The organism is Nitratireductor sp. ATLC21 (assembly GCF_057196525.1).
The window spans coordinates 279,622-388,538 of record NZ_JBXUOU010000003.1; the positions used below are offsets into that span (position 1 = coordinate 279,622).

Consider the following 108,917-nt stretch of genomic DNA (forward strand, 5'->3'; position numbering starts at 1 on the left):
AAGGCGAAACTCGACGCGACCCTGGAAGCGATGACGGCGATGAAGGAACGCGCCGAGGGCGGCGAAGCCTATGACCAGATGATCGGTCAGGGGAACGAGGAAGGCAATGCGGTCGTGCAGGCGGCTATCGACGGTCTTGTAGACCAGACCCGTTCCCTTGAACGGGTGGTTGTGGCGCTCGACCTTTCGGGGATCGAGCTTGAAGGCTCTGACAGTCTCGACAATCCAGACGCTGTTTTTGAGTGACACCAATTCTGCACCGGGCCGCTTGTCGGCCCGGTGTCCGTTTGTATAGACCCTTTCCATGAACATTTCTGTCCGCGCCGCGCTTCTGACCGGCCTGTTTTCTCTCGTGGCGTTGTTCGCTCAAGCGGATAACCTGTCACAAGGTGTCCGTGATGATCTGAGCGAGAAGGATCGCAAGCGGGTGGAAAAAGTGACCCGGCCTGCGACCACTTTCGACAAGCCGGAACGTTTCGAGCGCATGTCTGCAGGCGCTACAACGTCGACGAAGCTGATCAATGCGGACGCGTTCTCGCACTCTTCCGCCAATCTGGAGTTTGCCGAACTGGAGCGCTTCCTGCTCGGCAACGGTCTTTTCCGCAAGGACTGGGTTTCCTCGCCGTCGTCAACGCAGGCCTCGGACGGGCTTGGACCGCTGTTCAACGCGCGGGCCTGCCAGTCGTGCCATATCAAGGACGGGCGCGGTCATGCGCCGGCGCGGCCGGAGGATTCCGCGGTGTCGCTGCTCGTGCGCCTGTCCGTTCCGGCGAACGATGAGCAGGAAGCGGCGATTGCAGACGGTCGTTTGCCGGCGGCACCTGACCCTGTTTACGGGTTGCAGCTTCAGGACCATGCGGTGGCCGGGCTCAATCCCGAAGGTCGCGTCGCGATTACCTATGAGGACGTGCCTGTGGCGCTTTCCGGGGGCGAGACGGTCACGCTGCGCAAGCCGACGCTGCAGGTTGCCGATCCCGGTTTCGGCCCGATGCGCGATGATCTGATGATGTCGGCGCGCGTCGCGCCGCCTATGATCGGGCTCGGTCTTCTGGAAAGCGTGCATGAGGCCGACATTCTCGCCTGGGCCGACCCCGACGATGAAGACGGCGACGGTATTTCCGGACGCGCGGCAAGAGTGCGCGATGCGGAGGGCCGTTGGAAGCTGGGCCGCTTCGGCTGGAAGGCCATCGCGCCCACCATCGCCGAACAGACGGCAGGCGCGTTTTCCGGCGATATGGGGCTTTCGACCCCGCTTGCGCCGGACCACTGGGGTGACTGCACCGAGGCGCAGACCGAATGCCGGACCCTGCCGCATGGCGCGCAGGAGCGACTGGGCGCCGAGGAGGTGCCGGAAGACCTGTTGAACCTCGTGACCTTCTATTCGAGCCACCTCGCCGTACCCGCGCGGCGTGATGTGGACGACGCTGCGGTGCTTGCCGGGAAGAAGGTCTTTTACGAGAGCGGCTGTGCCTCGTGCCATCGGCCGAAATATGTGACCCGGCTCGATGTGGACGATCCGGCCCTGCGCTTCCAGCTGATCTGGCCGTATACCGACATGCTGCTGCATGACATGGGCGAGGGGCTGGCCGATGGTCGCGGCGAGGGGCTGGCCGATGGCTATGAATGGCGCACGCCGCCGCTCTGGGGGATCGGCCTTACCGCGACGGTGAATGCGGAAGCGACCTTCCTGCATGACGGCCGTGCGCGGACACTGCTTGAGGCCATTCTCTGGCACGGCGGAGAGGCGCAGGCGGCGCGTGATCGCGTGGTCGAGATGGCAAAGCAGGATCGGGACAATCTGATCCGTTTCCTGGAATCGCTTTAAGTTTCCCGGTGCAGATTGAGTTCGGCGACGAAGTCGAACCGATCGCCTTTGAAGTGGGAGCGGGTGAACTCCACCACGCACCCTTCGACCGTGCGGGAGATGCGTTCAAGAAAAAGTGCGGGCTCTCCGGCCTCGGCTTCGAGAAGGCGCGCTTCAAACTCCGGCAGGGCACAAGCATGCATGCGCTGCAACGCCTTGTGCGGCCGCGCCCCGGCTGATGCCATGGCTTCGTAGAGCGAGGTCCCCAGGGCCGAAAGGTCCGGCAGAAGGTCTGCCGGCACGATGGCCAGCTCGACCGCAAGCGGCAGGGCATCGGCAAGACGCAAGCGATGCAGGCGCAGAACGCGATCGCCGGGCGAGAGACCGAGCGTCATGGCCTCCTGCGCCGAAGGGCTTGCATATTCGCGCGCCAGCCAGCGTGTTTGGGGCTTCCGGCCGTAGGACAGCATATCCTCGGTGAAGCTGGTGATCGCAGCAAGCGGCTGCTCGAAACGCTCGACAGGTGCAAGAACATAGGTGCCCGAGCCCCGGCGCTGTTCCAGGACACCCTCGCGCACCAGAAGCTCGATGCCGCGCCGCACCGTGACGCGCGAGAGGCCGGTTATTTCAGCCAGGAGACGCTCTGAGGGCAGTGCTGCGCCGGTAGCCAGAACCATGCTCTCAACCACCTGTCGCAGTGCATTGGCGAGCCGGATGTACCGCGGCGTCGCGTCTGCCGCGCCCGACTGGATCTCCCGGGCGAGCAAAGTGCCAAGGTCTTCGTTGGGTCCCGGAAGAGCGTTTGTCATCGATCAGTCAGGCTCGCTGAGAAAAGTGGTATATAATTTGTAAGTCCAATTATGAATGGGACGAGCAAGCTTTGCAAGAAATTCGGAGGGGTTTAGCGCTGTCATACCGCGTAAACAGCTTCAAAATTTGCCTAACGAGATTTTTTCGGTGCGGGAATGGATTTTTTCGGCAATGACGGTATAAGCTATTTGGTATTAAATTGGTCTAGAGAACGCAGGCGCTTTGCAATCTGAGAGCCGTCGATGAGAACTTCAACTGAAACAGCAAGCCAGGCGTATCGTGACATTGAGCGGTTTTCGACCGCGGATATGCTGAGCGCCATGCTTGATGGTCAGCGGGCCGCGGTGGATGCGGTCGCTGCCGCCCTCCCGGCGCTGGAAGAGGCTGTCGAGGCGGCGGTGAAACGTCTGGCGAACCCGGAGAGCCGACTCATCTATGTGGGTGCCGGCACATCGGGCCGTGTGGCCATGCTGGATGCGGTCGAGCTTTATCCCACGTTTGGCTGGCCGGAGGAGCGCAGTCTTTTTCTGCTCGCCGGCGGCAGCATCAGTGTGGCTGAAGCGCGCGAAAGTGCCGAGGACGACACGAATGCGGGCCGAGACGAGATTGACGCGCTGGCTTGCGGGCCTCTCGATGTGGTGGTGGGGCTCGCCGCGAGCGGAAGCACGCCCTATACGCTTGCGGCAATCGAGACCGCGAAGGCGCGCGGGGCGCTGACCATCGGTATCGCCAACAATCCCGGTACTGCGCTTCTGGAACGTGCTGATTGCGCGGTGCTCCTGGAAACGGGAGCAGAGGTGCTTGCCGGCTCTACGCGTATGGCGGCCGGCACGAGCCAGAAGATCGCAGTCAACCTCTTCTCCACAGCGGTCATGATGCGGCTTGGCAAGGTCTATCGCGGCCGCATGGTGGATATGAAGCCATCGAACAAGAAGCTGGTGCGTCGCGCCGTCGAAATGCTCATGCAGGTGGAGGGGTGTGATGAAGCGTCGGCGCGCGCCGCGCTCGAGAAAACGAACTTTCATGTAAAGCCGGCGGTTCTCGTCGTGCGGGGGCTCTCGCCCGAGGAAGTGCGCGCCACGCTCGATCGCAACGGTGATGATTTGCATCGTGCAATTGCGGCACTGGGCTGAATGACGTCACACTCTTTTATCAACCACGGAACACCGAAATGACAGATACGCCTTCCCTGATGTTTCAGGAAACCGCTGAGGCCGCCGAGGCGGTAGACCGGCTTTTTGCGCATGAGGCAAAGACCTTCGCCGAACTTGGCCGGGTGATTGCCGAGCGCGGGCCCGCCGTGGTGAGCATGTCGGCGCGCGGCTCTTCCGACCATGCCGCGAGCTTCTTCAAATATCTTTTCGAGATCCACACGGGCATTCCCGTGGCCTCCATCGGCCCTTCGGTGGCCTCCGTCTATGATGCGTCGCTAAAGCTGGAGCGCGCGCTTCACATCACGATTTCCCAATCCGGCGGGAGTCCTGACATCGTTGCCGCGCAGGCATCGGCCAAGAAGGGCGGTGCGGTGACACTCGCTGTGGTCAACGTGGCTGACAGCCCGCTTGCGAAGGCGGCCGACATCGTCTTGCCGATCCATGCCGGACCGGAGCGGAGCGTCGCGGCGACCAAGAGCTTCATCGCATCTGCAGCAGCACTTGCCGGTGTCACGCAGGCAGCCTCGGGCGATGCAGCGCTCAAGGAGGCGCTCGGTCGGTTGCCCGGGGCGCTGGCCGCCGCCTGCGACGTGAACTGGGAGCCGGCGCTGCCACTCCTGACAAATGCCGGGTCGATCTACACTGCCGGTCGTGGCCCGGGCTTCGCCATCGCGCTGGAAGCGGCCCTGAAGGCAAAAGAGACGGCCCAGCTTCATGCGGAAGCCTTCTCCCTCGCCGAGCTGATGCACGGGCCCATGCAGCTGGTCGACAAGGGCTTTCCCATTCTAGCCTTTGTGCCGGAAGACGCAGCGCTTGCTTCAAGCGCGCAGTCGCTCGAAAAGCTGCGCGGCTTCGGTGCGCAGATTGCGAGCTTCTCTTCGCGTGATCTCGGAGAACGCACCATCAGAACGCCGTCCACCGGCCATGGCCAGGTGGACCCGCTGGTCTCGCTCGTCGGATACTATCGCCTGATCGAGCGGGTCGCGCGGGAGCGTGGGCTCAATCCGGATACACCGGACAAGCTCAAGAAGGTGACGGAAACAATCTGAAGCCTGCACCAGTGGTCTGCCAAATGTGCCGCTGGTGTGAGCTTTGATCCTGCGTTAGCTTCCGGCAGATCAACACCGTGCCGGAAGCACTTCCATGACCTTCATTCCCGACTCCGCCACCATTCTCCAGTTTGCCCTCGCCACCTTCGTGATCTCGATCACGCCGGGTCCGGATATGACGCTGTTCGTCGGCCGGGCGCTGAGCCAGGGCAGGGCGGCCGGCTTCGCCTGCATGTTCGGTGCGATGACCGGGATCATGATCCACACGGCGCTTGTGGCGCTGGGGCTCTCGGCGCTGATCGTCGCTTCGCCCGAGGCATTCCTCGCGCTCAAGGTGTTCGGTGCGGGCTATCTGATCTGGCTGGCCATCCAGGCGATCCGCAAAGGCTCCGCCTTCTCGCCGGAGAAGAAGGGCGGGGCGGGGCGGTCGCTCTTGAAGAACTGGGCCACGGGGCTCGGCATCAATCTTCTGAACCCGAAGATCATCCTGTTCTTCATGACATTTCTGCCGCAGTTCGTGTCGGCCAGCGATCCGCACGCCCCGGGCAAGCTGTTCTTTCTTGGGCTTCTGTTCATTCCGCTGGCGCTGCCCATCGTCGCGCCGATGGTGATCGCGGCAGACAGTTTTTCCAAGCTTCTGAAGAAGAGCCCGCGTGTCACCCGCGTGGTCGACTATCTGTTCGCAGGCGTTTTCTCGGCCTTCGCGCTGAAGATCCTGACCGCTCAGGCGCGGTGAGCCAGAATTGCCCTATTCGCCGTGGCCGGCGATCATCATGGCTTCCAGCTTGAGCCGGTCGGCCTTCTTCATCCGCTCCGATGCGGATTTGAGCTGACCGCAGGCGGCCAGGATGTCGCGCCCGCGCGGGGTGCGGATGGGCGAGGCGTATCCGGCCTTGTTGACGAGATCCGCAAACTCCTCGATCTGCTCCCAGTCGGAGCATTCATAGTCGCTGCCCGGCCATGGATTGAAGGGGATCAGGTTGATCTTGGCAGGGATGCCCTTCAGAAGCCGCACCAGTTCGCGGGCATCGTCGAGCGAGTCGTTGACACCCTTCAGCATCACATACTCAAAGGTGATACGCCGCGCGTTCGAGAGGCCCGGATAGGCGCGGCAGGCGTCGAGCAGCTCCTTCAGCGGATACTTTTTGTTGATCGGCACCAGTTCGTTGCGCAGCTCATCGCGCACGGCGTGCAGCGAGATCGCCAGCATGACGCCGATTTCCTCGCCGGTGCGATAGATTTCCGGAACCACGCCGGAGGTTGAAAGCGTGATACGACGCTTGGAGAGAGAAAGGCCTTCGCCATCGGAGGCGATGAGAAGCGCCTGCTTCACATTCTCGAAATTGTAGAGCGGCTCGCCCATGCCCATCATGACGATGTTGGTGACCTTGCGGCCTTCCGCCGGCACGATGGCCCCGTCGGGTGTGTCGGCATCGGGAAAATCGCCGAGGCGATCGCGCGCGACGAGAAGCTGGTCGAGAATTTCGCCCGGTGTCAGGTTGCGCACCAGCTTTTGTGTGCCGGTGTGGCAGAAGGTGCAGGTAAGCGTGCAGCCTACCTGGCTGGAGATGCACAGCGTGCCACGGCCTTCCTCGGGAATGTAGACGGTTTCCACATCCACCGGGCGACCCGCGCCACGTGCTGGAAAGCGCATCAGCCACTTGCAGGTGCCGTCCTTCGAAATCTGCTCTTCGATGATTTCCGGACGGGCAATGGTGAAATGCGCGTCGAGCTTTGCCCGCAGGTCCTTCGAGATGTTGAACATCTGCGAGAAATCGGAAACGCCGCGAACATAGAGCCAGTGCCAGAGCTGGCGCACGCGCATGCGTGTCTGCCGCTCCGGCACGCCCAGTGAAAGCAGCGCTTCTGCCAGTTCGTCACGCGAAAGGCCGATCAACGATTGCTTTTCGGTTTTCGTGGCGGGGCGCAGGTCAGCGCGCCCCTCGGGCGTCGATAGATCGAGTGTCAGTGCCATGGCGTTCTTGAAGTGCGTTGCGGGCAGCGCCTTGCGGATTCGTCTCTCGAATTCAGCGGATGCCCTTCATTCGCCGCGCTCATAGCACGCCTGAAGGCTGCCGTCACCTGTTGCGGCCGGCAGCCGCTTCTACGATGGCTATTTGCAGTTCTGGGTGGCGTTGATCGCAGCAGTGACGCCGCTCAGCGAAAATGTGTAGCTGGTGTCGTTGCCGCGGCCAGATTTCGCTGCAACCTTCATGTCTGAACCGCCCTTCATCGCCGCGATTAACTGCGGCTCTTCAGCTGCGTTCTCAAGCCATGCGGACTTGCCCTGCGTGAACATGGTGAAGCTCTTGTTCCCCACCGTGACAATCACCTTGGAATTGGTCTGGAAATTGTAGGCGGCGATGAACTGCGGTTCGGAGGCCACGTTCTGTCCGGGCTTTTGACTGACGAAGAAGAATATATCGCCATGATCGAGGCTGGCCGGTTGCTTTTCCTTTGGCACGCTCATGGCGTAGCACACCTTGCCGTTTCCGGACTGGTAGCTGTAGACGCCCCAGTCGCGATGCTGTCCCACCGCCGTTGCCTGGGCCAGCGCGGGGCTTGCCGCCGCCATTCCGCAAATGAGCATCAGTGTCGAAATCAGTACGCGCATCGTCTTGACCGTCTTTTTTTGCCAGTGTTTGGAGACCGGCTGGTCCCTCTAGATCACTTCATTTTTATTTAATCTGGGTTACCAAAGCGTGAAGCGAATCGACGGATTCTTCATGCGATCAACCCCGATATCCGTTGTCGCGAAAGAAATGCGCCAACGTCCGAACACCCCTTCACCAGCGGTTGAAACGAATGAAAGAGGCAAGAATTTGACTGGCTAGCTGTCGCGGGTCGTTTCGGCGAGGGCTCGTCTGGCTGCGAGACGATGCGCCGGTGTGATGTGCCGGCGGACAGCGTTCAAGGCGGCTGCCAGTACGGCGATGTCATCCGTAAAGCCGAAACCAAGCAGAAAGTCCGGCACCACGTCGAGTGGAAGCACAAAATAAGCCAAGGCAGCGAGGAGCAGGCCGCGCACCTTCGGTGGGGTGTCGTTATCGAGCGCGCAGTAATATCCCGCTACCAGATCCTCCATGAAGGGCACCTGACGTGCCGCCTTCTTCACCGTGCGCCAGAATTTCGCACGTACGCGCTCTTCACGGTCCCGGTTTTCACGGGGACCGACCGGTTCCAGAATTTCCCCGATTTTCACATCGTCCATAGTGTGCTCCTGCTGATGAAGATGTGGGAATCAGCCGGCGAAATTCAATGTTTGCGCGGAATCCAACCAAAATCAGCTCTTGGCAAATTCATCCATCGCCATGGCGAGCTTGAGATCAAGTTCAGTCACCCCACTTGCATCATGCGTGGAAAGACTGACATCGACGATCTTGTAGACATTCGACCAGTCCGGATGGTGGTTGAGTTTTTCGGCCATCAGCGCTGAGCGGGTCATGAAAGCGAATGCTTGGGAAAAATCAGCGAAGACGAAGCGCCGCTGGATGGAGTCCCCATCTTCTCCTAGATCCCATCCGTCGAGGGTTTTGAGCGCTTGTTCCAATGCAGCCGGATCGAGCTTTGCCCTTGCCATCGCGTCTCTCCATGGTATCGCCTGTTGGTGTCTTCATCGGGATGATAGCGCACCAGCCATGAACGCAAAGCCTCGTATCTCCATACTCTTCGTCTGCCTCGGCAATATCTGCCGCTCTCCACTCGCAGAGGGTGTCTTTCGCAGTGTCGTAACAGAGCATGGGCGAACGGCGGATTTCATGATCGGTTCGGCTGGTACGGGCGCGTGGCACGTGGGCAACCCGCCAGACCCGCGTTCGATCGACATCGCCCGTAGATTCGGTGTCGATATTTCTCACCAGCGGGCACGACAGGTGGAAGCGGCGGATTTCAACCGCTACGATCTTCTCCTGGGCATGGACCGCAACAATGTACAAACACTGCGTCAGCGCGCTGCAGGCGGGACGCTCGGGAAGATTCACCTTTTTCTCGATTATGCGAACGACCGCGTCATCGATATCCCCGATCCTTATTATGGAGGCGAGGACGGCTTTGCGTCGGTTTACCAGATGATCCGTGAGGCTTCTGAAGCGCTGCTTTCGAAGTTCGACTGACGATCATACTCCGCGCCCGCCAATGGCCAGGTCTCCTCAATGATGTACGGGCCACCCCCAAAGGAAGCGCGCGACGACATCAGTACAAAACGGCCTATGGAGAAGGGTACCGAGGCAAAGTTGCCGCGGGCGGAAAGATAGCCTGCCACATCGCGCGGATTGGAATTTTTAAGGCGGGCCAGGGTGACGTGCGGCGTAAATTTTCTGGGATCCGGTGGCAAGCGTAAGCGCCGGCAGATGCCGTCTATTTCTCCCTGTAGTGCGTAGAGGTCGGGCGAGGCAGACACACCGGCCCAGATGGAGTGCGGTTTTTTCTGTCCGAATGCCCCCACACCGGAAAGTTTCATCGTGAAGGCTGGCCGTCGAACCCTATCGAGCGCATTGGCGATCTCGTCTGCCGTATGACCTTCAACGTCACCGAAGAACCGCAATGTCAGATGATAGTTTTCGACATCGATCCAACGAGCTCCTGGGAGGCCCCCGCGGAGAAGTGACAACGACAAGGCCGCGTCACGCGGGATCTCGAGGGCGGTGAAAAGTCGCGGCATGGCAACCTCCTCGAATCGCAGTGTCGATTACAGCGAATCACCGATTGCCATCGTGAGCAAGCGGTTTCTTCATCAAGTTTTACGCGCCTTCTTGGGATCGCTCATCGAGCACTTTGCGAAAGGTGGGCAGAATACGCTCCACCATGCGTTCTACGCCCTGGGCATTGGGGTGCATGCCGTCTTCCAGAAGAAGAGACGGCTCGGCGGCCACCCCGTCGAGAAAGAACGGGATCAGGGGGATTTCGTGTTTCTCCGCCAGCCGCTCATAGAGCGGGTTGAAGGCGGCAGCGTAATCTTCACCGAGATTGGGTGCTGCCAGCATGCCAGCCAGGATCACCTGCTGTCCGCGTTCTTTAAGCAGGGCGATCATCCGGTCGAGATTTTGTTCGGTGGATGCGGGTGGAATGCCACGCAGCATGTCGTTGGCGCCGAGTTCCAGAAGCACAATGTCCGCCTCTTCGGGAACAGACCATTCAAGACGAGAGAGCCCGCCGCTCGTCGTGTCGCCGGATACGCCTGCATTGGCGATGGAGACATCATAGCCCTCAGCCTTGAGCGCGTTTTCGAGCTGTCCAGGGAAACCCTCGTCCGGCCCAAGATTGTAGCCCGCCATGAGGCTATCGCCGAAGCCAACAATCTGGATGGTTTCGGCCCGCGCGGCGACGCATATGGAAAGCGCCAGAATGAGTGCTGCAGCAGCCGATGAAATTTTTGTGAACTGACCGAAAGGACGAAAGAATTTGAATGCCATGCGGGATAACCCATATTTGCCAAAACCGTGCAGTGGTCCGATTCCAGCGTCGCTTTCTCCCAATATAGGATGTCTTTTCCGTGACAGAAGCCGTGATCGAACTTGAGAACGTGTCGCTAACACTGGGTGAGGGTGCCTCCTCGGTGCATGTTCTCAAAGGTGTCAGCCTCTCCGTCGAGCGGGGGCGTTCCACGGCGATCGTCGGTCCGTCCGGTTCGGGCAAGTCCACGCTGCTGATGGTGATCGCGGGCCTGGAGCGCGTCGATGAGGGTATCGTGCGCGTTGGCGGGACGCAGATCAACGGGCTGAGCGAAGATGCGATTGCTGCCTTTCGCGGCCGTTCGATCGGCATCGTTTTCCAGTCCTTTCACCTCATTCCCAACATGACGGCGCTGGAGAACGTCGCCGTGCCGCTGGAACTGGCCGGGCACGCCGATCCGTTTGGCGCAGCCGAGGAGGAACTGGCGGCTGTCGGCCTTTCGCAGCGCCTGACACATTATCCGGGCGAACTCTCGGGCGGTGAACAGCAGCGGGTGGCTATTGCTCGTGCATTGGCGCCGGGGCCGGCGATTCTGATCGCCGATGAGCCGACCGGAAATCTCGACCAGGCAACCGGCAGGCAGATTTCGGACATGCTTTTCGCCAAGGCAAAGGAACGCGGCACCTCCTTGGTGCTTGTCACCCACGATCCGGCTCTTGCCGCCCGCTGTGAGCGTCAGGTGGCGATGCGCTCCGGCCGTATCGAGCAGGACGCTGCCTTGGAGAAGGCTGCGATGGCATGAATGCGGGCAGCACACGTTCGACCGGCATGAGTTTTGGCCGCATGATCGGTCTGGCGATCCGCTTCTCGCTGCGAGAGATGCGGGGTGGACTTTCCGGCTTCTTCATCTTCCTAGCCTGCATCGCGCTGGGTGTGGGCGCCATTGGCGGTGTGAATTCGGTCGCCACCGCCATTACCGAAGCTGTGGAAGCGGAAGGCCAGTCGTTGCTGGCCGCCGATCTGCGCTTCGAACTGAACCAGCGGCGCGCCAGCGAAGCTGAGCAAACCTTTTTGTCGGATCTGGGGGATGTGGCCGAGAGCGCGAATATGCGTTCCATGGCACGGCTTGCCGACGGTTCGGACCAGACACTGGTGGAGGTTAAGGCCGTCGATGCGCTCTATCCGCTTTATGGGGCGCGGGTGACGGAGCCGCAGCTCTCGCATGACGCGCTCTTTGAAAAAATCAATGGCGCCTATGGGGCGGCGGCACCGGATTTGCTCTTCGAACGTCTGGGTCTTGGCATTGGCGACCGCATCATGCTGGGCAGCGAGACCATCGAGCTTCGCGCTGTTCTTGTCACGGAGCCGGATGCCGTGTCCGACGGGTTCGGTTTTGCCCCACGGCTGATGATTTCGCTGGATGCGCTTCAGGCGACCGGGCTCATTCAGCCGGGCAGTCTCGTCGAGCACGTCTACAAGGTGCGGCTCGATGGCGAAGAGAGCGACCTGGAAACCGTGCAGGCACGCGCCGCAGCGGAATTTCCGGAGGCCGGATGGAGCATCCGTACCCGCAGCAATGCGGCCCCATCTCTTTCACGCAATATCGAGCGGTTCTCGCAGTTTCTCACTCTGGTGGGGCTGACAGCTCTTGTCGTCGGGGGCGTCGGTGTGGCGAATGCGGTGCGCGCCTATCTCGACAGCAAGCGTGCCGTGATCGCGACCTTCAAGAGCCTTGGCGCTTCGGGTGGGTTCGTCTTTACCGTCTATCTCGTGCAGATATTGATGATCGCCGGCATCGGTATTCTCGCCGGCCTCGCGATTGGCGCGCTGATGCCGTTCGGCGCGTCGGCGGTTCTGGCGAGTGTCCTGCCGGTTCCCGCGACGGGTGGGTTCTATCCGGCTGCGCTTTTTGTGGCCGCGCTGTTCGGCGTCATGATCACGCTCGTGTTTGCGCTGATGCCGCTTGGCCGGGCGCGTGATGTGCCGGCGACAGCGCTGTTCCGCGAAATGGGTGTCGACGGACGTGGCTGGCCGCGACCAGTCTATATCACGCTTTCGGTAGCTATCGCGGCCGGCCTCGCCGGTTTCGCTGTCTGGTTCTCCGACGATCGGCGCATGGCGGCCATCTTTGTTGGTGCAACCGTGTTCGCGTTTATAGTTCTGAGGGTCGTGGCGCTTGGCATCGAGTGGTTGGCACGGCGCAGCCCGCGCGTCACGTCCACGCCGCTGCGCCTCGCTCTGGGCAACATCCACCGCCCAGGTGCGCTGACACCGTCCGTGGTCTTGTCATTGGGGCTCGGCCTCACCTTGCTCGCCACACTGGCGCTGATCGACGGCAATCTGCGACGGCAGATCACCGGTAATCTGCCGGAGGTCGCCCCGAACTTTTTCTTTGTCGACATCCAGAGCGGCGAGGTGGAGGCCTTTGCCGATCTGGTCAAACAGGAAGCGCCAGACGGAAAGCTCATTCAGGTGCCGATGCTTCGTGGGCGCATCACCGCGCTCAACGATGTCAATGTGCGGGACATGGAGATCCCGCCGGAGGGTGGCTGGGTGCTGCGGGGCGACCGTGGCATTACCTATGCCCGCAACGCGCCGGAGAACACCACACTGACACAAGGGGATTGGTGGCCAGCTGATTATGAGGGTGAGCCGCTCGTGTCCTTCACGGCGGAAGAAGGTGGAGAGCTTGGTCTCAAGATTGGCGACACGATCACCGTCAATGTGCTTGGTCGCGAGGTCACGGCCCGGATAGCCAATTTCCGCGCGGTAGAGTGGGAATCGCTGGCCATCAACTTCGTGATGGTGTTTTCGCCCAACACCTTTGCCGGTGCACCCCACGCCTGGCTGGCGACGCTTACGGATGCAAACGCCACGCAGGCCGACGAATCGAAGATCCTCAACGCTGTCACCCGCTCCTTCCCGACGGTGACCACCGTGCGGGTGAAGGATGCTCTCGATGTGGTGAACCGGCTTGTAGAGCAATTGGCCACGGCGATCCGTGCGGCAGCCGCCGTCGCGCTGATTGCTTCGGTTCTCGTGCTTTCCGGTGCACTGGCGGCTGGCAACCGGGCGCGGGTGCATGATGCTGTGGTTCTGAAGACCCTTGGCGCCACGCGGCGTACCCTGATCGCCGCTTTCTCGCTCGAATATCTGCTGATCGGGCTTGCGACTGCGGTGTTCGCGCTGCTGGCCGGCGGGGTTGCTGCCTGGTTTGTGGTGGCAAAGGTCATGGGCCTGCCCTCAAGCTTCCTGCCGGAGGTGGCGTTCACCACCGTTGTGGTGGCGCTGGTGATGACGGTTGGCTTCGGCCTGATCGGCACATGGCGGGTTCTCGGACACAAGGCCGCACCGGTTCTGCGCAATTTGTGAGCGTGAAAAACGGTTAACCCTCCGGCGCGGACAGGCGCGATTCCGCCCGCGAACTGTTGCCGCAGGCGCGTTTCCGGTGCGAAGAGGTCTTGTCCTGAACACAAACTGACATCATATTTGATCTACGCATGCTGGTATCCCGCCAGCGGCGCACGGTCTTTCAGGCCGTCACCGGACGGGATTTAAGCCAGAAAGGGGTAATTATGGCTGACCTTCGTAACTATCAGGCCCGCGCAACGCCCGGCGTGCGCGCGGACGCGGCCATCGACGAGGGCCTGCGCGCCTATATGATCCGCGTCTACAACCTTATGGCGCTCGGCCTGGCGATCACCGGCCTTGCAGCGTTTGGCGCGTTCAACCTTGCCATTGCCGACGGCCAGCTCACGGCTTTCGGCCAGCTCATCTATGCCAGCGCCTTCCGCTGGGTTGTCATTCTTGCACCGCTTGCGCTGGTGTTTTTCCTGAGCTTCCGCATTCAAAACATGAGCGTGGGAGCGGCGCAGACGACCTTCTGGGTCTACTCGGCCCTCGTGGGTCTTTCTCTGTCGACGATTTTCCTCGTCTTCACGGGGGAGAGCATCGTCCGCACCTTCTTCATCACCGCCGCTTCGTTTGGCGCGCTGTCGCTCTGGGGTTACACGACTAAGCGTGACCTTTCGGGCATGGGGTCGTTCCTGTTCATGGGTCTGATCGGCATCATCATTGCCTCGATCGTGAACATCTTCCTTGGCTCGTCGGCGCTGCAGTTCGCCATTTCGGTGATCGGTGTGCTGGTGTTCGCCGGCCTGACGGCCTACGACACCCAGCAGATCAAGGAGATGTATTACGAGGGCGACGACGCCACCGTATCCGGTCGCAAGGCGATCATGGGCGCTCTGCGTCTCTATCTCGACTTCATCAACCTGTTCATGTTCCTGCTGCAGTTCCTCGGTAATCGCGAGTAGTGCACACCGACACTGAAACAGTGTTATGTAAGGGCGGCTTCCGAGCCGCCCTTTTCTTTTGCCGCCACAAGCCTTGTCGAGTTTCCATGACAGCCACCATTCGCCCTGTTCATCCGGATGATGTTCCCGCGATTACCCGAATCTATGCCCATGCCGTGTCAAAAGGGACAGCCAGCTATGAGCTGGAACCGCCTGGCGAGGCCGAGATGCGCGAACGCATGGATGCGCTTGTGGGAAATGGTTATCCCTATATCGTTGTCGAGGAGGGAAACAATATTCTCGGCTATGCTTATGCGGGGCCGTTTCGCGCGCGGCGGGCTTATCGTTTCATGGTCGAGGATTCGGTTTACCTCGCGCCCGAAGCCCAGGGGCGTGGGCTGGGTCGACTCTTGCTCCAGGCTTTGGTGGATGCGTGCGAGCGGTGCGGATTCCGTCAGATTGTCGCCGTCATTGGCGACGGCTCGCCGCAAAGCGCTTCGGTGAAATTGCACCGCTCCATGGGGTTTCGCGATGCCGGCATGCTTCGCGGCAGTGGCTATAAACATGAGCGCTGGCTCGACACGGTGTTTATGCAGCGCGCGCTGAATGAAGGTGACGATAGGCCACCTGATCCCGATTCCGTCCCCGAACGCTTGTTCCGGGGAGAGAGATTGTCCTGATGTCGCGTCAGGTAACGAGTTTCAGCTTCTTGTCGAACACCGCCAAGACGCGCGCCAATTCGTGTCCGCGTTTCAGGATTGCACCGGTCGCCGCAATGACACTGTAGGCACCTTGCTTTCGTGTCAGCTTGGGGTCTTTGACGATCTGAAAAAGCGGCACTTCGCTGGTCCGCCTGAATACGGAGAACACGGCCCGGTCCTTCAGATGGTCGATGGCATAGTCCCGCCATTCGCCCGCGGCAACCATGTGGCCATAAATGCGCAGGATCTGATCCAGTTCGCGCCGCTCGAAGGTTACGGGAAGGTCCGAACGTGCCCTGCGTGCCTCGTGCAGCGGGATCAGTATTCCGGACCCGTCCCTATCCTCCCCGGCGCTGCCGTAATCGGTCATCGGCTGTACCTCATGACGATTTGGTGACAGTGGAAGGTTCGCCTGCCATAGGCCGAATTGCAAGCCCGCATTGCCTCAATCCATATTTCACCACCCGCATGAGACTGCGAGGGCTGTCATCCTTCTTGATGGCATGAGCATCAGAGTGGTTACATCCGTGCACATCTTTTGCCGACGTATGTGTTCGAGCTCTGCAAGCCTCATCTCTTAGCCGGTAGTCACAAATCGGGACCGATTGTCGGAATTGGTGATGGCTTGCCTTTTTCTTGCCGCAATTTGTTCAAGCTCACGCCCCATTGTGCCGCAACGATCCCAACGTTGCCTGAGACGGTTCGGTCCGGACACGGATCCCGAAAACCCCAAGCCCCCCCGCCCTCGGGGTCATGACCGGATCGAACCAACTCTCGGACGCCCGAGCGAGGCAACGGTCCCAAAGGAATACAGCCGGTGCTGAATGAGTCAGCACCGGTTTTTCTTTTGGGACCAGCTCCTCGGACATTGGGGCTCGAGGGGGGTCGAGCGGGTGTTATGGGTTGAGGGCAATGGCTCCAAGTATGGCGCCAGGCAAACCGTTCTCATCGACCCGTTGGAGCAACAAGGCGCAGCCATTGCCCTTCTGGATCAGTTCCGATCTGGGCATCTCGAAATTCTTCGCGGCGCCGTCCCACATGCCGATGGTCTGGATCCGGTTGACCGCGTTTCGATACTCGATAGTGCGTCCGCGATTCTCCCCGGCCCGAATCTCCACTGTGGTTCTCGGTGTATAGTCGACAAAGACGAGATGCGCGCTGAGGTCTTCACCATCAAGGCCTTCGGGCAATGCGCCGACGCTTACGATTATGCTGTCACCTCTGTCCTCTAAAGACAGATCCACCTGAAGCCCCGCCGCGGTGCCCGCCAGCGCTTCAAGGGTCGACACCACCTTGGTTCGGTTGGCGCCGTTCATGTCTTGGCGCCCATTGACGATAGCCTGAGGTGTATAAACCGAACTCTTCTGAAGAGTACCTGCGTATTTCCTCTGCCGTTCAGAGTTGGCCGGATGCGCCAATGCGTCTCGCCAACCCAGGTAATCCCAGTAATCGACATGATAGGCAAGGGCGACCACATCTTCTCGGGAGGCGAGCTCGTCAAGAACCGCGTCCGCTGGAGGGCACGAGTTGCAGCCCTGACTCGTAAAGAGTTCTACCACGCCAATTGGGCGAACCGTGTTTTCGGCTCCCGCAGGACCGATAAGGGCGAGAAAGCCTAAAGCCAGGGCAAGGATATGGCCTGGTGTCCAGAGCCGGAACATACGCTCTCCGTTTGGAATGTGAAGCGAATATTGCTTTGTTTCAGAACTATAGGAGCGAGCGTACCTCAACAAGAAGTCACGTTCAGGTGAGCCGATTAACTGAGCGTCTTGAACTCAAAAAAAACCGCCGGCGTCTCCACCGGCGGTCTGATCAGTGTGTTTGCGTGGCCCTATCAGGCGGCCAGGTCGCGCAGCACGTATTGCAGGATGCCACCGTTCTTGAAGTACTCAAGCTCATCCAGCGTGTCGATGCGGCACAGAAGAGGAACCTCCTTGACCGAACCGTCGGCAAAGGTGATCTTCGCGTTCACGGTTGCACGCGGCTTGATGGTCTCGAGCCCGTCGATGGTGACGGTCTCGTCGCCCTTCAGGCCGAGCTTTGCCCAGCTCGTTCCTTCGTCGGCAAAGACGAAAGGAATGACGCCCATGCCCACCAGATTGGAGCGGTGGATGCGCTCGTAGCTTTCTGCGATGACGGCGCGGACACCGAGCAGGTTGGTGCCCTTAGCAGCCCAGTCGCGGGAAGAACCGTTGCCGTATTCGCCACCAGCGAAAACCACCAGCGGAACACCTTCCTTGCGATATTCCATGGCTGCGTCGTAGATCGACATCTCCTCCTTGGAGGGATAGTGGATCGTGTAGCCGCCTTCGGTACCGTTTTCGCCCAGCATGTGGTTGCGGATGCGGATGTTGGCGAAGGTGCCGCGCATCATCACCTCATGGTTGCCGCGACGCGTGCCGTACTGGTTGAAGTCGGCAACGCCCACGCCATTGTCCATCAGGTATTTGCCGGCTGGCGACTGTGCCTTGATGGAACCGGCCGGTGAAATGTGGTCGGTGGTGATCTTGTCGCCGAACAGGCCGAGAATGCGCGCATTCTTGATGTCGCTCACATCGCCGGTCGTCTTCTTCATGCCGACAAAATAGGGCGGGTTCTGCACATAGGTCGACTTGTCGTCCCATGCATAGGTCTCGCCTTCCGGCACCTGCACGGCCTGCCAGTTTTCGTCGCCCTTGAAGACCTCGGCATATTTCTTCTCGAAGAGATCGCGGGTGACGTTCTTCTGGATGAATTCCTGGATCTCCTGATTGGAGGGCCAGATGTCCTTCAGATAGACGTCGTTGCCGTCCTTGTCCTGACCGATCGGTTCTTTGGTCAGATCCTTGGTCACCGAACCGGCGAGCGCGTAGGCGACGACGAGCGGCGGTGAGGCCAGGTAGTTGGCCTGCACATCCGGCGAGATGCGGCCTTCGAAGTTGCGGTTGCCGGAGAGAACGCCGGCAGCGATCAGGCCCTTGTCGTTGATGGTCTTGGAGACCGGGGCCGGAAGCGGGCCGGAGTTGCCGATGCAGGTCGTGCAGCCGAAGCCGACGAGGTTGAAGCCGATCTGGTCGAGCTCCTTCTGGAGGCCGGAATTCTCAAGATATTCCGCAACCACCTGGGAACCGGGTGCGAGCGACGTCTTCACCCATGGCTTCTGCTTGAGGCCGAGGCGGTTGGCGTTGCGGGCCAGCAGGCCGGCGCCGATGAGCACGCTTGGGTTTGAGGTGTTGGTGCAGGAGGTGATGGCGGCAATCGCCACGTCGCCATGGCCAAGATCGTAATCCTCGCCCTCAACCTGCCAGCGCTGTTCCAGCGTGGACGGATCCTTTTTGTATTCCTTCTCGAGCGATTCGGCGAAGCCGGATGCAATGTTCTCGAGCGGAATGCGGCCTTCCGGACGCTTCGGGCCGGCCATGGAGGGAACCACGTCGCCGAGGTCGAGCTCGAGCGTATCGGTGAAGACCGGATGCTCGGTGCCCGTCTCGCGGAACATGCCCTGCGCCTTGCAGTAGGCTTCCACCAGCGCGATGCGCTCCTTGGAACGGCCGGAGACATTGAGATAGTTCAGCGTTTCCGAATCAACCGGGAAGAAGCCGCAGGTCGCGCCGTATTCCGGGCCCATATTGCCGATGGTGGCAGCGTCGGCCAGTGTCAGATGGTCGAGGCCCTCGCCGAAGAACTCGACGAACTTGCCGACCACGCCCTTCTTGCGCAGCATCTGCACGACGGTGAGCACCAAATCGGTGGCCGTGACGCCTTCTTTCAGCTTGCCGGTGAGCTTGAAGCCGATAACTTCCGGCAGGAGCATGGAGATCGGCTGGCCGAGCATGGCCGCTTCCGCCTCGATGCCGCCAACGCCCCAGCCAAGCACGCCGAGACCATTGATCATGGTCGTGTGCGAATCGGTGCCGACGCAGGTGTCAGGATAGGCAATCGTCTTGCCGTCCTCATCCTTCGTCCAGACGGTCTGGCCGAGATATTCGAGGTTCACCTGGTGGCAGATGCCGGTGCCGGGCGGAACGACGCGGAAGTTCTTGAACGCCTTCTGACCCCATTTGAGGAAGCGATAGCGCTCGCCATTGCGCTGGTATTCCAGCTCCACATTGCGCGCGAAGGCCTTCGGCGTGCCGAACTCATCGACAATGACCGAGTGGTCGATAACGAGGTCAACCGGAACAAGTGGGTTGATCTTCTGCGGGTCACCGCCGAGCGAAACCATGGCATCGCGCATGGCAGCCAGATCCACCACGGCGGGAACACCGGTGAAATCCTGCATCAGCACGCGGGCCGGGCGGTAGGCGATCTCGTGACCGGCCGTGCCGCGGTCGTCGAGCCAAGCCGCGACTGCCTCGATGTCGGACTTGGTGACCGAGCGTCCGTCTTCGTTGCGCAGCAGGTTTTCAAGCAGCACCTTCATGGAGAAGGGCAGGCGGGAAATGCCTTCGAGACCGTTTTTCTCGGCCTCCTTGAGGTCGAAATAAACATACTCCGCATCCCCCACCTGGAGGGTGCGACGGCAATTGAAACTGTCTAGAGATTTGGTCACGGGCGATCCTATCCTGTTCTGCTATCCGAAACGGGAACGGACTCCTCGAGGCATCACGCGCAAAAGGTGCGGGTACGGTCATTTCCGCTGTCCGCCCCCAAGCGTCCCGGCCGTTCAAGGCGGCGCGCGCGCGGGTATCGGCACAAAGAGTTACACGCCGACCGCTGGCGTGGTTGAGGCGGATATAGAGAATTTTGTAGAAGAGTTCTAGAGTGAGAAATGGCAAATCTGCCATGTCGTAAAAAATTCAGGACCATATCTTTGCCGAAGGACGACCACATGATGCGGCTTGCTGCCGAGGGGCTTGGCGGTGAGCGCGGCGGCGAGACCGTGTTCTCCGGCATCTCCTTCACGCTCGGTGAAGGCGAGGCGCTGACGGTCACGGGGCCAAATGGCGCCGGCAAGTCGACGCTGTTGCGCGTGATCTGCGGCCTTTTGCCAGCCTTGGAGGGCAAGGTGCAGTTTTTCGGTGGAGGGGAGGCGTTTCCGGATGTGGCGTCTGCCTGCCACTATCTCGGTCACCGCAATGCGATGAAAGCAGAGCTTGGCGTCGAGGAGAATTTGCGCTTCTGGCAGGAGTTCATGGGCGAGGCCCATCTGCCGCCGTTCGAGGCGCTGGAGATGGTGGGGCTCGGCGATATCGGCCATTTGCCGTTCGGCTATCTCTCCACGGGGCAGAGACGGCGCGCTTCCATCGCGCGGCTTCTGGTGAGCTATCGGCCCGTCTGGCTGCTCGATGAGCCGACATCCGGCCTCGACAAGGCATCCGAAGCGCAATTCGCCGACCTCATGGGCGTGCACCTCGAAGATGGCGGAATGATCGTGGCTGCCACGCATCTGCCGCTCGGCCTGAAGGGCGCGCAGGAGCTGAAGATGGGGGAGGCTGCGGGTTGACGATGCTGGACGTGCGCCACCTCAAACAGCAACCATCCCGGTTTGCACCATGCTAGCGCTTTTCCGACGCGAATTGCAGATTGGCGTGCGCACCGGCAACGGGGCGCTGACCGGGGTGTTGTTCTTCCTTGCGGTTGTTGCCGTCATACCTTTTGGCGTCGGGCCGGATTTGAACCTTCTGGCGCGCATCGGCCCGGCGATCCTCTGGATCGGCGCGCTGCTTGCCGGCCTTCTCGGGCTTGAACGCCTGTTTCAGGCCGATCGTGAGGACGGTTCTCTGGACCTGATGCTTCTGGCCGACAGCCGGCACATGACGGCGCTGACCGTGTTCGTGAAATGCTGCGCGCACTGGACGGTCAACGTCCTGCCGCTGGTGGTGGTGACGCCCTTGCTCGGCCTTTTCATGAATGTCGAGCCGGTGGGCATTCTGGCGGCTACCGCGACGCTGGCCGTCGGCACGCCGGCCATCACCTTCATTGGCGCGGTCGGGGCGGCCCTCGCCGTGGCGCTGCCGCGCGGCGGGCTTCTGGTTTCGGTGCTCGTGCTGCCGCTCACCATCCCGGTTCTGATCTTCGGTGTGGCGGCGGCGCGTGGAGCGGTGGCCGACCCCGATCCATTTCTGCCGCCTTTCCTCATTCTTGCCGCGCTGATGCTGTTCTTTGCCGTCATCGGGCCGCTGGCCGCTTCCCTTGCACTGCGCTGGGGCGGCGACTGATGTGCGGCAATCGATTCGATTGCGGAACAGGACACGCAACGCTATGGGTTCAGGCATGACAAACGCCACGCCGCAAGCCTCCACGCTCTCCGGTCGCCTGACGGCGCTCGCCAATCCCACGCGTTTTCTCGCGCTGGCCGACACGCTTGTTCCATGGCTCGGCGGTCTTTCGCTGGCCGTTCTCGCTGCCGGCTTCTACATGGCGTTCTCCGCTCCGGAAGACTACCAGCAGGGCATCACCGTGCGGATCATGTACATCCACGTGCCGTTCGCCTGGCTTGCCATGTTCTGCTATTCGCTGATGGCCATATCCGCTCTTGGAACACTGGTGTGGAAACACCCGCTTGCCGATGTGGCGCTGAAAGCCGCTGCGCCCATTGGCGCGGCCTTCACCGCGCTCGCCTTGTTCACCGGCTCCGTCTGGGGCAAGCCCATGTGGGGCACGTGGTGGGTCTGGGATGCGCGGCTGACCTCCGTCTTCATCCTGTTCCTGATGTATCTCGGCATCATTGCCCTGACGCGGGCCATGGACGATCCCGGCCGTTCGGCGCGGGCTGCGGCAATTCTCACGCTCGTCGGTTTCGTCAACATACCGATCATCAAGTTCTCGGTGGACTGGTGGAACACGCTGCATCAGCCGGCTTCGGTGTTCCGCCTCGATGGGCCAACGATCCACGCCTCGCTGCTGTGGCCGCTGCTCATCTGTGCGCTGGGCTTTACTCTGCTTTTCGTCACGCTGCATCTGATGGCGATGCGCGCGGACATCTGGCGCCGTCGTGTTGTCGCCATGCGCCGGCTTTCGGCGCGGGCGGCGGAAAGGGCGCTCCGATGACCCACGCAGCCTATGTCTTCGCCGCCTACGGGATCTCGGCGCTGGTGATCGCGGGGCTCGGCCTTTGGATCCTGATCGATCAGGCCGGCCGCAAGCGAGAGCTCAAGGAGCTTGAGGAGCGTGGCATTCGCCGTCGCTCGGACCGCAAGGCGCCGAAGAAATGAGCGTGACAAGCGAAAAGCCGGCCCGTTCGCGGCGGCTTCTGTTCCTGCTGCCGCTGTTGCTTTTTCTGGCGCTTTCGGCCGTCTTTCTGATGCAGCTCTTTTCCGGCAAGGATAGCTCTCTCGTGCCATCCGCACTGATTGGCCGCCCCGCGCCGCAGACCGATCTTCCACCGCTCGAGGGGATGAACCTGCCCGGTCTGTCATCGGGGGCCTTCAGCGGCCGGGTCACGCTGGTTAATGTTTGGGGTTCCTGGTGCCTGCCATGCCGTCAGGAGCACCCGCTGCTGATGCAGCTCGCCACGGATGAGCGCGTCGTGATTGCGGGACTCAACTACAAGGACAAGCCGGAAAACGCCCGCCGGTTTCTGGGCGATCTCGGCAATCCCTACGATGCCATCGGTGTCGACCAGAATGGCCGCGCGGCAATGGACTGGGGTGTCTATGGCGTTCCTGAAACCTTTCTCGTCGGACCTGATGGCACGATTCGCTACAAGCATGTGGGGCCGTTCACGCCCGAGAGTATCCGCGAAAGTCTGATGCCCGAGATTGAAAAAGCTCTGGCGGAGCGCCCGTTGGGCTGATTGGCCATGCCATATTCTCTGGCCCAGATAAAATGCTGCACTGCAGCAAAAGTGCCGTGAAACGCATGCTAGGATTTTCATCCCAACGAACAGGAGGGATGTATGACGACCCATGTCAGCGCGCATTTCGAGAAGCAGGCGCAGGCCTGCGATCGCATGGGCTCTCCCTTCACGGCGCAACTGTGCCGTCTTCTGCCTGACATACTGGACCGCGAGACCGCCACCGGCGCGTGCGTGCTCGGCTGGCCGGGCGAGGCCGGGGAGGATGCGCTGGCGCTGCGTCTGTGTGGCGGGCTCCATGCGCTTGTGCTTGCCGGTGAGGATGCCGCACTTGCCGGGGTCTATCCACCAAACGCGGCTCCACCTGAGGCGCTTCGAAAGGCCGTGAGTGCTGCCATCGCCCGCCATGATGAGCGTCTTTGCGCCAATCTGGACAGCCCACCACAGACCAACGAGATCGGTCGTTCGGCGATGCTCCTGCCGGGTTTTCTCCAGATCGCGCGCGACACAGGCCTGCCGCTCGATCTTTATGAAATCGGCTCGAGTGCAGGGCTCAACCTTCTGTTTGACCGCTTTCACTACCGCTATGGCGATAGCGTATGGGGCGACGCCGCTTCACCCGTGAGGCTGGCGCCCGAGACGCGGGGGGCAGCCCCGGACCTGTCGGGGGCGCTGTATATCGCCACGCGCCAGGGCAGCGACATCGCGCCCATCGACGTGTCCCGTGATGATCAGCGGTTGCGATTGACTTCCTATGTGTGGGCCGATCAGGAGGCGCGGCTTTCCCGCCTGCGCGCGGCAATCGAGCTGGCAAACGAGACGCCTTTCGCACTGGAAAAGGCGGATGCCGCTGACTTTGTAGATGCCGCACTTGCCGCCCGCCGGCCCGATCGGGTCACGGTGCTGTTCCATTCGATCATGTGGCAATACCTTCGCCATGAAACGCGGACCCGTATAGAGACCGCGCTTGAAACGGCTGCCCAGGCAGGCGGCCCGCCCATCGCCTGGCTGTGCATGGAACCCTCGGACACGAATGAGCCATTCGCGCTGGTTTCGCTCACGCTGTGGCCAACCGGAGAGCGCCGCGATCTTGCGCGCTGCGACTTCCATGGCCGCTGGATAGAGTGGTTGCTCTAATGCATGTCGCTTCCAAATGAATTCATTTGAAAGACAACGAGCATGCATCATTTGAAAGTGTTACAGCGTCCTTTGCGCGTCTTATAAGACGCGCGGCGCTGTAGATCGCCATGCGTCCATCCGGACGCGCGGCGATCCAGACTATTGATGGAGCATCGGAATAGTCCGAAAACCGGGTTCCACTTTTCGGTCCGATGCTCTAGCGCGTTGCGATGGCCGCCGCAGCACCGGCCATCATCGAGGCGCTGGTGCGGTTCGCAATCCGCATGGCGCGCGGGCTTTTGAGCAGCCTTCGTGCCTGCGTGGCGGCAAGCACCCATACGGCATCCACCGCCACCAGAACAACCACCATGGTGAGCGTCAGCTCCGCCCAGCCGATCAGCGTCACGGAGGCGACGTCGATGATGGTGGGCAAAAGCGCCAGATAGAACATCATGATTTTCGGATTGCCGAGGGTCACTGCCATGCCGGTGAAGAAGAGACGCAGGCGCGAGCCGGCATTGGGCAGGGCTTCGCTACCCGTTTCCACGGGCGCAATCCACATCTTCCATGCGAGATAGAGCAGATAGGCCACGCCCGCATATTTGATCACCACGAAAGCCATGTGGAAGGTCTCCGCCACATAGGCGAGGCCTAAAATGGCGAAGGAAAGCCAGATTCCCTCGCCGATCCACATGGCGGCCAGGAACGGCAACACATCGCGCCAGCCGCGCGTGATGACGCGGGCAACCAGCGCCGCGATGCTGGGGCCGGGAGAGCCGGCCGCGACAAGCAGGGCGCCGGCAAAGATGATGAGGGCGGAGATATCCATTGTTCTACCTTGCTGAGAGCGCCAGGCGCAGGCCGAGCGCGGCAAAGGCTGCCGCAAACGAGCGCCGCAGCCATTTCATGATGGTCGGGCTCGACAGGACCCGGCCGCGCACGAGCGAGGCCATCTGACCATAGAGCACGAAGACGACGAAGGTCATCGCCATAAAGATGAAGCCCAGCCATGCCATATCGAGCGCGGGCATTGCGCTTTCGGCGGGAATGAACTGGGGCAGAAAGGCCAAAAAGAAGATCGAGAGCTTTGGGTTCAGAATGTTGATCAGGAAGCCGCGTCGGATGATCGCCCGATGCGGGATCGCGCTGCGGTCGGGTTCGGCATTCAGCATGCCGTTCTCCTTCAGTGCGCCCCATGCCATCCAGAGGAGATAGAGCACCCCGGCGAATTTCACGATCTGGAACAGCATCGCGCTGGCATGCAGCAGGGCGGCGATGCCGAGGATCGCGGCTGCGATATGGGGCAGAATGCCGAGCGTGCAACCGAACGCGGCCGAAACGGATGCCAGCCCGCCGCGGCCAAGCGCGATGGCCAGTGTGTAGATCACACCAGTGCCTGGAATGAGCACGACGACAAGCGCCGTGAGCAGGAATGCGGGATCCATTGGGGGGCTCCTCCACGAAGGTACGGAGATTAGGGCGCCATGTATGGAAACTGTCAACCCGGATGGCGGGATGTATTGACGGCTGAGCCTGGCACCCTCGCCCTTCGACGAGCTCAGGGTGAGGGTTACTGAGGACGACCAGTAAGCTCACCATTGAAATGTCGAGGTGACAGAGCGGTGGGCGGTTGATCCTCGCGGACGATACACCTTTCGAGCCACTGCCACGTCCCAGTAACCCTCATCCTGAGCTTGTCGAAGGGCGAGGGTGCTGGGCAACAACGTCGATGTTGCTCTCAAGACGCACAGTATCAGAACTCAAAAAGAGGATGATGACGCCGCATTCTCGCTGGTTTAGAGCCCGCAAGGCAAGTGCGGGCTCATGTGCCAGTCAACCTCAAGCGGCGCCGGCGCGGCTTTTCTCGAAGCGTTTCCGCTCGTGCGGGTCGAGATAGAGTTTGCGCAGGCGGATCGACTTCGGCGTCACTTCCACCAGCTCGTCTTCCTGGATCCAGGAAAGCGCGCGCTCCAGCGTCATGCGGATCGGCGGGGTCAGTTTCACCGCTTCATCCTTGCCAGCGGCGCGGATGTTGGTGAGCTTCTTCCCCTTCAGCACGTTCACTTCCAGATCGTTGTCGCGGGAGTGAATGCCGATGATCATGCCCTGATAGACTTTCACGCCGGCGTCGATCACCATCGGGCCGCGATCTTCCAGGTTGAACAGGGCGTAGGCCGCTGCCTCGCCGTCATCATTGGAGATCAGGACGCCGTTCACGCGGCCGCCGATCTCGCCCTTGTAGGGCTGATAATCGTGGAACAGCCGGTTCATGATGGCCGTGCCGCGCGTGTCGGTCAAAAGCTCCGACTGATAGCCGATCAGGCCGCGCGTGGGCGCGTGAAAGACGAGGCGCTGGCGGTCACCGCCGGAGGGGCGCAGCTCGATCATCTCGGCCTTGCGCTCCGACATTTTCTGCACGACGACGCCGGAATGCTCCTCGTCCACATCGATGACCACTTCCTCGATGGGCTCCAGAAGCTGGCCGCTTTCGTCCTTCTGCATCACCACGCGGGGGCGCGAGACGGCGAGCTCGAAGCCCTCACGGCGCATGGTTTCGATGAGAACGGCGAGCTGAAGTTCGCCACGGCCGGACACGTAGAAGGAATCCTTGTCGTCGGCTTCCTCGATCTTCAGCGCCACATTGCCCTCGGCTTCCTTCAGAAGCCGGTCGCGGATCACGCGGCTCGTCACCTTGTCGCCCTCGGTGCCGGCCAGCGGCGAGTCGTTGACGATGAAGCTCATGGTCACGGTCGGCGGGTCGATCGGCTGAGCTTCCATCGGCTGGGTGACCGACGGATCGCAGAACGTGTCGGCGACGGTGCCCTTGGAGAGACCTGCAATGGCGACGATGTCGCCTGCATGGGCCTCCTCGATGGGCTGGCGCTCGAGCCCGCGGAAGGCGAGGATCTTGGAGATGCGTCCGTTTTCCAGAAGCGTGCCGTCGTGATGCAGCACCTTCACGGCCTGGTTCGGCTTGATGGATCCGGCCGCGATACGGCCGGTAATGATGCGGCCGAGGAAGGGGTTGGCTTCCAGAATGGTGCCGATCATGCGGAAAGGGCCGGGCTCGGTGGTGGGCTCGGGCACATGCTTGAGCACGAGGTCGAACAGCGGGGCGAGACCCTGATCCTTGGGACCTTCGGGCTCGTAGTTCATCCAGCCGTCGCGGCCCGAGCCGTAGAGGATCGGAAAGTCGAGCTGCTCGTCAGTGGCGTCGAGCGCGGCGAAGAGGTCGAACACCTCGTTGATCACCTCGTCGGCACGGGCGTCCGGACGGTCGATCTTGTTGATGGCGACGATCGGCTTCAGACCGACCTTGAGCGCCTTGCCGACAACGAACTTGGTCTGGGGCATCGGACCTTCGGCCGCGTCCACCAGAAGCACGGCGCCATCCACCATGGAGAGGATGCGCTCCACCTCGCCGCCGAAATCGGCGTGGCCGGGCGTGTCGACGATGTTGATGCGGGTGTCCTTCCACTCCACCGAAGTGGCCTTGGCAAGAATGGTGATGCCGCGTTCTTTTTCGAGGTCGTTGGAGTCCATGGCCCGCTCGGCGACGCGCTGGTTGTCGCGGAAGGCGCCGGACTGCTTCATAAGCTCGTCGACGAGTGTCGTTTTCCCATGGTCAACGTGGGCGATGATCGCAATATTGCGCAGTTTCATATGTGCTCTTTGGGGTCGGTAGGCGCGCGAAAGGCATGGCGCGGCCAGTTGCGTTGCCGCGCTCATACAGGTTTTTTCGCAATTGCGAAAGTGCGCAGTGCCAATGCCGGGCGAGAGCCGGCCGTGTTTAGCCCCAGCTTGCGCCTTCCAGCGCGTTTAGAGGAAACTTCAGATAGCGCTTGCCATTGGCTTCCGGCGCCGGCAGTTGCCCTGCATTCATGTTTACCTGCAAGGCATGGAGGATGAGCTTGGGCATGGGCAGGGTTTTATCGCGCGCCTCACGCATCGCGACGAATTCTGCTTCCGTCTTGCACTTGGAAATATGGCTGTTGGTGGCCCGTTGCTCGGCAACGGTGCTTTTAAAACGCGGCTCGCGCCCACCCGGCTGATAGTCGTGTCCGACAAAGATGCGGGTCTCGTCAGGCAGGCTGAGAATCTCTTGAATGGACTTCCAGAGCCGTTCGGCGCTGCCGCCGGGAAAATCGCAGCGGGCGGTCCCGGAATCGGGCATGAACAGCGTGTCGTGAACGAACGCTGCATCGCCGATCACATAGGTAATCGAAGCCAGGGTGTGACCGGGCGAGAACATCACCTTTGCTGGCAGTGTCCCAATGGAGAAAGTCTCGCCATCGGCAAACAGCCTGTCCCATTGCGAGCCGTCTGCCTTGAAGTCGGGCCAGTTGTAGATCGTCTTCCAGAGCTTCTGGACCTCGATAACCTTCACGCCAATGGCCGTGGGTTTACCCGTCTTCTCCTTGAGATAGCCTGCGGCGGAGAAATGGTCGGCATGGGGATGCGTGTCCAGAATCCACTCAAGCTCCAGGCCTTTCTCATGAATAAATGCCAGAAGCTTGTCCGCGTGCTCCGTGGAGGTGTTGCCGGATTTTTCGTCGAAATCGAGAACCGGGTCGATAATAGCGCATTTTCCGGTTGCCGGGTCGGCAACGATATATTGGGCGGAAAAGGTGCGCTTGTCGAAGAAGACGGTCACATCCGGCCGTGCGGAAGCAGTTCTCACCGCCGAATCGGCTTGCTGAGGCGCCTGCGTATGGTCCATCGTGCTCTCCGTGAGTGCTCGTGATGCAAGCTAGATAGTGCCGATGGGAAAAAGATTCAATTTTCCCGACTGCGACCAATTGGGCATGTCGTTCTAACAAATTGGTGGTTTGAGCCAACAGTTGGCTTATTCTTTTAAAGACGCGCAAGAAAAAACCGGGGCCAGAGACCCCGGTTGATGGTTGCCAAACCCGCTCAGGCAGAGCGCACGGGGTCGAGCGTCACCTTGTAGAGCTCGTTGTCATCGCGATCCATGAGTCGTACCGTCATCTGTTCTGTGCCCGCGTCGATGTCGACGAGACCGAAGAACTGGAAGCCGGCGGAGGGAGGCAGATTTGCCCCCTGTTCCTCGCTTGGGGCCTTCACATATTTGAGTTCCGGACCGAACGTGCCGTCAAGCTTGTTGGGGCCGAACGTGCCGGCGTGAAGCGGGCCGGAAACGAATTCCCAGAAAGGCTTGAAGTCCTGGAAGGCGGCTTTGTCGGGATTGTAGTAATGGGCGGCCGTGTAGTGCACATCGGCGGTGAACCAGACAGTGTTTTCGATGCCGGCATTCTTGATGTAGCGCAGGAGATCGGCGATCTCGAATTCACGGCCTTTCGGGGCGGAATTGTCGCCATTGGCGATGGCCTCGATCTTGTCGCCATCCGGTACCACCAGGCCGATCGGCATGTCGGCGGCAATGACCTTCCATGTGGCGCGGGAGTTGGCAAGCTCGCGCTTCAGCCAGCGGATCTGCTCGTCTCCGAGGAAGCGGGTTTCCTCGCTCGCAGTTTCCTGCAGGCTGTCGGAGTTGGCGGCGCGGTAGGAGCGCATGTCGAGGAAGAAGACGTCGAGCATCGGCCCGTAGGCGATCTTGCGGTAGACCCGGCCCGGCTCTGCGGGGGTATAGCGGATCGGCGTCATTTCATGGAACGCACGGGCCGCGCGGGCCTGCAGCAGGGGCACGGATTTTTCGGTATAGCGATCGTCTTCGGAAAGATCCTTGGAGGCCGACCAGTTGTTGACCACTTCATGGTCGTCCCATTGGAAGAATGTTGGGCAGACGGCGTTCAGCGCGCGCACATGATCATCCATCATGTTGTACTTCCACTGGCCACGGAACTCGTCCAGCGTTTCTGCCACCTTGCGCTTCTCGTCGATGAGAACCGTGTTTTTCCAGACGCTGCTGTCTTTCAGCGTGACCTCGTCCTCCATCGGGCCATCGGCATAGATGGTGTCACCGGAATGGAGGAAGAAATCCGGCCGGTGCTTCTCCATGGTGGCATAGGTTTTCATGCCGGCTTCGTCGATGCCCCAGCCCTGTCCGGCCGTGTCACCCGACCAGGCGAAGCGGATGTTGCGCCGGGCCGAGGGCGCCGTGCGAAAGCGGCCGACGATCCACTCGGAAGTGGCGTTGCTGTCGCTGAGATCGGCAGCGCGCATGCGATAGAAGATCTCCTGGTCCGGCGTGAGATCCGTCAGAAGCCGCTTCACCGCGAAGTCGCTCTCCGGCAGCGCATCCATCGTGGGCAGTCGGGTGGCGTTCGAGAAGCTCTCCGTAGATGAAACCTCGAACTCGATCCGAGCCGGCCGGTCGGCCCGCGTCCAGATCATGCCGCTCGTCGTGTCGACATCGCCGGACTGAACACCATGGGTGAACATCGGGCGCGTAGAGGCCCGCGAGATGGCGGGCATGGAAAGCCCGCCCACGGCGGTGGCGAGTGCGGTTGCGCCGGTTCCAAGGAGGAATTTACGGCGGGTACTCACTGCAAAGGACTTCATGACAGTCTCCCTCAATCTGGTTGATTCTCGGGAGGCAATCTGGTGCTTCAATGTTGCAGTGAGTTATCGCTCACATGACACATCCGTGACTGTCAAAAGCTCTTTCAGGCAAGCCCCTTCTTCTCCATCATCGCTTCCGGGGTGGGCATGCGGCCGCGGAAGGCTTTGTAGAGGTCTTCAGGATCCGCTGAACCGCCCGCAGAATAGATGTGCTGACGCAGCTTCTGTGCCGTTTCTGGATCGAAGGGATCGCCTTTCTCCTCGAAAGCGCGGAAGGCATCGGCATCGAGAACTTCCGACCACATGTAGGAGTAGTAGCCGGCTGAATATCCATCGCCGGCAAATACATGCAGGAAATGCGGGGTGCGGTGGCGCATGACGATGGCATCTGGCATCCCGAGCTTTTCCAGCGTTTCCGCTTCAAAGCGCAGTGGGTCGTCCGGCGCTTCAGCCTGGCTGTGAAAGGCCATATCGACCAGCGCTGATGCGGTGAACTCCACTGTGGCAAAGCCGGCATCGAACGTGCGGGCGGCGCGCATTTTCTCCACCAATTCCTGAGGCATGGAAGCGCCGGTCACATGGTGCTTTGCAAATTTCTGCAGCACGTCAGGCACGGTAAACCAGTGCTCGAAGAGCTGCGAGGGCAGCTCGACGAAGTCGCGGGAGACGGAAGTGCCGGAAATTGACGGCCAGGTCACATCACTCAGGAGGCCGTGCAGCGCATGGCCGAATTCATGGAACAGGGTGCGCGCCTCGTCCACGGACAGCAGGGCTGTCTGGCCCTTTGGCGGCTTCGCGAAATTCATCACATTGTAGATGATCGGCGATTTTCCCTCACCCAGGCGATAGCCGGATTGGAGAGCGCTCATCCACGCGCCGGAGCGCTTGGAAGGCCGGTTGAAATAATCGGCCAGGAAAAGACCACGCCTTGTGCCATCAGCGTTGCACACGGCGAATGTGCGCACATCCTCGTGCCATGCAGGCACCCCTTTCAGCTCTTCGAAGGTAAGGCCGAACAGCCGGTGTGCCACGTCAAATGCGGCAGCGATGACATTCTCCAGAGCGAGATAGGGTTTTAGTGCGCTCTCATCGAATGCAAACCGCTCTGCGCGCCGCTTTTCGGCGTAATAGCGCCAGTCCCAGGGGGCAATGGCGTGGTTTTGCCCTTCCTGTGCGGCAAGGCGGGCCAGTTCCTTCTCGTCTTCTGCGGCCTTCTCGCGCGCTCTCTGCCAGACAGGCTGCAACAGATCCTGCACGGCATCAGGGGTCTTGGCCATGGTATCATCGAGTTTCAACGCTGCGTAGGATGCATATCCAAGCAACTTCGCTTTCTTGGCGCGCAGCTTCAAGGTTTTGGCGATCACATCCGTATTGTCTGTTTTCCCGCCATTCTCGCCTCGCTTGGCAAAGGCTTTGAACACCTTTTCGCGCAGGTCACGCCGTTCCGATGAGGCGAGAAACGGTTCGACAATGGAGCGCGACAGCGTGGCCGCATACAGGCCTTTTTTGCCACGGGCCTCTGCAGCTTCTGACATGGCGCTCTTCACCGCATCGGAGATCCCCCCAAGATCACTCTCCTCGAGAAACAGCGCCCAGCCGCTTTCGTCGGCGAGCACGCTTTGCCCAAATTGAGCACCAAGGCCAGCGAGCTCCTCGTTGATCGCCGCAAGGCGCTCCTTGTCGGTCTGGTCGAGCTGTGCGCCGCCACGCACGAAGCGCTTCCAGGTCTTTTCGAGAACGCGGCTTGTTTCGGCATCGAGACCCAGCCTCCCTCGATCCTGATAGAGCCGGTCGATGCGGGAGAAGAGCATCTCGTTCATGAAGATTGCAGACACGTGCCGAGCCATGCGCGGCGAAATCTCACGCTCCAGTTCCTGGATGGTCTCATTCGTGTGCGCCCCGGCACGGCACCAGAATATGGCGGAAACCTTCGACAGAGCATCTCCTGCAAGCTCCAATGTGGTCAGCGTGTTCTCTATGTCGGGCGCCTCGGTGTTGCCGGCAATCCTGGCAATTTCCGTTTCGTGCGCGGTCAACGCTGCCTCGAACACGGGGGCAAAAGCTGCGTCGTCAAAAGCGGTGAAATCCGGGAGGCCATGCGGGCCCGTCCAGTTCGTCAGTGGGTGGGTTGCAAGGTCAATGGGCGCGGATTTCTGCATGGCGGTTCCGGGAGGTTGGGAGAGAAAACTCTTAGCGATGTAAGCGTTGCGCGCCAGGGGTGCAATGGTGGGCGTTGACGGTCATTCATCGTGACTATATGTAATGCTTATATTAAGCTTGCCTTATAATAAGGGTCCTGTTGTGACGCATTCCGTCAATCCTGATTCCTTCGGCTTTCTGGTCGCAGATATCCATCGATTGTTTCGCAGCACGATGGACCGTGCCATAGCGGAGGCTGGTCTCGGTGTAACACCTGGCGAAGCGAGAACGCTGGTCCATGCGGCGCGCGCGGGGGCCGTCCGGCAGAATGTTCTGGCGGAGCGCATGGGTGTTGAGGCCATGACGCTGAGCGGTTATCTCGACCGGCTGGAAGCGCGTGCGCTTGTTCGTCGTTTGAATGACCCGAGGGACCGACGCGCCAAACTGGTCGAACTCACCGACGCAGCCGATAGCGTGCTGGAAGCGATTGGTGCGATGGCTGCGGAAATGCGAAAGAAGGCGGCAGGATCGCTCAGCCAGTCCGAGTGGGAGAGCCTGCTTGAGCAGTTAAAACTCGTTCGCGCCAACCTGGCGGTGGCTTCTGAAAAGCCCGCGGAGGCAGGTTTATGAACCTGCGTGCCGAAACATCGAATGAGGTTGTCGCAACGCCACTGATGAGCGAGCGGCGTGTCAGCATCATCGGGGCGATGCTCGTGGCGCTCGGACCGGTCTCAATGGCGCTTTTTACGCCCGCCATGCCTCAGATCGTCGAAGCGTTTGGCACAACGGAAGCCGCGGTCAAGATGACCATATCGCTTTACTTTGCCGGCTTTGCATTGGCGCAACTCTTTTGCGGCCCGCTTTCGGACGGGCTGGGGCGCAAACCAGTCACCTTCGGCTTTATCGGCATTTACGTGGTGGCAAGCTTTGCCGCACTGATGTCACCCAACATAGAGATGCTTATCGCCGCCCGATTCTTGCAGGGTTTTGGCGCGGCCGTCGGCGTCGCGATATCGCGCGCGGTCGTACGCGATCTCTTCACCCATGAGAGCTCTGCTCGCATCATGAACCTGATCGGCATCATCCTTGCGATAGGGCCGGCCTTCGCGCCCACCCTCGGCGGGCTGACCATGCAGCTTGCGGGGTGGCATGCGATCTTTGGGCTGATGCTTGTAGCAGGCGTTGTGATTTCTCTCGTGATCCATTTCTGCATGCGGGAAACGGTCGAACGTGATCTGTCGCGGATCAGCCCGAAAGCCTTGATCCATTCCTACGGTCTGTTGCTTGGCAACGCCTATTTCATGCTTTCAAGTATGGTCATCGCAGGCGCGGTTGGCGCTCTCTACACCCAGGCCACGGTGCTGCCTTTTATTCTGATGAGCCGGGTTGGTCTCACTCCTGCCGAGTTCGGTATCGGCATGCTGGCCCAGTCGGGTATGTATTTCACCGGCGCGCTCGTGGCGCGTTTTCTGATGAGGTCGCTAGGAGCTTACAAGCTCGTGCCCATCGGTCTTGCAGCCATCGGGGCAGGCAGCCTGCTTCTTATCATCACCCTGACCCAGTTCGAACCAAGCTTTATCGGGGTGATGGGCCCCGTTGGAATCTATGCATTCGGCATCGCATTTGTGATGCCCGCGATGATGACGGCCGGGCTCGCGCCTTTTCCGCGCATTGCGGGTTCAGCTTCTTCGCTCACGGGATTTTTGCAGATGGGCACCGGGCTCGCCGGAGGCAGCATCGCCGCCCTGATTGGCGATCCGGTGCTGGCCATGGTGCTGATCATCCCGACGCTCGGAAGCGTGGCAATTATTTCGTGGCTGATCTGGAACAGGCTGCCGGAACCGGCATTGGCAACGGCGCTACGGCCAAGCCCGCCGGGTCCGGTCTAACAAGAGCCGTCAATCAAGCTGCGGCCGCTCAAAATCGCCGGTCTGGGGATTCATCACCCACAACTCGCCGCTTGAAATATCGAACCAGGCGCCGTGAAGGGAGAGCTTTCCCTTGTCTTCCAGTATCTTCACGCAGGGGAAGCTGCGCAGGTTCTGAAGCTGATAGCGGATTGAAATGCGCTCAAGTGCGGTCTGACGCTCAGACTGGGTCATCAGCTCGTTGCCGGCCACAGCTTCGGCTGCCGGTGCGACGAGCCCCATCCATTTTCCGATGAAATCGCCCGGAGAAAGTGGCTCTGCCGAGGGATTGAGTGCGGCTCCGATACCGCCGCAGCGGCCATGCCCCATCACGACAATATGCTTCACCTTCAGGCTTTGCACAGCAAACTCGAGCGCGGCTGAGGTGCCGTGATGGTGATCGTCAGGCTCGTAAGGCGGCACAAGATTGGCCACATTGCGCACGACGAAAAGCTCACCCGGGCCGCAGTCGAAGATGGTTTCCGGTGCCGCGCGTGAATCGCAGCATGCAATGACCATGGTTTGCGGTGACTGGCCTTCGTTGGCCAGTTTGCGGTAGCGCTCACTCTCGGAGCTGTATCGGCCCGCCATGAAATTGCGGTAGCCGGAGATAAGGCGTTCAGGAAGGTGCGTCATGAGCTTTCGAATAGCGAGAAAATGCGTGGCGTGCAATCCGGTTTGATCCACCTGCAACACCGCTGTGCATTGTTCCTGAAAGCCTCATCAGTGTGCAGTCTGTTCAACCTGCCCCCGGAAACTTTGGTGGCTTCAACCTTGAGCGGAAACGGAGCCAGCGACACGCTCGATCTCGATCATCATTTGCGGCCGCGTCAGAATCTGCCGGTCGGTTTCCAGCATCAGCTCATCCGACCCACGTTCGGTCGCCCTGTTGAGGATTGCGACCACGGAACCGGTGGTCTTGGCGAGCGCTTCCTCCTCCGACTCGCCGGCAAGCAGCCGGGCAAGATAGAGCGCCGCGGTGAGATCGCCGGTTCCGTTCGGAGCTTTGGGAATGCTGTCGTGAGCCGCGCGCAGCACTTCCCTTCTGCCCACCAGCAGATTTGCCAGGCGGTCGGGGCTGCTTGCAGGGGCGGAGGTTACCAGCACCTCGGCAGGGGGTGCCTTTCGCGCGGCACGGATCGCAGAATCGGTGCCGTCAGTATCGACGCCCGTAAGCCAAGCCAGCTCATATCGATTTGGCGTTGTGATATCGGCCAGAGGCAGCAGCTTGTCGCGGATGGCCGCAGCCGTCGGCTCAGGCACATACAGGCCGCCTCGATCTCCAAGCACCGGATCGCAGACATAGAGCGCTTCTGGATTGCGGCTTTTCAGGGCTTCCACCAGGCCGGCTATCGCATTTGCCTGTTCGGGGTCGCCCAGATAGCCGGAGAGAACCGCTGAGACTTCGCCCAGCCATGGCGCATGTTGAAGGTCGCTTACGAAACGCGCGAACTGGTCGGGTTCGGGCACAATGCGCGTGGCAGGGCCATGGCCCGGGTGCCACGGAAGGATTACCGTAGGCACTGCCCATACCGGAAAACCGAGCGCCTCCAACGTGAAAACGGCGGCGCGGTTTCCAACACTGCCTCGGGCCACATGGCTGGATATGACAATGACAGCGCGGGTTCCGCGCCGGTTTTCTTCTCTGGTCATGTTGTCATTCACCCGCCGATGATGCCGAAAACGTAAAGGAGAATCCAAAGGATGAGGGCGGTCAGGGTGGTCACCGCGATGGCTCTGCCGATCCGTGTTCCCCATAGTTCAATCGGATCGTTCTGCTCCGCGTCCCTGGCCGAAATGTGATCGCGCGCGCGGGTCATCATGGAGCTGCCTTCGCTCTCACGGCTGACCCGGTCGAGGATCCGCCGCGATTCCGCTTCGGCCTGTTCCTTGCGCTTCTGTGTTGACACTGTACGAAAAACCCGTTGCCGTTATTCAAGCCTGACCGTACATCATGCATCCATTGTTCGGAATTGGTTTCCTATCAGTGGACCATGTTCTAATGTCGAGAGAGCCAATTTTCCGGAGGTGTCCCTTCATGCCGATTGCCAAGCCGCTCGCCGCCATGCCCGTACGCGGCCTTTTTTCCCTGCTGGCGCTTTGCCTGATGCTGCCGCTGTTGTCGGCTTGCGGCTTTAATACGATCCCGACTCGCGAGGAGCAGGCGAAAGCGGCCTGGAGCGAAGTGCTGAACCAGTATCAGCGTCGCGCCGACCTGATCCCCAATCTCGTCGAGACCGTGAAGGGTTATGCCGCTCAGGAGCGCGAGGTGCTTGAAGGCGTTGTCGAAGCCCGCGCGAAAGCGACCCAGGTTCAGATTTCGCCGGATATGCTGACCGACCCCGAGGCCTTCAAGGCATTTCAGGAAAGCCAGGCCGGTCTCTCCGGCGCGCTGTCCCGCCTTCTTGCCGTGGTTGAAAATTATCCGGATCTGAAATCGAGCCAGAACTTTCTTGCTCTGCAGGCACAACTCGAGGGTACGGAAAACCGTATCGCCGTGGCGCGGCGTGACTATATCGAGGCGGTCCGGCTCTACAACACCTCCTTGAAAACGCTGCCCTCCATGCTTTGGGCCATGTTCTGGTTCACCGGCAATGAACCTTATGAGACCTTCACAATCTCAGAAGAGAAGATGGATGTGCCGTCTGTGAATTTCGGCACAAGCAGCGGCGGCTGACGGAGACTGATCCATGGGGGAGGCTGTTTCGCGGGCTCTGACCACGTTTGGTCACCGCAGTATCTGGCTTGCGTTGGTTGCGGGATTTATCTGGATTGCGGCGGCATCCACAGTCGCTGCTGCCGAATTGCCTCGTCTCACCGGACGGGTGGTCGACAATGCAGGGATCATTGATGCAGCCAGCGAAGCGGCCCTCAATTCGAGGCTCGAAGCTTTCGAGGCCAGATCTTCAGATCAGATCGTGGTTGCCACGATTCGTAGTCTGGATGGAGAGGCGCTGGAACCGTTTGCCAACCGGCTGTTTCGCGCCTGGGGACTGGGGCAGGCAGGCGAAGACAATGGCGTCCTGCTCCTCGTTGCGCTTGATGATCGCAAGATGCGCATAGAGGTGGGTTACGGTCTTGAGGGAACGCTCACAGACCTGCATTCAAAACTCATTATCGAAAACACCATGGTGCCTGCCTTTCGTGCCGGCGATTTTTCGACAGGCATCAGTGGTGCGGTCGATGACATCATCATGGTTCTGGAAGGCAATGCAGCCGAACTGGAAGCGCGCGCGAAGCGCAGCCAACAGAGTGACAAGGGGTCTGGCTGGCCGGTCATACTGTTCTTTCTCGTCTGGGCCACGTTCTTTTTTGGTGGTATCGCGATGGCGTTCCTGCCGCCGATTTTCGGTCGCAAGATCGGTCCTGGACGTTACAAATGGCTCGGCATGACGGTGGATTACACCAAGTCGCGTGGCGGTTCGTCCGGTGGACGGTCATCGGGTGGCTGGTCTTCCGGCGGTGGCGGTGGGGGCTTTTCCGGCGGTGGCGGCTCATCGGGCGGCGGCGGTGCATCGGGGAGCTGGTAGAAATGACACGACACATCAAACGGCTTTCCGAGGCCGAACATGCGCGCATCGCCCGGGCAATCAGCGAAGCCGAGAAGAAGACATCGGGTGAGATATATTGCGTGCTCGCGCGTTCGAGTGATGCCTATCTCTATCCTGCCTGCCTGATTGTGGCGCTTGCCATCCTCATTTTGGGGCCGTTCCTCGCCTTTGCGCTGAGCTACTGGTGGATATCCATCGATACGATGATTTTTGCGGTGGCTCAGCTTGCTGCTTTCGGCGCCGCTGCAGGATTGGTGACAGCGTTCGAGGGACTGCGTGTGGCGCTGGTGCCAAAAGCGCTGAAATACAGGCGTGCGCACGCAAATGCGCAAAACCAGTTCCTTGCCCACAACATTCACGTTACCGAAGGCCGGACCGGTGTTCTCATTTTCGTTTCGTTGGCGGAACGCTACGTGGAAATCGTGGCCGATTCCGAGATCGATGCCCGCGTTGAGCAGACAGTCTGGAACGAGGGCGTTGCGCTGATGCTGGAGCACGCGCGGCGCGGGACCTTGGCCGATGGTTTCGTGGAAACGGTAGCATATACAGGCGAAGTGCTTTCTCGGCATTTTCCCGCCGGACGACGTAATTCCAATGAAATCGCGGACCGTTTGACCGAAATCTGAGAGCTTTTCGGCGATTTGTGTGTGACTGCAAAGATGCGTGCTCTAATGCTTGCGCATGTCGACCCGACGCAGCTATGGTTAAGAAACCATGAACACGCTGACGATCGATATCAGACGAGCAGAGCCGTACGACGCCGAGGCTATCGCCGAGGTCCATGACAGCGCGTGGCGCGGCGCTTACACCGGCATTATCCCCTATCAGGCCCTTGGACGGATGATTGGCCGTCGCGGGCCGCGCTGGTGGGCCAACGCGATACGCCGCTCCGCTACCGTTCTGGTGATCGAGATAGGCGGCGAGATTGCTGGCTATGCAACGCTCGGGCGGAACCGTGCTCGAGAACTCAGTCAGGAAGGCGAGATCTACGAGCTCTACCTCCGGCCTGAATATCAGGGTGTCGGGCTTGGTCGCCGGCTCTTCCAGGCTGCGCGCGATATGCTGGAAGCCCATGGCCTTAAAGGGCTTGTCGTCTGGGCGCTGGAGGACAATGAACCGGCTCTCGCATTTTATTCGGGTGCTGGCGGACGAGATATCGCAGAGGGTGTCGAAGTGTTTGAGCACCGTGCGCTCCGCAAGCTGGCTTTTGTCTGGGATTAAGGCCTAGCCTCGCGTTTTCAACGCATTCATATAGCCAAGCTGAGCGGCAAAACTTTCGCACTGCACCATTCGCTGCATTGCCATGCGGCTTATGACGCGATAAAGCGGCAGCCATCCGTTTCCGGGCTGCTCCGTCTGGCTGACTCCACCGTCGTCATGCCGGTATCCGGCAGCCATAACTGTCAGAACAGAGGTTGCTTTTCCCATGCGCATAGACGCCATCTCCACCGGTGACAATCCGCCAGAAGACGTGAACGTCATCATCGAAGTGCCGGTCGGCGGTCAGCCGATCAAATACGAGATGGACAAGAACTCCGGGACGCTGGTCGTTGACCGGTTCCTGTACACGCCGATGACCTATCCGGGCAATTACGGCTTCGTGCCCCACACACTGTCCGACGATGGCGATCCAATTGATGTGTTGGTCTGCAACACACGCCAGCTCATCCCCGGCTGCGTTATCAACGTCCGGCCGATCGGCGTGCTCATAATGGAAGACAATTCCGGCCAGGACGAGAAGATCATTGCCGTACCATCGCCGCACCTGACACGCCGCTATGAAAACGTGACGAACTACACAGACCTGCCGGAAATCACGCTCCAGCAGATCCAGCACTTCTTTGAGCACTACAAGGATCTGGAGCCCGGCAAGTGGGTGAAGATCGGTGACTGGATGGATGCAGCGGCGGCTCGAAAGCTGATCGTCGAGGCCGTCGAGCGGGCCAAGGCGAGCAAGTAAGAGGGGCGGCGCTCAACCGCCGCCATCGCTGCCCGTCGTCATGGGCAGCGGCACATCGCCGGCGTCGATCACCGGCTGATCCGCGCCACACGCGAAATCGAAAGCCTGCCCATCGGCGATGCGGCGGGCTTTTTCATTGGCATTTTCGTTGCCGGTGGCGACAACATATCCGATGACGCAGCCTTCCCGCCCGAAAACCTGCCCGACCTTTTCTACGGCAAGTACTTCGATCTTGTCGCCTACACCCTCGCCATCGTCAATGAACCATCGGTGGATCGTTGCGAAGGGCCACTTGCGGTCACCATCGCTCATAATGCGCCATTCTATGGTCGATCCCGTGGAGTTGAAGCCGGCAAAGCTTTCCCATTCTGGCGCGAGATCCCCATCTGGCGGGAAGCCGTAAAAGATCGATTCCCGCGCATCACCATAGTAAATGAGCACCGGGTAGCCACGCCAACCCTCGCAGACGAAATTCATCCATTCACCTGGATCATCGGCTGCAGGGGCGGCAAATGCCGCGCAATTCTCTTGTGTGTTTATTTCGGTGTAGGCGCTCTCGATCTCGCTGGCTTGTGCCAGGCCCCCAAGCGCTGTTACCAGAATTCCCGCTATTGCCAGTCGCATAAGCCATGCTCCTTCCTTCAGCGGTGGTGAGCATAGACGCATTTCATGACAACGCCTATCGGCGTGTGACGACCGCCTCAATGCGCGCGAGGAGCTCCTCGGGCATTCCCTGGATTTCCACTGTCTTGAGCCGCGCCGTGGCTCCACCGGTGACCGAAACCGAGGTTGGGGGAACCTCGCACTCTTTGGCGAGCAGCTTCTCCAGTGCGGCGTTGGCTTTGCCATTCTCTGGAACGGCGCGCACGCGCGCTTTCAGATGACAACGGCCGTCCGCGGTCTCGCCAGGGCCTTCGATCGCGTCGCGCGCGGATCTGGGCGTCAGGCGCACGAGAAGCGTCAGCCCTTGGTCAGATAACCGACAGAAGGCCGGTACCTCGACCATGCTTCACAAAAGAGCGGGAGCAATGGTCGTCAGTATGAACTGTCGAACGAAGAACAATATCAGCAGCAGGATGATCGGCGAGATGTCGATGCCGCCGAGATCGGGCAAAAGATTCCGTATCGGTCGTAGCGCAGGCTCCGTGACGCGAAAGAGAAAATTGCCGACCGAACCCACAAACTGGTTGCGGGGATTGACCACGTTGAACGCGTAAAGCCAGGAAAAAACAGCTGACCCGATAATCAGCCACCAATAAATGTCGAGCGCCATGATGATGGTCTGGATAAGCGCGAGCATGCCGGTCTCCTGGGCGGTGTTAAGCGCGGCGGTCGGGAAGCGGCGGCGATAACGACCTTCGCTTCCTCAGCCGCGAATTTTGCGACATGTAGCCATTGCCGATGGATGCGGCAAGTCTGACGCGGTTATTTGCCGGATCGGGGCGGGAAATTGGGGGCGGATGTTTGCGTCTACGGAGAGATTGAAGCAGGTGATCTGGATTCTTGACAGCCTGCCTTTAGCGGACATAAATGCGGGTCACCGGCGAATGGGGCTGTAGCTCAGATGGGAGAGCGCGTCGTTCGCAATGACGAGGTCAGGGGTTCGATTCCCCTCAGCTCCACCAACCACCCGCCGGTTGAGTTTCCTTGCCCATCGATTTTTAGAAGGCATTGGCCTTTTCGCCTTTTCCGACCATCCGGTGAGCCGCTTGGCACAGGAAATCGGGGTGCTGCGGCTCTTAATTCTTGCAGCCGGCGATCTCGTGAATGGCGCGCGCCGTATCGCCATCCACGACAAGTGTTTTGACAATGCCGCTTTCAAGCAAGGCGCAGGTGGCTTCCGCTTTTTCGATGCCGCCGGACAGCAGGACTGTATGGGTAGCGCGCAGCGCCTCGAAACCCACTGCCAGGGTCCGCTGGTTAAGCACATGCTGGACAGGCGCCCCGTGGGCGTCAAAGAAAATTCCGTTCGTGTCACCAATTGCGCCTGCCTCGTGAAGCTCGTTGAGCTCGACTTGCGAGATCATGCCTGAACGACGAAGTAAGGAGTGCTCCGTGAGTTCGCCGACAGAGATGATGGCCATATCCGGCTGCCTGGCCATTTCGAGAACGGAGCGCACGGTGGTCTGCGACAACAGTATATCGCGGTCCTCCGGAGTGTTGGCAATGAACGGCACCGGCAGGAAATAGCCTTCGGCGCCGGTCGCCCTTGCCAGAGCCTGCACCACTTCAAATGGATTGAAGGCGCTGTTGGCGGTGAGTGAGCCCATAAGACTGACAAAGCGCGCTCCGGGTGCGCTGACGCCGGCCATGTTGCGCGTGATGTGGTCAAGGGTGCGGCCCCAGCCCGTGCCGATCACGGCGTCACCCTTGCGTGTGATCAGTTCTCTCACCAGCGTCGCCGCCAACGATCCGACCGCGCGACGTGGGTATTCGGAAAGAGCACCTGGTAATTGAACGTCTCTGCCGAGGCCCAGAGCGGGAGAGCAGATGCACCGTTCGAGATTGAAGCGTTGGCGCAGCTCGTCCTCCACCTCCAGGAGACCGTTGCTCCGTGAATCGATCGAGATCGACACGATGCCGGCATCCTTGGCGCTTTGCAGCAGCTTGTTCACGCGCGCTCTGGTGGTGCCCAGGCGGTTTGCGGTCTCTTCCTGATTGAGCCCCCCAACATAGTAGATCCATGCCGCACGGCTCATCAGTTCGTGGTCGTCACTCTCGATCATGATGATCTCCTAAACGGTGGCGCTTGGACTGACAATCGAATATCGGCATCGAATTACAAATGTATCGATGCTTGACAAATGTATCAAGCCGCGTCACGTTTGGCTTGTGGATGCCATCGGGAGGGCCGTGGGCATCTTCAGTTCAGGGAGGAAATCATGAACAAGTTTGCAAAGAGCCTGGCACGCTGCGTGGCCGCAGGCGCTGTAATCGCAGCCACCACTGCTGTCGGCTTCACGCAGGATGCGCTGGAAATCGCGTGGGTTCATTCAAATGCTGCCGCTCAGTCCGAGCAGCGGGTCAAGGCGGGGTTCGAGGAATGGCTGGGTGAGAGCGGAAATTCCTGGAATGTCAGTTTCCTCGACAGCCAGGGCTCGGGTGAGGCCACCGCGTCGAATCTTCAGGATGCTGTTTCGCGCGGTGTGGACGCGATCATCATTACGATGTCCGACTTGCGCGCATCCAAGGCAGCTATTGACGTGGCCATCGAGGCCGGAATTCCGGTTTTCTCAGTCGATAGTGGTTTCGTTGAAGGCATTCAGGTGGATGTCACCACCAACAATTGGGCGATGTCGGCCGATGTCTCTCCGTATCTTCTCGATCAGATTGGCGGCGAGGGCAATCTCGTCTTCTTCCGCATGGCCGAGCACCATGGAACACGCAAGCGCGGCGACGTCATGGAGAAGGTCCTTCAGGAATACGGCAATGTGAAAGTGCTGGCCGAGCACAATATCGATTACACGGCCTTCTTCGAGGACACGACGTCTTCGATGCAGGACTATGTGGCGCGCTTCGGTGACGAGATTGACGCTGTCTGGGCGCCCTGGGATGAACCGGCGCAAGCGACCATCAACGTCATGAAAGCTGCCGGGCTGACCGATGTGAAAGTCATCGGCATCGACGGACACCCGCAGGCCGTTGCCGAGGTCTGCAAGCCGGACAGCATGATGATTGCAACTGTGAGCCAGCCCTTTGAGGGCATGGGGGCACAGGTCGGCGAGTGGATCAAATCCATCGTGGTGGACGGCAAGGCGCGCGACGAGGTGATTCCGAGCGACATCGTCTACATGGACGCGCCTCTCGTGACGAAGCAGAACTGCAAGGACTTTATGTAGTCAAGCGAGCTTGCGGACGGGGCGCATCTGGCGGCCCGTCCCGCGCTGTCCCATTTCACCAATCTCGACAGGAGACCGTGCATGTCGGTGCATCTTGCCGATATCCTCATGGAATTTCCGGGCACGCGAGCACTGGATCGCGTCGATGTGACATTCCGCTATGACGAAGTGCACGGTCTTGTCGGCGAGAACGGTGCCGGGAAAAGTACATTCGTCAACATTCTCGGTGGTTCACTCCAGCCCACGGGGGGATCCATCACCGTGAATGACAGCGCGGTGGTCCTTTCCAGCCCGCGCGTCGCGCTTGGCCATGGCATTGCGCATGTGAGCCAGGAGGGGAGCCTCGTACCCTCGCTGACCGGTGCGGAAAACATCATGCTCGGAGCAGAACCGCGCCGCCCTCTCGGTATCGTGCGCCGGCGCACGCTGCGAAGTGAGGCCGAACGCCTGATGTCGACATGGTTTCCAGGCTTGGAGATGGATCTTCACCGGCCGGTCAAGGACCTTGCGATGGCCGATCAGAAAGTCATCGAGATCGTGCGCGCACTGAGGGGGGACATTCGGCTCCTCATTCTCGATGAGCCCACGGCGACATTGGAGGCGCGGGAGAAGAGGCGGCTCTGGGACATCATCCAGTCCCTGCCTTCAAAGGGCGTGGGTGTCGTGTTGATCTCCCATTTCCTGTCTGAGGTCGTGGCGCTTTGCGACCGGATCACCGTCTTGCGCGACGGCCGGCATGTCGGGACACTGGACAAGGGGAACGCCACAGAAGCCGATCTCACAAATCTCATGCTGAGGCGGGAACAGGACGCCTGTTCGGATATGCCCGAAACCCGCACGCGCGATGTTCAGCCATCGCCGGCGGTGGCAGGACCAGTGGTCTTGTCCGTTGAAGACTGGAAGACCGGAGCAGTCGAAATAGATCGTTTCGTGCTGCGGCGGGGCGAAATTGTCGGGTTGATCGGGCTGACAGGGGCCGGACATTTCGGCTTTGCGCGCTCGCTCTACACACGTCAGGGTAAATTGCGCGGGACGATTTCCGTTAACGGCAGCGAGGTCCGCGCTGGGGGAATCCGCGCCATGCAAAGAGCCGGCGTAGCATTGGTTCCGGACCAGCGCATGGAGAACGCACTCGCCGGCGAGGGGAGCGTCGTTGAGAACCTGACCATGGTTCACTCGCAGTTTGCTGCGCGGGTTGGAGTGTTGAGCCGCCGCAGGGAAAGCCAAGAAGCGGCTCGAATCATCGACCTTCTGAACGTCAAGACACCGAGTCAGCGCCAGCTGATCCGTAATCTCTCGGGCGGAAACAAGCAGAAAGTCTCCATAGGCAAATGGCTGTATGGTGCCGACGACAAGTACAGCGTCCTGATTTTCGTTGAACCGACCGAAGGCGTCGACATCGGGGCGAAGATGGAAATCTATGCTCATCTGCGCCGGCTTGCAGAGCGTGGGGCGGCAATCCTCATCGCCTCGTCGGATCTGGGCGAGGTTGCGCAACTGTGCCATCGCGCCGTCCCCTTTGTTCACGGCAGGCCAGGGGATGACATACCGGCCGCCGAATTCTCCGAAAGCCGTTTCATCCAAGCCATCACTGGAGATGCCGCATGACACCGCAAGCCGGCTCCCTCGGTAAGGCATCTGCTGCCGCCGAAAGCAAATCTGTCCGCTCAGACTTCATCCAGCGTTATTCGACGCTCGGGGTTCTGATTCTCATGTTCCTCGGGTTTTCCCTCTTCGTTGATCGCTTTCTGACGCCGTTCAACCTGACGAACATTCTTCAGCAAATCGCCATCCTGACGATTGTCGGTTCCGGGCTGACCTTCGGCTTCGCGGCCAGGGAAATCGACCTTTCAGTGGGCTATACGGTGGGCCTTTCGGGCATCTTGGTGCCGCTGCTTCTCACCATGGGATATCCACTTGCCGTCGCTCTCGGCGCCGGGTTGGCAGCGGGCATCGGGGTTGGTCTCGTCAACGGACTGCTTGTCACGAAAATCGGTATCCCATCGCTCATCGCCACTCTGGCTGTGGGATCCATCCTCTTCGGCGTGAACTTTTTGATGACCGGGGGGCGCGCAATATATGGCGGTCTGCCTGACGCTTATCTCATGCTTGGCCAGGGGCGGATCTTCGGAATACCGAACCTGGCGTATTTCATGGTCATCGCCGTGGCGATTGCCTGGTTCGTCATGGAGCGAACGGTGTTCGGCCGCTATGTCTACGCGGTTGGCGGGAACCAGAAGGCAGCAGAGCTTTCGGGTGTGCATATCACGCTCTACCGGATGGCGGCGCTGGTGCTGGTCTCCGTCTTCGCGGTTATTGCCGGCGCTTTGCTGGCCGCGAGACTGGGGTCTGGGCAACCCAATGCAGGCGAACGCTATCTGCTTGATGGGCTCGCCACCGTATTCATCGGCATGACCATGTTTCGACCCGGCACTGCCACGGTGCTTGGAACACTCTGCGGCGCGCTCTTCATCGGCGTGATCAACAATGGCCTGAATCTCATTGGAATGGACACTTACATCCAGAACATCGTGAAGGGTGTGATCATTCTCGTCGCGGTCGCCATCGTATCGCGCACCACCAAACTCAATCTCCTGTAAGGAAGGCAATATGACTGCACCCATCGACACGGCAGTTGCGGAAAAAGTGCCGCGCTCGAACACCGAGCTTCTTGCGCTCTACCGGCAGATGCGCCGGGTGCGCACATTCGAGGAGCGGGTTGGCGAGCTTTTCGTTCGCGGGCAATCGGCAGGCTCCATGCTGCATTTGTCCATCGGCGAAGAGTCGGCGGCGGTGGGCGTCGCCTCTCTGATGAGGGATGGAGACACATTCACCACTCACCACCGGGGCCATGGCATATTCCTTGCCCGGGGTGCAGATCCCAACCGCATGATGGCAGAGATCGGCGGCAAGGAAGAGGGCTATTGCCGCGGGAAGGGCGGCTCCATGCACATTGCCGACATGGGGCTTGGACACCTTGGCGCCAACGCCATTGTGGGCGGTGGCATCCCTGCTGTTGTCGGTGCCGGTCTAGCATCAAAGCGCGAGGGCAGGGGTGCGGTTTCCATCGCGTTCTTCGGTGATGGCGCGATGCAGCAGGGCATTCTCTACGAGAGTATGAACATGGCTGCGCTGTGGGACCTGCCGGTCATTTTCGTCTGCATCAACAACCAGTACGGTATGGGGACACGCATCGAGCAGGCAACAAAAGGCCGTGCGCTTCATGAGCGCGGACTGGCGTTTGGGCTGAATTCGGAAACCGTTGACGGGCTGGATGTACGCGACGTTCGCGCGGCGGCGGGCCGGATTATCGACGGTGCCCGGGGAGGCACACCCGGTTTTCTTGCGGTCGAATGCTACCGCTTCTTTGGTCATGCCCGCATGGACAAGAGCCCCTACCGTACGCCCGAGGATGAAGAACAGGGACGCGCGAAAGACCCGGTTGGGTTTGCCCGCAAAGCTTTGGTTGAAAGCGGAGAGAGTAGCGAGGCTGACCTCGATGCCCTCGACGCCGAGATCGCGCAGGAAATGGACGCGACCATCGACTTCACGGTCGCCGCGCGTGAGCCGGCACTTCAGACGATGTTCCGCGACGTCTATGCGCCTGGTGAGCCGGAGCCGGAATCCGTGGCTGCCCGCATCGACCGCATTCTGGCAGGGGACTGAGACTATGGCAGAGATGACCTATAGAGACGCGCTCAAACAGGCTCTGCGCGATGCTATGGCCGAGGACGATACCGTGATGGTGATCGGTGAAGAGGTGGGTCGCTACGGTGGCGCCTACGGTGTTACCAAAGGCCTGTACGAGGAATTCGGTCCCGACCGCTTGATCGACACGCCGATTTCCGAACCGGCGATCGTTGGCGCTGCAGTGGGTGCCGCCATGTCCGGCCTGAGACCCGTTGCTGAACTCATGTATGTGGACTTCATCGGGATGACGATGGATCAGCTGGGAAATCAGGCAGCGAAAATCCGCTATATGTTCGGTGGTCAAGTGGGTGTGCCCATGGTGCTGCGGACCCAGGGCGGAACAGGCCGTTCGGCCGGTGCCCAGCATTCCCAATCGCTTGAAGCCTATGTGATGCATACGCCCGGTCTTCGGCTCGTCATGCCAGCAACCGTCTCGGATGCCTATCATCTTCTGCGGCAGTCGCTGAAGCAACCGGACCCGGTCGTCTTAATTGAGCACAAGGCGCTCTACACGATGAAGGAAGATGTGGATCTGGCCGCGCCTGCGCCGGAGTGGGGGAAAGCCCGGGTTCACCGAACGGGAGACGATCTGGTGATCGTGACCTATTCCCGCCAACTCCACCATGCGCTCGCAGCCGCAGAGGCAATGGCCCGGAAAGGCGTGCAAGCGACGGTGATCGATCTCCGCTCCCTGAATCCGCTCGATTTCGATACCGTGCGGACACATGTTGAGCGTGTGGGCCGGGTGATGGTTGTCTCCGAGGGTGTGATGACCGCTGGCGTTGGGGCGGAACTCTCGGCCCGTATTCACGAGGAATGTTTCGATTTCCTGGCCGAGCCGGTGATCCGCGTCTGTGGTGAAGATATTCCGATTTCGGTTTCCGTCGAGCTCGAAAAGAACTCTGTGCCCACTGCAGCCTTTATCCAGACGGCGGGTGAAAAGCTTGTGGGTTTGAGGACTGCAGCATGAGCACCGTCATGCTCAAAATGCCTCGCCTGGGCGAGACGATGGAAGAAGGTACCGTCTCTGAATGGCTTGTGCCCGAAGGGCAGGCCTTCGAGCGCGGGACGCCTCTGGTGGAGTTCGAAACTGACAAGACTGCTGTCGAATATCCCGCGCTCGGGTCCGGACGGTTGGTTCGCACACTGGTCACCCAGGGAGATCTTGTTCAGGTGGGTGACCCGATTGCCGAGATCGACCTGATGGGAGGCGAGGATTGGGTTTCGGGTGGGCAGGAGAATCAGTCTGCCGCCAGCGATGAGCCGGAAGATGCCGGCATTGAAGAGGCTACGGATGCACACAAGCATGCCAAGCCTCCAATGACTTCGTCCGGCCAGGAGGGGCGCGTGCGCGCCACGCCCCTGGCCCGCCGTGCGGCGAACCGTGCGGGGGTCAGCATAGAGACGGTTCCCGGAACAGGGCGCAGAGGGCGTGTGGAGCTCTCTGACGTCGAGCGTTCCATCGCCGGCTCGGTTGTCTCCGCACTTGCAGCGGAAAGCTGGGGTTCCGAGACCGGCTCGCCCGTGCTCCTCGTTCACGGTTTTGCGGGGGATCGCCAGACCTTCGATCAGCTGGGCAGGGCGCTGGGGCGGGCGCAGCTTTCAGTGCGGGCGATTGATCTTCCTTCCCACGGAGAAACGGAGGCGGAGGCTCAGTCGTTCGATGATCTTGTCGACGCATTGTGCGGTGAGCTGAACCCGTCCCGTCCGGTCGCATTGGTCGGCCATTCACTCGGGGCGGCCGCCGCAATCGCTGCGGCCCACCGTAAGGGCGGTGTCTCCTCGCTCACCCTCATCGCACCGGCCGGTCTCGGATTGCATATCGATGCTGAGTTTGTTTCCGGTATGGCTCGCGCCGACAGTGTGGGCGCGGTGGGTCATTTGCTGCGAAGGCTCTCAAGCCGCGCCGATGCATTTTCTCCGGCTCTGGTAACGCAGATCCACGCCGCCCTCTCGCGTGGCCGTTTGCTACGCTTGGCAGACGATATTTGCCGCGAGGGCAGACAGTTGGTCAATGTGCGAAGCGCCCTTGCATCGCTCGCCAATCAAATCCCGGTGCGTATCCTTGTGGGTACGGAGGATCGAATTCTGAACTGGCGCGACACTCTGGATGTCTCGCCGGCCATCGCACTGCATGTTTTTCCAGGTGCTGGTCACATGCCCCACTGGGATGCACCAGCCGAGGCGGTGGCGATCATCAAAAAGGGGGTGCCCGATGACTGAGGTGGATGTTCGTTCGAAGTTGAAGGCTGCAAGAGCGCGGATGGGGGGATTTGCAAAATCTGCACCGGAGCTGATGAAAGGTTTCGCTTCCATTTCCGCTGTGGCGACCAGACAAGGTCATTTTTCCGCTTCAGACCGTGAATTGCTGGCGACCGCCATTGCCGTGGCGAGTGGCTGCGAGGACTGCATTCTCTATCATGTGGATGCTGCGAAGCGTCATGGCGCGGAGGAAGCGGCTCTTGTCGAGGCGCTGGAGGTGGCGGTCGAAATGGGCGGTGGTCCTGCTGTCATGTATGCCGGCAGGGCGATGGAGGCGTTCAGGGAGCTTTAGAGCCGCGTGGGGGACAGTTCGTCCAAGCGAAGATTGCTTTTGGAGTTTCCGAACGAACAAGATTTAGCTGCCTGATCGAGCTGAAGGTTCATTGAGGCGGGGCAACTGGGAGGAGGAGTGCGTGGCTTATTTCCTGACGGCAGACGGCGGGACCGAGAGCATACGAGCGCGTGTCTATGATCTGAAGGGAAACTGCCTTGGAACCAGTGCAGTTCCTTACCAGACCGATTTCAAGCCCGGACGGGTGGAGCAAAATCCGGAGGATTGGTGGGCGAATTTCGTTCGTGCCGCACGCGAAGCTATCCGCGAGGCAGGCGTCGACCCAAGTGGGATCGAGGCCATTTGCTACGCCACCACCTGCTGTACCGTTGTCGCTCTCGATGAAAACGGCCGAGCCTTGCGCCCAGCCATCATGTGGATGGATGTGCGCGCGCATCAGGAGGCTCAGGACGTGCTGGCCACGGGCGATGAAGCCCTGCTTTTGAACGGAGCTGGGCAAGGTCCGGTCTCCGCAGAGTGGATGATCCCGAAAGCCTTGTGGTTGAAACGAAACGAACCGCAGACCTTTGCGGATGCCCACAGGATCTGCGAGTATCAGGACTTTCTTACCTATCGCCTTACAGGCACGTGGGCGGCAAGCCTCGACAATGCCGGACTGCGCTGGCACTACCGGTCGCGCTCGGGCGGGTGGGCCTCCAGCTTGCTCGCCACACTGGACCTGTCGGAGCTTGAACAGAAATGGCCCGAGCGGGTGGTGGCGCCGGGCGAGGTGATCGGAACGCTCACCTCGGCTGCAGCCAACGAGCTGGGCCTGTCGGCGAATGTGAAAGTGGTTCAGGGTGGCGCGGATGCGCTCATCGGCATGATTGGTCTGGGGGTACACAAGCCCGGGCAACTGGCCATGATCACGGGCTCGTCCCATCTTCAGTTCGGGGTGACTGAAAGCCCCATACATGCGCCCGGCGTGTGGGGCAGCTACGCCGACATTGTGTATCCCGACCGCTGGATAGTGGAGGGCGGTCAGACTTCCACCGGCTCCATCATCAACTGGCTTTCGCGCCTGAAGGGCGCCCCACTCGATTTCGATGACCTCAACCGCAGGGCCGCTGCGCTCGAGCCGGGTTGTGACGGGCTCATCGTTCAGGATCATTTTCAGGGCAACCGCACGCCACATACCGACCCGCTTTCACGTGGTGCGATTGTTGGACTGACGCTCGGCCATGAAATTCACCACCTCTTCCGCGCCATCATGGAGGGCATCGGCTTCGGGACCCGTTCCATACTAGATGCTTTCCGTTCGGCCGGGTATGCCGGGGAGGAGATGACCGTGGGCGGTGGCGCTACCGGGTCGGACTTGTGGCTGCAAATCCATGCGGATACGGCCGGCATTCCGGTGCGGGTGCCAGCCTCGACCGATGCGCCGTCGACAGGATCGGCGGTTCTTGCCGGCGTGGGGGCCGGGCACTTCGCAACCATCGATGAGGGTGTCGAAGCGATGGTGCATGCCGGCAGGTTGATCGAGCCGCGCGCCGACAGTGTCGCTCGATACGATGAAATTTACGCGAAATACGCCGCGCTCTATCCGGCTTTGAAGGAGGTTTTGGCATGACGGCTCATGAAAATCCCGGCTCTGCCGGCAGAACGGCTCTTGTCACAGGAGCAAGCCGTGGCATCGGGGCGGCGATCGCCCGAGGGTTGGCAAAGCGCGGGTATGATGTGGCGCTCAATGATATTGAGCGGCAAGAAAGCGATCTCGAGGGGGTGGCAAAAGACATTCGCGCTCTGGGTCAACGCGCGGAGGCCCTCTATGCGGATGTCAGCAGCAAAATTGAAGTCGAGACCATGGCCCAGAAGGCGCTGGAAGCTTTCGGCAAGATTGACGTGATCGTCAATAATGCCGGCATCCTCATTGCCGGTGAAGTCGATGGCCTTCCCGAGGAGACATGGGACGCAGTGATGGACGTGAATGCGAAAGGTGCGTTCATGGTGATCCAGGCGCTCCTGCCCTCAATGAAGAACCGCGGCTATGGTCGTATCGTCAACATCGCCTCCATCGGTGGGAAGCATGGTGCACCGGAGCAGGCGCACTACTCTGCCTCCAAGGCTGCGGTGATGGGATTTTCACGCGTTCTTGCTCAGGAGGTCGGGCCGCTGGGGATCACCGTGAACTGTGTGTGTCCCGGGATCATCCTGACCGATATGGGGCGGGTGAATCTGGATGATCCTCTGGTGCGCGACGCCTGGAAATCCAAAACGGCGATGGCCCGCATAGGCGACCCCGAAGATGTGGTCGGTCCTGTTGCGTTCTTCGCATCCGATGACGCGGGCTTCGTTACCGGACAGACGCTCAATGTCGACGGCGGGATCGTGTTCTCGTGAATTCCTGACGCGTGCAGTGTCGGCGGGGTCGCGCCTGCGCGACCCCGCAGGTGCTGTCATTTGGGTGTCCCACCAAGCTGTGAGCTGCTCTGACGCTCTCTTTCCTCCTCGGCTTCTTGCATTGTGTTATGCAGAGGAGGCCCGCCCTGCGTATGGGCGATGATCTGATCTGAGATCACTCGTATCAGGCTTGTTTACAAGACCTTGCTGGGTCCGGATGCAGTGCGGCTAAAACGAACACATCTCTCTCTCTCTCTCCAATATCCCTGAGGTTAGAGGAAGAAAGAGGAATTGCCTTCGCACATTCGCGCTCCGTACGCCAACAAGGGTTGCGCGAGGACCGGCCGGACAGGCCGGCGATATTTCAAGTTTGAAAGACATGATTGATCGGCTTCCCGTTCTGTGATCATATGATCATTAGACTATGGGGAATTCTTAGCCGCGATGACGGGGCGTGTTTTTTGGCATGGGTCGGGCGGACGACCGGCGTTTTTCGAGCGCCTCGACGCCTTGCGCATGGTGAGAGCAGTGTCGATCGCGACAATCAGGGAGAAAAAACTTGAAAAAGCTCATTGCGACGTTGGCCTTGGCGGGCTTTGCCGTTTTCAGCAACGCCGAAGCTCAGGAGATCAAGGTCGGCCTTTCGCTGCCGCAGGATCTGCCCGGCTTCGACTTCGTCAACGGCATGTATGAGACCTTCAAGACCGAGGTGGAAGCCAATTCCGACATGACGGTCGATCTCGTCTATGCCGGTGCACTGGGCGCGCCCAATGAACGCCTTGCCCAAATGCGCCGCGGCGTCATCCAGATGAGCGATGCGGCAGACGGCAATTTCGCGACCATTCACAGCGATGTGCAGATCCTCAACATGCCCTATCTCTTCCCGGATGAGGAAACGGCGTGGGCCGTGTTCGATGGCCCCTTTGGCGATGACCTTGCCGAATCCATCCGCGAGAAGACCGGCGTGCGCGTTCTTGGCTGGTGGGAATCGGGTGGTTTCAAACATTTCAGCGCCAGCCGCGCGATCACCAGCCCCGATGACATGAAGGGCCTGAAAATGCGGGTGCTCGGCCCGCTGGCCACCATTCCGGTGGAAGCGCTTGGCGCATCAGCCGCCCCCATTGCCTTTGGCGAGCTCTACACCTCGCTCAAGACCGGCGTTGTCGACGGGCAGGACAATTCCGTCTCGGTCTTCAACCTCGTCAAGCTTTACGAGGTTCAGCCCCATCTGGCGCTGACCGGCCACACTTATGCTTTTGGACCGCTCGGCATAAACGATGCCTTCTTCTCGGGTCTCTCGGAGGACAAGCAGAAGGTGATCACCGATGCGGCGGAAAAAGCCATAGTCTTCAATCGCCAGAAGTCACGCGAGATCGAGGCCAATGCCATAGCCTTTGCCAGGGAGCAGGGCGTGGAGATCATCGAGCTCGACGATGAAGCGCGTTCAGCCTTCAAAAGTGTCATGCAGCCGCCGGCACGGGCATGGCTCGAAGAGAATGTCGACAATCCCGACCTGATCGACGCTGCGGAAGCCGCCGTCAAGGCTGCTGCAAACCAGTGAGCATGGGGTTTGCCTCAAGGCTGGTCAGGGGCGTGGAGACGGCGCTGCGCGTCGTCGCCGCGCTCTGCCTTGCCGGCCTGACCCTGCTTGTCACCTTTCAGGTGGTGGCGCGCTATGGCATCGGCTCGGTGCCGATCTTCACCGAGGAAGTGGCGCGCTATGCCATGATCTGGATGGCGCTGCTGGCTGCCGCCGTTGGCGTGCGCGAGGCAAGCCATATCCGCATCGACTTCGTGCCGGGGCTGCTTTCAAGCCTCGCGCCGCGCCTCAATCTGGTGCTTGAGGCGGTCCTCGATCTTGTATCGCTGACCGTCTTTCTGGTGCTCATCTGGTATGGCGTGGACATGGTGATGTTCGCCGCCGGCCAGACCAGCGAAGGGCTGCGCCTGCCGCTTTCCTATCCCTATCTGGCGGTGCCGGTGAGTTTTGTCTTTGCAGCGCTCTTTGCCTTTCTGCGCCTCAAGGAGCGCGTCAGCCGGTCATGAGCGCGTCCCTTTCCGTTCTTCTCATCACCTTTCTGGGGCTGATCATTGCCGGGCTTCCGATCGCCTGGGGCATGATCGCGGCGGTGATCGCGTGGATGGCCTTTACCGGCCAATGGGCTTTTCTGCCCATCGTGCCTGAGCGGCTTTATCAGGGCATGGATTCCTTCGTGCTGATGGCGATCCCGTTGTTCATCCTCGCCGGTGAGCTCGTCAACGAAGGCAAGATCACCGACCGGCTGATCCATTTCGCCAATGTGCTCTTTGGCTGGATGCGCGGCGGGTTGGCGCAGGTGAATATCGGCGCGTCGATCCTGTTTGCCGGAATCACCGGTGTGGCGCTGGGCGATATTGCCTCGCTGGGACGCGTCTTCATTCCCGCCATGGTGAAACAGGGCTATTCCAGCGCCTACGCGGCGGCTGTTACTGCCTCATCGTCGATCATCGGACCCATGGTGCCACCCTCGCTGGTGGCGGTGATCTATGGGTCGATGACAGGGGTCTCCATCGGCGCGCTGATGGCGGCGACGCTCATTCCCGGTCTGCTGATCGGTCTGGCGCAGATGATCCTTGTCGCTATTCAGGCGCGGCTCAACGATTTTCCGCGCATCGAGACGGACCGCAACCCGGCCGCTGTCGCCTCGGCCACGGGCCATGCGCTGGTGCCGCTGATGATCCCGGTGATCATCCTTGCCGGCATGCTGGGCGGCATCATGACGCCGACGGAAGCTGGCGGCGTAGCGGCGGTCTATGCGCTGATTGTTTCACTGGTGCTGTATCGCAGCGTGACTCTCTCCTCGCTGGCAGTGGTGTTCAACCGCTCGGCGCTGTTCTCCGGTCAGCTTCTCATCATTGTGGGCTGCGGTGCGGCCTTCTCATGGGCCATGGGTATGGAGAACGTGCCGCGCATGGTGGGCGAGATGATCTCCACCTGGGATCTGGGCCTGATCGGCACCATGCTGATCTTCAACCTGATCCTGCTCGTGCTTGGCATGTTCATCGATCCGACCACGGTGATCATCCTGTTCGGGCCGCTGCTTTCGGCGGCGGCCGTCCATGCGGGCATCGACCCGTTGCATTTCGGCGTGGTGGCAATTCTCAATCTCAATATCGGGCTTTTGACCCCGCCGCTCGGCGTGTGTCTCTTTGCAGCCGAACGCATTGCCAATTGCGGCTTTGCGGCACTGCTGCGCGCCACGCTGCCCTTTCTCCTTGTCAATCTCATTGCGCTGGCGATCATCGTGGCCTTTCCCGGCCTCAGCCTCTGGCTGCCGCGCGCACTCGGCTTTTGAAGGATGGTTTCATGACTGCGACACCGCTTCCCACGGATGGGTCGGGCTATCTGCTCTATCACTCCATCGGCATGTATCCCGGCAAGGGCGCGGCGATGGCAAAAGCCTTTGCCGATTTCTCATATCTCTGGGCGGCGCTGGATGACGGGCAGTGGATGCAGGCGCTCACCCTGCGCGCGCGCTTCATCGATCTGTGGCGCGACCTGATCGATGCCGAACCCGGCACGATGACTTCGGCGGAGAATGTGACCACGGCGCTCTACAGCGTTGTGGGCAGCCTGCCGGAGAAACATCTGAAGGGTAAAACGCTGTTGGTGGCAGGCGACTGTTTTCCGAGCCTGCATTTTCTTCTTGCCGGGCTTGCGCCGCGCCTTGGCTTCACGCTGAAGACGGTGCCGTTGCGCGATGGCGAAAGCTGGGTGCGCGATGAGGATATGCTTGCCGCATGGGATGTGACTGTCGGCGTTGCGCTTTTGACCTTCGTCACTTCCACCTCTTCCCATCGCAGCGATGTCACGCGGCTCATCGACCATGGGCGCAAGATGGGCAGCCTCGTGGGCGTCGACATCACGCAGGGTGCGGGGCTTGTTCCTTATTCCGTGAAGGAGACGGACGCGGATTTCACCGTTTCCACCACCCTCAAATGGCTGTGCGGCACACCGGGGGCGGGCATATTGCACATGAAGCCGGAGCTGATTGCAGCGTGCAGTCCGGAGCTGCGCGGCTGGTTCAGTCAGGAGAATATTTTCTCCTGGGATCTCGACGCCTTCCAATATGCGGGCGATGCGCGGCGGTTCGACCACGGCACGCCATCGGTTCTTGCCTGCGCCGGCTCCGTGCCGGCGCTGGAATGGCATGCCGGGCAAGACCAGACGGCACTGCTTGCCCAGAACCGCGAACTGGGTGCGATGATCATTGCCGAGGCCGACAGGCTGGGGCTCGATCTGGTGACCCCGCGCGAAGACGAGAGGCGCGGCGGCAGCCTGATGGTGCGCCTGCCGGAGACTATCGATGGTGCGGGGCTGATCGACCGGCTGCGCGAAATCGGTGTCTTCACCGATTGCCGCGGGCCGATCATGCGGCTTTCACCGGGCATCGTCACCAGGCCGGAAGGGATCGAGGCGCTGTTCCGGCATTTGCGCGATGCGGAGGGGCTTGGGAGATGACCAGCGCTGCCCTTGGCCATTCCGTCACGGCCTTGATCGAGGTTTCTGCAGACAAGGCCTTTGCCTTCATGAAAGACCCGCTGCTTCTGGGGCGCTGGTCGCTTGGCTGCATGGATACCAAGCCGAGCGAAGTGGAAGGGGTGTATACCGGCACATCGCTGTTTGACGGCGGCACCGGCTTCTTCGAGATCGATGCGGATGAAAAGCGGCTGATCGTGGATTACCGGCTGGGGGATCTCAAACAGCGCCAGCCGCGCATTTCAGCGCGGATCATTCCTGCCGAAGTGTGCGGGCTGGAAAAAGGCACCTGCTATCTGACGCTTGATGCATGGCGTTCAGCCGGAATGGACGAAGCGCGCTGGGAGAGGCTTTGCCGGGCCCACGAGGCCGAGATCCTGCTCATCAAGAGCCAGTGCGAACGGCATTTTGCCTGAGCCGCACGTTTAAGCCGCTTCGCCCTCGCACAATTTGCGCAAGAGGGACTGCGTGCCGGTGATGTCGGCGATCATGTGGGTGCGTGCTTCTTCCGCATTGCGCTCTTTGAGCGCAGCAACAATGGCGTGGTGATGTTTCGAGAAAGGCTCGTGCAGGCCGGTGCCGAGCTTCGGTGCGATATAGGAAGACAGCATCCGCATATAGGGCCCGTAGCGCAGCCATAAGGAATCGATGAGCTGCATCAGCACATCAGAGCGCGATGCCGCGTAGATGGCGAAGTGAAAATCGCGGTTCTTGAGCAGCATCTCGTAGACTTCACCGGCGTCGTGGATGGATTCATGCGCCTCGACGAGCTGCTCCAGATTGGAAACTTCCACGTCCGTGATGCGCATGGCGGCCTGTTCGGTCGCCAAACCTTCGAGCGCCACCCGCGCCTGGCAGATATCGTCCAACCTGTGGGCAGAAACCGGTGGCACATGGGCAGAGCCATTTGCCGCGATCTCCAGCGCGTTTTCCGCGCCAAGACGCCGCAGCGCCTCACGCACCGGCATGGGGCTCGTGCCGAAAGTGGCTGCAAGAGCCTTGATGGTCATGATCTGACCCGGATCGAACCGGCCGACAATCAACGCATTGCGCAACTGATGGTAGACACCATCACCGATGGTGACCCGAGTGGAGACGGGCTGCAGGCCTTCCCCCAGTTGCAATTCACTCATCGCCGGTTCCTCGTTTTCTGCCGCACGGCCCCTTGATAGCCGTACAGAGGGCGAGGGTCCATATCTAGGATTCCCGCTCTACAGATCGTTGAAGAAGCGTCCGAGACGGTCCATCGCTTCTTCAAGGCGCTCGTGGCTTTGCGACCCAAAGCACACGCGCAGATGGTGTTCTCCGGCCGGACCGTAGAAACTGCCGGCTTCGACCACCACATCCGCTTTATCCAAAATGGCATCAGCGGCAGCCTGTGCGCTTAGCCCTGTTCCGCTGATGTCGGGAAAGGCATAGATCGTGCCTTCGGGGCGGGCACACTTCACGCCCGGCATCTGGTTCAGGCGGCTGACCACCATATCGCGTTTGCGGCAATCGTCGTCCACCATGTCCTGAAGGGCCGATGCAGGGCCTTTAAGCGCGGCGATGGCGCCGTATTGAATGAAGGTGTTGACGTGGGTCACCTCCGTTGTGGTGATTTTCATCAGGGCTGCAATCAGGCTTTGATCGGCGGCGATATAGCCAAGCCGCCACCCATCCATGGCGTAAGCCTTGGTAAAGGCGAACATGGTCACGGTCCGCTCCTTCATGCCCGGCAGGGACGCGATGCTGATATGTCTGGCATTGTCGAAAAGAATCTGCTCGTAGACTTCGTCTGCGATCACCCAAAGGTCATGCTCGATGGCCAGGTCGGCCACCACCTGCAATTCCGCATGGGTGTAAACGCGGCCTGTCGGATTGCATGGATTGACGATGGCGATCATGCGCGTCTTCGGCGTGATGTGCTTCTCGATCAGATCGCGCCTTATGGCAAAACCGTTCTCCCGGTCGAGCGGGGCCATGACCGGTTTGCCGCCGGCCATTTCGATCTTGCCCACATGCTGCGGGTAATAGGGTTCGAGAAGAATGCACTCCTGATCATGGTCGAGTAGCGCCATGAAGGCAGCAAACGAGGCCTGTGTCAGGCCATTGGTGACAATGATCTCGGAGGCCGAAACATCGACGCCATTATAGGTTCGCACCTTATCCGCCATGGCCTCGCGCAAAGGCAGAATGCCCTGTAGATCGCTGTAGTGAACCTGCCCGTCTCTGAGCGCCTGAATGGCCGCGTCCTTGACATGCGGCGGGGTGTCGTGAATGGGCTGGCCGAGCTCCAGATGAATGATGTCCCGCCTCCCGGTGGGGAGCGCGGCCGCCTTGGCAACCATGCCGTAGCTCTTCTTGGAGGTGTGGGTGATGCGTTTTGCGAAACTCGGCATGGAATTTCTGTCCTGTCATTGAGGCATTGAAACAAAAGGGCTGGCCGGGGTGCGGGGAGCGCCGGCCAGCCCCTGTCTGCTATTGCAGTTTTTCGAGTGCGGCATCGACGCGGGCCTTGTCCCAGCGGTCGAGCGTGGCCAGTTCGCCGTCCTTGACGCCGTAGATGAGGTAAGGGCCGGTCACATCGCCATTTTCATCGAAGGTGATGGGCCCGGTCGCGCCGACATAGCGAATGGGCTTGCCTTCAGCGATCAGTGCCTTGGCCTTCTTGAAGCCCTCGACGCCGGGATAGATGGCTTCGCCCTCGCCGCCGGTCACCTTGCGGATATTGTCGCGGATTGCCGTGCCATCGGCTTCGCCGGCCTGTTCCATCGCCAGCAGAGCGACGGCGGCAGCGTCATACATAACGTGGAGGCCGGGGCCGTTCGGATCGGAGCCCTTGGCGTCCTTCCAGCTCGTGTTGAAGGCTTCCACCGACTCGCCCTCAACCTGCGCATTGTCGATCCCATAGGCATTTTCGAGATATTGCGCACCGACAGATTCCACGAATTCATCCGCACGAAGCGCATTGCTGAGGATTAGGTTCTGGCTGCCGCCGAAGGAAATCCATTCGCGTGCGACGGTTGCGCCATCCGCAGGGAAGGCGACAAGGAAGAGGGCATCGGGTTCAGCCTGAAGCGCGGCATTCACCTCGGCGCGGTAGGAGGCCTGTTCCTGATTGTAGGGCGTGACGCCGGTCACCTCGATGCCCAGCTTCTCGGCATCTTCCTTGAAGCGGGTGGCGAGGCTGACGCCATAGTCAGAATTGACATGAATGACGGCAATCTTCTTGTAGCCCTTCTCCGCAGCGATGGTGGCCAGCACCGCCGCCTGCGGGCGGTCTGTCGGCAGGGTGCGGAACCAATAGCCTTGCGTGCCGCCTTCCTTGGCCAGTTCGGTGAAGCTTGGCGCGCTGGAGCAGCAGGAAATCTGGGTGACTTTTGCCGGCACCGTGACCGAGGTGAGAATCGGCAGCGAGACGCCGGACTGGATGGCCCCCAGAAGCACCGGCACCTTCTCGATCTCGACGAGGGTCTTTGCGGCATCGACGCCGACATTGGGCGAGCCCTGATCATCGCGCAGGATGAAGTTGACCTCGCAGCCATTCACGCCGCCGGCCTCGTTGAAATGGTCGATGGCGAGCTTGCCGGCATCGCCGATGGCCGAACCGATGGCCGCCATGGAGCCAGTGATGGAGAGCACCGAGCCGACGGCGATCTCGCAATCCTGCGCCTGTGCAGTTCCTGCTCCGGACAATATGAGCCCGGCCCCCATCAGGCCGGAAGCGATCAGTGATTTCATGTCAGTTCCCCTTTCATTGTGCTGTTTGTGGCGTGGCCATTCGGCCTGTTTTTCATTGTCCTCCGGTCGTCCAGCATCCCCTTCGCGAGATAAAAGCGCGGGGCGAGGCCGGCGAGGCGGCGGAAGGGAAGCGCGCGTGCGGGCGCGAGTGGCACGGGCAGAGTGTCGAGATCCTTGCCGGTGGCGGCATCGGCGAGCACATCTCCCAGCATGGTGGTGAAGGCGACACCGCGGCCATTGCAGCCGATCGCTCCGATGAAACCCGGTCCGAGCCGGTAGAGATGCGGCAGAAAATCGGTGGTGACCGCTGCCGTGCCCCGCCAGGCATGGGCGAGCAGGGGTCGATGGTCGAGCCCCAATTCGCTCACCAGGCGGTCGAGGATCTTCTCACCCATGCGGTGCTCGCCGGTAAAGGGGCTGAGCGCCATGCCTCCCGAGATCAGCCGGTTGGCGGCATCGAGCCTGTAGGTGAAGATATTGGCACGCGTGTCTGAAACGGGTTCGCGGTTCGGTGAAATGCGTCGGACGGCATCATCCGGCAAGGGCTCGGTCGCCATCTGGAACACGGTGAGCGGGAGGACCGCATGTCCGAGGCGCGCGGCGATGCCTTCCTCGGAGGCATTCGTGCACAAGACCACCCGCCGGGCGGCGATCTCCAGATGGGGTGTTTGCACAATCCATCCACCATCGCGCTCGGTTATGCCGCTGACAGGAGCGTTTTCCACGATGGTCGCGCCGGCGGTGTTTGCCAGACGGGCAAGACCATGAACATAGGCCAACGGATTGATCATGCCGCCGGACGCGTCATGCAATGCGCCATGATAGGCGGACATGCCGGTGCGCGCTGCCGTTTCCGGAACGTCCAGCCACGTGACCGGGCGGCCAAGCGCTTGCCAAGCGGCAACGCGCTTCTGCAGATCCCTCGCTGCGGCCTCGGAATGTGCCGGTTGCAGCCAGCCGGTTTGCTCTGCCTGTTTGCTAAGCCCCATGGCGTTTGCCAGGGAGAAGACGCGCTCGCCACCCTTGCCGACGAGGTCCAGCAGGGCCTTGCCTTTCTCGTCACCGAGGCGTCGAACCACCGTTTCGGGATCGGCCTTGGAGAAATTCGGCACCACGAAACCCGCATTGCGCCCGCTGGCACCGAAGCCGATTTCTTCTGCTTCCAGCAGGATGGTACTGACCCCGCGCGCTGCAAGTGTCATGGCTGTGGTCAGCCCCGCAATCCCGCCGCCGATAACCGCTACCTCAGCCTTTTGACTGCCCGTAACCCCGCGCAGGGCCGGTCTTGGGCCTGCTGTTTTTCGCCAGAGCGTATCGGGGAAGGTGCGCTTCATCGGCTCAATCCGCGTGTTTCGACACGGATTCGGCTTCGCCGATCAGGCCGCGCGGGCGGAAAATCAGCGTCAGCACGATCAGGAGGCCGATCAGGATCACCTGGATCGCTCCTCCCTGCGATTGATAGGCGACGGGCAGCAGACGGCTGATGGCAAGGCCACTCATGGCCCACAGAGCCCATACGCCCACCGCGCCGACAATCGCCCCGCGATTGTTGCCGCTGCCACCCACGATGAGCATGGCCCAGATCTGGAAGGTGAGGATGGGCAGGAAATCGAGCGGGCTGACATAGCCGATGAAGCCCACATAGAGGCCGCCGGCAAGGCCCATCAGAACGCAGCCGAGGACGAAGACTTCCAACCGCACCCGTGCGGGATTGCGGCCCAGAGAACGCGCTGCCGTCTCATCCTCGCGCACGGCTTTCAGAAGCCGCCCCCATGGCGAGCGCACCGCTGTTTCCAGCGCCCAGTAGACGAGACCGGCCATCACGGCGACAACGCCTAGATAAAAGAGGTTGTAGCTGGCGGGGCTGTCGAAGAGACCAAACAGTGGCCGCGGCAGGCCGACAAGCCCCTGCGCGCCGCCCGTCAGGCTCTCGAAATTGAGGGCAACGAGCTGGATCGAGATGGCAATGCCGAAAGTGGCGATGGCCAGATATTCCTCGCGCAATCGCAGCGTGGCGAGCCCGACGATCAGCGCCGCTAGCGCGCAGAGTGCCATACCGCCAAGAACGGCAAGCGGGAAGGGCAGGCCGAACCCGCCGATGAGATGGGTGCGGTCCGGGCCGACAAGGATCGCCGTGCCATAGGCACCGATGGCGAAAAAGCCCACCACGCCGGCATTGAACAGGCCCGTATAGCCCCACTGGATGTTGAGCCCCATCACCACGATGGAATAGGTGAGTGCGACGATGAGGAAGAAAACGAGATAGGCAGCAAAGCCGGTCATGATTTGCCTCCCCCGACTGTGCCGGCGAAGATGCCGGTGGGCCTGATGTAGAGAACCAGCAGCAGGATCATGAAGGGCACGGCCAGCTTGTATCCTGCGGGGATGAAGAGGACGGAGATGGATTCGGCAAGGCCGACGATCAGCCCGCCGATCACCGCGCCGAAGACATTGCCAACACCGCCAAGGATCGCCGCGGCAAAGAGCGGCAAAAGAAGGTGGAAGCCGATCTCGGGCCGTAGCTGTACGGTGAGGCCGTAAAGCACGCCGGCAATAGCGGCGAGCGAAGCGCCGATGATCCAGGTCCAGCGCACCACATGGCGCGTGTCGATGCCATTGACGCGGGCAAGCTCCGGGTTTTCGGCAAGGGCGCGCATGGACAGGCCCAGCCGTGTCTTCTGCAGAAAGAGATGCAGCGCCACGACGATCACAGCCGTCAGGCCAAGGGTGAAGATCTGGTCGGGCATGATGCGCAGGCCCGGCGCGACCTTCATGGCGATCTGCAGCGTGTTGGAATAATACTGCGCCGCGCCGCCAAAGAGCAGCAGGATCACCATGCGCACCAGAAGCGAGACGCCAAAGGAGCCGAACACCAGCGTCAGATGGTTGGCGCGGCCGCGCAGGGGGCGATAGACCAGCCAGTCGATGGCGAGCGCCAGAAGCGCCGTTGCCACGATGGCGACCAGCGTTGCCATGAGAAGCGGCACGCCGAAAGAGAAGGGCGCAAGTGGCCCCATGAAGGCGCCAGTCAGAGAGAGCACGCCAAGCGCCATGTAAGCGCCCCAGGTGACGAGTTCAGCATGGGCGAAATTGGCAAAGCGCAATATCCCCATGGTCAAGGTGAGCCCGATCGCGCCAAGCGCGATGATGGACCCGCTCAATATGCCGTCGGCAATGGCTTGCAGCATCAGCGTTTGCGCCCCCCGGCGCCCAGATAAATGGAAGTCACTTCGGGATCCTCGGCCAGAGCGGCGGAAGGTCCGTCGATACGATTGCGTCCCTCGGCGAAGACATAGGTGCGGTGGGAGATGGCAAGTGCTGCCTTGGCGTTCTGCTCGACCATCAGGATCGCCACACCATCTTCGACCAGCACTTTCAGCCGCTCGAACACCTCGCTCACCATGAGCGGTGAAAGGCCAGCGCTTGGCTCATCGAGCATCAGAAGGCGAGGTCCTGTAAGAAGCGCACGGGCGACTGCCAGCATCTGCCTCTGGCCGCCGGACAACACGCCCGCCTTTTTGTCGCGATAGCGCTTCAGATCCGGGAAGGCCTCATAGCCGCGCTCGATGCGGGTCTTGGCTTCCGCCTTCGGCAGGGCGGAGGCGCCGACCAGAAGGTTTTCGTTGATGGTGAGCGTGGTGAAGACATTGGCCACCTGCGGCACATAGGCCATGGAGGCCTCCGCCATGCGGTGGGTCGGCAGGTTGGTGATGTCGCGGCCATCGAGTCGTACCGTGCCCGAGGAAATGGTCAGCACACCCGCCAGCGCCTTGATGAGGGTGGATTTGCCCGCGCCATTCGGCCCGATGATGGTGACCATCTCCTGCGGTGCGACGGTGAGCGACAGCCCGTGAATGATCGGCAGGTCCGGCTTGTAGCCGGCGACCACGTCCCTGACGTCGAGAAGCGCGCTCATGCCACGGCTCCGCCGAGATAGGCCTCGATCACCTGCGGCTGCGCGATCACTTCTTTCGGTGTGCCTTCGGCGATCACCCGGCCCGTGGCCATGACCACGATGTGGTCGCAGAGCGACATGATGAAATCCATATTGTGCTCGATGATGAGGAAGGTGAGACCGGGCTTGTTCAGTTCGACGATGCGATCGACGATTGTGTCGAGCAAAGCGGGGTTCACGCCCGCGCCCGGCTCATCGAGCAGGAGCACTTTCGGGTCCGCCATCAGGGCGCGTGCAAGCTCCACCAGCTTTTGCTGTCCACCGGAGATGGAGCCCGCCAATTGCCGCTCCACCGGGGAGAGACCGCAAAACTCGATGATCTCGCGGGCACGCTCCCGGTTCTGCCGTTCCTCGCGTGCCACGGTGCCGGGGCGGACCCAGCTGTTCCAGAAACGCTCGCCGGCCTGGCGCTCTGGCACGAACATGACGTTCTCGAGCACCGTCATTCCGGCAAAGGGACGCGGGATCTGAAAGGTGCGGGCGAGCCCGTGCGAGAAAACGCGATAGGGCGGAAGCGAGCCAATCTCCGTGCCATCGAGCCGCACCGAGCCACCATCCAGCGCATATTCGCCGGCAATGGCGTTGAACAGTGTCGTCTTGCCGGCACCGTTCGGACCGATGAGACCGGTGATCTTTCCGGCTTCGGCCGCAAAGCTCACACCGTCGACAGCACGGTTCGCGCCAAATGTCTTCACCACGCCAGCGGCTTCCAGCCGGCCACGGCGCGCACCGTCTGTGCCGGTCGACGGTCCGGTTGCGCTGCCCCCTGGGGGTAGGCTTTCGCTCATGGGTTCCCCTTTTTGTTGCTTCTTGACCCAAGAGCCTATTTGTGATCACGTGATCACGTCAAGACATTTTGAGGTTGAAATTTATGAGCGACACGAAAAGGTGGACGATCAACTCCGGCTCCCGCTTTGAGGAGTTGGCCGGCTATTCCCGTGCGGTGATCGAGGGAAACTGGATTTTCGTCTCCGGCACGGCGGGCTTCAATTTCGAGGATGGCTCGATCTCCGACGATGCGGCGGAGCAGGCACGGCAGGCGCTGCGCACCATCGAAGCGACGCTTGAAAAGGCTGGTGCGGCCATGTCGGACATCGTTCGCGTCCGAGTTTATCTATCCAACCGCGAGGATGTGGTTCCGGTGTCCAAAGTGCTTGGAAAGACGTTCTCTGATCCACGCCCCACCAATACAACCATCATTTGCGGTTTCGCCGAGGAAGTGATGAAGGTTGAATTGGAAGTGACTGCCTTGAAACAGTGAGTTTTTGCCGTCCGTCTCAAGAACGAGTGCGGCCGGCAAAGCCTTCGTGATTGCTGGTAACCATCGCAGGCGGGACAGCCCCCCCCCGACGGCCGACCCTGCCGAGGTGCGTTTGCCCGTATGTGAGCATTGTAAGGCCTCGCGCAAAGCAGCGCCTTGGTGCCTGTGTAAGAAAAATCCACCTTCCCTCTTCGGCAAACGAAGTCGCGTATTTCATCCAGTGGTGAAATCGTGGGATCGCGGCAGGGCCCATCAGCCTGGGGCCTCTCAAGGTCTCTTGAAAACCATCCCTCGAGGCAGCCTCCCCCAAATGAGGGACGGCAGCCGTGACGAGGCAATGTATCTGCCAGTTGCCGACCGATACGATGGATGGAGATGACGCTAGATGATCCGGCAGTTTGTAAGCAGGGCAACCTGCCTGGTTTTCTCACTGGTGGTGAGCGCAGTGCTTGTTTTGGGGTCGATGGTGGGGGCGAGTGCGCAAAGCAAAGCCTCTGACGAAATTGCCGCCAGAAGTGTGGTCCTGTCTCTCTACACCATTAATTCCATGCTTGAGCAGCAAGGCGCGGGGCTCGAGGTGGGAAAGCAAGTCATGACATCCTTCCGCGCCTTTCTGGCACCGGAACTCATTGAGGAGATTGCCACGGGAAGCGGAGGATTCCGTCCTCTGGTCGGAGCACAGGAGGGCACTGTCGAGAACTATGAGTTGCGGATGGCGACGGATCAGCCAGGAGAAGGATCCGTCGTGGAGGCAGCGGTTGAGTCTGGTGGGAAGGTCCGATTGGTTTCGTTTGCGCTTGCGAACACGAGCGGGCATCCGCTGATCGTTCGGATATGGGGAGATGGCTGGTCCCTTGGCATGGGCGGCGGGAGCGCCGCGAGCGCGCCCTCGGGCAAACACTCTCCGAGCGAAGAACGACAGAAAGCGCTTGCGGCGGCAGATGAGAACGACACCGGAGCAGGTGCTCCTTCAGGTTCCAACGCAACGCTGGAGCTTCCGTTTCAGGATGAATTCGACGGAAAAACGCTGGGGCCACAATGGAGTGTGATCGGGGAAGCCGCTGACAAGTTCGTCTTGGAAAACGGTGTCATCTACCAGATCGCCACGGGTGGCGACGACAGTTTCCGCAACGAGGGGAGCGAAAACATCTTCCGGCTCGGCAAGGTGCCGGAAGGGGACTTCGATATGACCTTGAAGGGGCTTCTCGAAGCCAAGACGGGGAGGGAGGGCGTCTGGTTGGGCCTCTATGAAGATTCCACCAGCTTCCTTGCAGGTACTCTCCACGTCTATACGAGTGGGTGTGGTCCCTACCTGACCTTGAGGATCGTCAATCGGCAGCATGTCGCGGGCGTCGAAGAGCCCCTGACGAGTGAGTTTTACGACAATCTTTTCGACAAGGGGCCCATTCTCTCCGACTACTGCAGTGCCGGCAACCGAGACATCGGCGACGCCATACTGCAACGTCTCAACGAGAGCGGTTTCTCCCTGACCCTTTCCCGGCGGGGGTTGCACTATTTCGCGACAGCCGAAGTCAATCTGCCGGCATTCGGTGACAATCCGGGCGGACCCGTGAGCTTCAAGACACGCAAAGTCGCCCGCACAACGAGCGCCGGCAGCCCCGCATTCATGTTGGGTCAGCTTCAGCGCGCCCGAAACGGGGAATCGGTCGCACAATTCGACAGCTTCTCGATATCGGCGCCAGTCAATTGACCGCGGCCATCATGATGGGAATTCCGGCCATGTTTCGACAATCAAGAATCGCTCTCTGCGGACTGACCACCACCCTGGCGGTTGTCCTTGGGGGAAATGCCCACGCTCAGGACGTCAACGCTGCCGTTGCTCTGGTGGAGCAATTCATCACCGCGCACAGGACGCATCTCGACAGCATGCAAGGTCCGCTGCTCAACGATGCGCGGGCGGCGGCACCTTATGTGGTGGATGTGCTGGCGGTCGACGGGCTGCAGGGCCGCCTTGGCTTCGATCCTGTATACAACGCTCAGGACTACGACATTTCCAGTATCGAGGTCTTTGCAGACACCGATGCGCCAATCCTGCGCGGTGCGGCCCAGGTGCGAGTCGAACTCGTGAATTTCGGGCAGCGCCAGAGATTCCTTTACACGCTGGTCCCGGTACAGCCGGACAATGCCTGGCAGATTTCCGATATTTACTCGGAAAACAACGACTGGTCGCTGGCCGATTTGGCAAGCGATCTCGGGATAGACCTCAGGCGCGATACAGGAAGCGAGGTCACGCTCCAGAATGCGGGGTTTCCCATTCCGTGCGCTTTCGCATGCGGGAACCCTACGGCCGCCGACGCTGAGGAGGGTCAGGAAGCGGTCATCGTCCCCGGAATGGAAGAAGGTGACCTGCCCGGAAATGGCATTAATCCCGATGGACGCAACCTCCTGCTCATTCTCGATGCGTCGGGTTCGATGTGGGGTCAGATGGAAGGCGTCGCCAAGATCACGACAGCCCGCCAGGCCCTGGCTGGCATAGTGGGTGATCTCGATCCGTCGACAAATGTCGGGCTCATGGCCTATGGCCATCGGCGTGAAGGGGATTGTTCGGATACGGAGGTTCTCTATCCAGTCGCCAATTATGCCGCGGGCCGGCTCATTCCCGCCATAGAAGGAATTTCACCGCTCGGGAAAACCCCGATCGCCAACGCACTGGAGCAGGCGGCATCCGTGATGCCGAAATCCGGCCGGTCCTCGAGTGTTCTTTTGATTTCGGACGGATTGGAAACCTGTGGGGGCGATCCCTGTGCCGCGGCTGCCCGGCTGGCAGAATCTGGAATCGATACGCGGGTTCACGTGGTGGGCTTCGATCTGAATGAGGAAGAGCACTCGGCGCTGCAATGCATCGCCGAGAACGGCAACGGCACCTACTATCCCGCAAATGACGCCCAGAGTTTCGTCGCGGCGGTCAAGGAGGCGGTTCGGGAATCCGAGACCGCGGCGCCTGCGCCGACACCGGTTTCGCAGCCATCTGTCGAAACCGTATTTGAAGAGACGTTTGACGGCCCGGCGTTGAAGGCGGAATGGCGGGCGGAAAACCCCATTCCCGAGCTAACGGCGTTTACGCCTTCTGGCTCCCTTTTCGTCGCCGCAATTGGAGAGGCACCGCATTTCCAGAAGGCCGAGGCAACCAACCGTTTCGTTCTGGACCATCCTTTGCCTGAGGGTGATTTCGATCTTGTTCTCGATTTCAAGCTGAATGTGCAGACCATGCGTGAGGGGGTCACGTTGTCGCTGTTCAACGCCGCCCATGATCAGGTAGGCGCACATATGTGGCTGGACCCAAAGGGCTGCGGCATTCTGCTGAACCTCTCGCTTCTCCGGATTTCGGGAACTGAGGAAGACCCCGAAAAAACGTCTTTCGACACCAACCTCTTTGGTGGACCATGGGTCGACGGTGTTTGCGATGCGGAGGGACGGGCGCGCGGGGACGTCATCGTGGAAGCTCTGGGGCAGGATGGGGCGCGGTTGCTCCTGAAACGTCGCGGCCGGGAAATCACCGCTTCTCTGGAGATGCGCAACCCTGCCACTGGGGAATCGCTGGACTACACCACCGAATCCATCACCATGCTTCGTTTGTCGGGAGCAGCCAGTGTGCTGGGTGGCCATGGGCACAAGGCCGTGCCCGGGGAGAGCCATTTTGAGTTTGATCGGTTCGCCATAGAGGTTCCAAAATCATGAGGCGCCGTCCTGCCCTCGTTCACGCATGCATGATGCTCACCTGCTGGGCGGTGGCGATGTCTCCGGCCCGGGCGCAGGGGGTTGCTCCGTCTGCTGAAGGGGAAGGCAGTCTGTTCGAGCGGGTGGAGAGTTCCGAAAGCGGCAAAATGGATTTCGACGAGGCTTCTGTGGCGGAACACGACGCCCTGGCGTGTGCGGCGGGCCTCGGGTGCGAGGGATTGGCAGTTTCGCAAGATGACGCGCTTGTCCTGACGGGGCACAATGACGCCGAAGGCGCACGTGAGGCTTACATAGAGCAATACGGAGATGCAGATGCTCTGGAGCCGGAACCTTCGAATGAGGCAGGCGAAGGGCGGGCTGATAGCGCCGCCGATGAGCCCCAGGGTAAAGATAGCCTGTTCGAGCGGGTGGAGGGTTCCGAAAGCGGCAAAAAGGCAGTGGAGTTCGACGAGGCTTCTGTGGCGGAACACGACGCCCTGGCGTGCGCGGCAGGCCTCGGGTGCGAGGGATTGGCGGTTTCGCAGGATGAAGCGCTTGTCCTGACAGGGCACAACACTGCAGAAGATGCCCGTGAAGCCTATCAGGAGGTATACGGAAATCCAGAGCCCGAATCCGAAGAGGAGGGGTCAAGACAGGATCTCTCGGTCGACGTGAAAGACGGAGGCATGTCGTTTACCGAGGATGAGGCTACCGACAGCGGCGGGGATATGTCGTTCACCGAGGAAGAGAGCGGACTGTCCGGTGAGAAATTCACGAATGCGGAAATCGCTTCTTTCACGCGAGAGCAGGATGAGCTGTGGGCATGCGCTGCGGCGTTTGGTTGCAAGGGGGCTGCCTCGGGCCTCACGCCGCATGAGGCGCTGCATCGTCTGGGTCTGCCCGAATACTCCTATGAATGGCCGTTGGCGGCATGCGCCACCAATGCACCCGGCGCCTGTGACGAAATGGGGATCTCACTGAACGATGCGCTTCGGATCATGTCGCATCTGGCCAACCCCAACCGGTGAATGACGAGCTGCCGCCTGGTACCCGGCTCTAACCAAGCCAGCCCACCGGTCCAGACAATATCCGAGAGGTCAGCTCCGACTGGGTGTGGACGTTCATTTTCGAAAATGCCTTTTTCAAATGTCCACGCACGGTGCTTACCAGAATGCCAAGGGTTTCGGCGGCTTCTTCGGGGGATTTTCCACCGGCGATCAGAAGCACGATTTCGGCTTCCTTGCCTGTTAAACCATAAGCAAGCTCGACCAGCGCGAGGCGCGAATCCGCAGCGAGTTTTCGCTCTTCGCTTGTGCGAAGCACCAGGACGGAAGCGGGCCCCTGCCGCTGGAGACTCGTTTGCTTCAGGGCGTCCGGATGAAAGCGGAAACCAACCGGGACATCATCGTGAACGATAAGCGTCTCGCGATTGCCCTTTCGGCTGGCGGTATCGATCAACTCCCCGGTCAATAGCTCCCGGGTGAGCTGATTCAGGCTGCGTTGATCAGTGTCCAATAGTTCGCTGGTGGGAAACAATCGGGACAGTGCCTCGAAATAGGTTCGGTTGGAATGAAGCAATCCCCCTTCGCTGTCGAGTATTGCGACACCGATCTGAAGTCGTTCAATGACCGATTGCAGCAGCACGCCTAGCGTGGCGTTCATCATGACCTGGCGGTTGAGATTGAATGAACGCTCCCAGTGGGGCATCAACGAAAGTATACGCTTGTGCAAAGCGGCCTCGGCCAGATCGCCGGAGCGTTCGGCCTCGTAAATCATGCGATAGATGATCTCATTCCAGCGGCTTTCATCGTCTATTGCATTGTAGCAAAGTTCAACGAGTTCGCCGGGGTTCATGTCTTCGGCTGATCCGAGGCTCCCGGTCATGGCGAGCAACTCGGATGTGAGTTCTGCGACACCGATCTCGTCGCTCCCTTCTTCCGGGTGCCACTCCTCGCCGACCCACTGGATGATGCGTTCCGCAATCCCGAAGCGTTTTTCTTCCAGGAAAAGAGCTGAGCGAGCTCCTTCGATGCGCGCTGAGGCGATATCGTCAAAACCCACCCGTTCCAGGAAGCGTTCGACAGGCGGGAGAAAGCCACCGTCTCGCAACATGGCGTCTTCGCCACCAAACAAGATCAGCCCACGTGTGCCGGGAACAACCGATGCGCCTTTTGGCCACTTCCAGGCCGAGAGCATGCCCGAGAAGATGTTGTACCAATAGGAAGGTGTAGGCGTGGGCCATCCCAAAGGGTCGGCGATCACGGAATCAATCAAGGCGCGATCCGCGCTCATCACGTCTGCGGGATGCCGACGCTCCTTCAGATGTGAGCCAAGAAAGGCGTAGAGATGATGTAGCGACTGCTCGTCAGGCGTATCCGCGGAGCCGAGCTTGCAGCGTGTCTGTGAGAAGGTTTTGCCGAACATGGCGATGGCACGCTGGTTCGGTGGCGGAGATATCAGCACGATGTGGCGCGCAAGGTCCGGCCAGGTTTTGAGCACTTCGAGTGTTAGAAGAGCGGTGATGTTAGGGACGACGACGAGGCGATGCTCCCATGGGATATCGGCGAAACTTGCTTCATAGAAAAGCCGCATGTCGGCCACGGCGCGCTGCCACCCGTCCTTATAGTCCAGGTGGCCCAGAGGGTTCAGGCGGCCTGTGGACTTGCCATGTCCGCGCACATCTCCTGAATAAGCATTCCATCCCAATTTCTGGAAAGCTGACCCCAGATCAGAGAGCATGCCTGAGTGGGTGGGCTGGCTATGGCCAAGAAAAACCGCTTTGACGCCCCCCGTGGACCTATGCCCCGGGTCGACCACCCACTTGCGCAAAAGCAAGGGCTGGTTGTCTTCTCCAACCAGAAAGGCGGCATCCATGTTTCATCCCCCAAGCCACTCAGACATCCGCAGCACTTGAAACAACTTTGAGGTTGTTTACCCGTGCTCGTGTGAACTGCACCTGAATGGCGCTGTCAGCCCTTATGCCATCTGGGGAGGACTATAGAAAAGGTCCGCTGAGGAGGAAAGCGACCCCACAACACTGCGGTCGGAGCTTGCTTCGCTGATGGGGGAGGGCGCGATGGCGAGATCACTCGACATAGCGCTTGATTGAAAGCTTGGCTGCTTCGAATTCTTCCAACATGCCAGGCAAGAGGCGATCAATGCCACCCTCGGAAGCATTTTCTCCAACCAGGGTATCCTGCGCCATGAAGAACAGCACATCATCGTCCACGATGAAACCGACATTGTGAAAACGGGTTTCCAGATCAAGCATTGTGGCCTGGGTTGCCGGTGTGAGAATGCGCAAGACATCCTGTGCAATGTCGTGCCCATTGCCGGATGATAGCGGTCGGCCCGAGATATGAAATCTCTCGTTGAACTGTATCGATTCCGTCTTGATGTCGCGATCCAGCGGTCCCTTGTTGACAATGTTCTCCGGGCGGATCACAGCGCGAATCCCGGTTTTCCGATCGATCCGATAGGCACCCAGCAGCGAGAAGAACTGGCCAAAGCCGCCTCTGCCGCCGCGTGCATCCCTTCGCATTTCAGGCGTGCCGAGCCCGGCCTCCATCTGCATGGCGCCCACCGCAACCCACAAAGGCATATGATCCTGTTCGCTCTCGCCCCAGAACTCACCATCGAGCCGAACTCCCATAAAGGATCCTGCCTGTAACCTGGTCAGTTCGGGTATGCGCGCCTCGATCTTCTCCAGTCTCGGCGGTTTCACACGTTGCGAACGGCGTTCGTAATTGCCTTCGGAGTCGCGAACAGGGGTTCGCGCCATCTGCCATTCGAGAAACTTTCCAGTGTAGGACCAGCCTTTTTCTCGCGCAAAGCTCACACGGCGAACGAGCCGACGGCCATCAGCGTTCTCCAAGATTTCAACCAGAAATATCGAGCCAAAGGCGAGCGTGGTGATGGCGACGGGAACAATGGGAAAGCTGTCACTCATGACGCCCGCCACCATTGTCCAGACCATACCAAGAAGCGCGAATGGGAGGGGGAGACGCTTTAGCCATATCGGAAGCACTACGCCCTGCCGGGTGTTGGAAGCATCTGGCGTCTCGACCAAAATCTCCCCTTCAAACGGATCCCAGTGCCGGCGAGCACTCATGGACGGCTGCCTGGCAAACTGATTTCGGGCATCGCACGGACGGCTTCACTTTCCGTGGCGGTGAGGGAAAAAGGCTTTGCATGTTCAAGCCCCATCGCACGTCCAACCCAATTCGATGGGATCGCGTCGAGAAGCGTGTTGTAGCGTTCGACATTGGCGTTGTAGAGCCGCCTTGACGCGCTGATCTGGTCTTCCGTCTCCTCCAGTTGCCTTTGAAGTTCCCGCACATTTTCCGTTGAGCTGATCTCCGGCGTGTCTTCAGAATATGCAAGGAAGGCATGGAGCGCGGCGGATAAGCCGCTTTCTGCTTTTTGGACTGTTTCGATGTCGCTCAAACGCGCATGCATTGCGGTTTGCCGGGCTTCCAGCAGTGCGTCGAATACTCGATTCTCCTGCGAGATTGCGCCCCGCACCGCGTCAACCAGAGCAGGAATGAGGTCGTGACGGCGCTTGAGCTGAACATCGATGCCTGAGTAACCGTTGGCCACCGCGTTCTTCGCTGCTGCCAGACGGTTCTGCAGGTAAATGAACAAGAGTATAGCTGCTGCTATTATAAGAATGGTTGTGATCATGCCTGTTCCGAATGCCTTTCCAGCCACGGTGCCTGGTATTGTGCAGTCAGACCTAGCCGCGCGCGGGCGTGATCGCGTCCCCCAAATGAGGGAGCATGCAAATCTGCCAGAATGGGTGGGAACCACATTTAAACTGCAGTAAAACTGGCTAGCTCGTATTGATGAGTGATACCCATCTCAAATGCATTCGCCTTCCGACCTGTTTGAACTCGCCCCGATCGTCTTTGTCCTGTTTGCGCCTCTCGTCTATGCGCTCATGCGCGCACGCAACGCCACACGGGATGACTTCATCTTCAATTCAGGACGAACCGGATTGCTTGCGACCATCGCCGGAATCGTGTGTGGAAATATCGGTGCAGGCACGTTTGTAGCGCTTCTGTTGTTTTCGGACGCAAGCCCGATACTCGGCGTATCCCTTGCGTTTGCGTATGCACTCGGACTCGTAATCTGTGGCGCCATTGCTCCGCGTGTTCACCGGCAGTCACAAGAATACGGCGTTCACGGGCTGGTTGACCTGATCGTTGCAGCGCACAGGGTTCGTCATCCGCTGGCGGTGTGGATCCCAATCGCTTTCGTCTTCCTGTTGCGCACGGCGGTGCAGCTTCTGGCGCTAGCCGCCATTTTATCCGCGATTATGCCGGTTTCGAACCTGGGTGCGTTGGTTCTGGCGAGCGCGTTCACTGGGATTTATACCGCCATTGGCGGGTATCGTGTGGCAACAGAGACGGATGTCTTTCAGGCAGGCGTCATTCTTCTAGGGCTCGGTGTGCTCACGGTTTCAAATGCCGGCGGCGCACCGCATATCGAAAACCCCTTCGATCTGGGACCCTATAAGTTTCCGCTGCTTGTCGGCGTCTGGCTCTTCATTCCGGTCAGTGCTGTCCTTGCGATCGACAATTGGCAAAGAATGGCCACGGCCAGAGCCCCGGGCGTCGCGCGAAGAGCCTTTCTGCTTGCCGCCCCGCTGTGCCTTTTCTGCTATTTGGGTATCGTCTGGTTGGGGCTCAAAGGCCATGCCGGTGAAGAGGTTCTCACAGTGCTGCGCGAAACCATGCCGGCTAATTGGGCCTGGCTGGCTGATGTCATGCTTATTGCGGTGCTCATGTCCACAATGGACACATTCGTCATGCCGTTGCTTACCAGCCTGAAGCAGACACGCTATACGTTGCGCCAGCTCCAGTTGATGGTGCTGATGTTGTTTGTCCTGCTTGCCGTCGTCGCCTACGCGCTGGGACCTCTTCTCAACTCCATCATCGCTGCATTCAGCTCACTCGTGGTGTTCCTGCCTGCTGTGCTAGCCGCGTTGCTCTTGCGCAATCTTCGCTCTGCATCGGCGGTTCTTTCATTGAATCTCGGCGTAGCGGTCAGCCTTACCCTGGTGGGAATCGATTTGAATTATGCTGCCTTTCTCGGCTTTGGAGTTGCGCTTGTGGCATATGCTGTTGCCTGGGCGTGGCCGCTCCGCAAAAGCATGCGGCCGCAGGCAAATCTCGAGCGTTCAATCAGCACCGATAGCCAATAAGAGAGGCTTTGCGGGTTGCGCGGTCAACTGTCCACGCTTTTGCCCTGGACGGTCTTTGCTGGTCTGGAACCGGCCAAACCAAGGATGCTGACTATGTCGGCCACCAGATTGAGCTCGGCCAGAATTTTATAGGCCCGTTCTTTACCGTCCCGGACTTCACCGAACACGTTTCCGATCTCGAAACGGCGGGCCATCGACCCGATCCGTATGGTTATCAGTAATTGGCTTTCCTGAAATGCCAGTGCCACACCGCGCTTGTTGTTAAAATGTCGGGTGAGCTCAAGGATCCGCTCCATGAAACGTGGCGTGAGAAGATATCTGGCTTCAAGCTGGTCGGTGGAGAACACCTCAAAGCGCTCTTCGAATTCCTGGTTTTCAAGTCGGACCTTTTCACCAGTCTGACGCAATCGCTCGATTGCGTTGCCGATCCAATCAGTGTCTGCGACCACGCAGGTCTTGCCCTTGAATGGTTTTGAGAAGCTGTAGGCAAGCATGATGCTGCGCCATTTGGCGTCTTTTCTGGAGAGCTTCCCCTCGCATAGCTCGAAGTTCACATCTCCTACTCGGCCGCTTATCCGGTCTTCCAGTTTGGCCCCTGTAAAACGCGGGAGAAGTGGATGGAAGCGAGCCAGCGGAAAATCGAAGCCACCAAGTTTGTAGTCAAAACCCAGATAGGAGCAGACGCCTCCTGTTAGAACCCGCTTATACTCGTTGGTAAGGCCCCGATATAAAAGCCCTGCCCCCAATAGACCGCCGAACCCCACGACAAAGGCGGCTAACGCGCCCGGATGATTGGCCAGGCCCAACGATGCGAGGGCTGCGATGGCACAGAACCCGATGGCGCCGACAGCGGCCAGGCCGATCACAACCCGCATCCTGTTTTTCCGCCGCTGGTTTGCGCGGACGAGGCCCGGCTTGATTTCATCGGCGTAATATCGGTCGAACTCTTCATTGGTATTGTTCATCGGCGAGGAGATGTTCATGGGATCCCGACTTTGTCTGCACGGATTGGGCTTGGCTGTCCCCTGACATTTCTCGGGCCGCTAATTTTCTGCCTCTCCCAAATTGGAGAGCCAGATGACGGGGCGAATCGAGACCTTGTCCGACTGCATTGCGCGGCATAGGCTTTTCTTGAAGAGAGGGGTTGGCGATGCGGTATCCGCGTCCTTGCAGAAAGTTCAGGCTTTTTGCCTGTTTTGGGCTGTTTCTGCTGGGGATCTCTGCCGTAGGGGCCGAGGAAGCATCCGGCGAGACCGAGAAGAACCGACTGATTGCCTCGATCTGTCGGCTGGTAGAGGTCAATGCCCGAGAAAATCTGCTGGATCCAGCATTTCTGGCGAGGCTTCTATGGAAGGAGAGCCGCTTCAATCCCAATGCTGTCAGCCCGAAGGGGGCTGAAGGCGTGGCGCAGTTCATGCCGGGCACTGCGGCGCTGCGCGGGCTGGACGATGCATTCGACATTGAGAAGGCGATACCGGCCTCGGCCGCGTATCTGGCGGAGTTGAGAGAAAAGTTCGGAAATCTGGGCTTGGCCGCTGCAGCATACAATGCCGGGGAAGGGCGCGTGTCCCGCTGGCTCGACAAAGGCGGGTTTCTGCCGTTGGAAACCGAGAACTACGTCATGGCGATTTTGGGTGCGCCGGCCGATACGTTTTCCAATCGCCAGGTTGTCATTGAAGTCGAACCTCTACACCCGGAAAAGTCTTTTGAGGCGGCTTGTCGCGAACTGCCTGTTTCAGCTCGTGCCGTGATGGCCATGACCAGCACCCATACGCAACCTTGGGGGGTACAGGTGGCAGGACATTTTCGCCGTGATGTGGCGATCAGGTTGTGGCAGATGGTGTTGCGTCGACATTCAACACTTTTGAGAAATCATGAGCCCGTCATCACGAGAGTGCGCTCCTCTCGAGGGTGGCGTGGAATTTATGCCGTGCGCATCGGTGCGGGCAGCCGTGCGGAAGCGGTCAAGGTGTGTGATCAGTTCCGCAAAGGCGGCCTGCCCTGTGTGGTCTTGCGAAACAAGTAGTCTTTCCAAAAAACTACTCGGTCGCGTCGTAAATTTGAGACGCAAAGGAAAAGGCCCGGGATAATCTCCGGGCCTTTTCTAAATTGATTTCGCAAGTATTAGCTGTTGTTCGAGATTGTGCGGCTCACGAGCTCCGGACGACCGTCCGCGCCAACCACATAAATCTCAACGTAATCATTTCCGTTCGAAGTAAATTGGTGCTTAAGAACTGAGCCAACCGGGGTTTTGCTGAGAGTTTCCTGAGAAGGACCATCAAAATTGATGCTTCCCTTAATTGGCTCAATTGCAAATGCGGGAGCGGCAACGAAAGATGAAATAACGAGGGCAGAAAGAACAGTTTTCATTTTAAAACTCCTAATAGCTTTCAACAAGCCATTCACATTCCCGTCAGGGAAATCATGATATTACTATCAGCATGGGGTGATCCCCTGCTGGTTCCTCATTTAGGGAGTGGTTGTTCGTTCTGTCAGATCGGAATTTTGAAACAGAGCGTTCACAAATGTTGGAATGTTACGATCTGGTTTGCAGGACTGTCTGTCTCGTGAACCAGCAGCCATGAGGGGCAGGCCATGGCACTGTCGCAGCGGGTCAAATGAGTGGACATTCGTATTGACACCAAAACAGATGTTCAATAAGCCTCGGGTCGAGGAAACGTCCATCTGGGAGAGTGGTCAGAAATGTCTGCCAATGTTGCGCTTACCGGTCTTGCCCGGGATCTCGAGGATCGGGCCAAATCCGGCAAGCCGATCCGTATCGGCCTTGTGGGCTCTGGCGAAATGGGAACCGATATTGTTACCCGCGTGGCTCATATGCCGGGTATCGAAATCGGCGCCATTTCGGAGCTGAACCTGCCTGCGGCCAGCCGTGCCGTGGATATCGCCTATCAGGAAGAAGGCCATGCCAAGGAAGTGGACAGCCAGTCGGCTATGACCACGGCCATGGAAGGCGGCAAGGTGGCCGTCACCAACAATGCCGATCTTCTTCTTGAAAACGATCTGATCGATGTTGTGATCGATGCAACCGGCGTTCCGGCTGTCGGCGCGGAGATCGGTCTCAAGGCCATGGAACATGGCAAGCATCTCGTCATGATGAATGTCGAGGCGGATGTCACCATCGGCGCTTATCTCAAGAGCGAAGCTGATCGTCTGGGCGTGACCTATTCGCTCGGCGCCGGCGACGAGCCGTCTTCCTGTATGGAGCTGATCGAGTTCGTTTCGGCCATGGGGCATCCCATCGTCGCTGCCGGCAAGGGCAAGAACAACCCGCTCAACATCGATGCGATCCCGGACGACTATGCCGAGGAAGCAGCGCGCCGCAACATGAATGTGCGCATGCTGGTCGAGTTTGTCGACGGTTCCAAGACCATGGTCGAGATGGCGGCAATCGCCAATGCCACGGGCCTCGTGCCGGATAAGCCGGGCATGCATGGCCCCAAGGCGACGCTCGATGAACTTTCTTCCGTGCTGGTGCCGGAAAAGGATGGCGGTGTGCTGTCGCGCGTCGGCGTGGTGGACTATTCCATCGGCAAGGGTGTTGCGCCCGGCGTCTTCGTTGTGGCCGACATGTCGCATCCGCGCATTTCCGAGCGTATGGAAGACCTGAAGATGGGCAAGGGGCCTTACTTCACCTTCCACCGTCCCTATCACCTGACCTCGCTGGAAGTGCCACTCACCTGCGCCCGAGTGGTGCTCTATGGCAAGGCCGACATGGTGCCGCTGGACAAGCCGGTGGCGGAAGTCTGCGCCGTTGCCAAGAAGGACATGCAGCCGGGCGACACGCTCGATGCGATCGGCGAATACTGCTACCGCGCCTGGATCATGACGGTTCCCGAAGCCCGCGCTTCCAAGGCGATCCCATGCGGCCTGCTTCAGGGTGGCACGGTCACCAAACCCATCAAGAAGGGTGAACTCATCACGTCCGAGAATGCTGCACCGCCGGCCGGTTCCAAGATCGCCGAGCTGCGCGCGCGTCAGGACAAGCTCGTTTACGGCTAGACAGGAGCATGAATATGTCGGCCACGGCCAAGAAGGGCGCCGCAAAAAAAGACGGCGCCAACCAGCCTTTCATCTACAGGCACTATGATCAGGAAAAGCTGCGCGATGCGCTGCGCAAGATGTATCTGATCCGCCAGTTCGAGGAAGGCGCGGAAGAAAGCTATATGCGCGGCCTGATCCACGGCACGATGCATCTTTCCATCGGGCAGGAAGCAAGTGCCGTCGGCATCTGTCTTGGCCTCACCGATGAAGACCAGATCACCTCCACGCATCGGGGGCATGGTCACTGCATTGCCAAGGGTGCGGATGTCTCGCGCATGTTCGCCGAGTTCTTCGGCAAGACCACCGGTTATTGCCGCGGCCGCGGCGGTTCCATGCACATCGCCGATGTGTCGACGGGCAATCTTGGCGCAAACGGCATTGTCGGCGGCGGTCTGCCGATTGCCGTTGGTGCTGCGCTGACCGCAAAGAAGATGAAGACCGGCAATGTGGTCGTCTGCTTCTTCGGCGACGGTGCAAACAATGAGGGCGCGTTCCACGAGGCGCTGAACATGGCGGCCATCTGGAAGCTTCCGGTGATCTTCGTGTGCGAAAACAACGGCTATGGCATGTCGACCTCCGTCGCCCGCGCGACAGCGGTTCCCAACATTGCCGACCGCGCTTCCGCCTATGCGATGCCCGGTGTGATCGTCGACGGCAATGTCGTGTCGGATGTCGCCGAGGCCATGCACGAGGCAACCGAGCGCGCGCGCAATGGCGAGGGTCCGACGCTCATCGAATGCAAGACCTATCGCTACCGCGGCCATTCCAAGAGCGACCGCAACCGCTACCGCACCAAGGAAGAGATCGAGGAGTGGATGACCGAGCGTGATCCGATCGAAGCCTTCGAATCCCAGCTGATGGAATTCGGTGTCATCGATCAGAAAGGCATCGAGGACATCCGCGAATCCGTCCGCAAAGAGATCGAGGCCGGTATCGAGTTTGCCAAGGAAAGCCCGATGCCCGAAGTCGCCAATCTTGAGAAATACGTCTACACGGAGCAGGCCTGATGGACGCGCAAGTCGAGACAGCCACGCGTGAACTGAGCTACGCGCAGGCCATCCAGGAAGCCATGGCTATAGCCATGGAGCGTGATGAGCGCGTGTTCCTCATGGGCGAGGACATCGGCGTTTACGGTGGCGCCTTTCAGGTCACCGGCGATCTGGTCGAGCGTTTCGGCACCGACCGTGTCATGGACACGCCGATTTCGGAACTGGGCGGCGCAGGTGTCGCAGTCGGTGCCGCTGTCACCGGCATGCGCCCGATCTTCGAGTTTCAGTTCTCCGATTTCGCGACGCTCGCCATGGAGCAGATCGTCAACCAGGCCGCCAAGATGCGCTACATGCTGGGTGGTGCCGTTTCGGTGCCGGTCGTCATGCGCTTTCCGGCGGGCTCCGGCACGGGTGCTGCCGCACAGCACAGCCAGAGCCTTGAAGCGTGGCTCGGCCATGTGCCGGGTCTGAAGGTCATCCAGCCGGCAACCCCGCACGATGTGAAGGGCATGCTGCTCGCGGCCATCGAGGATCCCGATCCGGTGATGATCTACGAGCACAAGCTCCTCTACAAGATGAAGGGTGAAGTGCCGGAAGGCTATTACACCGTGCCGATCGGCAAGGCCGAGGTGCGGCGCGAGGGCGCTGATCTCACCATCGTCGCCACGTCGATCATGGTGCACAAGGCGCTGGACGCTGCAAAGCAGCTTGCCGAAGAGGGTATCGACGTCGAGGTTATCGATCTGCGCACGATCCGCCCGATGGATCGCCAGACGATCATCGATAGCGTGTGCAAGACGTCCCGTCTGATGTGCGTCTATGAAGGCGTGAAAACGCTCGGCGTCGGCGCGGAAATCTCCGCCATGATCGCCGAAAGCGAGGCCTTCGATTATCTCGACGCACCGGTTGTCCGTCTGGGCGGCGCGGAAACGCCGATCCCGTACAATCCGGAGCTGGAAAAGGCGACGGTTCCGCAGGTCGACGGCATCGTCACGGCGGCCCGCGATCTTGTCACGGGAGCGCGCTGACATGGCCGTTGAAGTCATCCTGCCCAAGGTCGACATGGACATGGCGACCGGCCGCATCTCCTCCTGGCATGTGGAAGAAGGCGCGACCGTGAAGAAGGGCGATCTCCTGTTCGAGATCGAGACCGACAAGGCGGCCATGGAGATCGACTCTCCTGCCGCCGGCATCGTTCGAAACATCACCGGCAAGGAAGGCGTCGATATTGCCGTCGGTGAGGTTGTCGCCTGGATTTATGAGGAGGGCGAGGCGGTGGCCGATGCACCGGCTTCTGCGCCTGCCGAAGCGGCAGCCGAGGCGCCCGCAAAGGCCGAAGCGCCGGCCCCCGTCGAGGCCGCCGCGCCCGTTGCGGCTGTACCGGCAGCAAATGTGGAAGCGTCTTCAGGCGTTCGCGCCTCTCCGCTCGCGCGCCGTCTGGCGAAGGAAGCTGGGCTCGATCTTGCGGCGATTTCGGGCTCCGGCCCGAAAGGCCGGATCGTCAAGGCCGATGTGGAAGCCGCTGGCAAGGATGGCGGAGCGAAGGCAGCTGCCGCTCCGTCCGCACAGCCGGCCATGTCCGACGATCAGGTCATGAAACTGTTCGAGGAAGGCTCCTACGAGCTCATCCCGCATGACAGCATGCGCAAGACCATCGCCCGCCGTCTGGTCGAGGCGAAGTCGTCCATCCCGCATTTCTACCTGACGCTCGACTGCGAGATCGACGCGCTTCTGGCGCTGCGCAAGCAGTTGAACGATGCCGCGCCGAAGGTGAAGACCGAGGATGGCGAGAAGCCGGCCTACAAGCTGTCGGTCAACGACATGGTCATCAAGGCGCATGCCAAGGCGCTTGCCATGGTGCCGGAGGCGAATGTCTCCTGGACCGAGAGCGCCATGGTGAAGCACAAACATGCCGATGTGGGCGTTGCCGTGTCGATCCCCGGCGGCCTGATCACGCCGATCATTCGTCGTGCCGACGAGAAGACGCTGTCGGCGATTTCCAACGAGATGAAGGATCTTGCCACACGGGCGCGCTCGCGCAAGCTGAAGGCGGAAGAGTATCAGGGCGGCAACACGGCCGTTTCCAATCTCGGCATGTTCGGCATCAAGGACTTCGTCGCCGTCATCAACCCGCCGCATGCGACGATCCTTGCGGTTGGTGCTGGCGAGCAGCGGGCGGTGGTGAAGGATGGCGAGGTGAAGGTGGCGACGGTGATGTCGGTGACGCTGTCGACCGATCACCGCGCGGTGGACGGGGCGCTCGGCGCCGAACTCCTCGCCGCCTTCAAACAGGTCATCGAAAATCCGATGACAATGCTCGTTTGATATGCATCCCCGGTTCGCAGAGGGGCTCGTTGCCGGGGAAGCAGAGGGGGAGCGTCCGGCATTCCTTGTGGGATGAGGGACGCTATTGGGGTGGGTAACCGGGGGACAGCCCTGGAACTTTGACCGCGTCAACTGGCGCTGCCTGGATCATCACGGGCAGCGCCATTTTCTTTACATGTCCGCCACGGTTTCACGGATGAAGCCGCGCTGGGTCAACTCGGCTTCCACAGCGTTCCAGCTTGTGCATACTGCATGGGCACCGGCGGCCAGCAGGTTTTCGGCGTGACCCTCGAAAGTATGGCTTCCTCCCGTGAAGCCGATGGCGGTCATACCGGCTGCAACGGCACCCTGTACGCCGAAGGGGGAATCCTCGATCACCACCGAAGAAGCAGGTTCGCTACCCAGCTTTTCCGCTGCGAACAGAAAAATGTCAGGTGCCGGCTTGCCGTTTTGAACCATTGAGGTGCTGAAGACATTGTCGGCAAAGAACTCTGCAATGCCAGTCACTTCAAGGCTGAGGGCAATGCGTTCCATCGATGATGATGAAGCAACACAGCGGGCGGCTTCAAGGTTACGAAGAAACGGCAATATGTCCCTTGTCGGCTTCAGCTCTTCTTCCAGAAGGGCTCTGGTCTCCAGCCAGATGTCGCCTTCGGCATGGGCAGGGAAAGCGTGACCGGTGAGTTCCTCGATGCGAACAATGATGTCGGCCTGCTTCATGCCGATGCACTGGGTAACGATATCGCGGGTCAGTGCGAGGCCATGTTTGTTGTAGACGCGTTCATAGGCGATCGCGGCCAGCGGTTCGCTGTCGACGAGGACACCGTCGCAATCGAATATGATCAGGGGCTTGCTCATGGAAACTCCAGAATTGACGTAGAGCTGGTGTGAAAGGGAGATGACCGGTGCTGAATTTCAGCTGGCCGGGTCGGGGAAGATGGAGGGAGCGGCGATGCTTTTCCGCCCGGCCTCGACCGCGGAGCGCATGGCGTGTCTCCCTTCCACGAGGTCAGGGGCGACCCAGTTCGGCTCTGCTCCGAGAAACCGGTCGAGAAAGGCAACCGCTGTGGCGGGCATCTCACGCGTGTTTTCACGGTAAGACCACCACGTCCGCAGATCGTCGGCGCAGTGGTCAAGCCTTGGCGCCTGGCCGAATTCTTGCTCAAAGATGGCTGCGATGGCGCAGACACAATAGTTTGTATAGAGAAAGCCCTCGGGCCAGAATTTCACAATGTCTGCGTTGTCGGCACCGCGAGACACAATGCTCCCGTCCGCGACGGTGACCGGTGCGTTCCGGATCAACTCCTTGAGAGCGAGGCCTGCGGAATAAATGATGAAATCCGCTCGATCGAGCTGGGCGTAGGCTTTGTGGGCATCGACCATTTCCACCCAATCGAGGAAGACTCGGGTCAGCTTCTCTTCGTTCACCTCAAACGCGACACCGTAATGCTGCGTTACGGCTCTCGCATTGCCGCGAAACGTGGCGCGAAACCAGCGCAACTGGCGCAGCCGGTGGCGCAGATCGGGCATGACGGCAAGTTCGTTCTTGAAATCCAGATCCAACGGTGAACTCCTTGGCCTGAACAATAGCACGCCGCAGGCTGGTTCCAATCAAATAAGCGGCGCGTTCAGGCTGGGAGGAATATACAATTTGACATTTCAAAAAACAAATGTTCTTAGTTTCAGGATTGAGGTGTTTGCAGTGCGTACGCTTGGGATGAGCGTTTCGGGAGGAACGGCCTGATGGCAATATGGCAATGGGGGCTTTTGCTCCTCGCGGTCGTATGGGCATTGCAGTCCTACGGCGTGTGGCTGCAGATGCGACACTACTCCGATGTCTTCAAGGGCATTACCCACAAATACACGGACGGGTTCGTCGGGACGGGCGCCTTTCACGGGCGCTTTCTGAAGCGTGGAGCGATTGCCATCGTCGTTGTTGCTCCGGATCTTTCCGTTCGTCGCATTCTGACCATGAGCGGTCGCTCCGTTTTTGCAAAGTTCAAACGACATCAAGAGTTCGAGGGCATGTCCCTCGATCAGCTGCGGGCCGAGCCGGCGCTGTTCGGCGAAGACAAGCCGGGGCTTACTGCGGCGATTACTCAGGCGGTGGCACAGATAGACCGTACGCGCGCGGGCGATGAACCGCCGCTGCGGGAATCCCTGGCCGCAGCAAACGCATGACATACGGGACTGCACGCTCACCGGGGCTCAATCACCGGGGTGAGCAGAAGAGAGAGGGAGGACTATGTCTGTCATTTCACTAATGGCCCAGCATGCCGATACGGCTATGCAGGGGCTGCACATGGCTGGTGCTGTGGCCGGTGATGCCGCACTTACCGGCAAGCTGGCCGCCAAGGCGGCAGCAAATGATCTCGTCGTGCTTGCCCAGGCAGGCAGCGACATTTCGGTCGAAGAGTTCCGGCAGAAGCTGGATTCGGTCGCCCAGGAAGAGCAACTCGGCTGGCTCACAGCTGCCGGAAAATACTTCATCGGCATCTTCCAGAAAGGCGGCGAAGTGTTCGCCGGCTTCGTCACCGGAATCATTCCGACACTGGTTGTTCTGATGACGGCTTTCTACGCCATCACCGAACTGGTGGGCGAGAAGCGCGTTCACGGACTTGCCCAGAGCGCGGGCCGGATTGCGCTCACGCGTTACACGGTTCTTCCGGTGCTTGCGGTTTTCTTCCTCACCAACCCGATGGCGTACACGTTCGGTTCATTCCTGGAAGAGAAGCACAAGCCGGCATTCTATGATGCAGCGGTGTCCTATGTGCATCCGCCGCTCGGCCTGTTCCCGCATATCAATCCAGGCGAATATTTTGTCTGGGGCGGCATTCTTGTCGCGTTGCTCGAGCTTGAGAGCCAGGGCGTTGTTCCCGGTGGTTATCACATCACCGTGGCCATCTGGTATGCGCTTGTCGGCCTCGTCGTCATCCTGCTCAAGGGCATGCTGACCGAGAAGATCACCGCCATCATGGCGCGCCGCCAGGGCGTTGAGCTCTAGGGGAGGGGCAGGACATGGCGAAAACATACAAAGCAGTAAAAATCACGAAGGGTTCCTCCGGTTGGGGTGGCCCGCTGGTCATCGAACCGACGGCACAGCGCAACAAGGTTGTGTCCGTTACCGGTGGTGGCATTCATCCGGTCGCACAGCGCATTGCGGACATGACCGGCGCCGAAGTTGTCGACGGCTTCAAGAGCCCGCCGATTGAGAGCGAGATGGCGGTGGTCGTTGTCGATTGCGGGGGCACGGCGCGTTGCGGTGTGTATCCGCGCAAGCGCATTCCGACCGTCAATCTCACACCCGTCGGCCAGGCTGGGCCGCTCGCCCAGTTCATCACCGAGGACATCTATGTGTCCGGTGTGAAGCCGGAGAACATTGAGATGGCGGACGGTAGCGAAGCGGCGACTGTTGCTGGCGGCGCTGCTAGTGGCGCAGAAGCTGGCGAACAGGCCACTGCCTCCGCGGCGGCACCTGCACCGTCCAACGAAGGTGGTCTTGTCGGTCTTATCAGCAGCGTTGGCCGCGTGATGGGCCGCGTGGTGGGCATCTTCTTCAACGCCGGCCGTCGCACCATCGACCAGGTGGTTCGTAACGTTCTGCCATTCATGGCCTTCGTGACCATGCTGATCGGTCTGATCCTCTACACGGGCATCGGCGATGTGCTTGCCCAGCCCATGGGGCCGCTGGCCAACAACATTATCGGCTTGCTCATCATTTCGGCCATCTGTGGCCTGCCGTTCCTGTCACCCATTCTGGGGCCAGGTGCGGTTATTGCGCAGGTGATCGGTGTGGCGATCATCGGCCCGCAGATTGCCAATGGCACGATTTCGCCCGCCATGGCGTTGCCGGCCCTGTTTGCCTACAACACACAGGTGGGCTGTGACTTCGTGCCCGTGGGCCTCGCGCTGGGTGAAGCGAAGCCGAAGACGATCGAAATCGGCGTCCCGGCGGTGCTGATCAGCCGCCAGATCATGGGTCCCGTTTCCGTGGCACTCGCCTGGGCTGTCAGCCTGGTGGTGCTGTAACCCTCGGAGGCGGCGGCTGCCTTGGGGCGGCCGCTGCCTCTCGATTACCAGATCGCCGTGCGTCCATCCGGACGCACAACGGACGATCTAAACTATTGATGGAGCATCGGAATAGCCCGAAAACCGGATTCCACCTTTCGGTCCGATGCTCTCATTTGCATGGAGTTTTCTTGAATGTCGGTGTTTCTCAAAACGCGCATAACCGCAGTCGGTCCGGAAGTTGCGGATCTGGCGGAAGGTGGTGTCCTGATTCTGTTCGCTGATGGTGCGCCGGAGGAACTTGCCGAGGTTTCCGTTCTTCATGCGGTTCAGGATGGACCGTCTACCGATGCACCGGTGCCCGGCACGCGTGTCAGCGTTGGCGACAGTGTATCTGCAGAGATTACCGCCATGGGCGATGCAGCCTGGAACAAGGTGCGCGAGATCGGGCATGTTGTGGTGAATTTTAACGGTGCGACCGCCGTGGAGCGTCCTGGTGAGATTTGCGCGTCTGTAGTAGAGCCTGACAAGCTTGTCGCGGCGTTGAAGGCGGATGCCGTGATCACCATCGGCGCCTGACGCCGTTACGAAATCGAAGAAAAGACACGAGACCGGTATGGAACGCTCGACCATCGTCCGAGTGCAGGATGGCCTGCATGCCCGACCAGCCACCCGCTTTGTACGCCTCGCCAAGGGGTTCGAGAGTGAGGTGGAGATCGTAAAGGGAGAGAAGGCCGTTAGTGCCAAGAGTTCGGTCAAGCTGATGCTGCTTGGCGTGAAGGAAAATGACGAAGTCTCCATCCGCGCCGAAGGTGCCGATGCCATAGAGGCCGTCGATGCACTCATCGCCTATCTGGAAAACCCGCTTTCGGGGATTGAAGAGGGTGCCGACGAGATTTCGGCGCAGCCGTCTGAACCTCAGAAAGAGGCCGCGCCTCAAAAAGCGGCCACGAGTGCCGAAAGCCCGGTAGCTGAGGCAGGATTGCATGGTGTCGCTGCTAGCGCCGGCCTCGGGCTTGGCCCCGTCTTTGCGCATTTCCCGCAACAGATCGTGCCTGCCAACAAGACGCTTTCAGCCGAGGAAGTCGGCCCGGAGAAAAAACGCTTTGAGGATGCCGTGGTGCGGCTCCAGGAAAAGCTCGACCGCTCGCTTGCATCCGACGGCATGCAGGAAAGTGACCGTGGAATTGTCGCGGCCCTGCGTGACATTGCCTCCGACGATGCGCTGCGCGATGAGACGCTTGCCGCCATAGACGGTGGGCTTGATGCGGTTTCCGCCGTTATCGCGGCCTCGTCAAATCTCGCGGACGAGTTCCGCAAGCTGGATGATGCCTATATGGCGGCCCGTGCAGAGGACATGGAGTCCATCGCGCGGCAGATATGCCTGACGCTTCTTGGGCAGGAAGACGCCCGCCTTGATGACATTCCCGAAGGTGCAATTCTGGTTGCCGAGGACATCGGGGCTTGGGACCTGGCGCGCGCGCCACTCAAGCGCCTTGGCGGTGTGGTATGCGGACATGGCGGCGCTACCTCGCATGTGGCGATCATCGCCCGCACCCATGGCATACCGGCAGTGCTCGGTCTTGGTGAGGCAGTCAACCAGTTGCGTGAAGCCAAGGAAGCAGCCATCGACGGTCATACAGGGCAGGTTGTGGTCGAGCCGGATGCGGAGACCCGTGCCCGTTTTGCGGAGATGATCGGAGCCGCCGCGCGTGAAAAGGAAGCCCTCAAGGCTTACAAGGATGTGGTGCCGCGTCGGGCGGATGGAACGGTCATCCAGGTTGCCGCCAATCTCGGTTCGCTGGAAGAGGTCGAAGCCGCCCAGGAGGCCGGTGCGATGGGCGTTGGCCTGTTCCGTACCGAGTTGCTTTTCATGCGTCACATGCATCTGCCTTCCGAGGACATGCAGGCGGAAACCTATGCGGAACTCGCCCGGGCCTTTCCGGATCATCCGGTGATCGTGCGCACGCTCGATATCGGCGGTGACAAGCCGATCTCCGGCGTGGAGTTTCCGGAAGAAGAGAACCCCTTCCTTGGCTGGCGTGGCATTCGCATGTGCCTTGATCGGCCGGATATCTTCAAGGTGCAGCTGCGGGCGCTTCTGCGCGCTGCCGTTCACGGCAATCTGCGCGTAATGCTGCCGATGGTTTCGGATGTTGAGGAAGTGCGCCGCACACGCGCCCTCATCGAAGAATGCGCAGCCGAGCTGAAAGCCGAGGGGGTCGCCTGCGGCGAATTTCCGCTGGGGGTCATGATCGAGACGCCGGCTGCGGTCTTCGGTGCAGCAGCACTGGCAAAGGAGGTTTCGTTCTTCTCGATCGGCACCAATGACCTGACCCAGTATGTGATGGCTGCGGATCGCCTCAATCCCTCGGTCGCCAATCTTAACGACGCGGCTCATCCGGCCGTGATGGCAGCCGTTGAGCAGGCTGCAAAGGCTGCGGAGGAAGCAGGGATCGAGATTGGCATGTGTGGTGAGGCCGCCGCACGCCCCGATCTCATACCGGAGTTCATTCGCATGGGGCTGACGGAGCTCAGCATGAGCCCGGCGTCCATTCAGGCAACCAAGAAACAGCTTTCGGAGCTGCTGGAGACCGCTGCCTGATCAAACCGTCTATGGAAGATGGGTGAGCAGGCTCTCAAAAACGGCCGTCAGGTCGGTGATCGGTTGGTCCGCCGCAAGGCTGCGGGCCATCCGGTCCCGACGCGCTGAAATGGCCATTGTGGCGATGTCGAGCAAATCCGAAGCGGGGAGACTCTCGTCGGACCCGATCAGCGCCGAGGCGAGGAGCCCCGGTGCAAAGACAAGTATGACTGCTTTCGCATCCCGGGTGGAAGGCGACGCTGCCGGATCGTTCAAAGCGCTGCGGCAAATGTCCTGAACGAGGTGTGCAAGCATGCCCGCGATCAGTGCACGCTTCGTTTCATGTCCGGTGGTATTCTTCAGAGCCAGAACCATGTGGCCCTGCCGTTGACGTAGCGCCTCATGGGCCGCGGTGAACCCGGTTTCGCGAATCACCGGTGGCTCGGCAGGCTCGAGGGTGGCCGCCAGGATTTTTGCTGTGCGATACATGTGACGTCTGAAAGCACGTTCACCCGCGCCGGAGTCAGTGAAATAATCGCCGAGCGGCCATAAGACCAGTTCGTGCTGCTGCGCTCCAGGCAGAACAGTCCGAGACGTGGTTTCGGCGAGTGTCAGCGTGTCATCGAGCATGCTCGCAGCGCGTGCCAGAAGCGTCTCCATATCGCCGAAATTTCTGCCTGTGGGGGCTGTCGCCTGCCGCTCATGCCTATGAGAACGCAGAAAATCGCGTATGTCCCGCAAGCGGTCCTTAAGGTGAATCGCCATATCCTGCGAGGCATCACGAAGCATAAAGTAGTATCCTCAGGTAAGCACTTTTCCGCTACCGGGCATTGACCCGATGGCGACATCATTGTTTTGGTCTTCCCGGAAATCAAGCGAGATGCTTGTATCCGTCCCGGGGACAACGCAGGAAGACTATATGACCAAGGCCAAAGCGCACAAACAGTCCGCTGGGCAGCCCGCCGGTACGACCAGTTCTGGAGAGCTTGCGATCGTACCGGGCAGGGGAGGCGTGACCAGCAAGACGGATCGACTGCGTGTGCGCGCCGCATGGATGTATTTCGTTGAGCAGAAGACACAAAACGAAATCGCGGAGATCCTCGGCATTGGTCGGGTCAGCGTGGTGCGCATGCTTGCCGATGCGCGCGCCCGCAACGAGGTGAAGATCACAATCGAAGGTGATCTTGCAGAGATAACGCGTATCGAGCGGGCGCTTGAGAAACGCTTTGGTCTGGAACGTGCAGTGGTCGCGCCGCTCTCAGATCCTGATGCAGACCCGATACCGGCCATCAGTGCGGCTACTGGAAGTTTTGTCTCGGATGTGATGGCAACGGGCATGTCGGTTGGTGTCGGCTGGGGCCGAACGTTGTTCGGTTCCTTGCCGTTCATTCGCGCTCGACCACTGGCGGATTTCAGAGTGATCTCACTGTTGGGTGGCGTCGGCGTGGCGCGACGGTTCAATCCGGCCGAGTTTGCCTGGCGTTTTGCGCGCGCCTTTCAGGGGGACGGTTATCTCATTCCAGCACCTGCAGTCGTCGACAGCGTTGAAACCAAGACGGCCCTGATCGAGCGATGCGGTTTGCATGAGATCCTGGCTTTGGCTGATACGCTCGATGCGGTCATCGTTTCCATTGGCGGCCTGGCTTCGGCCACCACCTTTTATCGAGGTGGTTACCTCACTGAGGCCGTTCGGGCAGCCCTGGAGGAGAAGGGCGCGGTCGGAGACATACTTTACCACTTCTATGACATTGAGGGCCAATTGGTGGATCACCCGATCAACGACCGAGTGATGTCTGTCGATGTCGATCGTCTGCGGCGGGCGCCGATGCGAATCCTGACCTCAGGTGGTGAAGACAAGATCGAGGCGCTCGTCGGAGCCATGAAACTGGTTGAGCCGACAGTGTTCATCACGGACGAGGAGAGTGCTCGCAGCATCCTCGCTCATGCCTGATCGGCGCACGTCTATGAATTTCCTGCTGGATGTGTGAATTCGCTGTCCACGCGGCTATAAGATCAAAAGCGTTCAGGTCTGCGGCGGGTCGCACAGGGGAGCATTATTCGACGATGGTGGACAGGTTTGCGCGGCGCTTTTTGCCGTCCTTCTCGGTTCTGCGCAGCTTCGCATCCGCCGCGCGGCATCAGAGCTTTACCCTGGCTGCGGAGGAACTCAATCTGACGCAGAGCGCCGTCAGTCGCCATATTCGCGACATGGAAACGGCGCTCGGGTTCAGTCTGTTTCGGCGCGTGGGGCGGCGTGTGGTTCTGACGCCAGCCGGCAAAAATCTCGCCGATGCACTGGAAGACGATCTCAGCCGCATTACCCAGACCCTGCATCGAGCCATTGCAGCCGGGATGTCGGGGGCCACACTCAATGTGGCGAGCCTCCCGACCTTCGCCAGCCGTTGGCTCATTCCGCGATTGCCGGGATTTGAAAAGGCGCATCCGGGAATTGGGATCAATCTGACCGCACGCATTAATCCCTTCGACCTGGCTCACGAACGTTTCGACGTCGCCATTCATTTCGGGCGTGATAACTGGCCGGATGCGCAGCTCACCAAATTCTGCGATGAGGAGATGATTGCAGTAGCATCGCCGCAATTCATGGAGACAAACGGAGTCCATGGCCCGGCAGATCTTCTCAATGCGCCGCTTCTTCATCTCCAGAGCCGACCCGGTGCCTGGGGAGACTGGATGCACGAGGCGGGGCTACAAGACGTCCCGGCGCTTCCCGGCAAGCAGTTTGATCAGTTCACCATGGTCATCGCCGGGGCTGCGGCAGGGCTTGGGGCTGGTCTGGTGCCAGCCTACCTGATTGAAGAGGAGCTGCGCTCCGGCGTGCTGGTTCAGGTGGGGGATACCGCTCTCAAGACGCAGAACAGCTACTTCATCGTGCGGCCGTTGGGTGTAGAGAACCCCTCGGCGGATGCCTTCGTTTCATGGATCCTCGCCCAGGTTTAGCGGCACGGTCCTGTGTCGTTTTGCGCCCGTTCTGGCTGTTTTGCATTACCCTACATCATGAATACAGTCCGTTTTTCCATTTCCATTCCTGAGCGGCCCTCCCTACATTCCCGGCAGGGGCCGGTCAGGCCGTGCGGCAATCATCCGCGTCTCGAGAAAAGCTTACCCAGGGAGCGAAGCACCCATGAACGTCAAGAATGAAACACGCGAGCTTTTGAAGCGCCTCGGCGTTGACGAGAAGGCTTTTACCGGTGGCGACCTGTCGGTGCGCACGCCGGTCACTGGCGAGGAAATCGCTGCGGTCTCCTCCATATCCTCAGACCAGACCGGAGCTGCCATCGAGCGTGCGCATGAGGCCTTCAAGGCATGGCGCAATGTGCCGGCACCGCGCCGCGGCGAGTTGGTGCGGCTTCTGGGCGAGGAACTGCGCGCGTCAAAGGACGATCTTGGGCGTCTGGTTTCCATCGAGGTCGGCAAAATCCGCTCGGAGGGCCTCGGCGAGGTCCAGGAAATGATCGACATTTGCGACTTTGCCGTTGGCTTGTCGCGGCAGCTCTATGGATTGACCATTGCTACCGAGCGCCCGGGACACCGGATGATGGAAACCTGGCATCCCTTGGGTGTGGTCGGGGTCATCTCCGCTTTCAATTTCCCGGTGGCTGTGTGGTCGTGGAACGCGGCTCTCGCCTTCGTCTGTGGCGATAGCGTCGTGTGGAAGCCCTCCGAAAAGACGCCGCTGACAGCGCTCGCCTGCGAGGCGATCTTCAAGCGTGCGGTCAAGCGCTTTGGCGATGACGCGCCTGCGGATCTTCTCACCGTCCTCATTGGTGATCGCGCCGTTGGCGAAGCCATGGTTGATCATCCGAAGGTGCCGCTGGTCTCGGCCACCGGGTCCACGCGGATGGGCCGCGAAGTGGGGCCGCGCCTGGCAAAGCGGTTTGCCCGGGCGGTGCTGGAACTTGGCGGCAACAATGCCGGCATTGTCTGCCCTTCAGCCGATCTCGATATGGCGCTGCGCGCCATCGCCTTTGGCGCCATGGGCACGGCAGGTCAACGCTGCACGACGCTGCGCCGGCTCTTTGTGCACGAATCGGTCTATGACGCATTGCTGCCGCGTCTGCGCAAGGCGTATGAATCGGTGTCCGTCGGCAGCCCGCTCACGACGGATGCCTTGGTGGGTCCCCTGATCGACAAGAGTGCATTCGACAACATGCAGAAGGCGCTTGAAGAGGCGAAGAAGCTTGGCGGCAAAGTGGTGGGTGGCACGCGCTTCGACAGCGGGGATGCAGATGCCTATTACGCGCACCCGGCTCTGGTCGAAATGCCGGAGCAGGCGGGTGTTGTTCTCGAAGAGACCTTTGCACCGATCCTCTATGTGATGAAATACAGCGATTTTGACGAGGCGCTTGAACTTCACAACGCTGTGGGTGCAGGACTTTCTTCCTGCGTTTTCACCACCGATATGCGTGAGGCGGAGGAATTCCTCAGCGCCCGTGGGTCCGATTGCGGCATTGCCAATGTGAACATTGGCACCTCCGGTGCCGAGATCGGCGGTGCGTTCGGTGGTGAAAAGGAAACGGGCGGTGGCCGCGAATCGGGGTCCGACGCATGGAAGGCTTATATGCGCCGTGCGACGAACACGGTGAATTACTCGAAGGAGCTGCCGCTCGCACAGGGCGTCTCCTTCGATATCGAGTAGATATGCAGGCTACAATCGCAAAAGGGCGGCTTCGGGCCGCCCTTTTTCGTGTTTGGAGCATGTCATGCTGCATACGCTTCCAGACCCGCTCTCAGGCAACAAGAGCCAACGCATCCGCGCCGGCTGGCTGCACTATCGGGCAATCGGGTTCGGTGACAGCCCGCCAGATCGCAGCCATGACATCCGCCGGTTCTGTGACCGGCTCTTCCGCTGCTGCATTCATCGCGTCGAAGACCTGCTTTGCGATGGGCTGATAGGCATCGGGAGTGCTTCCTGAGGCGCTCATCCGGATCCTCGCATTCGCTCCGAAACGCGTTGTCGGTGCGCGGCCGGGCAGAACCAGCCGGGCACGAATGCCGAGTGGTGCTACTTCCAGTGCAAGACATTCGGTAAAGGCGTTCACGGCCGCCTTGCTTGCCGTGTAAACCGGAAGAAGCGGCAGAGCCTTGAGGGTCGTGCTGGAGGAAACATTCACGATCACCCCTGCCTTGCGCTGGCGAAACTGCGGCAGCACTGCGCGGGTCATCTCCATTGTTCCAAACGTGTTGGTGTCGAATATTTCCCGGATCATTTCTTCAGGGGTGCCTTCCAGAGGGCCCATCCATCCGATCCCCGCATTGTTGACGAGCGCATCGATTGGCCCTGCGTCTTCAACGGCGCGACGGATCGAGACAGGATCTGTCACGTCCAGCGGCAGGATGCGGAGGCGTTCAGAGGCGGGGAGCGCACCATGCTCCGGTTTCCGCATCGTGGCGACAACAGACCATCCCTGCGCGATGAAATGGTGCGCGGTCTCCCGTCCGAATCCGGAAGAACATCCGGTGATCATCACAGTCTTCATCTTGGCTTCTCCTGTTGGGGCCTTCTGATATCGACCGTGCGGATCGTATTTTCTATAATCAATAATCCTTATTTCTTTATCGGAAGTCCAAATGTCTGATCCGCTCTCACAAGCGATTTCCCTTCTTCGGCCCCGTGCGCCGTTTTCCAAGCTGGTGCAAGCCTCCGGTGCCTGGCGGGTCCGGCGTGAGGAATTGGACAAGGCTTATTATTGCCTCATGCTGGACGGGCAGGCGCGCCTTGAAGTGGACGGGAAACCGCCGGTGGAACTTCGCCGCGGCGATTTCGTCCTGGTGCCGGCAGCGCCCGGGTTTTTCATGTCCAGCATTCAGCCCATACTCCCGGTCGGGCGGGAAAGCAGCCCGCGGATTGGACCGGACGGAATGGCGAGAATCGGTCCGGAGGAGGCCCCTGTCGATGTTCAGGCGCTTGTCGGTTACTGCAGTTTTGATGCCCCTGATGCCGAGTTGCTGGTATCGCTGCTGCCCGACATCGCAGTGGTGCGCGGTGAAGCACGTCTGGGCGAGCTGGCGCGGCTGGTGAGGGATGAGGCGCGTTCGGAGCGTCCGGCCAAAGATGTTGTTCTAGAGCATCTGCTCCAGGTGCTGCTCATTGAAGCGCTGCGTTCGGCAACGGATGCGGGAGATATGCCGGGGCTGTTGAGGGGGCTTGGTGACGAACGGTTGGCTGGTCCCTTGCGCGCGATACATGCGGAGCCTGCCCGCGCATGGTCCGTGGCAGAACTTGCCCGGAGGGCGGGCCTGTCTCGTTCCAGCTTTTTCACGCGGTTCAACCGGGTGGTGGGAATGCCGCCGATGGAGTACCTGCAAAGCTGGAGAATGACGCTTGCCAAGAGCATGCTGAATTCGAAAGCGCACAGCATTGCGGAAACTGCGATAAAGGTCGGCTATGGTTCGACCAGCGCATTCAGTACGGCTTTCTCCCGATATACTGGCGTTTCACCGGCCAGGTATATCCGCGAGAAAGGCGGCAAGGAAAACCAAGCCTTTCTGCAAAGGTAAAACTCTGCCCCGGAGCGATTGGAGCGGAGTGCCGGGCGCCATCAGGTCAGCGCCCGATCAGCCCTGCATTACTCCATGCCAAGCGCGGCCTTGTAGAGGTCGATCATGGCTTCCTCTTCCTGACGCTCAGCCTGGTCCTTCTTGCGCAGCCGCACGATGGTACGCACAGCCTTGGTGTCGAAGCCGTTGGCTTTCATTTCGGCGTAGACTTCCTTGATGTCCTCCGAAATGGTCTTTTTGTCTTCCTCAAGTCTTTCCACGCGCTCTATGAAGGCGCGAAGCTGGCCAGCGGCCACGGTGTCGGCAGTCTCGGTCGTAATGTCGTCGGCCATGCAAAACTCCGGTCGATTGTTTTGAAAGCCCGCGAGTCGGGCGTTGAGGCGTGGCAGGTTCGATGCCCCAGAGAGCCCCGTCGGTCAAGGGATTTGCTGCTTTCAGCGAAACCCCTGCTGCCAGAACAATGACTGGTCAGTGCTCTTTCGGCCGGTTGGCCACGAAAGCCGCTTTCTGGGCCTCGTTTGCCTCGGTCTGGTATCTCGCGCGCCATTCCTCATAGGGCATGCCGTAGATGATCTCACGCGACTCCTCCTTGGAAAGCGCGATCCCTTCAGCCTCGGCGGCGTCCTTGTACCAGTTGGACAAGCAATTGCGGCAAAAGCCAGCCAAATTCATCATGTCGATGTTCTGGACATCGGTCCGGATGCGCAGGTGATCGACCAGGCGGCGAAACGCAGCAGCTTCGAGGTCGCGTCTCTTTTCTTCACTCAGCGTTGTCATGGCATTCCTCACATATGATCTGTTCGGGACCCAAAGTGCATCACTTTATGGATATCGGGCCGTGTATTGATGGCTTCAATCATGGGGGCCAGCGTTTCCGACCAGGCGATGGCGCCGTCTTGGCCGGCAATTAAATCCTGGCGAAGCTCAATCAGCGCATAGGGAAAACCCTTCATCGTGGCGTGTTGATGCATGGTGTCGCCGGGATAGGCGCCATCATAGGGTTCATTGTCCCCCACCGTGAGATTGCCATCGGCACGCAGCATTTCGATCAGAGGGCCGGCGGCCCGGCTGTCGATGTCCCACAGCACACCCACCTCCCAGGGTCGTTTGCGGCCCAGAAGAGACGGCGTGAAGGAGTGGATGGCGATTATCAATGGCGCGCCTCCGATGGCTTCTCCCACTCCCCGCACCGCCTCACCCACTGCATGGTGGAAGGGGCGATAAAAGTGATCTATCCGCTTTTGCCGTTCTTCTGGGGGCAAAGGGTAATTTCCGGGAATGATCGTTCCGTCGTAGAGTTGCCTGATCAGGGTCGGGTCATTGATGCCGCGATTTGGATCGATGAGCAATCTTGAGAAACCGCCCAGGACCGCCGGCACCCCCAGCCTTGCTGAGAGGGTGCGGGTGACCATCTCCACGCCAATGTCGTAGGCGATGTGACGCTCAAACTCTGACGTCGGCAGGCCCAGCGCTCCGTATGTTTCTGGCAGCGCTCGCTTCGCGTGGTCGGCCACCAGGACGATGCCCCTGGCAGGATCACCGGGAATCAATTCGAACGGTGATGTGAAGGTCAGGGCATTCATCAAACAGGTTCCGGGAAAATTGGTGCGGTCATAAATGTGCGCCTATCACAGCGTAACCTCGTCCTTTCATGATGCGCGTTGTTCTGCAAGGCTATGATGGAAAACACGCGCTGGCAGGCAATGGCGCGTTGACAGGCGCCCGGACATTGCCGAAAAGGAAAATATGCTCAGGTCGAATTCAAGGTTCTCAAAAATGCTTCGACGGGCGCCGCACGCAAAAAGCCGATGGGCATTTGTGCTCGCTGCAGCGACCGGATTGGGGGGCGTTGTCTTTGCGCCCACACCGGCTTTCGCAGATTTTCGTGTCTGTAACTCCACACAGAATCTTGTTGGTGTTGCCATTGGCTACCGCACGGCTTCAGGCTGGGTGAGCGAGGGCTGGTGGCGGATCGAGAAATCAAGCTGCAAGACCCTGATCGAAGGGCCGCTGGAATCGCGCTATTACTATCTCTACGCGGAGGACGCTGCCAGCGGTGGCCGATGGGAGGGTAAAGTGCAGATGTGTGTTGCGCTGACCGAGTTCAAGATTGCCGGTACCAACGATTGTTTTGCGCGGGGCTTCCAGCGTGCCGGCTTCCAGGAATATGACACGCGCGAGCAGGAAAACTGGATGGTGGATTTGACCGACGGGCCGACCGACAACAGCACGCTGACGAATTCGGATGCCTCCCAATGAGGCGCAATCGCAAGGTCAAGATTCTCGCCACGCTCGGGCCAGCTTCTTCAGAAGAAGAGAGCATCCAGCGCCTCTTTGAGGCCGGTGCCGATGTGTTCCGCATCAATATGAGCCATGCCAGCCACGATCTGATGCGCACGCTGGTGGGGCGCATCCGGGCAGTGGAGAAGAAGGTCGGCCATCCCATTGGCATTCTGGCCGATCTGCAGGGCCCCAAGCTCCGTGTGGGCACCTTTGCCGAAAAAAGCGTCGAGCTTTCCCTCGGTCAGACCTTCACGCTCGATGACAATCCCGAGCCGGGCAATGACAAGCGGGTTCATTTGCCGCATCCCGAAATCCTGAAATCGGTGGAGCCGGGGCATCGCCTGCTCATTGATGACGGGCGGTTGCAGCTCAAGGCGGTCAAGAATGATGGCAAGGCGATTACCTGTGAGGTGGTGGCCGGCAACAAGATTTCCGACCGCAAGGGCGTGAGCCTGCCGGACACGGATCTTCCCATGGGGGCCCTGACCGACAAGGATCGCAAGGATCTCGATGCGGTGCTGTCTTCGGATGTGGACTGGATCGCGCTTTCCTTCATTCAGCGACCCGAAGACCTGGCGGAAGTGCGCAAGGTGGCGCGCGGTCGAGCCGCGCTTCTTGCCAAGATCGAGAAGCCGCAGGCAGTGAAGCGCCTGGCCGAGATTATCGAGCTGTCCGACGCGCTGATGGTGGCGCGCGGCGATCTTGGCGTGGAAATGCCGCTCGAGGCCGTCCCGGGCATCCAGAAGCAGATCACCCGTGCCTGCCGGCGTGCGGGCAAGCCGGTTGTAGTCGCCACGCAGATGCTGGAATCCATGATTTCCGCGCCTGTGCCGACCCGTGCGGAAGTGTCTGACGTAGCGACCGCCGTTTTCGAGGGGGCTGACGCGGTTATGCTGTCGGCGGAATCCGCAGCCGGGGACTACCCGGTCGAGGCGGTTGCGACAATGAACTCGATCGCGACCAAAGTGGAACAGGATCCCACTTATCCGACCATCATCTATGGCCAGCGGACCGAGCCGGAGCCGACTGGCGCTGATGCGATTTCCATGGCAGCACGGCAAATCGCAGAAACACTGAATCTCTCGGCGATCATTTCCTATACCTCGTCGGGCACCACGGGGCTGCGTGCAGCCCGGGAGCGACCGCAGGTGCCGATCATTGCGCTATCGCCGGTGGTCGAGACTGCGCGGCGCCTGTCGCTTGTCTGGGGCACACATTGTGTTGTTACGGAGGACGCGGCCGATCTGGACGATATGGTCAATCGCGCCTGCCGCATCGCCTATGAAGAGGGCTTTGCCAAGCCGGGCAACCGCGTGATCGTCACAGCCGGTGTGCCACTCGGCACGCCCGGTGCGACCAATATGCTACGGATTGCCTATATTGGCTCCGACGGCCTCGGCGGTATCTGATACGGCCTCGAAAAGGTTGCTACGACCGGCGGGCGACTCCGCCGGCGTTCAGAGACGAGACAGTTTCCCCGGACGTTTGATCAGATGCCCTGACCGGCCAGTTTGTCGGATATCTCAGCGACAGCGCTCTGTGCGCTGCGGAGCATCGGATAGATGTTCAATACCTGCTCATAGGCGGTCAAAGCCTGCTCCTGCCGACCTGTGGCCTGTAGAATGCGGGCCATCCCGGCAAGCGCGCCGAAATGGCGTGGCTCTAGTTCGAGCGTGTGTGATATGTCTGCCATCGAGCGGGCATAGTCGTTCATCATGAAATGAACCGTGGCCCGACGATTCCATCCCTCGGCATAGTCGGGGAACAGCATGACCACCTGATCGAGAAAATCGAGCGCCACGGAAAACTTCTCAGCCTTGATCGCATCGTTGGCCCAGCCGATGAGCAGATTCGCGGTATCGCTGCCCGAATTGGCCCAGGTTTCCCCAATGCGCAGCGCAATGCGGCGCGCAGCGCGTTCGTTGGTTTCTTTCTTGAGGTCAAGGAAAAGCGCATCAAGGCGCGCCTGCCGGTCGGACACCAGGGATTCGATGCCGGAAACGGGCTCGCTCTCTTCCGCTGCCTGCGCCAGTGGCAGGCCCATGAGAGCAGCAGCAAAGAATGCGATCATGAATCGAACCATGCCGCAATCATAGGCGCGGCATGGTTAAAGAGAAACTGAAATTCGCGTGAAGACCGCCAGAATCGGCGGATCAGCCCTGCCGTGCCTTGAAGCGCGGGTTGGACTTGTTGATGATGTAGATGCGGCCCTTGCGACGGACCATGCGGTTTTCCCGGTGACGGGTCTTCAGCGCCTTGAGCGAGTTTTTGATCTTCATCGTTCTTGTCCGTGGTTGGCCTTGCGGCCCGAAATGAGAAGGCGCGCATCCATGGCGCGCCACAAGTCGATGGGCTCATAGACGAGGATGCTTGTCCGTGTCAACCTTTCGGCGGGTCGCGATGGGACGAATCATTGGATTCAGGCTGCTGAAAATGTCGAACCTGCAGCGATGATGCAGATCAGAGGAGCTTGATATGTTTTTTCCCCCTCGTCGTTGTTCAGCGGTCATTCTGGCTCTGATGCTTTCCCCCTTGGTTGTCGCTGCGCAGGCCCAGGAGCCGAATTGCGACAACGCGCAGACACAGCTCGACATGACGCAGTGCGCAGCCAGGGAATATGAGGCCGCCGACAAGGCGTTGAATGCTCAGTATGCCGCTGTGAGGAAGCGCTATTCTGACAATGAAGATGCGCGCAAGCTCTTGCGGGATGCGCAGCGGGCATGGATCGGCTTTCGTGACGCACAATGCGATCTTGAAACGCTGGCCGTGCGCGGTGGTTCGATAGAACCCATGATACGCGCTCAATGCCTTCAAAGGCTCACGGAAGCGCGTACCAAGGAGCTGGCTGTCCTTGCTGAATGCGAGGAAGGCGATCTCAGCTGCGTGTGAGGCGGGTGAAGTGGCCCATTTTGCGGCCAGGCCTGATTTCGCTCTTGCCGTAAAGATGGAGCATAAGATCCGGCTCTCTGAGCAATTCAGATGCGCGCAGAACCTCATCGCCGATCAGATTTTCCATCACGCAGTCTGAGTGGCGGCGTGTGTCGCCCAGCGGCAGACCGGCCACGGCCCGAATATGTTGTTCGAACTGGGAGATCGTGCAGGCCGCTTCGGTCCAGTGTCCGGAATTGTGGACGCGTGGAGCGATTTCGTTGACGAGCACCTTGCCATTGTCGAGTACAAAAAACTCCACGCCGAGCACGCCCACATAATGAAGCGAATCCAGAATTTCGGTCGCAGCCTGTTTTGCCGCGCTGAGCGTTCCGGGCTCGACACGTGCCGGCACGATGGAGCGGTGCAGGATGCCATCCCTATGCACGTTCTCTGCCGGGTCATAAATGGCGATGCTTCCGTCGATTGATCGTGCGGCGATCACGGAAATTTCCCGCCGGAACGGAACCAGAGCTTCCAGGATGAGGGGTACGCCCCCCATTTCGGAAAAGACACCCTTGTGCGCTCCAGGATCGACTTTGCGAAAGACACGCTGGCCCTTGCCATCATATCCCATGCGGCGCGTCTTGAGCACGCCGCCCGAAAAACGTTCGAGCCCCCGCGCAAGGTCGTCATCGTTGTCCACAGAGAGAAAGGGTGCTGTGGATATGCCTGTAGCGTTCAGGAAAATCTTTTCCGCCAACCTGTCCTGGGCCGCTTCAAGTGCCTCCGGCGGGGGAAACACGGAAACTTCCTCAGACAGAGACAAGGCCGTTGCTACGGGAACATTCTCAAATTCGTAGGTGATGACATCGCTGTGCCGGAGGAGGCTCTTCAGGGCGGGGGTGTCGTCATAAGCAGCGTGAATGAAAGTGTTGGCAACCTGTGCTGCCGGGCTGTCGCCGGCAGGATCCAGCACCACGGTGCGATAGCCCAGTTTTGCCGCGGCCATTGCCAGCATGCGACCAAGCTGACCGCCGCCGAGGATGCCGATCGTCGCGCCTTGAGGGAGAGGGTCACTCATGCTCAATCGACCGGATAGTCGGCAACGCTTGCCGTTTGTTCTGTGCGCCAGGCATCAAGCCGGTCTGCCAGGTCCTCGTCGTGGAGTGCCAGCACGGCCGCGGAAAGAAGGGCTGCGTTGATCGCGCCGGCACGGCCGATGGCAAGTGTTCCTACAGGAATGCCAGCCGGCATCTGGACGATGGAGAGAAGTGAATCCTGCCCGGACAGCGCTTTGGATTCAACCGGTACGCCAAAAACGGGAAGCGGGGTCAATGCAGCGGTCATGCCTGGCAGGTGAGCCGCGCCACCGGCGCCAGCGATGATCGTCTGAAAGCCTTCGTCGCGGGCGTTTCTGGCGAAGTCGTAGAGGCGCTCCGGCGTACGGTGCGCAGAGACGATGCGCGCCTCATATTCGACACCGAGTTGGTCGAGCGTGTCTGCGGCATGCCGCATCGTTGCCCAGTCGGATTGGCTCCCCATGATAATCGCCACTCGGGCGGACCGCTCAGCCATCAGATCCCCTCGCAATCAAAAATGAGGCTGTAGTCAAAACCGACCGTCATCGCAAGCTTGTCTGGCGGCACGTCGTCCATTCAAGGCAGATCAGGCGATAATGTCCGGGATAATATTGTCTTCCAGTTCTTGAAGCCTGTCTTTCAGAGCCAGCTTCTTTTTCTTCATGCGCTGGATGCGGAGTGGATCGCAACCCGTGGCGATCATCGCGTTGATTGCGGCATCGAAATCCGCGTGATCCTGCTTTAGGCGGGCGAATTCAAGCCGCATCTCCGCCTGTTCCTGTTCAGATGTCACCACAGTCAGTCGACCCACATGCGCAAAACTTCGGCTGCACACACAAGTGAGGCATTCACTGTCAGGTCTGCAGCCCAGCAACGCCGTCGGGATCGTCCCGGCAGCGGCGGCGCTTATACCACATTTCAGTGTTTCGGGAAATGCTACCAGACGATGTTCGACAAGCCACATTTGTGGTGGCACACTGCCCTGATCGTCGGTTCCTGCGGGCGGGCATTGGGGCCGGTGAGTTCTCGAGGAAGCAAAGGAGATCCCAATCATGTCTCTTGAATCCCATCTTGCAGAGTTGAAGCGTAAACACGGCGAACTGGAGCGTGAAATCGACGATGCAAAGCTCCATCCATCCGTAGACGAACTCGATGTGGCTCAACTCAAGCGACGCAAGCTGGCCATCAAGGACGAGATGGAAAAGCTCAAGTCGGCGGTTACCCGTCACTAGGTCATTGCACATCCATCTGGATCTGCGTGAAGCGACCTGACGCATGGATGGAACGTTGGATTATGTGAAAGCCGGAGTCCCATTCCGGCCCGATGTTTCAGGGGGTACTTTGCGAAGCGAAATCGATGAGAGAGATTTCGTCTGATGGCATGATCTTCGGCCTAGCGTCACGGATGTGATCGCGGCGGGTCATTGCCTTTTTGTCATGCGGTCCTTCTCAGGGCCTTCGGCCTCCGCCTCAAAAGATTCCGGGTGCGGGGGCCTTTTCGTTGGTTCTGTTGAAGCCAACGATCGCACGAAGCTCATAAACTTTCTTTGTGAAACTTATTCGACAGTCTCCGCCAAACTTTCGTCGGTGTCGCTGCGCGGATCCAAAACAGCTGCCTGCGGCGTGACAGCACGTTCGGATGGCAGCGTCTTGAAAGCTTCGCGCTCGTCCACGGGCACCGGAGCGCGTTGCGAGATGCGCAGCAGGGCGTAGGCACCCAAGGCGAAATGCGCGAGGGCGGTAATGAGAAACAAGCTTTCCGGCCGCATGATTTCCATGAGGACACCACCTATCAACGGCCCAATCATGGTGCCGAAGCCATAAAGGAAGAGAAGTCCGCTCGCGACTTTGACAAAATCTTCCGGGGTCGCGTGATCGTTGGCGTGCGCCACGATGATCGAATAGAGCGTGTAGGCAAAAGCGCCGTAGATCGCGGTCATGATGATCACATAGGTGCCATCACGCGGTGCGCTCAGAAGAATGAGCAAGCCTAACAGACCCGAGCCGAAGGATGCGCCCGCTATGACCAGGCGACGATCGATCCGATCGGAAAGCCGTCCGGCGGGAAGCTGCAGTGCAGCGCCGGCGAGAACGGCAATGCTCATCATGGTGGCGATCTGCAGCGTCGAAATGCCTATCAGGCCGCCATAAACCGCTCCCAAAGTGCCCCAGGCGCCATTGGCAATGCCGACGAGTACACAGCCAAGGAAGGAGACCGGCGAGTTTTGGTAAAGTCCCTTCAGATCAAGCGAAACCTGCGCCAGCGGCTCAGGGCTCACAGCCTTGGAGACCGCTGTCGGGATGAGTGCCATACAGAACAAGATGCCCGTCGTCATGAAAAGGATCGTGTTGGAAACGTCACCGAACGCAACCGTCATCTGACCCGCGGTCAGCGATGCATAAGTCAGCATCATGTAGATGCCGAAAACGGTCCCGCGATTTTCATTGGTCGACTTTTCATTCAACCAGCTCTCGATCACCATGAACGCGCCGGCCATGGTGAAGCCGGTGAATATACGCAGGACCACCCAGCCGGTTGGATCCACCCACATGCCGGTGAGCAACGCGATAATCGCGCCCGAAGCCGCAAAAGCACCAAAAGCACGCACGTGGCCGGCTCGGCGGACGATGCGAGGCGCAACAAAACAGCCGGCTACAAATCCTGCTGCCCAGGCGGCGCCCAGCGCGCCCAGAGAGGCCGTGGGAAACCCTTCCATCTGTCCGCGCAAAGGCAGGAGAAGTCCATGTAGACCCGAGCCGGTTAACAGGAAGGCCGTGCCTAGAAGAAGAGCGATGATGGAGCCGAGAGGTGACAGCATGGATTGGTTCCGAGGAGACTGTGGGTTCGAACAGGCCGGCGTCTGTCGACGGATGCCCTCGCCATTGAAACATGGCGCGAGCAAGGCCGCAGATTGATTGATGGCGTCTTCGAGACACGCAAATGACAGTATGTGCGAATAAGTTCGCGGATTGCATCGCAAAACCGTCGCTCAAAGCCGCGATTGCGCAGTTTGAAACGTGTCAGCTGCGGTGAAACAACGCCTCTGCCGCATTTTTGGTTGCGCCCTTGCTTTCGATCTCTCGTTCCAGCCGCAAAATTTCCTCCTGTAATAACGTGACCCGGTGCTTGAGCTCATCCACTGATAGCAAGGCGAGGTCCTGCCCAATCTGGTGAGTGGCAACCGGTTTCCTCTCGTCCTCGTCGAAAATGCCCATTGTTTGTTCCTCCGTCATCTGGATTGCAGTCCTCGAATGCCGGTGAAGCCTGGCAGCTTGTGAGGCATGATAGGTCGGCAGCGTCCAGGATTGGCCTTGATCCAAATGCATCGCTCATCGATTGTGTTGTCAGATGTTTTTCAAATCAACAGGGGCATGATGAACACCACAGCACTTCCAGCGCAGATGACAGCGATCGCCATCAGCGAACCGGGTGAACCAAGCGTCTTGAAGCCAGAGCGGCGGGATGTGCCAAAGCCGGCCGAAGGAGAAATTCTCATCAAAGTGCGCTCTGCCGGCATCAATCGGCCCGATGTTTTTCAAAGGAAGGGACTGTATCCAGCGCCGCCCGGCGCTTCGGACCTGCCTGGTCTGGAGGTTGCCGGCGAGGTGGCTGCGGTGGGCGAAGGGGTCAAGCGCTGGCAGGTCGGCGACCGGGTTGCCGCGTTGACGCCTGGCGGTGGCTATGCCGAATATTGTCTGACCCACGAGACGAATGCCCTGCCGATCCCGCGCGACCTCACTTTTTCCGAAGCGGGGGCGATTCCCGAAACCTTCTTCACGGTGTGGCACAACGTGTTTCAACGTGGGGGCCTGAAGGAGGGTGAGACGCTGCTGGTTCACGGCGGTTCCTCCGGTATCGGCACGACGGCAATCCAGATGGCCACTGCTTTGGGATCCAGGGTGATCGCCACGGCGGGCTCCGCTGAGAAATGCGCTGCATGCACGTCGCTGGGCGCGGTGCGCTCGATCAATTATCGCGATGAGGATTTCGTTGAGGCGGTAAAGGAAGAGACCGAAGGCCATGGCGCAGATGTCATTCTTGACATGATCGGCGGCGATTATATCGAACGCAATTATGAGGCGGCCGCCATGGACGGTCGCATCGTGCAGATCGCCTTTTTGAAAGGATCCCGCGCTGCGGTCGATTTCTCGTTGATCATGCGCAAGCGGCTTGTCCATACGGGATCCACCCTCAGGCCGAGGTCGGTGGCCTTCAAGGCGCGTATTGCCACCGAGCTTGAAGCGCATGTCTGGCCGCTGTTGGCGGCGGGTCGCATTTCTCCCGTCATGGACATGAGTTTTCCGCTGGAAGAGGCGTGGCGTGCGCATGAGCGCATGGAGGATGGGGCGCACATAGGCAAGATCGTGCTTGATGTCGCCTGATATGAAAAAGGAAGCTCCGGCGCTGGCGCCGGAGCTTCCCCGCCTTGGGAGGAGGCGGTGTCAGTTGGTGGCGTCGAGTTTGCCGAGATTGACGAAGATCGTCTCGCCGGAGGAATCGTCCACACCATCATTGTCGGTCACGAAATAGGCTGTGCCTTCAACGTCGATAGCGAAACCCTCGATTTTATCCACGACATAGCCATTGGTGGCGGCTTTCATGGCGGGCACGAGGTCACGCACCAGCGTTTTTTCGACCAGGGGCAAGTCTCCGTCGAGCGCTGCCGGCTGAAATCCATCAAGGGAGACGCTGTAGAGCTTCTTGATCTTCGCAGAAGTGCCGATCTGGTTGTCACGCTCGACGATGTAGAGTTTTCCATCGTGAGCGGTGATCTCGGAGAGGCCGACCCATCCCTTCTCGGCTGCGTCAAGCGGATACCGCACGGCAGCCCATTCGCCGGAAGCAGGCTTGTAGCTTACCAGCTTCACCTGTCCCGCAGGATCGTCGCCCCATTCGCGTTGCATGGCGATGACCAGCATCTGGTCGTCGCCTTCACCGACCACCGTCACCCCTTCCATCCCGAAGCGCTTTTCGACTGCCAGAAGCTCGGCAGGAAGTGCAATCTCCTCCTGGATCTCGCCGGCTGCATCGACACGGAAAAGCGCATGCGGCGTCAGACGGTCGGTGCGGCCTTCCGAAGCGAGCCAGAAGCCGCCCTTGCCGTCGTTGGCAATGCCCTCCAGGTCGAGCTTCTGGGCGGCCATACCGTCGCGCGTGACGATGGTCTTGGCGGCGATGCGGGCCGGCATCTCAGACGCATCGATTGTGAAGATGGCCGGCTGGGTGCTGTAGAAGGAATCGGACACGGCGTAGAGCGTACCCGGCTTTTCACCATCTGCCACGAGACCGGACAGAGCGCCCCAGCCAAACGGGATGCCATTGTCGTCACGCGCCGATTCGATGGTCGGATAGACAGGCTTTCCTTCGGTCAGTTCGTAGACCATCACGTGAGAGCGGGCGCCGCCGTCCTCAACAAGATCGGCCTCATTTGCCGTAACGAGCAGGTTACGTTCGGGTATGGCGACGAGGCCTTCGGGGCCGATGCCGGAGGGCAGGACCTGGACGAATTCCGGTTCGGAGCCGGTGTCGCGGTAGACTGCCACAAGTGAAGCACGCTCCAGCGCCACGAAAATATATCGCTGATCGCCAAATGTCGCGACCTCCAGTCCTTCCGGCTCCGTGCCCTTGGCGTCGGAGCGCTTGTCGGGATAGTGGCCGACAGCGGCGGCGCGCAATTCGAGATCGTTTCCGCTGTCGAACAGGACCTCGCCTGATTTGCTGAAAATGGTGAAGCTGCGCGATCCGCCTTGATAATCGCCTTCGTTGGCAGTGACGAAGCGATCATCGTCCAGCCATTTCACAGCGTCCGGTTCGCGCTTCACAGCCTCCGCTGCCTGATTGAAATCGATTGAGCCATTGTCCAGCGTGTCGATGTTCTTCAGGCTGATCTGGCCAGCGGAGAAGTGGCTCGTCACGTCGCCGCTTTCAGCCGAAACCACGATGATGTGGTTGTTCTCCTGGAGTGTCACAACGATGTCGCCTGCGTCGTTGAAATCCACGAACTCGGGCTCAGGGTCCTGCGGTGCGATCTCGGCGAGGCCGGTCAGGGCCACGGATTTCATGCTGCCACAGTCCGGCGTGCCGTCGCTGAGATTGAAGACCTTCAGGTCCCCGGCGGGCATTTGCGGGATCGCACCGTCGTTCAGGTCTTCATCCCGCTCGTTCTCGATGGCGACGGCAAGGAAGCGGCCGTCATTGCTGATGGCCACGGAATCCGGCTGGCCACCCAGGTCGCAGGATTTCTGAGCGGTTTTCGTTGTCAGGTCGATCACGACGAGATTGCCCGAAGGGCTGGTGAAGCTCTCAGAGGTGT

Annotated in this window: 113 protein-coding genes and 1 tRNA gene (2 of these 114 only partly in view); 62 read left to right on the forward strand and 52 right to left on the reverse strand. The window is 60.0% G+C overall.

The genetic code is table 11. The features are described from left to right. A protein-coding gene (locus tag AC2CHD_RS15760) for an imelysin family protein (RefSeq protein ID WP_484554448.1) crosses the window boundary here: on the forward strand, nt 1-246 show its end. It extends 1,011 nt beyond the left edge of the window; only the last 246 of its 1,257 coding nucleotides appear in the window; its start codon lies beyond the left edge, outside the window; the stop codon is at nt 244-246. Nucleotides 247-304: 58 nt separating this feature from the next. Further along, nucleotides 305-1,825 (forward strand): di-heme oxidoreductase family protein, encoded by a 1,521-nt coding sequence (locus tag AC2CHD_RS15765; protein WP_484554449.1) that lies wholly within the window; start codon nt 305-307, stop codon nt 1,823-1,825. On the opposite strand, the gene AC2CHD_RS15770 is transcribed toward AC2CHD_RS15765, so the two are convergent. Continuing rightward, nucleotides 1,822-2,613 carry a GntR family transcriptional regulator gene (locus tag AC2CHD_RS15770; RefSeq protein ID WP_484554450.1) on the reverse strand — a complete coding sequence of 264 codons (792 nt, stop codon included), beginning with the start codon at nt 2,611-2,613 and terminating at the stop codon, nt 1,822-1,824. The two genes, AC2CHD_RS15765 and AC2CHD_RS15770, sit on opposite strands and share 4 nt — an antisense overlap. 243 nt (nt 2,614-2,856) lie before the next feature. On the opposite strand from AC2CHD_RS15770, the gene AC2CHD_RS15775 reads away from it, so the two are divergent. The 3 genes from AC2CHD_RS15775 to AC2CHD_RS15785 all read left to right on the forward strand — a co-directional run bounded on the left by AC2CHD_RS15775 (nt 2,857) and on the right by AC2CHD_RS15785 (nt 5,553). Continuing rightward, nucleotides 2,857-3,747 carry an N-acetylmuramic acid 6-phosphate etherase gene (locus tag AC2CHD_RS15775; RefSeq protein WP_484554451.1) on the forward strand — a complete coding sequence of 297 codons (891 nt, stop codon included), beginning with the start codon at nt 2,857-2,859 and terminating at the stop codon, nt 3,745-3,747. A 38-nt stretch (nt 3,748-3,785) separates the two neighbouring features. Then, nucleotides 3,786-4,817 carry an SIS domain-containing protein gene (locus AC2CHD_RS15780; RefSeq protein WP_484554452.1) on the forward strand — a complete coding sequence of 344 codons (1,032 nt, stop codon included), beginning with the start codon at nt 3,786-3,788 and terminating at the stop codon, nt 4,815-4,817. Between the two features lie 94 nt (nt 4,818-4,911). Beyond that, a complete protein-coding gene (locus AC2CHD_RS15785) occupies nt 4,912-5,553 on the forward strand; it encodes a LysE family translocator (protein ID WP_229449507.1) in 642 nt (213 codons plus the stop codon). Nucleotides 5,554-5,565: 12 nt separating this feature from the next. Here AC2CHD_RS15785 and rlmN read toward each other — a convergent pair whose 3' ends face one another. From rlmN to AC2CHD_RS15805, 4 genes are all read right to left on the reverse strand, one after another. Further along, a complete protein-coding gene (rlmN, locus tag AC2CHD_RS15790; protein ID WP_484554453.1) occupies nt 5,566-6,792 on the reverse strand; it encodes a dual-specificity RNA methyltransferase RlmN in 1,227 nt (408 codons plus the stop codon). 138 nt (nt 6,793-6,930) lie between these two features. Then, nucleotides 6,931-7,431 carry an invasion associated locus B family protein gene (locus AC2CHD_RS15795; protein ID WP_229449509.1) on the reverse strand — a complete coding sequence of 167 codons (501 nt, stop codon included), beginning with the start codon at nt 7,429-7,431 and terminating at the stop codon, nt 6,931-6,933. Between the two features lie 216 nt (nt 7,432-7,647). Further along, nucleotides 7,648-8,028: a YkvA family protein gene (locus AC2CHD_RS15800; RefSeq protein WP_484554454.1), complete on the reverse strand. Its 381-nt coding sequence runs from the start codon at nt 8,026-8,028 to the stop codon at nt 7,648-7,650. A gap of 72 nt (nt 8,029-8,100) precedes the next feature. After that, on the reverse strand, nt 8,101-8,397 hold the full coding sequence (locus tag AC2CHD_RS15805) for a 4a-hydroxytetrahydrobiopterin dehydratase (protein ID WP_229449511.1): 297 nt from the start codon (nt 8,395-8,397) through the stop codon (nt 8,101-8,103). A gap of 58 nt (nt 8,398-8,455) precedes the next feature. On the opposite strand from AC2CHD_RS15805, the gene AC2CHD_RS15810 reads away from it, so the two are divergent. Next, nucleotides 8,456-8,929, forward strand: a complete 474-nt coding sequence (locus AC2CHD_RS15810) for a low molecular weight protein-tyrosine-phosphatase (protein ID WP_484554455.1) — start codon at nt 8,456-8,458, stop codon at nt 8,927-8,929. On the opposite strand, the gene thpR is transcribed toward AC2CHD_RS15810, so the two are convergent. Then, nucleotides 8,878-9,477 carry an RNA 2',3'-cyclic phosphodiesterase gene (gene thpR / locus AC2CHD_RS15815; protein WP_484554456.1) on the reverse strand — a complete coding sequence of 200 codons (600 nt, stop codon included), beginning with the start codon at nt 9,475-9,477 and terminating at the stop codon, nt 8,878-8,880. The two genes, AC2CHD_RS15810 and thpR, sit on opposite strands and share 52 nt — an antisense overlap. 79 nt (nt 9,478-9,556) lie before the next feature. Beyond that, complete coding sequence (locus tag AC2CHD_RS15820) at nt 9,557-10,228, reverse strand: arylesterase (RefSeq protein ID WP_484554457.1); 672 nt, start codon at nt 10,226-10,228, stop codon at nt 9,557-9,559. An 80-nt stretch (nt 10,229-10,308) separates the two neighbouring features. Between AC2CHD_RS15820 and AC2CHD_RS15825 the strand changes: the two genes are divergently transcribed. From AC2CHD_RS15825 to AC2CHD_RS15840, 4 genes are all read left to right on the forward strand, one after another. Then, entirely contained in the window at nt 10,309-11,010 is a 702-nt protein-coding gene (locus AC2CHD_RS15825; RefSeq protein ID WP_484554458.1) for an ABC transporter ATP-binding protein, read from the forward strand. Further along, nucleotides 11,007-13,580, forward strand: a complete 2,574-nt coding sequence (locus AC2CHD_RS15830; protein WP_484554459.1) for an ABC transporter permease — start codon at nt 11,007-11,009, stop codon at nt 13,578-13,580. The genes AC2CHD_RS15825 and AC2CHD_RS15830 overlap by 4 nt, the downstream gene beginning before the upstream one ends. Nucleotides 13,581-13,783: 203 nt before the next feature. Continuing rightward, on the forward strand, nt 13,784-14,524 hold the full coding sequence (locus tag AC2CHD_RS15835) for a Bax inhibitor-1/YccA family protein (RefSeq protein WP_484554460.1): 741 nt from the start codon (nt 13,784-13,786) through the stop codon (nt 14,522-14,524). An 86-nt stretch (nt 14,525-14,610) separates the two neighbouring features. Further along, nucleotides 14,611-15,183, forward strand: a complete 573-nt coding sequence (locus AC2CHD_RS15840; RefSeq protein ID WP_484554461.1) for a GNAT family N-acetyltransferase — start codon at nt 14,611-14,613, stop codon at nt 15,181-15,183. A 7-nt stretch (nt 15,184-15,190) separates the two neighbouring features. On the opposite strand, the gene AC2CHD_RS15845 is transcribed toward AC2CHD_RS15840, so the two are convergent. From AC2CHD_RS15845 to acnA, 3 genes are all read right to left on the reverse strand, one after another. Beyond that, on the reverse strand, nt 15,191-15,574 hold the full coding sequence (locus AC2CHD_RS15845) for a DUF2794 domain-containing protein (protein WP_229449517.1): 384 nt from the start codon (nt 15,572-15,574) through the stop codon (nt 15,191-15,193). A gap of 526 nt (nt 15,575-16,100) precedes the next feature. After that, nucleotides 16,101-16,865, reverse strand: coding sequence for a DUF1223 domain-containing protein (locus AC2CHD_RS15850; protein WP_229449518.1), 765 nt, complete (start codon nt 16,863-16,865; stop codon nt 16,101-16,103). 173 nt (nt 16,866-17,038) lie between these two features. Continuing rightward, entirely contained in the window at nt 17,039-19,735 is a 2,697-nt protein-coding gene (gene acnA / locus AC2CHD_RS15855) for an aconitate hydratase AcnA (RefSeq protein ID WP_229449519.1), read from the reverse strand. A gap of 282 nt (nt 19,736-20,017) precedes the next feature. Here acnA and ccmA point away from each other — a divergent pair, with 282 nt between their 5' ends. The 6 genes from ccmA (at nt 20,018) to AC2CHD_RS15885 (ending at nt 24,058) form a co-directional block, all read left to right on the forward strand. Further along, nucleotides 20,018-20,629: a heme ABC exporter ATP-binding protein CcmA gene (ccmA, locus tag AC2CHD_RS15860; RefSeq protein ID WP_484554742.1), complete on the forward strand. Its 612-nt coding sequence runs from the start codon at nt 20,018-20,020 to the stop codon at nt 20,627-20,629. 49 nt (nt 20,630-20,678) lie between these two features. Next, nucleotides 20,679-21,344, forward strand: coding sequence for a heme exporter protein CcmB (gene ccmB, locus AC2CHD_RS15865; protein WP_484554462.1), 666 nt, complete (start codon nt 20,679-20,681; stop codon nt 21,342-21,344). A 43-nt stretch (nt 21,345-21,387) separates the two neighbouring features. Continuing rightward, nucleotides 21,388-22,176, forward strand: coding sequence for a heme ABC transporter permease (locus AC2CHD_RS15870; protein WP_484554463.1), 789 nt, complete (start codon nt 21,388-21,390; stop codon nt 22,174-22,176). Next, on the forward strand, nt 22,173-22,340 hold the full coding sequence (gene ccmD / locus AC2CHD_RS15875) for a heme exporter protein CcmD (RefSeq protein ID WP_007010672.1): 168 nt from the start codon (nt 22,173-22,175) through the stop codon (nt 22,338-22,340). The genes AC2CHD_RS15870 and ccmD overlap by 4 nt, the downstream gene beginning before the upstream one ends. Next, on the forward strand, nt 22,337-22,921 hold the full coding sequence (locus tag AC2CHD_RS15880; RefSeq protein ID WP_484554464.1) for a DsbE family thiol:disulfide interchange protein: 585 nt from the start codon (nt 22,337-22,339) through the stop codon (nt 22,919-22,921). Before ccmD ends, AC2CHD_RS15880 begins: the two co-directional genes overlap by 4 nt. Nucleotides 22,922-23,023: 102 nt before the next feature. Next, nucleotides 23,024-24,058, forward strand: coding sequence for a DUF2332 domain-containing protein (locus AC2CHD_RS15885; RefSeq protein WP_484554465.1), 1,035 nt, complete (start codon nt 23,024-23,026; stop codon nt 24,056-24,058). A gap of 199 nt (nt 24,059-24,257) precedes the next feature. Here AC2CHD_RS15885 and AC2CHD_RS15890 read toward each other — a convergent pair whose 3' ends face one another. The 6 genes from AC2CHD_RS15890 to AC2CHD_RS15915 form a co-directional block, all read right to left on the reverse strand. Further along, nucleotides 24,258-24,869: a LysE family translocator gene (locus AC2CHD_RS15890; protein ID WP_484554466.1), complete on the reverse strand. Its 612-nt coding sequence runs from the start codon at nt 24,867-24,869 to the stop codon at nt 24,258-24,260. A gap of 4 nt (nt 24,870-24,873) precedes the next feature. Then, on the reverse strand, nt 24,874-25,485 hold the full coding sequence (locus AC2CHD_RS15895; RefSeq protein WP_007010668.1) for a LysE family translocator: 612 nt from the start codon (nt 25,483-25,485) through the stop codon (nt 24,874-24,876). A gap of 394 nt (nt 25,486-25,879) precedes the next feature. Next, nucleotides 25,880-27,703 (reverse strand): translational GTPase TypA, encoded by a 1,824-nt coding sequence (gene typA / locus AC2CHD_RS15900; RefSeq protein WP_065816830.1) that lies wholly within the window; start codon nt 27,701-27,703, stop codon nt 25,880-25,882. Between the two features lie 127 nt (nt 27,704-27,830). Further along, nucleotides 27,831-28,760: an MBL fold metallo-hydrolase gene (locus tag AC2CHD_RS15905; protein ID WP_484554467.1), complete on the reverse strand. Its 930-nt coding sequence runs from the start codon at nt 28,758-28,760 to the stop codon at nt 27,831-27,833. Between the two features lie 194 nt (nt 28,761-28,954). Next, on the reverse strand, nt 28,955-30,523 hold the full coding sequence (locus AC2CHD_RS15910) for an alkaline phosphatase D family protein (RefSeq protein WP_484554468.1): 1,569 nt from the start codon (nt 30,521-30,523) through the stop codon (nt 28,955-28,957). Between the two features lie 104 nt (nt 30,524-30,627). Then, entirely contained in the window at nt 30,628-32,682 is a 2,055-nt protein-coding gene (locus AC2CHD_RS15915; RefSeq protein ID WP_484554469.1) for a M3 family metallopeptidase, read from the reverse strand. A 142-nt stretch (nt 32,683-32,824) separates the two neighbouring features. On the opposite strand from AC2CHD_RS15915, the gene AC2CHD_RS15920 reads away from it, so the two are divergent. Next, nucleotides 32,825-33,292 (forward strand): MarR family winged helix-turn-helix transcriptional regulator, encoded by a 468-nt coding sequence (locus tag AC2CHD_RS15920; RefSeq protein WP_484554470.1) that lies wholly within the window; start codon nt 32,825-32,827, stop codon nt 33,290-33,292. Further along, nucleotides 33,289-34,551: a multidrug effflux MFS transporter gene (locus tag AC2CHD_RS15925; protein ID WP_484554471.1), complete on the forward strand. Its 1,263-nt coding sequence runs from the start codon at nt 33,289-33,291 to the stop codon at nt 34,549-34,551. Before AC2CHD_RS15920 ends, AC2CHD_RS15925 begins: the two co-directional genes overlap by 4 nt. 9 nt (nt 34,552-34,560) lie before the next feature. Here AC2CHD_RS15925 and AC2CHD_RS15930 read toward each other — a convergent pair whose 3' ends face one another. From AC2CHD_RS15930 to AC2CHD_RS15940, 3 genes are all read right to left on the reverse strand, one after another. Next, nucleotides 34,561-35,205 carry a carbonic anhydrase gene (locus tag AC2CHD_RS15930; protein WP_229449532.1) on the reverse strand — a complete coding sequence of 215 codons (645 nt, stop codon included), beginning with the start codon at nt 35,203-35,205 and terminating at the stop codon, nt 34,561-34,563. A gap of 132 nt (nt 35,206-35,337) precedes the next feature. Beyond that, nucleotides 35,338-36,222: a pyridoxal kinase PdxY gene (gene pdxY / locus AC2CHD_RS15935; protein WP_484554472.1), complete on the reverse strand. Its 885-nt coding sequence runs from the start codon at nt 36,220-36,222 to the stop codon at nt 35,338-35,340. A gap of 8 nt (nt 36,223-36,230) precedes the next feature. Beyond that, nucleotides 36,231-36,479, reverse strand: a complete 249-nt coding sequence (locus tag AC2CHD_RS15940) for a hypothetical protein (RefSeq protein ID WP_229449534.1) — start codon at nt 36,477-36,479, stop codon at nt 36,231-36,233. Between the two features lie 128 nt (nt 36,480-36,607). Between AC2CHD_RS15940 and AC2CHD_RS15945 the strand changes: the two genes are divergently transcribed. The 4 genes from AC2CHD_RS15945 (at nt 36,608) to AC2CHD_RS15960 (ending at nt 39,341) form a co-directional block, all read left to right on the forward strand. Next, complete coding sequence (locus AC2CHD_RS15945; protein WP_229449535.1) at nt 36,608-37,246, forward strand: LemA family protein; 639 nt, start codon at nt 36,608-36,610, stop codon at nt 37,244-37,246. 13 nt (nt 37,247-37,259) lie between these two features. Beyond that, nucleotides 37,260-38,099 carry a TPM domain-containing protein gene (locus AC2CHD_RS15950; protein ID WP_484554473.1) on the forward strand — a complete coding sequence of 280 codons (840 nt, stop codon included), beginning with the start codon at nt 37,260-37,262 and terminating at the stop codon, nt 38,097-38,099. Between the two features lie 2 nt (nt 38,100-38,101). After that, complete coding sequence (locus AC2CHD_RS15955; RefSeq protein WP_229449537.1) at nt 38,102-38,746, forward strand: TPM domain-containing protein; 645 nt, start codon at nt 38,102-38,104, stop codon at nt 38,744-38,746. Between the two features lie 88 nt (nt 38,747-38,834). Further along, on the forward strand, nt 38,835-39,341 hold the full coding sequence (locus AC2CHD_RS15960; RefSeq protein ID WP_229449538.1) for a GNAT family N-acetyltransferase: 507 nt from the start codon (nt 38,835-38,837) through the stop codon (nt 39,339-39,341). A 3-nt stretch (nt 39,342-39,344) separates the two neighbouring features. Here AC2CHD_RS15960 and AC2CHD_RS15965 read toward each other — a convergent pair whose 3' ends face one another. Then, nucleotides 39,345-39,554 carry a hypothetical protein gene (locus AC2CHD_RS15965; RefSeq protein WP_484554474.1) on the reverse strand — a complete coding sequence of 70 codons (210 nt, stop codon included), beginning with the start codon at nt 39,552-39,554 and terminating at the stop codon, nt 39,345-39,347. Between AC2CHD_RS15965 and ppa the strand changes: the two genes are divergently transcribed. Beyond that, nucleotides 39,547-40,080 (forward strand): inorganic diphosphatase, encoded by a 534-nt coding sequence (gene ppa, locus AC2CHD_RS15970; RefSeq protein ID WP_007010652.1) that lies wholly within the window; start codon nt 39,547-39,549, stop codon nt 40,078-40,080. The genes AC2CHD_RS15965 and ppa overlap by 8 nt on opposite strands. A gap of 12 nt (nt 40,081-40,092) precedes the next feature. Here the strand turns inward: ppa and AC2CHD_RS15975 are convergent, their stop codons facing one another. From AC2CHD_RS15975 to AC2CHD_RS15985, 3 genes are read right to left on the reverse strand one after another with little or no spacing between them, the layout of a single operon-like run. Beyond that, the gene (locus AC2CHD_RS15975; protein WP_484554475.1) at nt 40,093-40,704 is read right to left on the reverse strand and encodes a hypothetical protein; all 612 of its coding nucleotides are present in this window, start codon (nt 40,702-40,704) and stop codon (nt 40,093-40,095) included. A gap of 55 nt (nt 40,705-40,759) precedes the next feature. Further along, complete coding sequence (locus AC2CHD_RS15980) at nt 40,760-41,086, reverse strand: DUF167 family protein (RefSeq protein WP_484554476.1); 327 nt, start codon at nt 41,084-41,086, stop codon at nt 40,760-40,762. Nucleotides 41,087-41,089: 3 nt separating this feature from the next. Then, nucleotides 41,090-41,380 carry a YggT family protein gene (locus AC2CHD_RS15985; protein WP_229449541.1) on the reverse strand — a complete coding sequence of 97 codons (291 nt, stop codon included), beginning with the start codon at nt 41,378-41,380 and terminating at the stop codon, nt 41,090-41,092. A gap of 249 nt (nt 41,381-41,629) precedes the next feature. Here AC2CHD_RS15985 and AC2CHD_RS15990 point away from each other — a divergent pair. Beyond that, nucleotides 41,630-41,705 (forward strand) — tRNA-Ala (locus tag AC2CHD_RS15990). Between the two features lie 114 nt (nt 41,706-41,819). Here AC2CHD_RS15990 and AC2CHD_RS15995 read toward each other — a convergent pair. After that, nucleotides 41,820-42,806, reverse strand: coding sequence for a sugar-binding transcriptional regulator (locus AC2CHD_RS15995; protein WP_484554477.1), 987 nt, complete (start codon nt 42,804-42,806; stop codon nt 41,820-41,822). A gap of 156 nt (nt 42,807-42,962) precedes the next feature. Between AC2CHD_RS15995 and AC2CHD_RS16000 the strand changes: the two genes are divergently transcribed. From AC2CHD_RS16000 to AC2CHD_RS16065, 14 genes are all read left to right on the forward strand, one after another. Then, nucleotides 42,963-43,919 carry a sugar ABC transporter substrate-binding protein gene (locus tag AC2CHD_RS16000; protein ID WP_484554478.1) on the forward strand — a complete coding sequence of 319 codons (957 nt, stop codon included), beginning with the start codon at nt 42,963-42,965 and terminating at the stop codon, nt 43,917-43,919. Nucleotides 43,920-44,000: 81 nt separating this feature from the next. Then, on the forward strand, nt 44,001-45,527 hold the full coding sequence (locus AC2CHD_RS16005; RefSeq protein WP_484554479.1) for a sugar ABC transporter ATP-binding protein: 1,527 nt from the start codon (nt 44,001-44,003) through the stop codon (nt 45,525-45,527). Then, nucleotides 45,524-46,519, forward strand: coding sequence for an ABC transporter permease (locus AC2CHD_RS16010; protein ID WP_229449545.1), 996 nt, complete (start codon nt 45,524-45,526; stop codon nt 46,517-46,519). The genes AC2CHD_RS16005 and AC2CHD_RS16010 overlap by 4 nt, the downstream gene beginning before the upstream one ends. 10 nt (nt 46,520-46,529) lie before the next feature. Further along, nucleotides 46,530-47,585 carry a thiamine pyrophosphate-dependent dehydrogenase E1 component subunit alpha gene (locus tag AC2CHD_RS16015; protein WP_229449546.1) on the forward strand — a complete coding sequence of 352 codons (1,056 nt, stop codon included), beginning with the start codon at nt 46,530-46,532 and terminating at the stop codon, nt 47,583-47,585. A gap of 4 nt (nt 47,586-47,589) precedes the next feature. Beyond that, nucleotides 47,590-48,579: an alpha-ketoacid dehydrogenase subunit beta gene (locus AC2CHD_RS16020; RefSeq protein WP_484554480.1), complete on the forward strand. Its 990-nt coding sequence runs from the start codon at nt 47,590-47,592 to the stop codon at nt 48,577-48,579. Continuing rightward, nucleotides 48,576-49,832, forward strand: coding sequence for an alpha/beta fold hydrolase (locus AC2CHD_RS16025; RefSeq protein ID WP_484554481.1), 1,257 nt, complete (start codon nt 48,576-48,578; stop codon nt 49,830-49,832). Before AC2CHD_RS16020 ends, AC2CHD_RS16025 begins: the two co-directional genes overlap by 4 nt. Continuing rightward, nucleotides 49,825-50,163 (forward strand): carboxymuconolactone decarboxylase family protein, encoded by a 339-nt coding sequence (locus tag AC2CHD_RS16030; protein ID WP_229449549.1) that lies wholly within the window; start codon nt 49,825-49,827, stop codon nt 50,161-50,163. The genes AC2CHD_RS16025 and AC2CHD_RS16030 overlap by 8 nt, the downstream gene beginning before the upstream one ends. A gap of 121 nt (nt 50,164-50,284) precedes the next feature. Then, a complete protein-coding gene (locus tag AC2CHD_RS16035) occupies nt 50,285-51,772 on the forward strand; it encodes an FGGY-family carbohydrate kinase (RefSeq protein ID WP_484554482.1) in 1,488 nt (495 codons plus the stop codon). Then, the gene (locus AC2CHD_RS16040) at nt 51,769-52,542 is read left to right on the forward strand and encodes an SDR family NAD(P)-dependent oxidoreductase (protein WP_484554483.1); all 774 of its coding nucleotides are present in this window, start codon (nt 51,769-51,771) and stop codon (nt 52,540-52,542) included. Before AC2CHD_RS16035 ends, AC2CHD_RS16040 begins: the two co-directional genes overlap by 4 nt. Before the next feature lie 559 nt (nt 52,543-53,101). Further along, a complete protein-coding gene (locus tag AC2CHD_RS16045; protein ID WP_484554484.1) occupies nt 53,102-54,103 on the forward strand; it encodes a TRAP transporter substrate-binding protein in 1,002 nt (333 codons plus the stop codon). Between the two features lie 2 nt (nt 54,104-54,105). Beyond that, on the forward strand, nt 54,106-54,588 hold the full coding sequence (locus AC2CHD_RS16050; RefSeq protein ID WP_484554485.1) for a TRAP transporter small permease: 483 nt from the start codon (nt 54,106-54,108) through the stop codon (nt 54,586-54,588). Beyond that, nucleotides 54,585-55,877 carry a TRAP transporter large permease gene (locus AC2CHD_RS16055; RefSeq protein ID WP_484554486.1) on the forward strand — a complete coding sequence of 431 codons (1,293 nt, stop codon included), beginning with the start codon at nt 54,585-54,587 and terminating at the stop codon, nt 55,875-55,877. The genes AC2CHD_RS16050 and AC2CHD_RS16055 overlap by 4 nt, the downstream gene beginning before the upstream one ends. 11 nt (nt 55,878-55,888) lie before the next feature. Next, nucleotides 55,889-57,043, forward strand: coding sequence for an aminotransferase class V-fold PLP-dependent enzyme (locus AC2CHD_RS16060; RefSeq protein WP_484554487.1), 1,155 nt, complete (start codon nt 55,889-55,891; stop codon nt 57,041-57,043). Further along, nucleotides 57,040-57,477, forward strand: coding sequence for a hypothetical protein (locus AC2CHD_RS16065; protein WP_484554488.1), 438 nt, complete (start codon nt 57,040-57,042; stop codon nt 57,475-57,477). The genes AC2CHD_RS16060 and AC2CHD_RS16065 overlap by 4 nt, the downstream gene beginning before the upstream one ends. 9 nt (nt 57,478-57,486) lie before the next feature. Here AC2CHD_RS16065 and AC2CHD_RS16070 read toward each other — a convergent pair whose 3' ends face one another. From AC2CHD_RS16070 to AC2CHD_RS16105, 8 genes are all read right to left on the reverse strand, one after another. Further along, entirely contained in the window at nt 57,487-58,194 is a 708-nt protein-coding gene (locus AC2CHD_RS16070) for a GntR family transcriptional regulator (RefSeq protein WP_484554489.1), read from the reverse strand. A 78-nt stretch (nt 58,195-58,272) separates the two neighbouring features. After that, nucleotides 58,273-59,442 (reverse strand): pyridoxal phosphate-dependent aminotransferase, encoded by a 1,170-nt coding sequence (locus AC2CHD_RS16075; RefSeq protein ID WP_484554490.1) that lies wholly within the window; start codon nt 59,440-59,442, stop codon nt 58,273-58,275. Between the two features lie 79 nt (nt 59,443-59,521). Continuing rightward, nucleotides 59,522-60,784: an ABC transporter substrate-binding protein gene (locus tag AC2CHD_RS16080; RefSeq protein ID WP_484554491.1), complete on the reverse strand. Its 1,263-nt coding sequence runs from the start codon at nt 60,782-60,784 to the stop codon at nt 59,522-59,524. After that, the gene (locus AC2CHD_RS16085) at nt 60,781-62,118 is read right to left on the reverse strand and encodes an NAD(P)/FAD-dependent oxidoreductase (protein ID WP_484554492.1); all 1,338 of its coding nucleotides are present in this window, start codon (nt 62,116-62,118) and stop codon (nt 60,781-60,783) included. Before AC2CHD_RS16085 ends, AC2CHD_RS16080 begins: the two co-directional genes overlap by 4 nt. A 4-nt stretch (nt 62,119-62,122) precedes the next feature. Beyond that, the gene (locus AC2CHD_RS16090) at nt 62,123-63,067 is read right to left on the reverse strand and encodes a branched-chain amino acid ABC transporter permease (protein ID WP_229449561.1); all 945 of its coding nucleotides are present in this window, start codon (nt 63,065-63,067) and stop codon (nt 62,123-62,125) included. Then, a complete protein-coding gene (locus tag AC2CHD_RS16095) occupies nt 63,064-63,972 on the reverse strand; it encodes a branched-chain amino acid ABC transporter permease (RefSeq protein ID WP_484554493.1) in 909 nt (302 codons plus the stop codon). Before AC2CHD_RS16095 ends, AC2CHD_RS16090 begins: the two co-directional genes overlap by 4 nt. After that, entirely contained in the window at nt 63,972-64,700 is a 729-nt protein-coding gene (locus tag AC2CHD_RS16100) for an ABC transporter ATP-binding protein (protein ID WP_484554494.1), read from the reverse strand. Before AC2CHD_RS16100 ends, AC2CHD_RS16095 begins: the two co-directional genes overlap by 1 nt. Beyond that, nucleotides 64,697-65,527 (reverse strand): ABC transporter ATP-binding protein, encoded by an 831-nt coding sequence (locus tag AC2CHD_RS16105; protein ID WP_484554495.1) that lies wholly within the window; start codon nt 65,525-65,527, stop codon nt 64,697-64,699. The genes AC2CHD_RS16100 and AC2CHD_RS16105 overlap by 4 nt, the downstream gene beginning before the upstream one ends. An 83-nt stretch (nt 65,528-65,610) precedes the next feature. On the opposite strand from AC2CHD_RS16105, the gene AC2CHD_RS16110 reads away from it, so the two are divergent. The 4 genes from AC2CHD_RS16110 to AC2CHD_RS16125 all read left to right on the forward strand — a co-directional run bounded on the left by AC2CHD_RS16110 (nt 65,611) and on the right by AC2CHD_RS16125 (nt 70,706). Continuing rightward, a complete protein-coding gene (locus tag AC2CHD_RS16110) occupies nt 65,611-66,000 on the forward strand; it encodes a RidA family protein (RefSeq protein WP_484554496.1) in 390 nt (129 codons plus the stop codon). A gap of 385 nt (nt 66,001-66,385) precedes the next feature. After that, nucleotides 66,386-67,711: a hypothetical protein gene (locus tag AC2CHD_RS16115; RefSeq protein ID WP_484554497.1), complete on the forward strand. Its 1,326-nt coding sequence runs from the start codon at nt 66,386-66,388 to the stop codon at nt 67,709-67,711. Between the two features lie 29 nt (nt 67,712-67,740). Continuing rightward, complete coding sequence (locus tag AC2CHD_RS16120; RefSeq protein WP_484554498.1) at nt 67,741-69,699, forward strand: vWA domain-containing protein; 1,959 nt, start codon at nt 67,741-67,743, stop codon at nt 69,697-69,699. After that, entirely contained in the window at nt 69,696-70,706 is a 1,011-nt protein-coding gene (locus tag AC2CHD_RS16125; protein WP_484554499.1) for a hypothetical protein, read from the forward strand. Before AC2CHD_RS16120 ends, AC2CHD_RS16125 begins: the two co-directional genes overlap by 4 nt. A gap of 28 nt (nt 70,707-70,734) precedes the next feature. Here the strand turns inward: AC2CHD_RS16125 and AC2CHD_RS16130 are convergent, their stop codons facing one another. The 3 genes from AC2CHD_RS16130 to AC2CHD_RS16140 form a co-directional block, all read right to left on the reverse strand. Beyond that, on the reverse strand, nt 70,735-72,552 hold the full coding sequence (locus tag AC2CHD_RS16130; RefSeq protein WP_484554500.1) for a serine aminopeptidase domain-containing protein: 1,818 nt from the start codon (nt 72,550-72,552) through the stop codon (nt 70,735-70,737). 211 nt (nt 72,553-72,763) lie between these two features. After that, on the reverse strand, nt 72,764-73,789 hold the full coding sequence (locus AC2CHD_RS16135) for a hypothetical protein (RefSeq protein WP_484554501.1): 1,026 nt from the start codon (nt 73,787-73,789) through the stop codon (nt 72,764-72,766). Further along, nucleotides 73,786-74,361, reverse strand: coding sequence for a LemA family protein (locus tag AC2CHD_RS16140; protein WP_229449571.1), 576 nt, complete (start codon nt 74,359-74,361; stop codon nt 73,786-73,788). The genes AC2CHD_RS16135 and AC2CHD_RS16140 overlap by 4 nt, the downstream gene beginning before the upstream one ends. 181 nt (nt 74,362-74,542) lie before the next feature. Between AC2CHD_RS16140 and AC2CHD_RS16145 the strand changes: the two genes are divergently transcribed. Beyond that, nucleotides 74,543-75,883, forward strand: coding sequence for a sodium:solute symporter family transporter (locus AC2CHD_RS16145; RefSeq protein ID WP_484554502.1), 1,341 nt, complete (start codon nt 74,543-74,545; stop codon nt 75,881-75,883). Between the two features lie 23 nt (nt 75,884-75,906). Here AC2CHD_RS16145 and AC2CHD_RS16150 read toward each other — a convergent pair whose 3' ends face one another. Continuing rightward, nucleotides 75,907-76,866, reverse strand: coding sequence for a DUF3137 domain-containing protein (locus AC2CHD_RS16150; protein WP_484554503.1), 960 nt, complete (start codon nt 76,864-76,866; stop codon nt 75,907-75,909). Between the two features lie 167 nt (nt 76,867-77,033). On the opposite strand from AC2CHD_RS16150, the gene AC2CHD_RS16155 reads away from it, so the two are divergent. Then, nucleotides 77,034-77,909 (forward strand): lytic transglycosylase domain-containing protein, encoded by an 876-nt coding sequence (locus AC2CHD_RS16155; protein WP_484554504.1) that lies wholly within the window; start codon nt 77,034-77,036, stop codon nt 77,907-77,909. Nucleotides 77,910-78,007: 98 nt separating this feature from the next. Here AC2CHD_RS16155 and AC2CHD_RS16160 read toward each other — a convergent pair whose 3' ends face one another. Beyond that, nucleotides 78,008-78,253 (reverse strand): hypothetical protein, encoded by a 246-nt coding sequence (locus tag AC2CHD_RS16160; protein WP_229449574.1) that lies wholly within the window; start codon nt 78,251-78,253, stop codon nt 78,008-78,010. Between the two features lie 333 nt (nt 78,254-78,586). On the opposite strand from AC2CHD_RS16160, the gene AC2CHD_RS16165 reads away from it, so the two are divergent. The 4 genes from AC2CHD_RS16165 to AC2CHD_RS16180 are packed head-to-tail and all read left to right on the forward strand — an operon-like array spanning nt 78,587 to nt 83,259. After that, entirely contained in the window at nt 78,587-79,903 is a 1,317-nt protein-coding gene (locus AC2CHD_RS16165; protein WP_229449575.1) for an NAD(P)H-dependent oxidoreductase, read from the forward strand. A gap of 14 nt (nt 79,904-79,917) precedes the next feature. After that, nucleotides 79,918-80,952, forward strand: a complete 1,035-nt coding sequence (locus AC2CHD_RS16170; protein ID WP_484554505.1) for a thiamine pyrophosphate-dependent dehydrogenase E1 component subunit alpha — start codon at nt 79,918-79,920, stop codon at nt 80,950-80,952. Beyond that, complete coding sequence (locus AC2CHD_RS16175) at nt 80,952-81,962, forward strand: alpha-ketoacid dehydrogenase subunit beta (RefSeq protein WP_484554506.1); 1,011 nt, start codon at nt 80,952-80,954, stop codon at nt 81,960-81,962. The genes AC2CHD_RS16170 and AC2CHD_RS16175 overlap by 1 nt, the downstream gene beginning before the upstream one ends. A 1-nt stretch (nt 81,963) precedes the next feature. Beyond that, nucleotides 81,964-83,259 (forward strand): pyruvate dehydrogenase complex dihydrolipoamide acetyltransferase, encoded by a 1,296-nt coding sequence (locus tag AC2CHD_RS16180; protein ID WP_484554507.1) that lies wholly within the window; start codon nt 81,964-81,966, stop codon nt 83,257-83,259. A gap of 171 nt (nt 83,260-83,430) precedes the next feature. Here the strand turns inward: AC2CHD_RS16180 and AC2CHD_RS16185 are convergent, their stop codons facing one another. Further along, nucleotides 83,431-84,117, reverse strand: coding sequence for an HAD family hydrolase (locus AC2CHD_RS16185; RefSeq protein ID WP_484554508.1), 687 nt, complete (start codon nt 84,115-84,117; stop codon nt 83,431-83,433). A gap of 57 nt (nt 84,118-84,174) precedes the next feature. Continuing rightward, nucleotides 84,175-84,822, reverse strand: coding sequence for a hypothetical protein (locus AC2CHD_RS16190; RefSeq protein ID WP_484554509.1), 648 nt, complete (start codon nt 84,820-84,822; stop codon nt 84,175-84,177). A 180-nt stretch (nt 84,823-85,002) separates the two neighbouring features. Here AC2CHD_RS16190 and AC2CHD_RS16195 point away from each other — a divergent pair, with 180 nt between their 5' ends. The 5 genes from AC2CHD_RS16195 (at nt 85,003) to ptsP (ending at nt 89,872) form a co-directional block, all read left to right on the forward strand. Further along, nucleotides 85,003-85,440, forward strand: coding sequence for a transcriptional regulator GutM (locus tag AC2CHD_RS16195; RefSeq protein WP_229449581.1), 438 nt, complete (start codon nt 85,003-85,005; stop codon nt 85,438-85,440). A gap of 82 nt (nt 85,441-85,522) precedes the next feature. Next, on the forward strand, nt 85,523-86,263 hold the full coding sequence (gene srlA, locus AC2CHD_RS16200; RefSeq protein WP_007009751.1) for a PTS glucitol/sorbitol transporter subunit IIC: 741 nt from the start codon (nt 85,523-85,525) through the stop codon (nt 86,261-86,263). Between the two features lie 14 nt (nt 86,264-86,277). Next, complete coding sequence (srlE, locus tag AC2CHD_RS16205; protein ID WP_229449582.1) at nt 86,278-87,288, forward strand: PTS glucitol/sorbitol transporter subunit IIB; 1,011 nt, start codon at nt 86,278-86,280, stop codon at nt 87,286-87,288. Between the two features lie 174 nt (nt 87,289-87,462). Continuing rightward, the gene (locus AC2CHD_RS16210; protein ID WP_229449583.1) at nt 87,463-87,846 is read left to right on the forward strand and encodes a PTS glucitol/sorbitol transporter subunit IIA; all 384 of its coding nucleotides are present in this window, start codon (nt 87,463-87,465) and stop codon (nt 87,844-87,846) included. A 37-nt stretch (nt 87,847-87,883) separates the two neighbouring features. Continuing rightward, nucleotides 87,884-89,872, forward strand: a complete 1,989-nt coding sequence (gene ptsP / locus AC2CHD_RS16215) for a phosphoenolpyruvate--protein phosphotransferase (protein ID WP_484554510.1) — start codon at nt 87,884-87,886, stop codon at nt 89,870-89,872. Between the two features lie 9 nt (nt 89,873-89,881). Here the strand turns inward: ptsP and AC2CHD_RS16220 are convergent, their stop codons facing one another. Continuing rightward, the gene (locus AC2CHD_RS16220) at nt 89,882-90,640 is read right to left on the reverse strand and encodes a hypothetical protein (protein ID WP_484554511.1); all 759 of its coding nucleotides are present in this window, start codon (nt 90,638-90,640) and stop codon (nt 89,882-89,884) included. Between the two features lie 130 nt (nt 90,641-90,770). On the opposite strand from AC2CHD_RS16220, the gene AC2CHD_RS16225 reads away from it, so the two are divergent. The 3 genes from AC2CHD_RS16225 to amaB all read left to right on the forward strand — a co-directional run bounded on the left by AC2CHD_RS16225 (nt 90,771) and on the right by amaB (nt 94,508). Further along, complete coding sequence (locus tag AC2CHD_RS16225; RefSeq protein ID WP_484554743.1) at nt 90,771-91,802, forward strand: sugar-binding transcriptional regulator; 1,032 nt, start codon at nt 90,771-90,773, stop codon at nt 91,800-91,802. A gap of 113 nt (nt 91,803-91,915) precedes the next feature. Further along, entirely contained in the window at nt 91,916-92,809 is an 894-nt protein-coding gene (locus AC2CHD_RS16230; protein ID WP_229449587.1) for a LysR substrate-binding domain-containing protein, read from the forward strand. 184 nt (nt 92,810-92,993) lie between these two features. Beyond that, a complete protein-coding gene (amaB, locus tag AC2CHD_RS16235; protein ID WP_484554512.1) occupies nt 92,994-94,508 on the forward strand; it encodes an L-piperidine-6-carboxylate dehydrogenase in 1,515 nt (504 codons plus the stop codon). Between the two features lie 91 nt (nt 94,509-94,599). On the opposite strand, the gene AC2CHD_RS16240 is transcribed toward amaB, so the two are convergent. After that, a complete protein-coding gene (locus AC2CHD_RS16240; RefSeq protein ID WP_484554513.1) occupies nt 94,600-95,349 on the reverse strand; it encodes an SDR family oxidoreductase in 750 nt (249 codons plus the stop codon). Between the two features lie 91 nt (nt 95,350-95,440). Here AC2CHD_RS16240 and AC2CHD_RS16245 point away from each other — a divergent pair, with 91 nt between their 5' ends. Further along, nucleotides 95,441-96,370: an AraC family transcriptional regulator gene (locus AC2CHD_RS16245; protein ID WP_484554514.1), complete on the forward strand. Its 930-nt coding sequence runs from the start codon at nt 95,441-95,443 to the stop codon at nt 96,368-96,370. A 68-nt stretch (nt 96,371-96,438) separates the two neighbouring features. On the opposite strand, the gene AC2CHD_RS16250 is transcribed toward AC2CHD_RS16245, so the two are convergent. The 3 genes from AC2CHD_RS16250 to AC2CHD_RS16260 form a co-directional block, all read right to left on the reverse strand. After that, a complete protein-coding gene (locus AC2CHD_RS16250; RefSeq protein ID WP_229449591.1) occupies nt 96,439-96,702 on the reverse strand; it encodes a DUF2312 domain-containing protein in 264 nt (87 codons plus the stop codon). Between the two features lie 136 nt (nt 96,703-96,838). Beyond that, nucleotides 96,839-97,147 (reverse strand): DUF1244 domain-containing protein, encoded by a 309-nt coding sequence (locus AC2CHD_RS16255; RefSeq protein WP_229449592.1) that lies wholly within the window; start codon nt 97,145-97,147, stop codon nt 96,839-96,841. A gap of 8 nt (nt 97,148-97,155) precedes the next feature. Further along, a complete protein-coding gene (locus AC2CHD_RS16260) occupies nt 97,156-97,953 on the reverse strand; it encodes an N-formylglutamate amidohydrolase (RefSeq protein ID WP_484554515.1) in 798 nt (265 codons plus the stop codon). A gap of 193 nt (nt 97,954-98,146) precedes the next feature. Here AC2CHD_RS16260 and AC2CHD_RS16265 point away from each other — a divergent pair, with 193 nt between their 5' ends. Beyond that, nucleotides 98,147-98,629, forward strand: a complete 483-nt coding sequence (locus tag AC2CHD_RS16265; protein WP_484554516.1) for a DUF1036 domain-containing protein — start codon at nt 98,147-98,149, stop codon at nt 98,627-98,629. Further along, a complete protein-coding gene (gene pyk / locus AC2CHD_RS16270; RefSeq protein WP_229449595.1) occupies nt 98,626-100,062 on the forward strand; it encodes a pyruvate kinase in 1,437 nt (478 codons plus the stop codon). Before AC2CHD_RS16265 ends, pyk begins: the two co-directional genes overlap by 4 nt. Before the next feature lie 80 nt (nt 100,063-100,142). Here pyk and AC2CHD_RS16275 read toward each other — a convergent pair whose 3' ends face one another. Then, nucleotides 100,143-100,724, reverse strand: a complete 582-nt coding sequence (locus AC2CHD_RS16275; RefSeq protein ID WP_484554517.1) for a hypothetical protein — start codon at nt 100,722-100,724, stop codon at nt 100,143-100,145. An 82-nt stretch (nt 100,725-100,806) separates the two neighbouring features. Continuing rightward, nucleotides 100,807-100,932 carry a type B 50S ribosomal protein L36 gene (ykgO, locus tag AC2CHD_RS16280; protein ID WP_007008283.1) on the reverse strand — a complete coding sequence of 42 codons (126 nt, stop codon included), beginning with the start codon at nt 100,930-100,932 and terminating at the stop codon, nt 100,807-100,809. Between the two features lie 196 nt (nt 100,933-101,128). On the opposite strand from ykgO, the gene AC2CHD_RS16285 reads away from it, so the two are divergent. Then, a complete protein-coding gene (locus tag AC2CHD_RS16285) occupies nt 101,129-101,542 on the forward strand; it encodes a lysozyme inhibitor LprI family protein (protein ID WP_484554518.1) in 414 nt (137 codons plus the stop codon). Here AC2CHD_RS16285 and AC2CHD_RS16290 read toward each other — a convergent pair. The 3 genes from AC2CHD_RS16290 to AC2CHD_RS16300 form a co-directional block, all read right to left on the reverse strand. Next, entirely contained in the window at nt 101,529-102,605 is a 1,077-nt protein-coding gene (locus tag AC2CHD_RS16290; RefSeq protein ID WP_484554519.1) for a 5-(carboxyamino)imidazole ribonucleotide synthase, read from the reverse strand. The genes AC2CHD_RS16285 and AC2CHD_RS16290 overlap by 14 nt on opposite strands. A gap of 2 nt (nt 102,606-102,607) precedes the next feature. After that, nucleotides 102,608-103,099 carry a 5-(carboxyamino)imidazole ribonucleotide mutase gene (purE, locus tag AC2CHD_RS16295; protein ID WP_229449599.1) on the reverse strand — a complete coding sequence of 164 codons (492 nt, stop codon included), beginning with the start codon at nt 103,097-103,099 and terminating at the stop codon, nt 102,608-102,610. Nucleotides 103,100-103,189: 90 nt separating this feature from the next. Further along, nucleotides 103,190-103,369 carry a YdcH family protein gene (locus tag AC2CHD_RS16300; RefSeq protein ID WP_229449600.1) on the reverse strand — a complete coding sequence of 60 codons (180 nt, stop codon included), beginning with the start codon at nt 103,367-103,369 and terminating at the stop codon, nt 103,190-103,192. A gap of 286 nt (nt 103,370-103,655) precedes the next feature. Here AC2CHD_RS16300 and AC2CHD_RS16305 point away from each other — a divergent pair, with 286 nt between their 5' ends. Then, on the forward strand, nt 103,656-103,835 hold the full coding sequence (locus AC2CHD_RS16305; RefSeq protein WP_007008288.1) for a YdcH family protein: 180 nt from the start codon (nt 103,656-103,658) through the stop codon (nt 103,833-103,835). 324 nt (nt 103,836-104,159) lie between these two features. Here the strand turns inward: AC2CHD_RS16305 and AC2CHD_RS16310 are convergent, their stop codons facing one another. Then, nucleotides 104,160-105,422 (reverse strand): MFS transporter, encoded by a 1,263-nt coding sequence (locus tag AC2CHD_RS16310; RefSeq protein ID WP_229449601.1) that lies wholly within the window; start codon nt 105,420-105,422, stop codon nt 104,160-104,162. Nucleotides 105,423-105,624: 202 nt separating this feature from the next. Beyond that, a complete protein-coding gene (locus tag AC2CHD_RS16315) occupies nt 105,625-105,819 on the reverse strand; it encodes a DUF1192 domain-containing protein (RefSeq protein ID WP_229449602.1) in 195 nt (64 codons plus the stop codon). A 186-nt stretch (nt 105,820-106,005) separates the two neighbouring features. On the opposite strand from AC2CHD_RS16315, the gene AC2CHD_RS16320 reads away from it, so the two are divergent. Next, the gene (locus AC2CHD_RS16320; protein ID WP_484554744.1) at nt 106,006-106,986 is read left to right on the forward strand and encodes an NAD(P)H-quinone oxidoreductase; all 981 of its coding nucleotides are present in this window, start codon (nt 106,006-106,008) and stop codon (nt 106,984-106,986) included. Between the two features lie 60 nt (nt 106,987-107,046). Here the strand turns inward: AC2CHD_RS16320 and AC2CHD_RS16325 are convergent, their stop codons facing one another. Continuing rightward, nucleotides 107,047-108,917: the 3' portion of an esterase-like activity of phytase family protein gene (locus AC2CHD_RS16325; RefSeq protein ID WP_484554520.1), read on the reverse strand. It continues 328 nt past the right edge of the window; only the last 1,871 of its 2,199 coding nucleotides appear in the window; the start codon falls outside the window, past its right edge; its stop codon occupies nt 107,047-107,049.

Bases quoted from the DNA above. Each gene is read 5' to 3' on its own strand.
- AC2CHD_RS15775 (WP_484554451.1), top strand. From the start codon at position 2,857: ATGAGAACTTCAACTGAAACAGCAAGCCAGGCGTATCGTGACATTGAG.
- pyk (WP_229449595.1), top strand. From the start codon at position 98,626: ATGAGGCGCAATCGCAAGGTCAAGATTCTCGCCACGCTCGGGCCAGCT.
- AC2CHD_RS15975 (WP_484554475.1), bottom strand. From the start codon at position 40,704: ATGCGACTGGCAATAGCGGGAATTCTGGTAACAGCGCTTGGGGGCCTG.
- AC2CHD_RS16130 (WP_484554500.1), bottom strand. From the start codon at position 72,552: ATGGATGCCGCCTTTCTGGTTGGAGAAGACAACCAGCCCTTGCTTTTG.
- ykgO (WP_007008283.1), bottom strand. From the start codon at position 100,932: ATGAAGATCAAAAACTCGCTCAAGGCGCTGAAGACCCGTCACCGGGAA.
- AC2CHD_RS16260 (WP_484554515.1), bottom strand. From the start codon at position 97,953: ATGAATGCCCTGACCTTCACATCACCGTTCGAATTGATTCCCGGTGAT.
- AC2CHD_RS15835 (WP_484554460.1), top strand. From the start codon at position 13,784: ATGGCTGACCTTCGTAACTATCAGGCCCGCGCAACGCCCGGCGTGCGC.
- AC2CHD_RS16080 (WP_484554491.1), bottom strand. From the start codon at position 60,784: ATGAAATCACTGATCGCTTCCGGCCTGATGGGGGCCGGGCTCATATTG.
- AC2CHD_RS15870 (WP_484554463.1), top strand. From the start codon at position 21,388: ATGGGTTCAGGCATGACAAACGCCACGCCGCAAGCCTCCACGCTCTCC.
- AC2CHD_RS15955 (WP_229449537.1), top strand. From the start codon at position 38,102: ATGACACGACACATCAAACGGCTTTCCGAGGCCGAACATGCGCGCATC.
- AC2CHD_RS15805 (WP_229449511.1), bottom strand. From the start codon at position 8,397: ATGGCAAGGGCAAAGCTCGATCCGGCTGCATTGGAACAAGCGCTCAAA.
- AC2CHD_RS16005 (WP_484554479.1), top strand. From the start codon at position 44,001: ATGTCGGTGCATCTTGCCGATATCCTCATGGAATTTCCGGGCACGCGA.
- AC2CHD_RS16025 (WP_484554481.1), top strand. From the start codon at position 48,576: ATGAGCACCGTCATGCTCAAAATGCCTCGCCTGGGCGAGACGATGGAA.
- AC2CHD_RS16150 (WP_484554503.1), bottom strand. From the start codon at position 76,866: ATGAACATCTCCTCGCCGATGAACAATACCAATGAAGAGTTCGACCGA.
- AC2CHD_RS16305 (WP_007008288.1), top strand. From the start codon at position 103,656: ATGTCTCTTGAATCCCATCTTGCAGAGTTGAAGCGTAAACACGGCGAA.
- AC2CHD_RS15925 (WP_484554471.1), top strand. From the start codon at position 33,289: ATGAACCTGCGTGCCGAAACATCGAATGAGGTTGTCGCAACGCCACTG.
- AC2CHD_RS16275 (WP_484554517.1), bottom strand. From the start codon at position 100,724: ATGATCGCATTCTTTGCTGCTGCTCTCATGGGCCTGCCACTGGCGCAG.
- AC2CHD_RS16055 (WP_484554486.1), top strand. From the start codon at position 54,585: ATGAGCGCGTCCCTTTCCGTTCTTCTCATCACCTTTCTGGGGCTGATC.
- AC2CHD_RS16110 (WP_484554496.1), top strand. From the start codon at position 65,611: ATGAGCGACACGAAAAGGTGGACGATCAACTCCGGCTCCCGCTTTGAG.
- AC2CHD_RS15840 (WP_484554461.1), top strand. From the start codon at position 14,611: ATGACAGCCACCATTCGCCCTGTTCATCCGGATGATGTTCCCGCGATT.
- thpR (WP_484554456.1), bottom strand. From the start codon at position 9,477: ATGCCGCGACTTTTCACCGCCCTCGAGATCCCGCGTGACGCGGCCTTG.
- AC2CHD_RS16105 (WP_484554495.1), bottom strand. From the start codon at position 65,527: ATGAGCGAAAGCCTACCCCCAGGGGGCAGCGCAACCGGACCGTCGACC.
- AC2CHD_RS16245 (WP_484554514.1), top strand. From the start codon at position 95,441: ATGTCTGATCCGCTCTCACAAGCGATTTCCCTTCTTCGGCCCCGTGCG.
- AC2CHD_RS15880 (WP_484554464.1), top strand. From the start codon at position 22,337: ATGAGCGTGACAAGCGAAAAGCCGGCCCGTTCGCGGCGGCTTCTGTTC.
- AC2CHD_RS15890 (WP_484554466.1), bottom strand. From the start codon at position 24,869: ATGGATATCTCCGCCCTCATCATCTTTGCCGGCGCCCTGCTTGTCGCG.
- AC2CHD_RS16160 (WP_229449574.1), bottom strand. From the start codon at position 78,253: ATGAAAACTGTTCTTTCTGCCCTCGTTATTTCATCTTTCGTTGCCGCT.
- AC2CHD_RS15795 (WP_229449509.1), bottom strand. From the start codon at position 7,431: ATGCGCGTACTGATTTCGACACTGATGCTCATTTGCGGAATGGCGGCG.
- AC2CHD_RS16065 (WP_484554488.1), top strand. From the start codon at position 57,040: ATGACCAGCGCTGCCCTTGGCCATTCCGTCACGGCCTTGATCGAGGTT.
- AC2CHD_RS15830 (WP_484554459.1), top strand. From the start codon at position 11,007: ATGAATGCGGGCAGCACACGTTCGACCGGCATGAGTTTTGGCCGCATG.
- AC2CHD_RS15945 (WP_229449535.1), top strand. From the start codon at position 36,608: ATGCCGATTGCCAAGCCGCTCGCCGCCATGCCCGTACGCGGCCTTTTT.
- AC2CHD_RS16230 (WP_229449587.1), top strand. From the start codon at position 91,916: ATGGTGGACAGGTTTGCGCGGCGCTTTTTGCCGTCCTTCTCGGTTCTG.
- AC2CHD_RS15965 (WP_484554474.1), bottom strand. From the start codon at position 39,554: ATGCGCATGGGAAAAGCAACCTCTGTTCTGACAGTTATGGCTGCCGGA.
- AC2CHD_RS16170 (WP_484554505.1), top strand. From the start codon at position 79,918: ATGTCGGCCACGGCCAAGAAGGGCGCCGCAAAAAAAGACGGCGCCAAC.
- AC2CHD_RS16060 (WP_484554487.1), top strand. From the start codon at position 55,889: ATGACTGCGACACCGCTTCCCACGGATGGGTCGGGCTATCTGCTCTAT.
- AC2CHD_RS15995 (WP_484554477.1), bottom strand. From the start codon at position 42,806: ATGATCGAGAGTGACGACCACGAACTGATGAGCCGTGCGGCATGGATC.
- AC2CHD_RS15770 (WP_484554450.1), bottom strand. From the start codon at position 2,613: ATGACAAACGCTCTTCCGGGACCCAACGAAGACCTTGGCACTTTGCTC.
- pdxY (WP_484554472.1), bottom strand. From the start codon at position 36,222: ATGACCAGAGAAGAAAACCGGCGCGGAACCCGCGCTGTCATTGTCATA.
- AC2CHD_RS16185 (WP_484554508.1), bottom strand. From the start codon at position 84,117: ATGAGCAAGCCCCTGATCATATTCGATTGCGACGGTGTCCTCGTCGAC.
- AC2CHD_RS15780 (WP_484554452.1), top strand. From the start codon at position 3,786: ATGACAGATACGCCTTCCCTGATGTTTCAGGAAACCGCTGAGGCCGCC.
- AC2CHD_RS16225 (WP_484554743.1), top strand. From the start codon at position 90,771: ATGACCAAGGCCAAAGCGCACAAACAGTCCGCTGGGCAGCCCGCCGGT.
- ccmD (WP_007010672.1), top strand. From the start codon at position 22,173: ATGACCCACGCAGCCTATGTCTTCGCCGCCTACGGGATCTCGGCGCTG.
- ptsP (WP_484554510.1), top strand. From the start codon at position 87,884: ATGGAACGCTCGACCATCGTCCGAGTGCAGGATGGCCTGCATGCCCGA.
- AC2CHD_RS16000 (WP_484554478.1), top strand. From the start codon at position 42,963: ATGAACAAGTTTGCAAAGAGCCTGGCACGCTGCGTGGCCGCAGGCGCT.
- typA (WP_065816830.1), bottom strand. From the start codon at position 27,703: ATGAAACTGCGCAATATTGCGATCATCGCCCACGTTGACCATGGGAAA.
- AC2CHD_RS16265 (WP_484554516.1), top strand. From the start codon at position 98,147: ATGCTTCGACGGGCGCCGCACGCAAAAAGCCGATGGGCATTTGTGCTC.
- AC2CHD_RS15960 (WP_229449538.1), top strand. From the start codon at position 38,835: ATGAACACGCTGACGATCGATATCAGACGAGCAGAGCCGTACGACGCC.
- AC2CHD_RS16320 (WP_484554744.1), top strand. From the start codon at position 106,006: ATGACAGCGATCGCCATCAGCGAACCGGGTGAACCAAGCGTCTTGAAG.
- AC2CHD_RS15800 (WP_484554454.1), bottom strand. From the start codon at position 8,028: ATGGACGATGTGAAAATCGGGGAAATTCTGGAACCGGTCGGTCCCCGT.
- AC2CHD_RS15910 (WP_484554468.1), bottom strand. From the start codon at position 30,523: ATGAAGTCCTTTGCAGTGAGTACCCGCCGTAAATTCCTCCTTGGAACC.
- srlA (WP_007009751.1), top strand. From the start codon at position 85,523: ATGGCCCAGCATGCCGATACGGCTATGCAGGGGCTGCACATGGCTGGT.
- AC2CHD_RS15810 (WP_484554455.1), top strand. From the start codon at position 8,456: ATGAACGCAAAGCCTCGTATCTCCATACTCTTCGTCTGCCTCGGCAAT.
- AC2CHD_RS16050 (WP_484554485.1), top strand. From the start codon at position 54,106: ATGGGGTTTGCCTCAAGGCTGGTCAGGGGCGTGGAGACGGCGCTGCGC.
- ccmB (WP_484554462.1), top strand. From the start codon at position 20,679: ATGCTAGCGCTTTTCCGACGCGAATTGCAGATTGGCGTGCGCACCGGC.
- AC2CHD_RS16240 (WP_484554513.1), bottom strand. From the start codon at position 95,349: ATGAAGACTGTGATGATCACCGGATGTTCTTCCGGATTCGGACGGGAG.
- AC2CHD_RS16195 (WP_229449581.1), top strand. From the start codon at position 85,003: ATGGCAATATGGCAATGGGGGCTTTTGCTCCTCGCGGTCGTATGGGCA.
- srlE (WP_229449582.1), top strand. From the start codon at position 86,278: ATGGCGAAAACATACAAAGCAGTAAAAATCACGAAGGGTTCCTCCGGT.
- AC2CHD_RS16040 (WP_484554483.1), top strand. From the start codon at position 51,769: ATGACGGCTCATGAAAATCCCGGCTCTGCCGGCAGAACGGCTCTTGTC.
- AC2CHD_RS15980 (WP_484554476.1), bottom strand. From the start codon at position 41,086: ATGGTCGAGGTACCGGCCTTCTGTCGGTTATCTGACCAAGGGCTGACG.
- AC2CHD_RS16140 (WP_229449571.1), bottom strand. From the start codon at position 74,361: ATGATCACAACCATTCTTATAATAGCAGCAGCTATACTCTTGTTCATT.
- AC2CHD_RS16220 (WP_484554511.1), bottom strand. From the start codon at position 90,640: ATGCTTCGTGATGCCTCGCAGGATATGGCGATTCACCTTAAGGACCGC.
- AC2CHD_RS15885 (WP_484554465.1), top strand. From the start codon at position 23,024: ATGACGACCCATGTCAGCGCGCATTTCGAGAAGCAGGCGCAGGCCTGC.
- AC2CHD_RS16285 (WP_484554518.1), top strand. From the start codon at position 101,129: ATGTTTTTTCCCCCTCGTCGTTGTTCAGCGGTCATTCTGGCTCTGATG.
- AC2CHD_RS16120 (WP_484554498.1), top strand. From the start codon at position 67,741: ATGTTTCGACAATCAAGAATCGCTCTCTGCGGACTGACCACCACCCTG.
- AC2CHD_RS16075 (WP_484554490.1), bottom strand. From the start codon at position 59,442: ATGCCGAGTTTCGCAAAACGCATCACCCACACCTCCAAGAAGAGCTAC.
- AC2CHD_RS15950 (WP_484554473.1), top strand. From the start codon at position 37,260: ATGGGGGAGGCTGTTTCGCGGGCTCTGACCACGTTTGGTCACCGCAGT.
- AC2CHD_RS16135 (WP_484554501.1), bottom strand. From the start codon at position 73,789: ATGAGTGCTCGCCGGCACTGGGATCCGTTTGAAGGGGAGATTTTGGTC.
- AC2CHD_RS16300 (WP_229449600.1), bottom strand. From the start codon at position 103,369: ATGCGGCTTGAATTCGCCCGCCTAAAGCAGGATCACGCGGATTTCGAT.
- amaB (WP_484554512.1), top strand. From the start codon at position 92,994: ATGAACGTCAAGAATGAAACACGCGAGCTTTTGAAGCGCCTCGGCGTT.
- AC2CHD_RS16210 (WP_229449583.1), top strand. From the start codon at position 87,463: ATGTCGGTGTTTCTCAAAACGCGCATAACCGCAGTCGGTCCGGAAGTT.
- AC2CHD_RS16145 (WP_484554502.1), top strand. From the start codon at position 74,543: ATGCATTCGCCTTCCGACCTGTTTGAACTCGCCCCGATCGTCTTTGTC.
- AC2CHD_RS16310 (WP_229449601.1), bottom strand. From the start codon at position 105,422: ATGCTGTCACCTCTCGGCTCCATCATCGCTCTTCTTCTAGGCACGGCC.
- AC2CHD_RS16155 (WP_484554504.1), top strand. From the start codon at position 77,034: ATGCGGTATCCGCGTCCTTGCAGAAAGTTCAGGCTTTTTGCCTGTTTT.
- AC2CHD_RS16010 (WP_229449545.1), top strand. From the start codon at position 45,524: ATGACACCGCAAGCCGGCTCCCTCGGTAAGGCATCTGCTGCCGCCGAA.
- AC2CHD_RS16090 (WP_229449561.1), bottom strand. From the start codon at position 63,067: ATGACCGGCTTTGCTGCCTATCTCGTTTTCTTCCTCATCGTCGCACTC.
- AC2CHD_RS16095 (WP_484554493.1), bottom strand. From the start codon at position 63,972: ATGCTGCAAGCCATTGCCGACGGCATATTGAGCGGGTCCATCATCGCG.
- AC2CHD_RS16180 (WP_484554507.1), top strand. From the start codon at position 81,964: ATGGCCGTTGAAGTCATCCTGCCCAAGGTCGACATGGACATGGCGACC.
- AC2CHD_RS16115 (WP_484554497.1), top strand. From the start codon at position 66,386: ATGATCCGGCAGTTTGTAAGCAGGGCAACCTGCCTGGTTTTCTCACTG.
- AC2CHD_RS16175 (WP_484554506.1), top strand. From the start codon at position 80,952: ATGGACGCGCAAGTCGAGACAGCCACGCGTGAACTGAGCTACGCGCAG.
- purE (WP_229449599.1), bottom strand. From the start codon at position 103,099: ATGGCTGAGCGGTCCGCCCGAGTGGCGATTATCATGGGGAGCCAATCC.
- AC2CHD_RS16255 (WP_229449592.1), bottom strand. From the start codon at position 97,147: ATGACAACGCTGAGTGAAGAAAAGAGACGCGACCTCGAAGCTGCTGCG.
- AC2CHD_RS16030 (WP_229449549.1), top strand. From the start codon at position 49,825: ATGACTGAGGTGGATGTTCGTTCGAAGTTGAAGGCTGCAAGAGCGCGG.
- AC2CHD_RS16250 (WP_229449591.1), bottom strand. From the start codon at position 96,702: ATGGCCGACGACATTACGACCGAGACTGCCGACACCGTGGCCGCTGGC.
- AC2CHD_RS16100 (WP_484554494.1), bottom strand. From the start codon at position 64,700: ATGAGCGCGCTTCTCGACGTCAGGGACGTGGTCGCCGGCTACAAGCCG.
- AC2CHD_RS15820 (WP_484554457.1), bottom strand. From the start codon at position 10,228: ATGGCATTCAAATTCTTTCGTCCTTTCGGTCAGTTCACAAAAATTTCA.
- AC2CHD_RS16165 (WP_229449575.1), top strand. From the start codon at position 78,587: ATGTCTGCCAATGTTGCGCTTACCGGTCTTGCCCGGGATCTCGAGGAT.
- AC2CHD_RS15785 (WP_229449507.1), top strand. From the start codon at position 4,912: ATGACCTTCATTCCCGACTCCGCCACCATTCTCCAGTTTGCCCTCGCC.
- AC2CHD_RS15985 (WP_229449541.1), bottom strand. From the start codon at position 41,380: ATGCTCGCGCTTATCCAGACCATCATCATGGCGCTCGACATTTATTGG.
- AC2CHD_RS15850 (WP_229449518.1), bottom strand. From the start codon at position 16,865: ATGTTCCGGCTCTGGACACCAGGCCATATCCTTGCCCTGGCTTTAGGC.
- AC2CHD_RS16085 (WP_484554492.1), bottom strand. From the start codon at position 62,118: ATGAAGCGCACCTTCCCCGATACGCTCTGGCGAAAAACAGCAGGCCCA.
- AC2CHD_RS15765 (WP_484554449.1), top strand. From the start codon at position 305: ATGAACATTTCTGTCCGCGCCGCGCTTCTGACCGGCCTGTTTTCTCTC.
- AC2CHD_RS16020 (WP_484554480.1), top strand. From the start codon at position 47,590: ATGGCAGAGATGACCTATAGAGACGCGCTCAAACAGGCTCTGCGCGAT.
- ccmA (WP_484554742.1), top strand. From the start codon at position 20,018: ATGCGGCTTGCTGCCGAGGGGCTTGGCGGTGAGCGCGGCGGCGAGACC.
- AC2CHD_RS15915 (WP_484554469.1), bottom strand. From the start codon at position 32,682: ATGCAGAAATCCGCGCCCATTGACCTTGCAACCCACCCACTGACGAAC.
- AC2CHD_RS16125 (WP_484554499.1), top strand. From the start codon at position 69,696: ATGAGGCGCCGTCCTGCCCTCGTTCACGCATGCATGATGCTCACCTGC.
- AC2CHD_RS15895 (WP_007010668.1), bottom strand. From the start codon at position 25,485: ATGGATCCCGCATTCCTGCTCACGGCGCTTGTCGTCGTGCTCATTCCA.
- AC2CHD_RS15845 (WP_229449517.1), bottom strand. From the start codon at position 15,574: ATGACCGATTACGGCAGCGCCGGGGAGGATAGGGACGGGTCCGGAATA.
- AC2CHD_RS16315 (WP_229449602.1), bottom strand. From the start codon at position 105,819: ATGGGCATTTTCGACGAGGACGAGAGGAAACCGGTTGCCACTCACCAG.
- AC2CHD_RS16015 (WP_229449546.1), top strand. From the start codon at position 46,530: ATGACTGCACCCATCGACACGGCAGTTGCGGAAAAAGTGCCGCGCTCG.
- AC2CHD_RS16070 (WP_484554489.1), bottom strand. From the start codon at position 58,194: ATGAGTGAATTGCAACTGGGGGAAGGCCTGCAGCCCGTCTCCACTCGG.
- rlmN (WP_484554453.1), bottom strand. From the start codon at position 6,792: ATGGCACTGACACTCGATCTATCGACGCCCGAGGGGCGCGCTGACCTG.
- AC2CHD_RS15930 (WP_229449532.1), bottom strand. From the start codon at position 35,205: ATGACGCACCTTCCTGAACGCCTTATCTCCGGCTACCGCAATTTCATG.
- AC2CHD_RS16290 (WP_484554519.1), bottom strand. From the start codon at position 102,605: ATGAGTGACCCTCTCCCTCAAGGCGCGACGATCGGCATCCTCGGCGGC.
- AC2CHD_RS15905 (WP_484554467.1), bottom strand. From the start codon at position 28,760: ATGGACCATACGCAGGCGCCTCAGCAAGCCGATTCGGCGGTGAGAACT.
- ppa (WP_007010652.1), top strand. From the start codon at position 39,547: ATGCGCATAGACGCCATCTCCACCGGTGACAATCCGCCAGAAGACGTG.